Origin of the sequence: Actinomadura chokoriensis (genome assembly GCF_041463665.1) — a bacterium.
GTDB lineage: Bacteria > Actinomycetota > Actinomycetes > Streptosporangiales > Streptosporangiaceae > Spirillospora > Spirillospora chokoriensis_A.
Genome location: NZ_JAXCEJ010000009.1, coordinates 55057 through 170399, shown reverse-complemented (window position 1 = coordinate 170399; position 115343 = coordinate 55057). Strand labels below are relative to the sequence as shown.

Sequence of the window (115343 nt, the reverse complement as noted above, 5' to 3'; positions counted from 1 at the left end):
CACTCCTTCCGTCACGTAATGGGACGCACCCGCCTCGTCGACCTCCTCCAGATAGACGAAGAAGTCCCCGTCCGGATAGGTGGACTCGACGAAGACATGAGCGATCGGATGACCGATCACCTCGACCGGCTGAGAAAGGACTTCTGTCGTGTACGTCAGAGCCTTCGCGTCGTTCTCCGTGAGCGGCCGGTATCCGTACGGTCCGCCGTATCCGTCGGCCCAGCGGGTGGCATCCCCCGACGTCGTGGAGTAATCCGCGACGTACTCGTCCGCCCCCGCGGCGGGCCCGGGCGGCTCCGGGCAGAGCAGTCCGTCGTTCACCGACTCGATGCTTCCGCTCGGTCCCCGGCGGAAGTAGTACTTCGTCGGTTCGCCTTCGACCGGCCATCGCTCGGCCGTACGCCATGCGCGGCCCGGGTCGGCCCCCATCACCCGGTACCGCAGCGGCGGCTCGGTCATGACCCCGGTGTCGACGCCCTTCAGCCAATGGTCGAACCAGCGCAGATGCTCGGCGGCGAGATCGACCTCGTCCCTGCCGGTGTGCGCGAAGGGCCCGATCGTGAGCTTCTTCGGGACCGTCAGGTTCTCGAACCAGAGCACGGCATCGCGAACCCAGATGTCGAACCACCCGGACAGCAGGCACACGGGTATCCCCGAGGCGTTGATCTCGGCGACCGCGCCGGCCGGGCTCCGGCGGTACGCGGCCGTGCCGTCCGGTCGGCGGCTGTCCCGGTACGGGTGGAGCTCGGCACGGGCGAGGACGTCGTAGTTCCCCCGGTGCTCGGCGACCGCCCGGCGCGACGCGTCGCCGTGACCGGTCACCGCCGTCACCCCGGCCTCCACGTCCAGCCGCCGCACCCTGTCCGCCCAGTGGCGGACGAAACCGTCCCGGAAGACCCCGCCGGGGTAGAGGAAGGAGTAGAGGTCGAAGAGCGGCATCTGCGGAAAGATCGCGCCGAGATGCGGCGGCGCCTTCGCCGCCGTGAGCAGCTGCGCGACCGCGAGGTAGGAGTCGCCGAACATGCCGACCGCGCCGTCGCACCAGGGCCGTCCGGCCAGCCATTCGGTGACCTCGTACCCGTCCGACGCCTCGGTCTCGCCGAACTCCTCCGACCGGGTGCCGCTCGACGCCCCGGTGCCCCGGGCGTCCACCGCAACGATGACGTAGCCGCTTCTCAGGACCGCCCTCAGCCACGGGCGCGTGTCGAGCTTGGTCCGGGTCACGCCGTCCTCGAACTGTGAGCGGCGGTAGCGGTCGTGGCACCACAGCACGGGCAGCGGATCGGTGACCACCGCGCCGTCGCGCCGCGGCCGCATGATGTCCGCGGCCAGCCGGGCGCCGTCGCGCATCGGGATGTAGACGGTCGTGTGCTCGTGGTCGTCGCTGTTTCCGAGGTACTCGACGATCGCCTGCTCGCGGTCGGCTATGCGCCGCCGGAGGGCGCTGTCGAGCACGCCGGGCGGTGCGTCGTAGTGCACCGCTCCGTCCGCCGTCCATGTCCGCACGTTGAGCGAGCGCAGCCGCAGGAGGAGTTCGACGACGTCCCCGCCTTGCCCGGCCGGCCGGTCCGGCACGGTGTCCCGCTCAGTCAAGGCCGCCTCCGCCCCGTCTGTGCGCTCGCTGCCTGCGCCTGAGCACCTCGCTCTGGCCCCTGCCGCGATCCTTCGCGCGTTCGAAGTCCGTTCCGCCCGGTTGCCCGGCCAGGAAGTCGGCCTGCGCCTGGACGGTCGTGTGCTGGAACAGTTCGATCGGGTCGAACTCCATCCCGAGCATGCTCTGCAGTTCCTCGTGCAGGCGGAGGGCCAGGAGCGAGTGGCCTCCGGCGTCGAAGAAGTTCCGCCCCACGTCGATCTCCCCGACGCCGAGCAGCCGCCGCCACACCGAGCCGATGAGATCCACCAGGCTCCCGGCCGGGTTCGCCCTGCCGGGCGGACCGGCCGTCTGATCGGGTTCTGGCGGGGCGGGCAGCGCACCGCGATCGAGCTTCCCGTGCCGGGAGAGCGGGAGCGCGTCGAGCCGCACGAGAGCGGCGGGCACCATGTAGGAGGGCAGACGGCTCCGCAGGAAGTCCATGATCTGGTCGGCGTCGAAATCGCGGGCGTCCCGGGCGACCGCGTAGGCGATGACCCGCCGTTCGCCTGTCGCGTCCGTTCGGACGGTCACCAGCCCGTCCCGCACGCCCGGATGGTCCACCAGCACCTTGTCGATCTCAGGCAGCTCGACCCGGAATCCGCGGATCTTGACCTGGTCGTCCCGCCTGCCGAGGAATTCGAGGGAACCGTCCGGCCGCTGCCGGACCATGTCGCCGGTGCGATAGAGCCGGCCGCCCGGCTCGCCGAAAGGATCCGGTACGAACGCCCCGGCGGTGAGTGCCGCCCGGCGGTGGTAGCCGCGGACCACATTGGCGCCGCCGACGCAGAGTTCGCCAGGCACTCCGGCGGGCACCGGCTGCCAGGTCCGGTCCACGACATAGAGCCTGGTGTTGGCGATGGGCGGTCCGATGGGAACCGCGCCCGAGCCCTGTCCGAGGGCGTCGTCCGCCGTCAGCACGGCGACGCCCACCGTCGTCTCGGTGGGGCCGTAGTGGTTGTAGACCGCGCACTTTCCCGCGCGCTGCCGGAGGTCGGCCATCCAGCCGGACTCGGACGCCTCACCGCCGACGATCAGGTGCCGGCGGGGCAGCACCCCGGGAAAGCCCGGTGCTCTCTGCAGGGCCCGCAGATGGGAGGGCGCGATCTTGAGGCAGTCGATGGCGTTCGACCGGTTGTACTCGGCGATCCAGCCCGCGTCGAGCGTCCGCTCGCGCGGGATCAGGTGCAGCTCGCCACCGGTGCACAGCGGCGGGAAGAGCATGGTGACCGCGGAGTCCACGGTGAGGGGCTGCTGCATCGCATAGCGCAGCGGTTCCTCGATCGAGAGCCTGCGCATGATCGCGAATGTGTAGTTCGCGAGCTGCCGGTGCTCGACGGCCACCCCCTTCGGAACGCCGGTCGAACCGGACGTGTACAGCAGGTAGGCCATGTTCTCCGGGGCGGGGCCCGCGAGCCGGGGCGCGGACGGCCGGTCGCCGAGCACGGAGAACGAAGGATCGAGCTCGACGCGGCACAGGTCGTCGCCCGCCCAGTTCACCCCCGGTCCCTGCACGACGACGGTGGCGCCCGCGTCCGCCAGGACGGCGCGCCGCCGCTTCTCGGGGTCCGCGGGGTCGACGGGGACGTAGGCGCCGCCCGCCTTGAGAATGCCGAGGACGGCCACGACCATCTGCGGCGAGTTCGCGAAGCAGGCTCCGACGGTGACTTCGGCGGTGACGCCCGACTCGGCGAGCAGGCTCGCGAGCTGGCCGGCGCGCCGGTCCAGTTCCGCGTACGAGAGGGTCTCCCCGTCGCAGCGGACCGCCGGCGCCTCCGGTGTACGCGCCGCCTGCGCCTCGAACACCTTGTGCACGCACCGCAGTTCCGGCGCGATCTCCATCGCGGTGCGATTGCGGGCGTGCAGCGAGCGCTCCTCCTCGCGGGTCAGCAACCGCAGTTCCGACACCGGGGTGTCGGGATCCGCCGCGGCGGATTCCAGCAGGCACCCGTAATGTCCCGCCATGCGGCTCACCGTCGCCGCGTCGAAGAGATCACGGTCGTACTCGAACAGCCCTTCCGCCTGCTGTTCGCCCTCCACCATCTGCAGGGTGAGGGTGCGTTTCGCGGTTCCGTTGTGCACCGGGAGCGGGACCACGTCGAGTCCGGGCATCGAAAGGCGCCGCGCGGCCGACCGGTAGGCGAAGACGATGTCGAAGAACGGCGAGCCGGTGGGCGTCCTCGGGGGATTGAGCTCCGCGACGAGCCTTTCGAGCGGCAGGTCCTGATGCGCCAGCACCTCGGTCACCTCCGCTCGCACGCACCGCAGCAGTTCGCGGAACGTCCTGGCCGCCGGAACCCTTGTCCGGACGGGCAAGATGTTCACGAAGAAGCCCACCAGCGGCGTGGTCTGCGCATGGCTTCGGTTCGCCATCGTCGAACCGACGACGATGTCCTCGCGCCCGGTGTAGCGGTGCAACAGCACGTTGAACACTGCGAGCGCCATCATGTAGGGGGTGGCCGCCTCCTCCCGGCACAGCCGCCGCACGCTCCGCAGGACGCCGCCGGGGACCTCGAACCCGACGATGCCCCCGCGGAAACCCGGCCTGGCCGGTCTCGGCCGGTCGGTGGCGAGTTCGAGGACGGCCGGCGGATCGGCGAGCCGGTCCTTCCAGAACTCGGCGTGACCGGCGAAGCGCTCACCGGCGACCGCCTCCCGCTGCCAGCGGGCGAAGTCGCCGTACTGGATCGACAGCGGCTCCGCCTCCGGCGGGCGGCCCTGGAGCGCGGCCTGATAGCTCTCCGCGATCTCACGCAGCAGCACGTCGGCGGACCACGCGTCGCCGACGATGTGGTGCATGGCGAGCCAGAACAGATGCTCCGTCTCGGTCACCCTGATCAACTCGTACCGGACGAGCGGGCCGGAGGTCAGATCGAACGGACGGGCCGCGTCGCGCCGGACCCGCTCCTCGCCCGCCCTCTCCCGCTCCGCCGCGTCCACCTCCTCGGGTTCGTGCACCGGTAGCGGCCTGGGTGCATGGGGCGAGATCCTCATGGCGGGCTCGTCCGCGCCGGGGACGATGTGCGACCGGAGGGTCGAGTGCCGTGCCAGGACGGAGTCCAGGGCCCGCGCGAGCGCACCACGGTCGAGGTTGCCGGTGACGCGGACCAGGATCGGGATCACGTAGGCCGCGGTGCCGGGAAACGCCTGTTCGAATGCCCAGAGCTGGCGCTGGAAGTGGGACAGCGGCACGGGGCCGCGCTCGCCGTGCGCGTCGATCCGTCCCGCCGAGCCGGTGGAGAGCCCGTCGCGCGCCAGGAGCTCCCGGAACAGGGCGCGCCGCCGCGCCGACATGCCGGTGCGGGGGGCGGGCGAAGGGGTCATCTGCGATCACCTCGGAAGGTCGCGGCCCGGGCGGGCCGGGCGGTCGTCAACGGCTCCCCCGGCCGGGCGCCCGGCGGGCGCGGCGGCTCTCCCGCCGCCTGCGGGCCCGTGCGCCGCTGGCGTCGAACGAGTGCGGCGCCGCCGCGTCCGCGCCGAGATAGGCCGCGAGCGCGCTGACGGTCGGATGCTCCAGCAGCTTGATCAGTGGAAGGTCCCGCCCCGCCATCGGCAGCAGCCGCGCGTGGACCCGCACCATGAGCAGCGAGTGCCCGCCGAGATCGAAGAAGTTGTCGTACAACCCCACCGAGTCGACACCGAGCACCTCGCTCCACACCTCGGCGATCCGGCGCTCGAGATCGCTCGTCGGCGGCGCCGCCCCGCCTGAGCCGGTCGATCCGGGGCGGGGAAGGGCCGCCACGTCGAGCTTCCCGTTCGCCGTCAGCGGCAGCCGGGGCAGGACCACGACGAAGGAGGGGACCATGGTCGCAGGGAGCAGGGCCCCCAGGCGACGCCGCACCTCCTGCGGGTCCGGCGCGGCGGTCTCCTCCGCCGGCACCACGTAGGCGACCAGCCGCGGGTCGCCGCCGGCGTCGTCCCGGGCGACGACCACCGCTTCGCGTACCTCGGGCCGCGAGGTGAGCGCCGCCTCGATCTCCGCGGGCTCGATGCGCGTCCCCCGGATCTTCAGTTGCCGGTCCGCCCGCCCGAGGAACTCGATGCTGCCGTCGGCACGCAGCCTGCCGAGGTCGCCGGTCCGGTACAGCCGCTCTCCCGGCGCCGCGGCGAACGGGTCCGGCACGAACCGCTCGGCCGTCAGGCCGGGGAGCCCCCAGTAGCCGCGGGCGACGCCCGCGCCGCCGATGACCAGTTCGCCCTCCGCTCCCGGCGGGACCGGCTCCAGCCGCCGGTCCACGACATGGATGCGGGTGTTGGCGATCGCGGTGCCGAGCGGAACCTTCGCTTCGTCCCCCTGGACCTCGTGGGTCGCGGACCAGACGGTGGTCTCCGTCGGCCCGTACATGTTGAGCAGCGTCGCCGGGAGCGCCTCACGGAGGGTCCGCGCGAGCACGGGCGGCAAGGTCTCCCCGCCCAGCAGCAAGGCCCGCAGCGACCTCAGCCCCCACATGACCCCGGGCTGCAGGGCGAGCATCCGCATCAGCGAAGGCGTCGACTGGAGCAGGGTCGGACGATGCTCCTCGATCGTCGCCGCCACCGTCGGGTCGGGGCCGGGCGGGGCGGTGGCCGCTGCGCGGCTCCGCAGGGCCTGGAGATCCGGGAGGTGTGCGAGCACGACGTCCTCGGGCAGCCCGAAGTCGATGAGGCACGCGACTTCGGTGACGCCCGCGTCCCCCAGTGCCTCCACCAGCGGCTGGAGCGAGTCGGGCGTACCGAACAAGCCGCTGGTCTCGAAGTAGCGCTCGAAGGCGAAGTCGAGCAGATCCGCCATGTCGGTCTCGCTGAGCGCGCTGAGATCCAGATCCAGGCCGAGCCCCTTCACCAGCGTGTCGATGAGGCCCACCGAGGATCGCAGGTACTCGATGAAGGGCCGCCTCACCTGCGCCTTGACGGAATCCGTGGTGGCGCCGACGAACGTGTGGAGCATGAGGGTGACGACGCCGGAGTCCGGATCGTGCCCGTGCCCGGCCCGTGCTTCCCGGTAGCGGCGAACGTTCGCCGCCACGCCGTCCACGGTCTGTCCGAGCAGGTGGGTGAGCAGGTTCGCGCCGATCGCGCCCGCCCTGGCGAACGTGGCGGGCGAACCCGCCGCGGTGATCCACGTCGGCAGTTCCGGTTGCACGGGGGCGGGGTGGATCCGTACCTCCACCGGGTTCCCGGCCCCGCCGACGCCCGGGACGCCGCCGCCCCTCCACAGGGTGCGGACCGTCTCGATGTCGCGGAACATCTGCTCCTTGCGGTCGGCGAACCGTTCCGGAAAGAACACGAAGTCGTCGGCGTGCCAGCCGGAGGCGAAAGCGACGCCCGCCCGGCCGCCGGACAGGTTGTCGACCAGGGCCCACTCCTCGGCGACGCGGATCGGGGAATGCAACGGCAGCACGACGCTCCCGGCCCTTATCGCCACGTTCTCGGTGGCCGTCGCGAGGGCGGCGCTCAGCACCGACGGATTCGGGAACAGTCCGCCGAACTCGTGAAAATGGCGTTCCGGCGTCCAGACCGCTGAGAACCCGTGCCGGTCGGCGAATCTCGCGCCCTCGACGACGAGCCGGTACCTGTCCCCGGCTTCCATGGCGCTCGAACTGGCGAAGAAGAACAGGCTGTAGTCGAGCGGTGAGCGTCTCGCGGCGGCCCGGGGCGTTGACCCGCGCGGGGTCAGGGCCGGCTCGTCCAGCAGGACGACGCGCGCGCCCCGGGCCAGCGTCCACAGCAGCTCCAGCACGGAGATGTCGAAGCCGACGCCTGTCACGGCGAGCATCGTGTCGGACGGTCCGCAGCCGACCCGCCGGTCCATCCCGGTGAAGAAATTGATCACGTTGCGGTGGCTGACCACGACGCCTTTCGGGGCCCCGGTCGAACCCGACGTGTAGAGGACGTAGGCGGCCTGCCCGGGATCGACCGCGCACCGCGTCCGCCGCCCGTCCGGCGCCGGGTCGTCCGCGGCGGCCGCGTCCAGGTCGATCACCGGCATGCCGGCTGGAGCGAGACCGTCGGCGAGACCGCCCCGGGTCGCCATGACGCTGATCCGAGCATCGGCGACGATGGCGGCCGACCGCTCCCGGGGATGCCGCGGGTCCAGCGGCACGTAGGCCGCGCCCGACTTGAGAATGCCGAGGAGCCCCGCGAGCAGGGCGGGCGACCGGTCCGCGCACAGCCCGACCCGCGTGCCCGGACCCGCGCCGGCCGCCGCGAGCCGGGCGGCCACCCGATCGGCGTGCGCGTCCAGTTCCCGGTAGGTGACCCGGGCCGCGCCGCAGACGATCGCCACGGCGTCCGGCTGCCGCACCGCACGGGCGGTGACGGCCTGATGCACGCAATGTCCGGGCAGCTCGCAGACGGCGCCGGTCGCCGCGTCCAGCACTCTGCGGCGCGTCGGCCCGCTCAGCAGCGGCAGCCGTCCGATCGGGAGGCCGGGATCCCGGCCCAGCCCGTCGAGCAGCACTGTGAACGCCTCCGCGAGGCCGGCGACGGTGGCCTCCTCGAAGAGCTCGCTGTTGTACTGGAAGACGCCCGCCAGGGAGTCACCGGTCTCGGCCATCGCAAGGGTGAGATCGAACTGGGTGCTCCGGGTGGGCAGCGGAACCGGCTCGAACGGCAGCCCGCCGAGCTCGAACCGCCCGCCGTCCAGGCCCGCCGCGAGCATGCCCAACGCGGACGGCGCGTCCGCCCATGCCCGGTTGTGGACGAACATCGTCTGGAAGACCGGCGGGCGGGCGAGGTCGCGGTTCCCCCGCAGCGACTCGACCAGCGCCGCGAAGGGATGGTTCCGATGGGTCATGGCATCCGCCACGACCCCTCGGAAGCGCTCCAGCAGCTCCCGGAACGTCGGATCGCCCCCCAGGTCGCCGCGCAGGACCACCGGGTTCACCAGGTAGCCGACCGTGTCGGCGAAGACCGACCGCTCCCTGCCGGACGTCGGGGAGCCGACCAGGATGTCCGTCTGCCCGGTGTACCGGTGGAGGAGAACCTGGTACGCGCACGCGAGGAGCGTGTACAGGGTCGCCCCGGAATCCTTCGCCAGCGCTCTCAACCGGGCCGTCGCCGCCGGGCCGACCGTGAACCGGCGGCCGTCCCCACGGAAGGTCTGCAGGGACGGACGCGGCCGGTCGCACGGCAGGTCGAGGACCGGCAGCGTCCCGGTGAGGCGCCGCTTCCAGAACTCCTCGTCGGCTCGGCCCTGCGGGCTGTCGAGGTAGCTCGCTTGCGCGGCGACGAATTCGGCATGGCGGTCCGGCCCGTGCGCCGGTAGTGGCCGGCCGGAGACCTCCCTGCCGTAGAACTCTGCGATCTCCTTCATGACCAGCGACAGGGACCACAGATCGGCGACGAGATGGTGGGCCACGACGAGCAGCACGGGACGGAGCCCCGCGCCGGACCACAGCAGCGTCCGGAAGAGCGGACCTCGGCCGACGTCCATGGGCTGCTGCGCGACCGCTGACAGCTCCTGCTCCAGCAGGCCGGGCGCCTCGCCCGGGTGCGTCCGGTGTTCGAGGACGGGCCCCGATCGCGGCTCGACGCGCTGGACCGGCTCACCGTCCCTGTCGACGAAGGTCGAGCGCAACAGCGGATGCCGGTCCACGACGGCGCGGACGGCGCGCTCCAGCGCCGCCGGGTCGGCTCCGTCCGGAAGCCCGACCGCGCCGGACAGGACGTATGCGGCGCCGCAGTCGGTCAGCTTCTCCTGGAACCACAGACCCCGCTGCCCCCGGCTCAGGGGCAATTCGTCCGGCATCGGCGCGCCGGCGGGTTCGGTGACCCGCGGCGCGCGAGCCGCGCGTTCCGCCACCTCGGCCACAGGAAGGTCGTAGAGGCCGGACAGGGGGAACTCGATGCCGAGCGTGGCCTCCAGCAGGTGCTGGAGTTCGACCATCACCACCGAGTCGAGCCCGAGGGCGGGACACGTCAACGACCGGTCGACGTCGCCTGCCGATCCGCCCACCCTGGCGGCGACCTCGCGGCACAGCAGCTCGGCCACGTCCTCGGCGGTGCGGCGGGGTGCCGGCGGATCGGCGGATTCCCGCGTCTTCTCGCGCGGGACGGCGGCACGCGCCTGCGCGAGGTCCCGCAGGTAGTTCCCACGCGCCGCGTGCCTGCGGACCTTGCCGCTGGAGGTGCGCGGCAGCCCGCCCGGCGGGAGCAGGACGACGTCGTGCGGCATCAGCAGATGCTCTTGCGCCACGGCACGGCGGATGGCCGCCGCGATGTCGGCGTGGACGGCCTTGTCGGAGTGGACGGCCTTGTCGGGGTGGCCGCCGTCGCCGCGCCGGGCCACCTCGTGGACGACGACGAGCCGCTCCGCACCGTCGACGGTGATCCCGAACGCCGCGCACCCGTTGGGACGCAGTGCCGGATGCGCCTTGACGGCCGTGTACTCGATGTCCTGCGGATAGTGGTTGATCCCGTGCTGGACGATCAGGTCCTTCAGCCGTCCGGACACGAAGAGCTCCCCGGCCTCCAGGAAGCCGAGGTCTCCCGTACGCAGGAACGGCCCGGCCTCGGCGTCCGTGAGACGGGCATCGAAGCATTCGGCCGTTTCCTGAGGCTTCCCCCAATACCCCTTCGTGACGCTCGGGCCGGCGACCCAGATCTCGCCCACCGTTCCGTCCGGACATTGAGTCCGCGTATCGGGGTCGACGATCAGGAGCCGTTGCGCGGACGAAGGCCGGCCGCAGCCGACCAGCGGCGGCAGACCTTCCCTGCCGCCCGCCGCCGGCTCTCCCGAGACGGCGTCACGGCTCCTGACGACGGGTGGCCGGTCGCGGTCGCCCCCGGTGACGAAGAGCGTGGCCTCGGCGAGCCCGTAGCAGGGGTAGAAGGCCGTACGCGAGAAGCCGGTGGGTTCGAGCAGTTCCGCGAACCGGTCCATGACATCGGCCCGAACGGGTTCGGCCCCGTTGAAGGCGAGCCTCCACCCGCCGAGATCCAGGCCGTCGATATCGGCCGGGGCGATCTTGCGGACGCACAGTTCGTAGGCGAAATTCGGGCCGCCGCTCACGGTGGCGCGGTGCGCGGCGATCGCCTCAAGCCAGCGCACGGGCCGCCGCACAAAATACGCAGGCGCCATCAGCACGGTCGGGAAGCCCGAATAAAGCGGCTGGAGAACGCACCCGATAAGGCCCATGTCATGGTAGGGCGGAAGCCAGCTCACCATCGTGCTCGACGGGCTGAAACCGAAGGCCGCTTCGATGTCGGCTCCATTGTGCAGCAGGTTTCCGTGGGTGACCATGACGCCCTTGGGCGTGGCGGTGGACCCCGAGGTGTACTGCAGGAAGGCCAGATCCGACGATGCGGCGCCCTTTGGCTCCCAGTCCGCCGCGCCGTCCTCCGCCAGGTCCGCGCACACCACGTGGAGGCCCCCCGGCCGTGCCTGCCGCCGGACGAGACCGACGACGGCGTCGCGCGAGTCCGCCGAGGTCACCGCGGCGGTGGGAGCGGCGTCGTGGATCACGGCCTCCAGCCTGGCCAGGCTCTGCGCCGCCCCCGCCCCGCCGGGCGGGTACACCGGAACGGCCACCAGTGCCGCGTACAGGCAGCCGCAGAGGGCGGCGACATAGTCCAGCCCGGGGGGCAGCAGCAGCACGACACGGTCACCGGGTGCGCATTCTTCCCGGAGCATCCCGGCGATGGATCGCGCTCGCCGGTCCAGGTCGGCATAGCTCAGGCGTGCCGTCCCGCTTTCGGAGACGAATGAGTAGCCGATTGCATCGGGCTGCTCCTGGGCACGCCACCGGAGCAGGTCGGATACGGAATCGAACATGCAATTCCTCGGTGCCACGCTAGAAGACAACGACGTTCCTCCTAGTCGCCTAGGAAAATCCCGAACCGTGCCCGTGAAGACGCCATCAACGACTCCACTTGATCAGCCAAAGGGGCGCGTGCGCAAGAGCACCGAGTGAAAGTCGAAAACGCGAGTTCGGCTTCTCGCTTTACCGGGCCGTTATCGGGGGCGGGCGGCCGGAAAGGCCGTCAGGCGCCGTGCCAGGAGCGCCAGAGCCCGGCGTACGGGCCGCCGGCGGCGACGAGCGCGTGGTGCTCGCCGATCTCCACGATGCGGCCCCGCTCCATGATCGCCACCCGGTCGGCGTCGTGCGCGGTATGGAGCCGGTGCGCGATCGCGACGACCGTCCTGCCCTGGAGGACCGCGGCCATCGACCGTTCGGCCCGGCGGGCGGTCACCGGGTCGAGCAGGGCGGTCGCCTCGTCCAGGACGACCGTCTGCGGGTCGGCCAGCACGACCCGCGCGAGCGCCAGCTGCTGCGCCTGCCCCGGATCCAGGTGCGTCGCCCCCGCCCCGAGCTCGGTCGCCAGCCCGTGCGGCAGGTCGCCGATCCAGTGGGCGTCGACGGCGGCCAGCGCGGCCAGCATCGCGTCGTCGCCGGCGTCCGGATCCGCCATCGCCAGGTTGTCACGGACGGTGCCCAGGAACACGTGGTGCTCCTGCGTGACCATGAGGACGTACCGGCGGCGCTCATGCGCCGGCAGCGCGGAGACCTGCCGCCCCTGCACGGTGATCGTCCCCTTCGTCGGCGCCTCCAGCCCGGCGAGGAGCTTGCCGAGGGTCGACTTGCCGGCGCCGGACGGTCCCACGATGGCGAGCCATTCGCCCGGCCGCACGGTGAGGTCGACGCCGCCGAGGACGTCGGGCCCGCCGTCGTAGGCATAGTGGACGCCCGCGGCCACGAACCCCTTCCCGTCCGGCGCCCCGTCCAGCCCCGTCGAAGCGGGCTCCGGCACCGCGGCCTCCCCGACCCCCTCGATGCGGGCGAGCGAGGCCAGGCTGCTCTGCACCTGCTCGACCCGCATGAGCACCTGGTCGACGGGATCGGCCAGCTGCCACGCGTACAGGCTGCCCGCGACCGCCGTGCCCAGGCCGATGCCGCCGGCGGAGTAGAGGTAGCCGCCGAGGAGCAGGGTCGTCGCCACGGGGAGCGCGTGGCCGACATCGACGACCACGAAGAGGACGGTCCGCAGGAACAGCGTGCGCCGCCGGGCCCGGTGGCTGGCCGCGATCGTCCTCGCGACGAGGTCCATCCGCTGCTCCTGCATCCGCAGCGCCTCGATCGTCTTGGCGCCCTCGACACCGGCGGACAGCACCTCGGAGACCTCCGAGGCCGCCGCTCTCTCGGCGAGGTAATCGCCGGGCGCGCGGCGCAGGTACCAGCGGGTGACGACCCAGTGCAGCGGCAGCCCGCACAGCACGCACAGCCCGAGCAGCGGATCCAGCAGGAGGACGGCGGCGAGCAGCACGCCGATCCTGATCGTCGCGACGAAGAAGTCGGGCGCCGCCTCCCGCAGCGCCTGGCCGACGAGGGCGATGTCGGTCGAGTTCCGCGTCGTCAGGTCACCGGCGTCCGCGCGTTCCACGACATGGGTCGGCAGCGCCAGGGCCCGTGCGACGAATCCTCCCCGCAGCCGGTAGAGGGCGCGTTCGCCGAGCCGCGAGCCGGCAAGCCCGGCGAACCGTGTCAGCAGCAGGTGCGCGATCCCGAAACCGATCGCCACGGTGGCCAGCAGGTCGATCCGGGAGGCGCCGGCCCCCTCCTGGAAATCGTCCACGATCATGCCGAGGAGCCTCGGCATGGCCGCCGCCGCGAGGGCGGCGGCGGCGGTCAGCGCCAGCATCGCCGCCAGGACGTGGACGTCGCCCCGCACGAGGTCCAGCAGGGCGCGCCTGACGGCCGCGGGGCCGGCGATGGGAAGCCGTTCGGATCGCGGCTCGCCGCTCACGCCTCCCCTTCCCGGCCGTCCGGCCTCGGAGGCGACGAGAGCTCCGACGCGGAGGACTCGTCGCCGCGGAAGACCAGCTCTCGATAATCAGGCTCGCCGGCGAGGAGGTCGGTGTGGGAGCCGGTCGCGGCGACACGCCCGGACGTGACGTGGGCGACGCGGTCGGCACGGCCGAGGAGCAGCGGCGAGGTGCTGACGACGACCGTCGTCCGTCCCGCGCGGGCGGACCGGAGCCGGTCGGCGATGAGCGCCTCCGTGTGCGCGTCGACCGCGGACGTCGGCTCCACCAGGATGAGCACCTCGGGATCGGCCAGCAACGCGCGGGCGACCCGCAGCCGTTGCCGCTGGCCGCCCGACAGGTTGCGGCCCTGCGTGTGGATGTGCGAGCGCAGCCCGTCGGGCAGGCCGGACGCGATGTCGGCCGCGGCGGCGACCCACATCGCGGTGGCGACGGCCTGCTCGTCGTGGTCGTGCTCGGCGGTGAGGCAGTCGGCCAGCGAACCCGCGAAGAGATAGGCGTCGGTATCGACCAGGAGGACGCGGCGTCGGACCTCGCTCACGGAGATCTTCCTGAGCGGCACTCCCCCCAGTGCGGCGTCCGACTCCGTGTAGCGCGCCAGCCGGGCCGCGATGGCCAGCGCGTCCGCGGGACGGGCCGCGGCGATCGCCAGCAGTTCCCCGGCCCGGACGACGAGACCCGAATCGGGATCGGACATCTCCAGCGGCCCGGGCGGGCACGAGGCCGCCTCGGCGCCGTCCCGGACGTCCGGCTCGACTCTCAGCACGTCCACGACCCGCCCGGCGGCCACGAGCCCGCGTCCGAGGTCGCCGCCGCCTTCGATGAAGAAGGAGATGGGCGTCACCAGCACGGCAGTGTAACCGTAGACGGCGATCATGTCCCCCACCGTGATCTCGCCCGCCGCCGTCATCCGCGCGACCAGCCAGGTGACCGCGGCGAGGAACAGCACGGGGAGCCCCGCCGCCAGGGCGTCGATCCAGCTGGTGACGGCGCCCACCCGGTAGCCCTCGGCGAGCAGGGTGCGCGAGTCCCGGTCGTAGCGCGCGGCGAACATGCCCTTCCCCCCGATCCCGGAGAGGACGCGCAGGCCCGCCACGATGTCGCCGGCACGCGCCGTGAGCCGTGCCTGGTGCTCCCGGTAGCTCGTCTGCGCGGCGTGCAGCCTCGCCAGCAGCGGGCCGATCACCAGCACCAGGGCTGGGACTCCGAGCAGCACGACCGCGGCGAGCAGCGGGGACATCGACAGCAGCAACCCCGTCACCACGATGTAGGCGATCACGGCGCCGACGCCCGGACCGGTGATGGTCAGCGTCTGGCTGACCTGCGCCGCGTCGGCCGCGCCGATGCTGACCACCTCGCCCGCCGACAGCCTCCTCGGCAGCGTTCCGCCCACCTCCACGGCCCGCCGGCTGAGCACGTGGACGGTGCGTAACGCCGCGTCGGCGCGGACCAGGGTCATCGTGCGGTGCCGGAGGACTCCGAGCAGCGCGTTGAGCAGGCCCACCGCGAGGACGGCCCCGCTCCACAGCACCAGCGCCGGCATGTCCTTCGCGCGGATCCCCTCATCGACCGTCCTTGCGATGAGGTAGGGCGGCAGCATCAGGCAGACCATCCAGGCGGTGCCGAGCGCGGTGCCCCAGCACACGCGACGGCGCTGGCAGACGATCAGCCACCACAGGTACCGGGCGGCGCTGCGGACGTCGGGGTCTTTCGCGGTCCCGGGGCAGGCGGGAGCGGAACGCGATCTCTCGACGCCGACCTTGATCACCTCACTCGCCCTCCCTGACCGTCACCGGCCGGACCGCGGCGGGAGCCGGCGGGAGCCGGAGACCGGCCCGTGACCGACCGACAGTGCGGTTGACATTGTCCAACCGGCGATGTCGCCGCGTCCAACCGGCGAGGCCACCGCTCGACGCTCTGCTCGCCCGGCTCCCCCGGGAGCCGCCCGTGCCGGTCACTCGCCCGCACCCGGCCGTGCGGGCGCCGGGGAGAGCAGGTCGTCGACCTCGCCGTCCGACAGCGCGGCGACTCGCAGCAGCACGGCCCCGCGACGCTCCGCTTCGGCGCCGCGCACCGGATCGGCGCGCAGTTCCGCGACGAGGGCCGCCACGGTCGGCTCGGCGAGGAACACCTTGAGCGGCACGTCGACGTCGAACACCTCTCGTACCCAAGCGATCAGGCGGCCGACCAGAAGCGAGTAGCCCCCCACGGCGAAGAAGTTGTCGTTCACCCCGACCGGCCCGGACGTGCCGAGAAAGTCGGACCACATCGCGGCGACGGCCGCCTCGGCGTCGTCGCGCGGCGGCACGGGCGGAGCGGCGGCCAGATGCTCGCGATCCGCGGTGTGCGGGAGTGCCAGGCGGTCCACCTTGCCGCTCTGGTTGAGCGGCAGCGCCGGGCAGGGGACGAACGCGGCAGGGATCATGTACGCCGGCAGGCGGCGCCGCAGGAAGCGGTACAGGGCGTCGCCGTCGATCCGCTTCCCCGCCTCGGGCTCGCAGTACGCCACGAGGACGTCGCCCTCCGCCTCCACCGCGGCCTGGACGATCCCCGGGTACCGGGCCAGTGCGGACTCCACCTCGAGCGGTTCGATCCGGAAACCCCTGACCTTCACCTGCTGGTCACGCCGCCCGACGTACTCCAGCACGCCGTCGGCGCGGCGCCGGGCGCGGTCGCCGGTTCGGTAGAGCCTGCCGCCCGGCGCGGCGGCGAACGGATCGGGGACGAATCGCTCCGCGGTCAGGCCCGGCCGTCCCGCGTAGCCGCGGGCGAGCGAGACGCCGCCCACGTAGATCTCTCCCTCCACCCCGGGAGGCACCGGATTCAGCCGGTCGTCCAGGACGTGAACGAAGGTCTCGGAGATGGGCCTGCCGATCGGGACGAGCGCCCCGGCGGAATCGGCCGCCGTCGCCAGGTGGCAGGTCACGTCCGCCGAGATCTCCGACGCCCCGTAGAGGTTGAGCAGCCGCGCCGCCGGAAGCTCGGCCGTGAACCGCTCGAGGAGGTCGCAGCCAAGGGCCTCGCCGCTGGACGCCCACAGTGACAGGTGCGGCAGGCGGGCGCCGAGGTCGGAGAAGCCGTCCAGGAGCGCCCGCAGAAGGGACGGAACGAGGACGATCCGGGTCACCCGGTGCCGGGAGAGGGCGTCCACCAGCGCCCGGGGTTCCAGCAGGAGCTCATGGGGGATCACCGCGACCGGGACGCCCTGGCACAGCGGCCCGAAGATCTCCCAGAACGAGTCCAGGAAGTTCAGCGAGGTCTTCTGGCAGGCCGTTTCGCCGGGACCGAAGGGATATTCGTCCCACATCCAGCGAAGGCGGTTGATCATCCCCCCGTGCAGGCCGATGACGCCCTTGGGCACGCCGGACGAGCCCGAGGTGTAGAGGACGTACGCGGCGTCCTGCGGATCGATCCGGTGATCGACCGGGGTGACGGGGAGCGCCGCGCACGCCGCCCACAGGTCCGAGACGCGGACGACGGCGACCGGGGCGCCGTCCGGGACCGGAGCCGCCCGCGCGCTCTCCGCGAGCACGAGGTCCGCGCCCGCGTCCTCGATCATGAACGAGATCCGGTCCGGCGGGTACTCGGGGTCCAGGGGGAGATAGGCGGCCCCCGCCTTGAGCACTCCGATCAGTGCGGCGATCGTCTCGGGCGTGCGCCGCAAGGCGAGACCGACACGTGACTCGGCACCGATTCCGCGTCGCCTCAGATAGTGGGCGACCTGGTTGGAACGGGCCTCCAAGGCGCCGAAGGCGACGGACTCACCGGTGCCGGCCTCCAGCAGGGCCGGCGCGTCGGGCGCCTCCGCGGCCCGCGCCGCGAGCAGGTCCGGGATGGAATCCGGCCCGGCCGGCAGTGCCCTTCCCCTCGCCGCGGCGTGCGCGGCCTCGGCCAGTTCGTCGGCGGACATGAGCTCCAAATCGCCCACCGCCCGATCCGGATCGTCCGTCGCGCGTTCCAGGAGCCGGACGAACTGCTCGGCCAGCCTCTCGATGGTCGGCGCCGTGAACAGGTCCGTCGCGTACTCGATCGCCCCCTCCGCCCCGGCGCCGTTCTCCTCCAGCGACATCATCAGGTCGAACTTCGCCGTCGTCGCCGGCATCGGCACCCGTTCCACCCGGAGTCCGGCCAGATCCAGCAGCGGCAGCGGCGCGTTCTGGAGCACGAAGACGTTCTGGAAGATCTGGCCGTGGCCGAGGTCGCGCTCGGGGCACAGTTCTTCCACCATGACCTCGAACGGAAGATCCTGGTGGGCGTAGGACTCGCGGGTGACGTCCCGGACCCGCGCCATCAGTTCCCGGAACGACATCCCCGGGTCGATCCGCGTGCGCAGCGGCAGCATGTTGACGAACGTCCCGACGAGTACCTCCAGCTCCCGCCGGGTGCGTCCGGCGATGGGCGAGCCGACGACGACATCGGTCTCCCCCGACTGACGGTGGAGCAGGCACGTGAACGCCGCGAGGAGCGTCATGAAGAGGGTGCAGTGCTCCGTGCTCGACAGGCGGCGAAGTCTGTCGACCAGCCCGGCCGGCAGGCTGACCGGATGGACGCCCCCGCGGAAACTCTGCACCGTGGGCCGCACGTGGTCGGTGGGGAAGGACACCAGTGGCGGCGCACCGGACAGGCTTTCCCTCCAGTAGTCGACGAGCCGGTCGCGCGTCTCGCCGCGCAGCGTCTCGCGCTGCCACACGGCATAGTCCGCGTACTGGATCGGCAGAGGCTCCAGAGCTTCGCCCCCGGCTCCGCAGAGAGCGGCGTACCGGGCCGTCAGCTCGTGGATGAACACGCCTATCGACCATCCGTCGGAGATGGCGTGGTGCATCGTCAGCATCAGGATGTGCTCCTGATCGTCCATGCGCACCACGGTCACGCGCAGCAGCGGCGGCTCGGTCAGGTCGAAGGGCTTGAGCGTCTCCTGGAGCGCCATGTCCCGCCAGCGCTCGTGCCGCTCCTGCGGGGGCAGTCCCCGCAGGTCCTCCCAGCCGATCGTGAACTCCAGCCGCGGCTCGATCCGCTGCACCGGCTCGCCGTCGGCGACGCCGAAGCCGGTGCGCAGCGCCTCGTGCCGGGCGATGATCTCGTTGATCGCATGTTCGAGCAGGTCGACGCGCAGCGGACCGTCGAGGCGCACGGCGTCGGGGATGGTGTAGAAGGGGTTCTCCGGCTCGAGCTCGTACAGATACCAGAACCGGCGCTGGGCGTACGACAGCGGCAGCGGCCGGTCGCGCGGCACGGCCGGGATCGGCCCGGTCACCGCCGGCTCGCCCGCTGCGGCCGCGTCGCCGACCCGGGCGGCGAATCCCGCCACCGTCGCGGACCCGAGCAGGCTCAGCAGCGACAGCTCGACCCCGAATTCGGCCCGGACGCGGGTGACGATCTGCGTCGCCAGCAGCGAGTGACCCCCCAGCTCGTAGAAGTCGTCGTCGCGTCCGATCGACTCGAACCCCAGGATCTCCTCCCAGGTCCGTGCGATCGCCTCTTCCGCGTCGCCGCGCGGGGGGACGTAACCGGTGGAGAGCGCCGGTCTCGGCAGCCGTTCGGCGTCGCCGCGCGGGCGTTCGTGCCGGGCCGCCTCCGGATCGCGGATCCAACGGTCGAGGCGCTCCTCGAGATCGCCCGTCACCAGCGTGTACCGGCCGCCGGGCGCCCCCTCCAGCACCCTGCGCAGCGCGGCCGTCCCATCGGCGGCGCCGACCCCGTACCGGGTGAAGCTCACGACCGGCGTGTCCTCGCCCTCACCGGACAGCCACTCCTCCAGATCGACGCTGATCCAGCGGGTGGCGCCCTTTTCGGGACGCGCCTGCTCGGCGACCTGGTCCATGAACAGGTTGGCCGCGGCGTAAGCGGACGTGCCCAGGCCGCCGAGGACGGCCGCGTTCGACGACAGCAGCAGGACGAAGTCGGGACGATGCTCGCGCAACGCCTCCTGGAGTGCCCGGGTTCCGGCCGTCTTTGCCCGCATCACCGTTTCCGCCCGCTGGGGCGAGCTCTCGTCGATGGTCAGGAAGGCCGCCGCGCCCCCCAGGCCCGCGGCGTGGACCACGCCGTGAACGGCCCCGAACCGCCCGCGGACGTCCGCGAAGACGTTGCGCAGTGCCGCGCTGTCGGTGACGTCGGCGCTGAGGACGGCGACCTCGGCGCCGTGCCCGGTCATCGCGCGGAGTCTTCTGATCCGCCGGCTGGTGGGGTCGTCCTCCGCGTGGTCGCTCAACCAGGCGTCCCACCGGTCGGGCTCCGGGAACGGTGAGCGGCCGACCAGTGCGATGCGGGCCCGGAGTCCCTCGGCGAGGTGGGCGGCCACGTCCAGACCTATCCTGCCGAGGCCGCCCAGAACCACGTACACCCCTTCGTCCCGGAGCGGCTCGCGCGTTCCGGAAAGGTCGATCGGCTCGAATCCGTGCGCCCAGAGACGGTTTCCGCGCAGCGCGAGCAGGCGCTCCCGCGGGCACGCCGCGATGACGTCCAGCAGCCGTTGCGCGGTGTCCGGGCCGTCCGAGCGGGCCGCCGCCAGATCGACGCAGTGGGTGCCGACGCCCTCGTACTCCTGCGGGGCGCACTGCGCGGCGGCCAGCACCGTCGACTTGGCCGGCGACAGGACGTCGCCGGACTCGATCGGGGCGAGCCCGTCGGTCACGATCCACAGCGAGACCCGTTCCCCAGCGCGCCCACCCAACGCCCTGACGAGCGCGAGGACACTGTGGAAACCGAGTCTCAGGCAGCCCGCGTCGTCGTCGGCGCGGCCGTCGAGGCCGGCGAGGTGGACGACGCGCGTCGGGCGTCGCCCGTCCTCGGCCAAGGCGGCGAGCAGTGCCGCAAAGTCGGCGGCCGAGGTCGGGTCGATCCGGTACCCGCCCTCGTCGAGGCGGGCGAACCCGTCACCGGGCGCCGCGACGGTGACCGTCTGCCCGAGGCCGGCCAGGCGTTCGGCGACGCGGTCGGAGAGTCCGGAGCCGTCGGCGATCAGCAGCCAGCCCTCGTCCGCCGGCCAGGTCCCCGGATGATGCCGGACGGCGGTCGGGACGGAGCGCCAGCCGGACGCCCAGAACCACTCGTCGAACGCGGCCCGGCCGCCGGCCGCGGCGGCCGGGGCCGGCCGGTCGCGCGGCCCGATCCAGGCCCGCCGCCGTTGGAAGGGATACGTGGGAAGCGGGACCCGGCGTGGCGCTCGCGGCGCGTGCACGGCCTCCCAGTCGGGGGTCACTCCGGCCAGCCATGCCTGCCCCAGGGCGTCGAGGACGTGCGCGACGTCGTCGCCTCTGCGGTCATAGGACGCGCGCCAGGCGGGCAGCACGACGGTCGCATCGCCGCCGTCCCGTTCCGCGGCGTCCCCGGCGGCCAGCGCGCTCAGCGAACGCCCCGGGCCGAGGTCGAGCAGAATCTGGTCGCGCCGCTCGCGAAGCGTCCGCAGTCCGTCGTTGAACCTCACCGGTCGCGTGGTATGCCGCGCCCAGTACCACGGATCGGTCGCCTCCTCGTCCCTGATCCACGTGCCGGTCGTGTTCGAGACGAACGGCACGCGCGGCTTCGACAGATCCAGGCCGCTCACCAGATCCGCCAGCGGGCGGACGATCGTTTCGAGCATGGGCGAGTGGAATGCGTGCTGGGCCTGCAGGCGCCGGGTGTCGACACCGCGTTCCGCCAGCTCGCCGCGCAGCCGCTCGATCTCCGGCTCGGGCCCCGCCACCACGGTGAGCCGGTCGCCGTTGAGCAGCGCGACCGCGAGATCCGCGTGCGCCCGCCCCGTCAGAAGCCGTCCCACCTCCGGAGCCGACATCGCGACGGCGAGCATCGCGGCGCCCGGCAACTCGTCGATGAGCTGGGCACGGCGGGCGACGAGGAGGAGCGCGTCCTCCAGGCGGAACACACCGGCGACCGTGGCCGCGACGTACTCGCCGAGACTGTGTCCGATCATCGCGACCGGGTCCACTCCCCACGACGTCCACAGGCGGGCCATGGCGTACTCGCTGACGAACAGTGCCGGGTGCCCCGCGATCGTGCGGTGGATACCGGTCCCCCCGGACCCCGTGGACGGCCCGCCGACCTGGAGCATCGCCCCGAGGTCGAACGATCCGCCCGGGCCGGGCTCCCCGTTCTCCGGATACAGCGTCTCGCGAAGGTCGACGCCGAGGTGCGGAGCGAGAACGTCGGCGCAGTGATCGACGGCCTCGCGAAAGACCGGCTGTTCCCGGTAGAGATCCCGGCCCATGCCCTCGTACTGGTCCCCCAGCCCGGGGAACATGAACGCTACCGGCCGCCCATGCCGCTCCTCCTGCCGGTCATGGACACGGGCCGACCCCCTCCCGCCGCGGAGCGCCGCGGCGGCCTCGGCGGCGTCCCCGCACACCAGGGACCTGCGGTGAGCGAACACGGTACGGCCGCGCTGGAGCGTGTAGGCCGCGTCGGCCAGCTCCAGGCCCGGCTCATCGGACAGCCGGTCGGCGAGCCGCCGGCTCATCTCGTCGAGCGCCGTCCGCGACTTCGCCGAGAGCACCAGGAGTTGCGGCCGCCGGGCGGGGGCCGCCGCAGGCGGGGGCGGCGCCTCCTCGAGGACGAGGTGGGCGTTGGTCCCGCCGAAGCCGAACGCGCTCACGCCTGCCCGGCGCGGAGCGGAGCCGCGCCGCCATTCGGACAGGCGGGTGTTCACGTAGAACGGGCTCTCGTCGAATTCGATCTGCGGGTTGGGCGACGCGAAGTTGAGGGAGGGCGGTATGCGCCGGTGGTGCAGGGCCAGCGTCGTCTTGATCAGGCTCGCCGCCCCGGCCGCGGCGTCGAGGTGCCCGATGTTGGTCTTCACCGACCCCAGCGCGCAGTAACCCGTGGCGTCGGTGCTCGCCCGGAACGCCCTGGTGAGGGCGGCGACCTCGACGGGATCGCCGAGCCTGGTGGCCGTGCCGTGCGCTTCGACGTAGGTGACGGTGGCGGCGTCCACGCCCGCGACCCGCTGGGCCTGCACGATGACCTCGGTCTGACCGTCCACGCTCGGAGCGGTGAACCCCACCCTGTCGGCCCCGTCGTTGTTGACCGCCGAGCCCTTGACGACGGCGTAGACCACGTCGCCGTCGTCCAGTGCGTCCTGCATCCTCTTCAGGACGACCACGCCCGCGCCGCTGCCGAACACGGTCCCGTCGGCCCGCGCGTCGAACGCCCGGCAGTGCCCGTCCGACGAGGCCGTTCCGTTCGGAGCGTGGACGTAGCCGGTCCTGTCGGGCAGCACGACGGTGACCCCGCCCGCGAGCGCGATGTCGCACTGGTGGCTGAGCAGCCCGTCGCACGCCAGGTGCGCGGCGACCAGCGAGGTGGAGCAGCCCGTCTGCACCGACACGCTCGGGCCTTTCAGGCCGAGGTGATACGAGACCCGCGTGCTGAGGAAGTCCTTGTCGTTGCCGAGCATGACCATCTGCTCGTCGCCCTCGCCGACGGCGGGGTGGCCGAGGAGGCCGAACAGCAGGTAGGTGCTCAGACCCATCCCCGCGTACACCCCGCAGAGGCCATCGTGCTGCCTCGGCGAGTAGCCCGCGTGTTCCACGGCTTCCCAGGCCGTCTCCAGGAACAGCCGCTGCTGCGGGTCCAGCAGCGCGGCCTCACGGGGTGAGTAGCCCCAGAACCGGTGATCGAACTCGTCGGCGCCGTCGACGACCGCGCCCGCCTTCACGAAGCCGGGGCGCCGCGCCCGCTCGGCGGGGACGCCGAGCCGCGCGAGCTCCCCGTCGTCGAAATGCCGGATGGACTCGACGCCGGCGCACAGATTGCGCCAGAACGCCGCGGCGTCGGGGGCACCGGGGAAGCGACAGGCGAATCCGACGATCGCGATGTCGCCGTCCCCGGCGTGGTCATCGATTGAACTCATCACGGAAGTCCAGCCAGTCACGGACGTGTCCTCGGTCGAAGTCGCGCACGGAGATGACGAGAGTGACGAAACGAGTGCCGACCTCGGCGAGCGCGGGGCCGACCTCCTCCGGTCCCTTGCGCAGCACCCGGGTGGCGCGTTCGATCTCACCGGGGTCGCGGCCCAGCTCCGCGCACCACGCGTCGAGGACGCCGTGCTTGGCGGCGAGCTGGTCGGGACGTCCGAAGCCGTGCCAGATGTCGGCGTGCAGAGCCGCCAGCCGCAGGGTCTTCCGCTCCCCGTTGCCCCCGATCAGCACGGGGACCTTGCGCAGCGGAGGAGGGTTCAGCAGTCCCCAGCGCCGCTCGATGCGGACGAGAGCCTCGCCCAGCGCGTCCAGGCGGCGTCCCGCGGCGCCGAACTCGTATCCGTACTCCCTGTAGTCGCGCTCGCTCCAGCCCGCGCCGATGCCGAAGAGCAGCCGCCCCCCGCTGATGTGATCGACCGTCCGCGCCATGTCGGCCAGCAGATCCGGGTTGCGGTAGGAGCTGCACGTCACCAGGGGACCGATCTCGACCCGCTCGGTCGCCTCCGCCCACGCGGCCAGCATCGACCAGCACTCGAAGTGCTCGCCCTCGGCGGGACCGTACATCGGGAAGAAGTGATCCCAGTTGAGCAGCACGTCCACGCCGAGTTCCTCTAGCTCGGCGGCCGTCCGGCGGATCTCGGCGTAACTGCACCGCTGCGGCTGGATCTGGGCGCCGATCCGCATCGGGTACTTCGAGTAGGGATGCTCGATCATCACACTCCTCGCGAGTCGTCGGAGGCTGGAGTCCGCCGTCAAGAGCGCAGGTAACGCAGGACCGCGGCGGTTCGCCGGCTCTGCAGCGTGCCGAGGACGTGCATCAGCAGGTCGGGCGGCAGCCCCCGCTCCAGGCCGAGCCGCTCGTAGAAGGTCCTGGCCTGTTCCCGCAGGATCTGCCGGAGGGCCGAGGAAGGCATGTTGGGCGGTGACTCGGCGCCGGTCTCGTACCAGGCCGCCATGCGGTGGCGCACGAAGTCCTCGATCGACCGCTCCACCGACCTGGTGAAGATCGGGGTTCTCCTCGGCGAGAAGGTCTCCCCGATGACGCCCGCGCCGCCCGCGAGCTGGTCGGCCGCGTGCTCGGCGAGCAGCGGCGCGTTGTGGAAGCCGTCCCGGTAGGTGCCGGTCAGCAGGTACAGACCCGGCTCGCGTACCCATCCCACGAGCGGGAGGCCGTCCAGGGAGACCGGCCGGTTGCCCACGCGGTAACCGGTGATCTGGTGGTGGTAGATCTCCTCGTCGAGCTGGGCCATCGCGCAACCGGTGAGGAAGTGGACGTCGCCGAGCACCCCGTTCGCCTGGGGCTCCCCGACCACCATGTTCGTCGCGCCCAGGTACTCCCGTTTCCCGCCGAGAGGGACCAGGTGAAGGCCGCAGGCGAAGGCGCGGTTGGGCGTGCGGACGACGCTTTCGAAGCCCGCTCCCCGGGTCCGCTCGGCAACGACCGCGAAGCCGAGCCCCGCGAACATCGGCATGACCTCGTCCGGTTCCAGCACCGGGGCGAGCAGCGCGCCGCTCCTGGCCCCCGCCGCGACCACGGTGGCGCCGGCCGCCACCCGCTTCCCGTCCGCGAGGACCGCCCCGGTCACCTGACCGCCCTCGGAGGCCAGCCCTGCCACCTCGGGCAGCATCGTCACGCCGGCGGCTCGCACCCGCCGTTCGACCAGGTCCAGTACGGCGCGGGCATCGACCCCGCCTTCCCCGGGGATGTGGATGGCCCGCAGCGCCCGGGCGTCCGGCCGCGGGCAGTAACCGCGTATGGCGGCCGGATCGACCTCCGTCCAAGGTTCGGCATAGTGCTCGGCCGCCGCTGTGATCGCGTCGAAGTTCTCCGAGTCGAGTTCCGAGCCGCAGGTGTTGAGGACGACATATGTGCCCTCGGCGACGTCCGGGGAACGGGCGGTGTCGTCGCTGCTCCGGAGCCGCTTGAGCAGATCAGGCCACCGGTGCCTCGCCGCCAGGGAGAGCTCGAATCGTTCCCTTCCGGCATCGCCGACGAAGGTCTCCGCGGTGACCTCGGCGAAGCAGCCGAGCATGGCGCCGGCCGCCTGACTGGCTCCCGTCGGGCGCCTGGCATCCCCGCTGATCGCCACGCGCAGCCGTGCGCGCTCGGCCAGCTCATTCGCCAGGAACAGCCCCAGCGCGCCGTTTCCGACGATGAGGCAGTCGAACTCCGTCACATCCACCACAGATTCTCCTGAGCAGGATCGGGGAAATTCTATGCGAATTGGCCATCGAAACGAAGTAATGGAGCAGGTCTGTGGAATCCGAGAGCCGACACTTCCACAAGCCGGCGACGCAAGGCCGCTGGCCGGCGAGTACCCATCCCTGGACGCGGCTCTATAGCGTCGAGCCCGGATTGTTCAGCAGTCGACCTCACATCGAGGTCGACTCCGAACCGGGATGACCGGACCGGGCGGATACGGTGCCGCCGCCCGACCAGCGGCGACCCGTGAATCCGCTCGATGTGCCGGGACGTTCAACCGATCATTCTGGTCAGTTGAACGGTCGATCGCGATCTCCGTGTCGCCACAGCACTACTCAGAGTCCGTCGGACTGGTGCCGCCAGCGCTCCTTCAGGGCTTCGGCGAAATCGTTCCACGTCTCCGCGGAATGCAGCGCCATGTCGGCCACGATCGGCAGGAGGTGTGAAGGTATCACCTCGGTCATCCGGGAGATCTTCGCCTCGGCCACACTCTGCACATGGAGCCAGCGGAGCAGTTCTTTGCCGAGCTCCGAGAACTTGAGCGCGGGATCTTTCTGCATGACCAGGAGCCGGCTCTGGCTATCTTGCCTCTCGGGCGAGTGCGAGCGGTGACCCGTTCGAGCCTGGGGCCTGAAGTTCGCTGTCGCGTTCCCATCGGGCGACGGACGATCCACGTCGTTGCGTCGCCAAAGGCCTTTTCGCACGGAATGCGCAGTCCCGATGGAGACACCGGCGATCTCGGCGATCCGCCGGAGCGGGGCGGTGGGATCGGCCATGATCGCATCGGCGGCCCGCTTCCTTGCGTCCGCACCGTTCACCGGGCGCCGCCGGCCGTCGCGACCGAGCCGCGTCTCGTCCGGCGTGCGCCCTTCTGTCATCTGTTGCCGGATGCGGCTCACGGTCCCGGGAGCGAGCCCCGCTGACCGCGCGATACTCCGATCCGCCATGTCCGGGAACATGCCGATGATCCGGGCGGCCGCGGCTCGCCTGTCCTCCAGCGACAGCGGCAGGCCGTGGGTGATATTGGCCTCCACGGCCCTGACGAAAGCCGCTTCCTCGGAGCCGTCGAAGAACTCGGCCGCTATGACGTCGTCACCCCTCATCCTGGCGGCGTGGAGCCGGTGCATCCCATCGATCACCCGCATGGTCTGCCGATGCACCAGAATCGGCGGCACATCGGTCCCGGCCTCGGCCAGCAAGCGCACGTGGTTCTCATTTTCCCCGGAAGTGCGGGGAGAATTGGCGGGTAAGAGCTTGTCGATCTCTAGAAACTTCGAGGGAACGCCATTTTCTTCACGTTCAGACAAGGACACTCCACAGAGATGCGACCAGAGACGATTAATGTCGCTCACAGACAGGCCGTCTAGACTCGTATCAGCGATACTGATCAGGAGCCGCAGAAACGAATGACAACCTTTGCGGGGTACTTGGGCTACCTTGTCGGTTGCATATCATAGGACAGCCACTCACAGGTGTCAATCAACATGCCCACGCCAACTCGCACACTCTTTACCTGCAGGAACACGGCATTTCCGGTTTGACTGGGGCCTTGCTCCGCGGCGTTAAGTGCACCCCTCAGCGGTCCGCGCTCTCCGGGAGTGCTCCACTGCTGGTACAGCCGGCCCAGGCTGCTCTGCGACGTGAAAGAACAGCGGCCGTGTTCACCTCCGCCGATACTGATCCTGGATAGGATCTGTATCGGCGTCCGACGGGCCGAGCCGGGGCCGACCTCCGGCTTTCCCGGGCGGCTTGGCCGTAAATCCGAGAAGTGCTTTCTGACCTGCAGCGACAGGCTTGCCGAGAGTCCCGCGGGCGGTAAGGAAAGAAGCACGTCCCAGGCGGACGGCGTATCGGCCCATATCCGCGTGCGGATGGCCAGAGCGGCGGTCGCGGTATGGCCGCACAGGCCGGGGCCCTGCTGCTGGTGAAAACGGTTCGCAATGGCGGGCTGGACATCGCCTTTATCGGCGGCGCCCGTACCCTGGGCCCGGTCTGGTGCAGCCAGACCGACAGCAGTCACCCGTCCGACGGCCACGGGCACCGCTCGCCTGCTGAGGAAGCGGCCTCGGGTGGTGCGCCGTGTCGGCCTGCGGCTGGCGCCGCGCGGTTCTTCCTCGCCCCCGTACCGCCCGTTGCAGGAGGGTCCTGAACGGGTCGGCCGGGGAACGAGGTCTCTCGGTGCGGCGAAGCCGGCCGGGCTTGCCCTCTCGGCGTCAGCCGACCGGGTCCAACAGGTTCACGTTGTTCATCCCCTGCGCGATCACGCGGGCCACCTGCAGCTCCTGGGGTGTGAGCAGGCCGAGTTTCGCGTCCGGCGGGCGTTCCCCGTCCAGCGCGGGCGCTCCGGCGCACCGCTCCGCGTACCGCGGGGCGACGGCGATCCGGCCGCCCAGCACCGCCCGCGTGATCGCCTCGGTCAGCAGCGCGTCCGCATGTCCCGCGTCCACCGGCCGGACGCTCCGCGCGGCCTCCATCAGCTGCTCGTGCGCCTCCCAGGCGGCCCCGCCGGCTTCACGTCCATAACGCCCCCACCGTCAGTCGTACCGGTTCATCGTCCATCACGGCACCGCTGGCCGGGAGAGGCCCGCCCAGGCCGCATCCAGCCATTCGGACAAATCCGGCGTCTACCTGGCGCTGATCAGCCTGGACCCCGCACGCGAGGGCCGCGAACCCCGGACCGTGATGTCCGTTAGGCGGAAGGGATGATGGCGACTGGGCAGCGGGCGTGGTGGATGACACCGTGGGTGATGGAGCCGAGCTGTGGTGCCGTCCACTGCCTCTGGTGGGCGCCGACGAGCAGGAGGCGGGCGTTGCGGGAGGCGTTGGACAGTGCGGTCACCGGATGCTCCGGGACGAGCTCGTCCACGGCGTCCACACTCGGGTACTTGGCCCGCAGCGGGGTGTAGGTCTCGGTGAGCCGGGCGCGCAGGTCCCGTTCGATCTGATCGGCGTCGATGGCGTAGCCGGCCTCGATGAGGGTCCCGAACGTCTGCCAGGCGTGCACGACGCGCAACCGGGCGCCGCGCAGCGCGGCGGCGTCGAAAGCGTGGTCGAGCAGGGTGTCGGCGTCGCGCAGCAGGTCGACGCCCACGACGACCTCGCCGCGGTCGGCGGTGTCCCCGCGCACGATCACGATAGGGACGGTGGAGCGCGCGGCCATGCGCAGGCTCGTGGAGCCCAGCAGCATGCTGGCGAACCCGCCGCGGCCTCGGCTGCCCAGCACCAGCTCGAACGCCCTGTCCGACTGGTCGCGCAGCGCCTGCGGGGTCTCTCCGGCGACCAGGGCGGTCGTGGTCTCCAGCTCGGGCCACCGCTCCTGGACGCGTTCGCGGGCCGCGGCCAGCAGCCGGCGCCCGGCGGCGGTCATCCGCTCGGTGGTCTCGGGCGGCATGAACAGCGGCGCCTTGTAGGGCCAGCTCTCCAGCGCGTGCACGATGTGCAGGGGACGTTCGCGCAAGGCGGCTTCGGCCGCGGCCCACTGCAGGGCGCGCTCCGACTCATCGGAGCCGTCGGTACCGACGACGATCGGCTCGGACATCACATCCTCCTCAGCCATCGGTTCCCCAATATCCACGCTCTTTTCCGGGTAGTGGCGGTCCTAGGGGCGGAGGTCCCCGCTCGGGCGGCCTTTATGCCCGGGGCGCAGGAGGCCGTCGTCTCCGGGGCCCGGAGTCCGTGAAGCGAAGGCGGAGGATCCGGACTCCGGTGCGACGGGGAGGAGGATGTGCAGGTTGTGATCGCACGGCGGGGCCCGGAGGCGCTGTTCGCCCTTGCCGGTGGCGGGCTGGCGGCCGGCGCCGCCGTCCGCTGGACGGTCGGGTCGGGCGCCGGTGACCTCATCTGGCTGCTGGTGACGGTGCTCGCGCTCGTCCCGGCGGCCTGGTGGGTCGTCGACGGGCTGCTGCACCGCAGGTTCGGCGGTGATCTCATCGCGGTGCTCGCGCTGGCCGGCACGGTCGCGGTGGGCGAGCCGCTCGCCGGCGCGGTGATCGCGGTGATGCTCACCGGCGGGCGGCTGCTGGAGGAACGCGCGGGACGGCGGGCCCGCCGCGACCTGAGCGCGCTGCTGTCACTCGCGCCCCGCGTCGCGCACCGCCGGACGGACGGCGGCCTGGACACGGTCGACGTCGCCGAGGTGCGTCCCGGCGACCGGCTGCTCGTCCGCCCGGGCGAGGTCGTGCCGGTGGACGGGCTGGTGGAGCGCGACCCGGCCGTCCTGGACGAGTCCACACTCACCGGCGAGCCGCTCCCGGTGGAGCATCCGGCGGGCGACGAGGTGCGCAGCGGGGCCGTCAACTCGGGGCGGCCGTTCGAGCTGCGCGCGACCAACGACGCCGGATCCAGCACCTATGCGGGGATCGTCCGGCTCGCCGAGGAGGCCGCGGCCGAGAGCGCGCCGTTCGTGCGGCTCGCCGACCGGTACTCGGCCCTGTTCATCCCCGTGACGCTGGCGGTGGCCGGGGCGGCGTGGCTGGCCGCCGGGGACCCGGTGCGGGCCGTGGCGGTGCTGGTCGTGGCGACGCCCTGCCCGCTGATCCTCGCCGCGCCGATCGCGTTCGTGTCCGGCCTGTCGCGCTGCGCGCGCCGCGGCGTGGTGGTGAAGGGCGGCGGCGCGCTGGAGCGGCTCGCCGGGGCGCGGGTGCTGCTGTTCGACAAGACCGGCACCATCACCACCGGGCGTCCCGCGCTCACCGAGGTCGTCACCGCGGACCCGGCGGCCTTGGGCGATCCGCTGCAGCTGGCGGCCTCGCTCGACCAGGTGTCCCCGCATGTGCTGGCATCGGCGATCGTGCGCGGCGCCCATGAGCGCGGGCTGCCGCTCGCCGCCCCGTCGGACGTCGCCGAAACCGCCGGGCAGGGCGTGCGCGGCGTGGTGGACGGCCACCGGGTGAGCGTCGGCAAGGCGAGCTGGGCCGGGGACGGCGACCCGGCCTGGCTGGAGCGGGTGCGCCGCCGCGCCGCCGCACGCGGCGCGATCACCGTGTTCGTCGGGGTGGACGGGCGGGTCGCCGCCGTGCTGCTGCTGCGCGACCGCGTCCGCCCGGACGCGCCGCGCACGTTCCGGCTGCTGCGCCGGGCCGGCATCGAACGCACCGTGATGGTGACCGGCGACCGCGCGGACGTCGCCGGCCCGATCGGCGAGCTGGTCGGCGCGGACGTCGTGCACGCCGGGCTGACCCCGGCCGGGAAGGTGGCGGTCGCCCGCGCGGAGAGCGAGCGGGCGGCGACGGTGATGGTCGGCGACGGGGTCAACGACGCGCCCGCGCTGGCGGCCGCGGGGGTCGGCGTCGCGCTCGGCGCCCGGGGCGCCACGGCGTCGTCGGAGACGGCCGACGTGGTGATCACGGTGGACCGGCTGGAGCGGCTGGCCGAGTCCCTCGCGATCGCGCGGCGCACCCGCTCGGTCGCCCGGCAGAGCGTCGTCGCCGGCATGGGGCTGTCCCTGGTCGCGATGGTCGCCGCGGCGTTCGGGCTGCTGGCCCCGGCGGCGGGCGCGCTGCTCCAGGAGGGCATCGACGTCGCCGCGATCCTCGCCGCGCTGCGCGCCCTCGGCCCGGGCCGCGACCGGGAGCCGCGGCTGCGCGGCGACGCGGCCGAGCTCGTCCGGCGGCTGGACGAGGAGCACCGGGCGCTGTGGCCGCGCATCGACCGGCTGCCCGTCCTGGCGGACACCATCGCGGCGTCCACCGGGCAGGAGCGGGAAGCGGCCCTGGACGTCCTGGCGGGCTTCCTGGCCGATCTGGCCGAACATGAGCGCAAGGACGAGCGGCTGCTCTACCCGGCGGTCGCGCGGGCTCTCGGCGGCGCCGACCCCACGGGGGCGATGAGCCGCGGCCACACCGAGATAGCCGAGCTGACGCGGCGGATCGGCGCGCTCATCGCGGAACTGCGGGCGGCTCCCGCCGCGCCGGAGCCGGCGAGCGATCTGCGCCGGACGGTCCAGGAGCTGTACGCGGTTCTGCGGCTGCACTTCGCACAGGAGGAGGAGAGCTACTTCGTCCTCGCCGACGTGCACGACACCGCCGAGCCCTGAGCCGCCGACGTTCGGCGACGGTGACGGGACCTTCGTCACTCCTCCGCTGGGGCACGGGGGCGGACACTGGAATCCCCACCGGAGGACGGTGAATTCCGATGCGACGCCTCACTGCGCTCTCGACTGCGGTGCTGCTCCCGGCGGCCCTGGCGACGGCGCCCGCCCGGCCCGCCCTGGCGGCGTCATCTCCCACCGCGGCCGCCCGTGCGGCGGCGACCGAGGACGTCCCCACCTACACCCCCGGCGTCGCCGGCTGGCCCAGCGGTAAGGGCTTCGACGTCGCCTACCGGGCCTCCACCGGCAACGTGCTGTACCGGCGGTTCGTCGACGGCGCCTGGTCGGCCCCGCTCAACGTGGCCGGACGTCTGATCGGCGGCCCGGCCGTCACCTTCGCCGGCGGTGACCCCCACGTGTACGGACGCGGCGTCGACGGCAGGCTCTGGGAGCGCGTCCGCGTCGACGGCGCTTGGCAGCCCTGGACGAAGGTCGACGACCTGCTCATCAGCACCGCGCCCGCCGCCGCCGGGCACCCCGACGGACGCGTCGAGGTGTTCGTCCGCGACTCCGCCGACGAACTGCGGACCAGGACGTACACCCCCGGCGCCGGCTGGAGCGCCTGGACGGCCCTGGACATGACGGCCGACTCCGCGCCCGCCGTCGCCGTCACCGGCACCGACGCCGTCCGCGTCGTCGTCACCGGCCGCGACCACGCGGTCTGGACACGGACCCGTACCGGCGCCACCTGGTCGGACTGGACGTCCCTCGGCGAGAGCACCTACAGCACCCCGGGCATCGCCGCGGACACCGCCACCGGGCAGGTGTGGGTGTTCGTCCGCAACGCCGGCACCCACCGGCTGCGCGTCCGCGCCTACGCCGGATCGTGGGGCGACTGGCAGATCATGGGCGGCCTGTACGTCGACGGGCCGGGCGCCGCCTTCGCCGGAGGCAAGACCGTGTCGGTCGGACGCGGACGCGACGGGGCGTTCTGGAGCCGCACCATCACCGGCACCACCTGGACGACCGACCTGAAGGCCTGGGTGCCCGGGCCTCCCCCCGGCGTGCCGTCCACGCTGCGCGGCAAGAACGTCACCAAGATCCCCACCACGTCCAAGGTCGCCGCGCTGACCTTCGACTCGGCCTGGGACGCCTCCGGGGTCGCCTCCATCCGCGCCACCCTGCAGCGCGAGAACGTCCCGGCGACGTTCTTCCTGGTCGGCGACTTCGCCCGCGGGTTCCCCATCTACAGCAACCTGCTGGCCGGATCGGGGTTCCGGATCGGCAACCACAGCGACACCCACCCCGACTTCACCAAGATCAGCGACGCGGCGGCCACGACGCAGGTCACCACCGCCCGTACCGCGATCTTCAACACCAACGGCGCGCAGGCCGTGCCGCTCTTCCGCTTCCCCTACGGCGCCTACACCGCCTCCGACGTGACCCTGCTCAACGGCCTCGGCTACGTCCCGGTCGGCTGGACGGTCGACTCGCTCGGCTGGCAGGGCACCTCCGGCGGGCAGACCGCCGACAAGGTCATCGCGCGCGTCCTGGCCGCCAAGACGCCCGGGATGATCGTCCTGATGCACGTCGGCGCCAACCCCGACGACGGCACCACGCTGGACGCCGACGCGCTTCCCGCGATCATCACCGGGCTCCGCGGCGCCGGCTACTCCTTCACCACCCTCGACGCGCTCATCCCCTGACCGATGAGCGCGCAGACCGCCGGGGGCGGCCCCGCCGCCCCGCCGTCCGCCGGAGACCGCACGGCGAGACGAGGACGCGGCCGGACCTGGTTCGGAGCCGCAGCCCCGGCAGGGCCGCGCTGATGCCGATGGCCGACAGCAGTACCGAACGCGCTCGACGCCGGGATGTTCTTCGCCGAGAACGACACGAGGCCGCTGCAGATCGGGACGGTGGCCGTCTTCGAAGGCCCCGCGCCCGATCATCCGGACCTCGTCCGGCAGGTGTTCGCCAGGCTCCGGCTCGCGCCGCGCTGCCTGCAGCGCGTCCGGACCGTCCCGTTCAACCTGGCGCACCCTGTCTGGGTGGACGACCAGCGGTTCGCGATCGGCGACCATGTCCTGCACGCGACCGCTCCCGCACCCGGCGGTCCGGAAGAACTGCGCGAGTTGGCGAGCCGCATCCTGGCCCCGCCGCTGGATCTGACCCGGTCGCCGTGGGAGATGTGGCTGGTCGACGGGCTCGCGGACGGCCGCTGGGCGCTGGTCTGCAAGGTCCACCACTGCATGGTCGACGGGGTGGCGGGCATCGACCTGCTGGCGGTGCTGCTGGACACCGACCCGGACTGGACGCCCGTGAAGCCCCGGGTGTGGATGCCCGCACCCGAACCGTCCACCGCGGCCGTCCTCCGCGACGGCGTCAAGGACCGGGTGACGGGTTTCGGCCGGCAGGCCGCCCGGCTGTTCCTGCCCGTCCTGCGCGACTCGGTCGCCGCCGCGGGCGCGGTGCCCGGATACGCGACCCGGCTCGCGGGGTCCGGCGCGTCATCGCTCAACGGACCGACCGGCCCACGACGGCGCTGGACCCGGACCTGCGCCGGGATGGACGAGGTGGACCGGATCCGGCGCACGTTCGGCGGGTCGGTCAACGACGTGGCCCTGGCCGCGACCGCCCGCGGTTTCCGCGACCTCCTGGAGGCGCGGGGCGCGCTCGGCGAAAGGTCGATCGTCCGCGCCATGGTGCCGGTGTCGGTCCGGGCGGCGGACGAGCGCGGCGTCCCGTCGAACCGGGTGTCGCCGGTCCCGGTGGACCTGCCGTGCGGGGAGGCCGACCCGTTGCGGCGCCTGCGCCTCGTCCGGGAGCAGATGGACGGGCTGAAAAGCCGCAACGAGGCCGCCGGGCTCGACGCCTTCGTCAAACTCTTCGGCGGCGCCCCGAGCCTGCTGGCCGCCGCCGCTCACACCGCGCTGCTACTGCGCCAGCCGCTGATCCACACGATCGTCACCAACGTCCCGGGGCCGGCCTGCCCGCTGTACGCGATGGGCCGGCGGATGCTGGAGATCGACCCCTACATCCCGATCGCGGCCGGCCTGCGCATCGCCGTCGGGATCGTCTCCTACGACGGCGCCCTGTCGTTCGGGCTCACCGGAGACCACGACGCCGTCCCCGACCTGGAGACCCTGCGTGCGGGAATCCGCGAGGGCATCGACGAACTGCTCAAGGAGGCGGCACAGACCGCGCCCACGGCCTGAACCCACGCGGGGGCCCGGTGCGGCGGCGGTTCCAGCGGCGGAACTCGTCGGCGCTCCAGACGATGAGCGGGAACACGGCGATGATGGCGAGGACGTCCCAGGGCAGGTCGGCGGTGCCGAACAGGTGCTGCAGCGGCGGCAGGTAGATCAGTGCGGCGGCGAACAGCACCTCGAAGGCGATGCCGGCCAGCAGCAGCGGGTTGGTGGCCAGGCCCACCTCGCGGAGGGAGGCGTGGTCGGTGCGTGCGGCCATCGCGGTGCCGAGCTGGCAGGTGACGAGGCCCGCGAAGGTGGCGGTGGTGGCGGTCAGGTAGGCGTGGTGCAAGGCGGTCCCCTGGCCGGTGGGGTCGCCGGGATGCCAGCCGGCGCGCCACAGGACGTAGAAGAACACGAGCATGACCAGGGCGGCGGAGATCAGGCCGAGGTAACCCCAGGCGCGGATCAGCATGTCGCGGGAGATGACGCCCTGGGAGGCGGGACGGGGCGGCCGGTCCATGATGCCGGGCTCGGCGGGTTCGCGGCCGAGCGCGAGCGCGGGCAGCGTCTCGGTGCCGAGGTCGATCGCGAGGATCTGCAGCACGGTGAGCGGGAGGGGGACCAGGCCGCCGCTGAGCGCGAACACCAGGAACGGGACGACCTCCGGAACGGCGTGGGCGAAGATGTACAGGATGAACTTGCGGACGTTGTCGTAGACGCGGCGTCCGGATTCGATCGCGGTGACGATGGTCGCGAAGTTGTCGTCGGTGAGGACCATGGTGGACGCCTCGCGGGCCACGTCGGTGCCCGAGCGTCCCATCGCGACGCCGATATGGGCCTGGTGCAGGGCCGGCGCGTCGTTGGCGCCGTCCCCGGTCATCGCCACGACCTGCCCGTGGGCGCGCAGCGCGTCGGCGACCTTCAGCTTGGTCTCCGGCGACGAGCGGGCGAAGACGATCTCGGCGTCGCCGGTCAGCAACTCGTCCAGCTCGTCGTCGTGGACCTGCTCGGACTCGGCGACAACGTGCAGGCGGGGGACGCCTATGCCCACTTCAGCCGCCACGGCGGCCGCGGTCGCGCCGTTGTCGCCGGTCACGATGTGGACGCGCAGCCCCGCGTCGTGGCAGCGGCGCACGGCGTCGGCGACCTGCGGGCGCGGCGGGTCGTACAGCCCGACCAGGCCGAGGAGGCGGAGCCCGGTCTCGGCGTCCTCCCGGCGCCTGGGGATCTCGGCGCCGGGTGGCAGGTCCCGGACGGCCACGGCCAGCACCCGCAGCCCCCGGCGCGCGAGGTCGTCGACGACGGCCATGACCGCGCCGCGGTCGGCTCCGACGACGCGGGCCAGGACGGCCTCGGGTGCGCCCTTGACGTGGACGGCGAGACGGTCGCCGCGCTGCCCGATCGTGGACATCAGCCGCAGCCGCGCGTCGAACCGGAAGATCGCGCGGCGCCGCTCGTCGCGGGCGGCCAGCCGTGCGGCGATGTCGGGCCCGGCCCCCTCGAACAGCGCGATCTCGGTCGGGTCGCCCTGCAAGTCGCCGTCGTCGGCATAGGAGACGGTGGTGCATTCGGTCATCGCCCGCGCGAGGTCGGCGGGCGGCGCCACAGTGGTGGTGACGGTTCCGGCGTCCGGGGTCCAGTGGGCCTGCAGGCGCATCCGGTTCTGGGTCAGGGTGCCGGTCTTGTCGGTGCAGATGACGTTGGTGGAGCCGAGCGTCTCGACCGCGCTGAGCCGCTTGACGACGGCTCCCTGTTTCGCGAGGACGCGCACGCCGACCGCCAGCGCCAGCGTGATGGTCGGCAGGAGGCCCTCCGGGACGTTGGCGACCAGCAGGCCGATCGCGAACATCAGCGCGTCCCTCAGCGGCAGCCCGACGAGCGCGCCGATCAGCAGGAACACCGCGCCCATGCCGACCGCGACCGCCGCGATCAGCCAGGCGACCCTCTTGACCTGGACTTCCAGCGGACTGTCCCGGCGCGGCGCACGCTGGCTGAGCGCGGCGATGCGCCCGAGTTCGGTGTGCCCGCCGGTCGCGAACACGATCGCCCGCGCCTCGCCGCCGGTGCAGGTCGTCCCGGAGAACACCAGGTTCGGCTCGCGCAGCAGCGGCGCGCCCTCCTCCGCGGCGGCCGCGACCCGCTCCACCGGCGCCGACTCGCCGGTCAGCATCGACAGGTCGACTTCCACCGCCCCGTCGGTCAACCGCGCGTCGGCCGGGACCTTGTCGCCCTCCGCCAGCACGATCAGGTCGCCCGGCACCAGCCCGGCGGCCTCCACGGCCTGCCGGTGTCCGTCCCTGATGACGTGGGCCTGCTCGGGCAGGTAGGCCGCCAGCGCCTCCACCGCCCGTTCGGCCTGGTGTTCCTGCACCAGCGCGAACACGGCGTTGATCAAGATCACCGCGAGGATCGCCCAGCCCAGCACCGCCATCCCGGCGATGAACGCCAGCGCGCCCGCACCCCACAGCAGCAACGCCAGCGGATGGGCCAGCTGCCCCGACAGCAGCCGCACCAGCGACCGCTTCTCCCGTCGCCGCACCTGGTTGGGCCCGTACACGGCCAGCCGCCGGGCGGCCTCCCGCGCGGACAGGCCCCGGTCGCCCGTGCCCAGCTCCTTGCGGAACAGCGGCAGCGGCTCCCGCGGATCGGCGCTCGGCTCGCCCGCACCGGTCGCGGTACCCGCGTGATGTCGTCTGGCGGGCATGGCTCAGCGGGGCCGCCGCAGGTAAGGGACCGCCGCCCTGGCGGCGCGGTCGGCCGGGGCGGCGGTGTCGACGCCTCCGGCCCCCAAGATCACCACTGCTCCGAACTCCCCGCCCTGGACGGCGCCGCACAGCACCTCGACACCCTCGTCCGCACGATCATGCCCACCCTGATCGTCACCGAACCGCTCGGACGGCCTGCCGAACACGGCACGGACGACGCCGGGAGCACGTCCCGGAACCCTGTGACGGTGCGCGTGGAGGTCCAGTCGGCGTCTACCCGCTGGGCCGCGGGTCGCGTCCGGCCGGGACGCGCTCCTTCTTCGTGGCCTCCCTCTCAGGCGCTGCGCTGGTGCTCCGCGGCGCGGCGGCGCACCTCGTCCATGTCCACTGCCCGGGCGTCCTCGATCAGCTTCTCCAGCTCCTGATCGCGCAGCGCGCCGGGCTGGGCGTACAGCACGATCCCGTCGCGGATGATCGCCAGGGTCGGGATCGAGGAGATCCCGAAGGCACCGGCCAGCTCCTGCTGCGCCTCGGTGTCGACCTTGCCGAACACGATGTCGGGGTGCTTCCCGGAGACCCGCTCGTACACGGGTGCGAAGAAGCGGCAGGGCCCGCACCAGCCGGCCCAGAAGTCGATGAGGATCATGTCGTCGCCGGCGAGCACGTCCTCGAAGTTCTCGCGGGTCAGTTCGGTCGTCGCCATCGCGGTCTCCATTGTCCGTTGCAATACCCCTACGGGTATTAGAACAGCCATATCAGGTCACCGATTCCCTGGTGCTACATACGGGTATGGGTATGCTGGAGCGAGCAGCGAGGAATCGTGATCGGCGAAGCGCGAAGCCAGGCGGGCACGCGAGCCCCGGAACGTGACTGGCACAAGCCCGCCCGGGCAAGGGGATCACACACCATCCCGGCTCGGACGTCGCCAAGAAAGGGAGATCCCATGGACTACGGCATGACCGTCCGGCTGCACCGGCCGTTCGCCGAGACCGTCGAGCAGGTCAGGACGGCGCTGAAGGAGCAGGGGTTCGGTGTGCTCACCGAGATCGACGTGCGCGCCACGCTGCACGAGAAGCTCGGCGAGTCGATGGAGGACTACCTCATCCTCGGCGCCTGCAACCCGGCGCTCGCCCATCAGGCCCTGGACGCCGACCGGCGGATCGGCCTGCTGCTGCCCTGCAACGTCGTCGTCCGGTCCGAGGGCGACGAGACCGTCGTCGAAGCGCTGGACCCCCAGGTCATGGCGACGGTGAGCGAACGACCCGGCCTGCGGCCGGTCGCCGACGAGGCGGCAGGAAGACTCACCGCGGCACTGGAGTCCCTGAGCCGCTGAACCCGCCGGTCAGGTCATCGCACCCGTGCTCGTACGGCCCGACGAGGGAGGTCACGCCGTCCAGGTCTCCAGGGCGAGCAGATCGCGCATCGACACCATGCCGACCACGCGCCCCCGGTCCTGGACCGGCAGGTGACGGATCCCCGCGTCCAGCATTCGGCGGGCTACCTCACGCGCGTCCTCCTCCAGCTCGGCGGTCCTGATCTGTGTCGACGCGTACGCGGCGGCCTGCTGCGAGGCCGGGTCGTCCGAGGTCGCCAGCGCCCCGACCAGGTCGCGTTCCGTGATGATCCCGGTCACCAGCTCGCCGTCGATCACCGCCAGGGCGCCGACCTCGTTGTCCACCATCCACCGTGCGACCTCGACCAGCGGCTCATCCGCGCGGCAGCCGAAGACCATCGGACGGTAAACGTTGCTGACCAGCATGACTGTCCTCCATTGGATTGATCGGGCTGAGCCCCGTGCGAACATCGGTCGCCTTCGACGGACCGGGCTGGCGTAGGTCGCGCACACCCGACCGCAGACGCTTCGGGGTTGTGTCCAGCCTTACCGGGCCGAAACTGGACGAGCCGGGGTTCGAACCCCTGGTCAGCGGGTTTCCGTGAGCGCTGTCGGGCGTTTCAGTGGCCGGGACGCGTCTGGCGGTCGGCGAGTCGACCGCATCGATCCCGGCCCTCGGAGCCAGGCGATCCGCGACTACCCCCTGCATCTCCGGCCGCACCCAGACGACGCGAGGGCGCCTTCATCATCGCCATCAACTGCGCCGAGCCCTGAGTCAGGGCGAACGCTGCCTGAGCTGCGACCACGCCTGCTGCCCGCACCGTTTCCGCCTGGCGGGGGCTGGACAGACCTCCCGGGGAGGAGGCGACAAGTGAACGATGATTCGGCGGGTGCCGAAGATCGAAGTGAGGGCTCGATGCCCGCTCCGATCGTCATCGGCACCGATGGATCGGACGAGTCGGCGCGTGCCCTCGAATGGGCCGCCGCCGAAGCCGCCTTGCGTGAACGTCCGTTGCACATCGTCCACGCCATCGAGGGCCGGCCGTATACGACGCGGCACTTCGCGCAGCCCGAGACCGCCCTGCGCGTCACCCGTGCCGGCCGGAGCGTCCTGGCCGCCGCCCGCGCACGCGTCCAGGAGCGGCGGCCTGATCTTGTGACGACGACCGCTCTGGTGAGCGGGGAGACCTCGCAGGCTCTGAGCGCGCAGTCGGAGGAGGCGTTCGAACTGGTGCTGGGAAGTCGTGGCCAGGGCGGTTTCGCCGACCTGCTGCTGGGTTCCACAAGCCTTCGCATGGCCGAGCGCTCCACCGTCCCGGTGGTGATCGTGCGCGGGGACGCCGCCGATGGCGGCGAGATCCTCATGGGCATCGACCCGGTGCGGCATGCCGGCGCGATCCTCGACTACGCCTTCGACGCCGCCGCGCTCCACCATGCCCGGCTCCGCATCGTCCACGCGTGGCAGACACTCGCGACCTTCCTGGAGGCCGGTTACTCCGACGCCGAGCACATCGAAGCGGACCTGGGGCAAGAGGTCGTCGCCGCTTACCGGCCACTGCAAGGCCGGTACCCGGGAGTCGACGTCGTCGACGAGATCGTCTTGGAGCATCCGGTGGCCGCGCTGTCCAAGGCCTCGCGCAAGGCCCGCCTGCTGGTGGTCGGGGCCCACGACTGGCACTGGACCTCGCCCCAGCTCGGTTCCGTCACACACGGAGTGATGCATCACGCGCAGTGCCCGGTAGCGGTCGTCCCCGCCTGATGATCTTGATGAGAACGGGCAGAACCGTCATCCCGGGAGGGAGGCCGTGTCAGATGAAGCGACCAACAGTGGGGACGGTCATGACATCCGACGTCGTGACGGTAACGCCTGACGCCTCGTTCAAGAACGTGATCAACACTCTCGCCGATCACGAGATCAGCGGGGTGCCCGTCGTGGACGGGGAGGGGCGCGTCATCGGCGTGGTCACCGAGGCTGACCTGCTTCGCAGAGCGACGGCCGGCCAGAGCGGTCGGCCGCGCCGGAGGCCGCGCCCCGCGCTGGAACCGTCCCAGGCCACCACGGCCGGGGAAGCCATGAGCTCGCCTGTGATCACCACTACCGCGGGCACCACGATCGCCGAAGCAGCGCGGACAATGTGCCGGCACCGCGTCAAGCGGCTCCCGGTCGTGGACCCCGATGGCCGCCCGGTGGGCATCGTCAGCCGCGCCGACCTGCTGCGCGTCTTCTTGCGAACGGACGCGCAGATCCACGACGAGGTGACCCACGAGATCGTCATACAGAGTCTCTGGCTTGACCCCGCCGAGGTGGAGGTCGACGTGCGCGACGGCGTGGTCACCCTGCGAGGCCGCGTGCCACTGGCGAGCCTCGTCCCGATCGCCGAAAGGCTGACGGCCTCCGTCGACGGCGTCATCCAAGTGATCAACAAGCTCGACTACGACGAGGATGACCGCGCGCGCCCGCACCGCCGCAGCGCGGGCCGACGGCGCTAGCGACCCAGCGCGATCCGTCCGACGGTCCGGCAAGCGGAGGGCCGAGCCTTCCTCGAACTGGAGCCGATGGCCTCTACCTGTGCCGTTTCCGCCCGGTGAGACTGGACACCCTGGCTGGAGAGGACGCAGCAAGACGAACGGTCAAGGAGGTGCGAGACCGTGGAAGCCAAACAATGGGCCGTGGACGTCTACATCACCGAGAGCGGCGACGACACCCACGTCCGGACCCTTCTCACGACTACGGCGGAGGCCGGGAAGATCGAGGGGGCGGGGCACGCCCGCCGCAACCCACGGGACCGGCAGGTGCCCGAGATCGGCGACGAACTGGCCGTCGGCCGCGCTCTGATCGACCTGGGCAGCCGACTGGTGCGGCTTGCCGGCTTGGACATCGAGGAGTCCGCCACGCGGCGCTGAGAGCCACCGCCGGGGCGGCGAAGGAGAGCGGCGAAGGTCCCTTCAGCGACCGGCTCTCCGCCGGCCGCGTCCACAACCTTACGGGTGGGTGCAGCTAGGCGCTGGAGTTCGGGGGTGCGTGGACGACCGCTACCGGGCAGGGCGCGTGCTGGACCAGGGCGTGGCTGACCGACCCGAGCAGCAGACCGCGGAACCCGCCCAGCCCCCGCGAGCCGACGACGAGCAGGCGTGCGCCCTCCGCGACGTCCAGCAGGACTTCACGCGGTGGGCCTGTCACGACCTCGGCCTCCGAGTGCACGCCCGGATGAAGCTCCTGCAAGGGAAGCATGAGCTGATCCAGTCGTTCCGTAGCCGCCTTCCGCATGTCCGCCTCGTCCGCAGGCGGTGGGAGATGCTTCACCTGTGCGGGCTCCCGGGCCGCCACCGCAAGCACGGATGTTCCGTGCAGCTCGGCTTCGGCGAACGCCATCGCCAGCGCGGCCTGGGACGCCGGTGAACCGTCCACGCCGACCACGACACGGCCAGGTCCGGGCCCCGGGCGCCGGTCCGTCTCGCCCCGGGCGATCACCACGGGGCACGTGGCGTGCGCGGCCACCTGGGCGCTGACCGACCCGAGCACGAGGCCGGCGAACCCGCCGAGGCCCCGCGGCCCCAGCACGATCAGGGCGGCCTTCTTCCCCGCCTCGATCAGCTTCGCGGCCGGCTGCCCGCATTCGAGAAGGGCCTGCAGCGGCACGTCGGGGGCCTCCTTCCGGACGTGCTCGAGACCACCGTCCAGGGTCTCCTGCGCCAAGGCCGGCAGGTCCACCATCGGCATGCCCAGCGGGCTCCCGATATAGGTCTCCCATGCGTGGACCACGGTCAGCGGCAGGCCGCGGGCCCGGGCCTCCTCGGCTGCCCAGTCCAGGGCGCGGATTCCGTTCTGCGAACCGTCGTAGCCGGCAACGACACCGATGATCGCCCCTGAGTTCATGCCCTCTCCCCCAGCTCACGCATCTCCGTCAGGTTCGCCTGACCGAGTGTTGCCATGACAAGCCGGACCGTTACCCTGCGCGGCTCGGCACTATCGCCACCGTGCACGGAGCGTGTTTGAGCAGCGCGTCACTCGTGGCTCCCAGAGTCAGCGCCTCGACGGCACCCGTGCCGCGGGCGCCCACCACCGCGAGGTCGGCGCCTTCGGCGGCCTCGAACAGCGCCTCGCGCGGCGGCTTCAGCACCAGCGACGTGGTGGCCTGCACCTGCGGGTACTTCACCCGCCAGGGAGCGACGGCGCGTTCCAGCAGGGCGCCGCACACGTGGCGCAGCTTGTCCTCGTCGCCGAACAGCGAGAGGTCACCGTCGGGCGCTGCGCCCGGTTCCGCGCAGCCGTACACCGCGCGCAGCCGCCAGCCGCGCAGGGCCGCCTCCTCGAATCCGAAGGCCAGCGCCGCGTCCGCTCCCCGCGAGCCGTCCACGCCGACGACCACCAGCCCGTCGCCGGCCGCAGCGGACCGGACGACCACCACGGGACGGCCGGCCTTGGCCGGCACTCTCAGCGACGTCGAGCCCACGGGCATCTCGTCCGACCCGTGCGAGCCGATCACGATCAGTTCGGCGTCCTGCCCCACGCCCACGAGCGCCGGGGCGGCGCTGCCGTCCCGGAGCCGCTTGCGGACGGTCAGGCCCGGCGCCGACTCCCGTGCGAGCGCCACTCCGTGGTCGAGGAGGTGCTCGGCCATCCGGCGGACGATGGCCTCGCCCTCGTAGTCGATGTGGCTGATCGGGTAAGGCCAGCGCCAGGCGTGGCAGACCGTCAGCGGCAGCCGCCGCAGCCGCGCCTCCCCCACCGCCCACCGCAGGGCCAGCTCGCTTTCGCTGGTTCCGTCGTAGCCGACGGTCACGTGGCTCATGACGTCCTCCTCGTACCGGGCCTAGCTCCATCCCATCGCCGGACAGATCACCTTCACAGGGCCGAAAGGCCCGTTTCACCGCGACCTCTGCCACCGCACCGGCGGACATCGAATTCGGTTTCGACGTGTACGGTGCTGGACGGCAGATCGAGGATCGAGTTGTGCACCCTGCATGCCCCATCCGCAGCCCGGTCGGCAGATCGCGCAGCCGGAAACTGCGGGAGAACGAGCCTCGCCCGGTCAGCCCGACGCTCATCCGTCATATGCCCCGCTATTCCCAGCGGCACCCACGACACCGGCCGGCCATGGCGCCTGCCCCCGATCAGGGTTCTTCCATCATGACCTCATCGACGGGGCGGCGCACCGATCCGAGGTCCTCACCGGCGGCGACGCCGAGCCTGAGCAGCATCTGCGGGTACGAACCACCGCAGAACCGGTCACGGACGAACACCCGCAGTTCCGGCACTTCGAGCGCCTGGGTGTGGAAGGCCGCGGACAGGCCGCTCTCCGTGGCCCTCAGCAGCGCACGCTGGAGCGCCTGCCCCGCGCGCAGCCGATCGGCGGGCGCGTCGCCGCCGGAGACCAGCAGCAAGACCACTCCTGCCGACGCCGCACCCGCGTCCGACGTGCTCTGGGCTCCCCAACCGTGGCCGCGTGCGAAGTCCCGGGCCGGGAAGTGCGGTGTGCTCTGCGGGGGCCGCTGCGGGTAGGCGCGTTCCTGGACGCCGTCCGCCCGGGACGTCCGGGGCGAGGGCGCCCAGCGGGCGATCTCCGCCGCGTACGCGGGCGTGCGCTCCTGGACGTGCTCGGCCGCCTCGGTCAGGGCCGCCAAAGCTCCCTTGACGTGGACGTCCACCGCCTCGACCAGCTGAGCGCCCTCCCCTTCGGCGTCCAGCCGCATGGCCGCCAGGATCCCCGGGGGAAGCGGGTCTGCGCGGAACCCGCCGCGGTGGCTGCGGCGCCGCCGTATCTGCGCGCGCTCGCGCTGGGACTCCTCATCCGGGCGCTCCCCCGGTTCCAGGTAGACGTCGGCCAGCAGGTTCGGGCGGTCGGGATCGGGAAGCAGGCGCACGCCCGGGGTGTATCCGAGCGCGTGCAGCGAGCTTCTCAGGTTGTAGAGCGCGGCGCCGCAGCTGATCAGCATCTCGCGGCCGTCCGGATCCGCCACGTCGAGCCGGCGGTCGATGTCCGCGCTCAGGCTGATCCGGGCCCCGCGCACGCCGAAGCGCCACGGCTGGGTGTTGTGCACCGAAGGGGCCCACACCGCGTCCTCGACGGCCTCTCGGACATCCGCCGACACCTGTTCGGACGGACCCGCCGCGTTGCCGTAGTGCATGGTCACTCCCTCCCAGGTCTGCTGTATCCAGTTCATTACCCGAAAAGCGGTGACCTGTAGGGACGAAGGTCTGCGACGGCCGGGATCTCCGCACCGATCGGCCGGCGGCCCGCCCCCCGTGCGGACGGCGTCGGCCGCTACCTCCGCATCGGGTCGCGCTCACGGACGACCGCGACCGGGCCCGGCGCCTCGTGCAGCCCCGCCCTGGTGACCGCGCCGAGCAGGGTCCTGGGGGACGATCCGCTTCGCGCCCCCTCGCTGCTCATGGGCGGGGACCACGATCACGGGGCGGTCGGCGTGCGCGGGAACGTGCAGTGCCGTGGAGCCGATCGGCAGCTTGTCGAATCCGCCCGCCCCCCGCGCGCCGATCACGATCAGCGCCGCGTCGGCCGACGCCTCCAGGAGCGCCCCGGGCGGCGTGCCCTTCACCAGCAGCGGCCGGACGTCCAGTCCCGGGGCGGCCTGCCGCGCGAGCCGGACTCCGTCGTCGACGGCCAGAGCGCCCATGCTCTGGACGATCTTCAGCGCGTCCTCGTCGTGCGGAGTCAGCGGATACGGCCAGGTCCAGGCGTGGCAGACCAGCAGGGGCACCCCGCGCGGGGTCGCCTCGGCTGCCGCCCAGCGCAGCGCCCGTTCGGCGGCCGGTGAGGCGTCGAACCCCACCAGAACAGCTCGTCCGTCCATTGAGGTCACCTCCTGGTCTTCGAGCCGCACCGATTGTGGTCGCGATATTCAGAGGCCGGAGTCCGCCGGTGCGGGGGACCTTCGGCCCTGGGTGTGCGCGGACGGGAAGCGCAAACTGGCAGTAGAAGGAGGTGCGGTCATGAACATCGGGTATGCCCTCCTGATCGCCGTTCCCGGTGGTGGCTGGGGGCACATGGGAGACGGCGGCTGGTCGGGCTGGATGTGGCTGTGGGGGTCGGTGATGGTCCTGTTCTGGGTCGCCCTGATCGGCGCGGTGGCATGGCTGGTCGCCCGCGCCGCGGCGCCCCGCAACACACCCCCGCCGGACACCCGGACGGACGGGCTGGACCACGCGCGCGAAATTCTCGCCGAGCGCTACGCACGCGGCGAGATCAGCGTCGAGGAGTACGACGAGCGGCTGGCCAAGCTGCGTGAACGGAACGTCCGCGCCTGACGGATCCGGCAAGGAGCGTTGCCCGCCTCAGCAACAGACTGCCGCACCGCGGTGGGGGCCAGGTCGCGTTGTCAGGCGGCGCGGTGCGGCTCCGGGACGATCGCCACCGCGCACAGAGCATGGTGCAGCATCGCCGAACTCGTCGCGCCCAGCAGCAGCGGGTCCAGGCCACCGACGCCGCGGTCCCCCACCACAAGCAGATCGGCGTCCGCGGCCGCCGCCAGCAGGGCCTCGCGGGGGCGCTCCAGCAGCAGCGACACCCGCACGGCGACCTCCGGGTAGCGCCGCCTCCACGGGCGGACGGCCTCGTCCAGCATGGCGGTGCGCGTCTCGAACAGCCGGTTCCTGTCGGTGAACAGCGGCAGTTCGAACTCGGGCACGGCTCCGGGTTCCCACGCTCCGTAGACCACGCGCAGGTCGAAGTCGCGGAGGGCGGCCTCCTCGATCGCGAACCCGAGCGCCGCGTCCCCGCCCGCGGATCCGTCGACCCCGGCCACGATGAGCCCGTGCGGCCCCCCGGCGTCCCGGACCGCGACCACCGGGCGGCGCGTGCGGGCCGGCAGCCGCACCGCCGTCGACCCATCCAGCAGCCGGTACCGCTCGTGGGAGCCCACCACGATCAGTTCCGCGTCGTCGGACTCGTGCACCAGCGTCTCGGTGACGGGTTCGCGCCTGAGCAGCGTGGAGACCTTCCCGCCCGCTCCGAGTTCCCGGGCCCGGCGGGCGCCTTCGCGCAGAAGGTTCTCCCCCGCCCGCTGGACGATCGCGTCGACGCCGGCGTCCACATGCTCCTGCGCATAGGGCCAGTGCCAGCAGTGACACATGATCAGGTCGAGTCCCCGCAGCCGTGACTCCTCGACCGCCCAGCGCAGCGCGGACTCGTTCTCCTCGGTCCCGTCATAGCCGAACAGGATGTTCGGCCGCTGGACCCGTGACAGTGCGACCATCCGTCCTCCCCCTTCTTCGGGCTATGGACTCGATTTCAGTTTCGGCCGGCCGCAAACACCTTTCAGGGGGCGAAGGTCGCAGGTCCGGGAGATCGTCCGGCACTGCTCGCCCCTGATCAGCGGTGAGAACGCGGCCAGGCCGGGAATGCCCTGCGGACGGTCCTGGACACCCGCGGCGGCACCCTGCACCTGCGGCCGCGCCTGCCCTCCGCGATCGGCGAACTCCGCCTCGGGCTCCGCTACCGGGGCCACTGGGGCATCGACCTGACCTGCCGGCAGGACCTGATCCGCGTGACGCTCCGGCCCGGCGCCGCCTCCCCCATGCGCGTCTGCTACGCCTCCGAGGTCGTCGAGATCCAGCCCGGCGCGTCATGGGAGAGCCCGCTCCAGCACGGCAGGACGATGTCACCGGCGACCGACCCGTAGGACCCGAGACGGGGTGAGCGGCGCGAAACGCTCTGCATCTTCCCCGAACTGTTCGAACGCACCGGTCCGGAGCTTACGAGTGGCTGATGGGTTCGGGGCTTCCAGCTGCTCCAATCAGCGGTCGAGGTCGAAGAAGGGGTCGCCCTGCGGAAGGGCGCTCGGTTGCGGGCGGGGTTGCTGCGGTAGCGGTGGAGGGGGTGGCTTTTCGCGTACTCGGAAGGAGTCCTGGCCGAAGGGGTCGGACACTCTGCGGGCGACCTCGGCCCAGCCTGCGTCCGGCCATTTCGTGGTGGCGCCCCACGTGCACTGAGCGAAATGGCGCAGTACGTCGTCCGGTTGAGGCGATCCGGAAATGTAGCATAGGCGGGCGTTGGTGAAATCCGCGCCGGTAAGGTCGGCGCCGGTGAAATCGGCGCCCACCAGGTGGGCGCTGACGAGCTTGGTCCGCACCAGGGTTGCGCCATTGAAGAGCCAGCAGCCGACCTCGGGGGCGCCGCCGAGGCTTGCGCCGGTCAGTTCGGCATCGGTCAGGTCCGCGCCGATGAAATCGCCGACGATTCCGAAGTCGGCGTGGCGCAGATCCGCGCCGACGAGTTTGGCGTCGGTGAACCGGGCTCCCGCCCCCGCGGTCCAGCCCGGTTCGGCGAAGGACAGATCGGCGTAGCGGAGATCGGCTCCGCTGAGGTCGGCGCCGGTGAGGTCGGCGCCCTCCGGGAACCGGACGCCCCGCAGGTCGGCCCCGCGCAAGTCCTTGCCGACGAGGCGGGCCATCGCCTCGGCGCTGTTGTCCTCGATCAGTGCCGCCAGGTTCTCCGGTGAGCCGGACGGCCTCCCGGCCCCTGTCCGCTCGCCGGTGACGGCGTCCGCGGGGACGACGTTTCCGTGCAGCGCGTACAGGTGGAAACCGTCGCGGTAGCTGATCGCCGGGCCTGTACGGCAGTGCAGCCTCAAGGGGTCTTCCCCCGGCCTTGGCTCGGGGGCGAGGTGGAGCTGGCTGGGGCGCTCGCACACCAGGCAGATCTGCTCGAAGGGCCACCAGCCGCCGCAAGACTCGACGAGTTCCTTCCAAAGCGCCAGCCTGCGATTCCATATCTCCCGGCGTCGTTTACGAGAGAACCAGCCGCCCTTCTTGGCTTGACCACCGCTGAGCAGGGGCAGGAGGAACTCTCCCGGCTCCGGCACACCGTGGGCCGCCGCGATCGCCGTGGGCCGCGGCGTGCCGAACTCACTCCAGTTCCAATCGGAGTCCGCGCGGGGAGAGTCGATCCACACCAGCCGTGGCTGCGGCGCGCCGGCCAGCTCGTACAGCCCGCGGATCGCCGCCTCGGCGACGGGCCGGTCGGCGGGTGCGGTGGATTGCCGGCCCGCCCAATCAGGCAGCCGAGCGGCCAGCCGCATGATTTCTTCGTCAGCCGCAAGACGACTGAAATTGATCTCGGTATTGAACGGGCTGGGCAGAGCCATACTCGCTCTTTATCACGGGACGCGTCCCGCATCCAAGCCCCGCCCCACAATGCACATTCGGCCAGCCGGGCGCTCCCTGACGGACACCGCCGATCCCGGCAAGCCGAACCCATCAATTGCACCGGTCATGGGCGGGTCGCGCAGGGGACGACCGCGACCGGGCAATGCGCATGGTGGATGAGTGCGTGCGTCACAGCATGGCTGCGCGGCGCCGTCAGTCGCGTGTGCTGATGCGTGCCCGCGATCATGAGATCGACGTGGCGGGAGGCGGTGACCAGGGCCGCGGCGGGGTTCTCCTGGACGATGTCCTCGACGACGCCCACACCGGGGAAGCTCTTGCGCATCGGCGCGTGCGCCTCGACGACGCGCCACCGTGCCCGTTCCTCGATGCGCCGCGGGTCGGCTCCGGCCCCCGGGTCGTCCAGTGCTTCCGGGAACGGCCAGGCGTGCACGACCCGCAGTCTGGCGTTTCGTGTCGCGGCGGCCCGGAACGCGTACTCCAGGGCCGCGGAATCGTCCCCGAGGCCGACGCCCACGGCGATCTCGCCTCGAGCGGCCTCCTGCTCGCCACGGACCAGCACCACCGGGGACGCGGCATTTCGCACGACGCCGAGCCCGACCGACCCCAGCAGGAGCTCGGCGAAGCCCCCGAGACCTCGGTGCCCCACGACCAGCTCGAACGACTCCAAGGAGTGTTCTGCCAGTACCTGGACGGTGCGTCCGGACGCCAGCTCGACGCTCACCGGCACTTCGGGCCGGCGGGCGTGCGCGACACGCTCGGCGCCCGCGAGCACTTCCCCGCCCGCACGCGACAGCGAACCCGCCTCGCCTGGAGCGCTGGTCAACGGGACGTCAAAAGGCCATTTCTCTATGGCGTGCACGATTCTCAGGTCACGCCCGTGTCGGGCCGCCTCGTCGGCCGCCCACTCCACAGCGCGCTCGGACGGCACCGAGCCGTCTGCACCGACAACGATCGGACTGGACATGGTCAGCTCCTCTTCTTCGCTCCTTCAACGCTGTCCAGCGGGGCCTGCGACGACCTCCGCTGCGGTTGAGCACGACGACGACAGGGCATCGGGCACGGTCAGCCGCCGGTACGGCGCCCGCCAGGCGTACGCGGAGCCATCGATTCCCACGACGATCGGAGCCGGCACCGGTCATCCCTCCTGGGCCATCGGTCAAGTTCGTTCTAGACGCTAGGGCGAAGGCCTCCTTCGTTCTGCGGCCGAAGGTCCCGCCCTTGAGGGGCGACGGTCACCGACTCGCCCCTCTCGGCGCCTGACGACAGCGTCCCCCCGGCGCCCGCTCCCACTCCCCCAACCCCGCCCTCATCCAGGGAACGAAGGCGGGAAACCGCAGCCGTACGGGTCTGGCGGCCGAGCCGCACCTGGGACCGGCACCAGAGCTCACCGGCGTCCTGGCCCTCCGCGGCCGCCACCGCGCCGGGCTCCGGGCTAGCTCGCGCCGAGGCGGCTGAGCGGCACGCGGTCGAGCTGGTTGCGCGAGCTCACGTTGAGCTTGGCGAAGACCTTGCCCAGGTGGTACTCCACCGTCCGGGGGCTGATGAACAGCTGGGCGGCGATCTCGGGGTTGGAAAGGCCGTCCCGGGCCAGCCGGGCGATCTGCCCCTCCTGGGGGGTGAGCTCGCCGCGGGTGTCGACGCTGCGCTTGCGCGCGGTCTCCCCGGTGGCCAGCAGCTCGCGGCCGGCCCGCCGGTCGAACGCCCGCATGCCGATGTCGGCGAACATGTCGTGGGCCTTGCGCAGCTGCGTCCGCGCGTCGCTCCGCCGCCCCTCGCGGCGCAGCCACTCGCCGTACAGGAGGTGCGCGCGGGCCACCTCGGACCGGAAGCCGATCCGGCCGAGCCGCTCGACCGCCTCCCGGTACCGGCGCTCGGCGTCCTCGCCCTCGCTGAGCAGCGCCCGGCACCGCGCGTAGATCCCCCGCGCCCAGTCGGTCCGGGCGACGCGCGTCACCTCGTCGAGCCGGCCGAGCGCGTCCATGGCCGGCTGGGGCTGGCCGCACCTGACGGCCGCCTCGATCAGCTCCGGGAGGGCCCACATGGAGACGTACAGTTCAGGCGCCTGCTCGGCGGCCTGCCGCGCCTTTGCCAGCGCCTCCTCATAGCGGCCGAGCCCGTTGAAGAGGACGGCGGACAGCCACTGCGACATCTGGACTCCGCTCCCCTGGCCCGCGGCCTCGGCGGCGGCGGCCACGGCCTCGATCGTGGCGGCGTCCTCGGCTTCGTCCCCCCGGTGTCCGGCGAGGACCAGGGTCGCGTGGCGGGAGAAGCCCGCACCCGTCGCCGTCGTGAGCTCCTTCTCCTCCGCGGCCAGCGAAGCGGCCGCCGCGAAATCACCCCTCCAGATCGCCATCAGCGCCATCGGGCCCATGTAGAGCGCCAGCTGGGTGAGCATGCCCGTCTCCCGGCAGGACTGGACGTCGCGGGCCAGGATCGCGCGCCAGTACCCCTCGTCCCACACCAGAGCCGCGGCGGCCGCCGCCACCCGGCTGCACTGGAGGCGCTCCGCCAGGGGGATGTCGTCTTCGGCGACGACCCGCGCCGCCTCCCTCAGCAGCGGCGCCGCCTCGGCGCGTCCCTCGGTGACCAGGAGGGACAGCCCGTCCACCAGCAGGTCCACCGGGCGGGGCTCGTCCGCGGGCGACGGGGCGGACCGAGCGGCCCGGGAGACCTCGTGCAAATCGCCGGCGCCCGCGGACCGGCCGGCGTAGACAGCGGCGAACCACGCGTCGAGGTAGGTCTGGCGCGCGAGACCGGCGTTCAGCCCCTCCAACTGCCTGGCCGCCTTCAGCAGCAGCCCCGGGGCATCGCCGCCTCGGCCGGAGGCGAACGCGAGCCGCCCGCGCAACAGGGCGGCGCGGGCGTGCTGGAGTTCGTCCAACGGCCCCGCCACCGCCATGGCGAGCAACTCCGCCGCCGTGCCCAGCGCACCGGCGTGGAAACTCGCCTGCGCCGCCTCCAGGGCGCGCTCGGACCGCCGGGCGGGCTCGTCCGTCAGCTCGGCCGCGCGCTGCAGGAACCCCGCCGCGGCGGCGACGCCGCCGCGGGCCTGCGCCCGGCCCGCCGACCGCTCCAGCTCCGCGGCCACCTCCTCGTCGGGGCCGTGCGCCGCGGCCGCCAGGTGCCAGGCCCACCGGTCCGGATCGCGGTCGCGATCGGTCACCTCGGCCAGCGCCCGGTGCGCCGCCCGCCGCTCCGGCAACGACGACGCCGAATACACCGCCGACCGCACCAGCGGATGCCGGAACCGCAGGAGCGTTCCAGACTGCAGCAGCCCGTCCTCCTCGGCGGGCTCCGCCGCCGAGGCCGGGATCCCGAGCCGCCGCGCCGCCCGCCAGATCAGCGTCGGATCGCCGGCCGCCTCCACCGCCGCGACCAGCATCAAAGACCGCGTGTCGGCCGGCAGCGCCTCCAGCCGGCGGCGGAAGCCCCGCTCGATCCGCGTCGGCACCGCCTGCCCCCCGGCCTGCCCGAGACCGCCCGCGAGCTGCGCCGGGCCCATCCCCCGCGGCAACTCCAGTAGCGCCAGCGGGTTGCCGTTGCTCTCGGCGAGGATCCGGTCCTGGACCGGCTCATCGAGCCGGAACCGGACCACCGACCGCAGCAGCGTGCGGGCGTCGTGCTCCGGCAGCCCGCGGACCTCCAGATCCGTGAGCCCCCGGAACTCCTCGTCCGGCTCGCGCGCGGCGAAGATCAGGCCCACCGGCTCGGCCAGCAGCCGCCGCGCCGTGAACGCCAGCACCTGCGCCGACGCCCGGTCCAGCCACTGCACGTCATCGATCACGCACAGCAGCGGGCGTTCTTCCGCCGCCTCCGCCAGCAACGTCAGCACCGCCAGGCCGACCATGAACCGGGCCGGCGCGGCGCCCTCCCGCAGCCCGAACGCGACGCTCAGCGCGTCACGCTGGGGACCCGGCAGGGCATCGAGCCGGTCCAGCAGCGGCATGCACAACAGATGCAGGCCGGCGTAGGCCAGCTCCATCTCCGATTCCAGCCCGGCGGCCCGGGCGACCCGCATGTCCTCCGCCGCGCCGACCACGTAATTCAGCAGCGCCGACTTGCCGACTCCCGCCTCCCCCCGCACCATCAGCGCACACCCACGCCCTGACCGGAGATCCCCCAGCAGGCCATCGAGCACCGCGCGCTCCTGCTGCCTGTCCAGCAGTGCCGGCATCGGCTCAGGTCGCGTCCGCATGCCCCGTTCTCCCTCAGCAGTTCCGAGCTGGCCAACCCGCGTGGCCGTAAAATGGGCCTCAGGCGGTCCCGGCTGCCGGCGTCGGTCCATCCGTGCAGGCAGACAACCCAGAAGATATAGCTTCAGCCGACCCGCGGGTCCCTGGAGGCCCCTCCAAGGAATGTCCGGCGGAGCCGGGGAATCCGCTCTCCGATGATCGGCTCTCGGAGTTCCCGAGCCTCGCTCCGGTTTCCTTGGGGGCGCCCGCGTTCACTCCCGCGCGACCGTCGCGGCACTCTCTTCCTTCCGCCGTTTCGCCGCGGCGACGGCGGGGACGCGGCGCAGCAGCAGGCCGACACCGGCCGCGCAGGCGGCGACGACGACGATTCCGGTGAGCGCGGCGACGTTCATCCCCTGGACGAACGCGTCCCTGGCCGCATCCAGCAGGGCGGCCCCGCCCGACCTGGCGGCCGAGCCCGGCGGCTGGCGCGCCCTCAACGCGCTGATCGCGTCCGGCGTCATGGACCGGCACGACGAGCCCGACGCCGAGTTCACCTTCGGGCTGGAACGATTTCTCGACGGAATCGAATTCCATGTGCGATCGAAATCCTGACCTCCGTCGGGTAGTCGAAGATCCGGATGGAGGCCAGCCGATAATCGCAGGCGCATCCGCTCCCCCAGATCCGCCCTCTCATCTTCGTCTCCTCCGTAGCCATCGAAGGGGGCCGGAGGACAAACCGACAGGGCTCCACTCGGCGACGCCCCGAGCAGCGGGAGGCGCGCCTCAGCCGGTCGCCGGCTGAGATTTCAGGTCGTGCTGGGCGGCGCCCAAGGTGTCCGGAGCGGCTTCGTCGGTGAGGAAGCCGCCGGACTGGTGGTGCCAGAGCCGGGCATAGGGGCCCTTGGCCTGGAGGAGTTCCCGGTGGGAGCCCTCTTCGAGGACACTGCCGCGGTCGAGAACGACCAAGCGGTCCATCCGCACGACCGTGCTCAGTCGGTGCGCGACGACCAGTGCGGTGCGGTCGCGCATCAGGTGCCACAGGGCCTCCTGGACGAGAAGCTCGCTTTCGGAGTCCAGCGCACTGGTCGCCTCGTCCAGGAGAAGGATCGGGGCGTCCCGGAGGATGGCTCGGGCGAGGGCGACGCGCTGCCGCTGGCCTCCGGAGAGCTTGACGCCTCGCTCGCCGACCAGCGTGTCGAACCCGGCCGGAAGGCTCTCGACGAACTCGGTGACGTGCGCCGCCCGCGCGGCCCGGAGGATCTCGGTCTCGGTGGCGCCGGGCCGGGCGAAGGCGATGTTGTCGCGCACCGACCGATGGAACATCGCGGGTTCCTGCGGGACGTACGCGATCAGGTTGCGCAGGTCGCTCTGGCGGAGCCGCGCGATGTCCTGGCCGCCGACGAGGATCCGGCCGCCGTCGACGTCCATCAGGCGCAGCAGCAGCCGGGTGAGGGTGGTCTTGCCGCCCCCGGACCGTCCCACCAAGCCGATCTTGGCGCCGCTGGGAATCTCCAGGTCCAGCCTCTCGAACAGGGGCGGGCCGCCGCCGTGCGCGAAGAGCACCCGCTCGAAACGGACTCCGGCGTCGACCGGGCGCAACGGCTGCGGGTCGGGCGGATCCACGACGGTCGGCGGCGTCAGGAGCAACTCGGTGAACTGCGCGCTCTCGGTGAGCGTGCTCTCCATCCGCCGGTAGATCTGGTTGAACTCGAACATGATCCGTGTCGCGTTGGTGTAGTAGGAGAACGTCACCACGATCGCCTCCACCCCGAGCCCGCCGCGAAGCGCCACCGCGACGAGGAGCCCCAGGGCGCTCGTCAGGATCGACATCGGGGCGACGATCGTGTCGACCCGCAGGTTGGCGTAGTCCCAGGAGCGCAGCGCCAGGCGGTGCTGCTCGACGACCCGGCCGCGGAACTCGGCGGCCTCCCGCTCCTCGGCGGCGAACGCGCGGACCGTCTCCATGTTGGTGAGCACGTCGGCGACGTGGCCCGACACCCGCACCTTGGCCGCCTCGCGTCGTCCACCAGCACCTGCCGCCGGCGGATGAACGGGGCGACGAGGAAGCCGGTGAAAACGATCAGTCCCAAGAGGACGACGACCAGCAGCGGGTGATACCGCCAAAGGATCACCGAGGCGAAGGACAGCGGGATGACGTTGGCGACGACCGAGAAAGTGAGAGTGTCCGCGAAGTTTTCGAAGCCGCCGCAGAAGCTCAGTATCCGTTTGGTCAGCGAACCCGCGAAGTTGTCGTGGAAAAACGCGGTGTCCTTGGCGAGCAACTCGTCCATGCCGACGATGCCGAGCCATTCGATGCCCCGGCCGTTCGTCCGGTTGAGGAAGTGCAGCCCCGCTCGCCACAGCGCCTCGCCCGTCAACATCAGGCCGGCGAAGCCGAGAACGTAGGGCAGGAGCGCGGCGAGGTCGCTTTCCCCGCCGCCGGCCAGGTGCCCCACCAGGGCGGCCACCACCAGCGGCGTCAGGTAGAACAGGCAGATGTTCCCGAGCGCCGGTAAAGTCATCGCCGGAAGCGAGATGCGCCACTGACGGCGCAGCACATCCCAGTAATAGCGCAGGGCCAGCAGAACCGCGCGCCGCCTGGCCGGCCGGCCGTCCCCGGAGCCGCCTCGTAATGCCAGCACAGCCACCCGCCCTCCTCGCCGCCGCTCTCCATGCTGCCTCAGGCCGTCAAGGAAAGGCGAACGTATTTCTCGGTGCTCAGCGCGACCCCCAGGCATCTTAGAAACAGCGGGCGGACGACGCCCTCCCAGCGACGTTCAGGAAGGCCTTACCCCTTGGATACGGACACCCTGGACGCCCATGTGAAGGGTTGTCGCCGATGGCTGATGGTACGCGCCACATACCGTCCAACCGGGTTCGGTGATTAACACCCGCAGGTAGTAGTGACATTCGTATTCGGTGAGGTCTGAGCGCGGGTGCCGTTACCCGTGGAAGAGCGCGTGATCCAGGTATTCGCGGCGAGAGCGTCGGCTTTCGTGCGGCCCGTCAGGCGGGGCGCCCCAGTTCCTTCTGGAAGAGGCGGTGCACGTTCTCGCCCAGGATCTTCCTGATGTCGGCCTCGGGGCGGCCGCGGCGGAGCAGGGCCTCGGTGACCAGGGGCAGACCACGCGGGCCGTCGAGGCCGGGGACGACGGCGTTGACGTCGAAACCGGCCAGGGCGCTCATGTCCTCGCAGCAGGGCGGGGTGAGTTCGAGGCTGACCTCGCGGATGAAGTCGGGGCCGAGGCCGACGTGGTCGATTCCCGCGACGGAGGCGACGTGCTCGATGTGATCGACGAGGCGGTCCACGGTGTAGCCGCCGGGATCGGCGCTGAGGAAACCCGCGACGAAGTTGACGCCCACCACTCCGCCGGTCGCGGCGACGCCGCGGAGCTGGTCGTCGGTGAGGTTGCGGTGGTGGTCGCGCAAGGCCCGGGCCGAGGAGTGGGTGGCCATGACCGGGCGGGTGGCGAGCTCCAGGACGTGGTCGACGCCGGAGGCTCCCAGATGGGAGACATCGAAGATCACGCCCAGCCGCTCCAGTTCGGCCACCGCGTCGACCCCGGCGGACGTCAGGCGGCTGCCGGTGGCGTCCTCGCCGCTGCCGTCGGCCAGCGGGGTACGGCCCCAGTGCGCGATCGAGGCCACCCGCACGCCCAGCCGGTGCATGGTGGAGAACAGTTCCACGTTCGCGTCGAGGCCGGGGGCGCTTTCCAGGGCCAGCACCAAGGCGATCTTCCCGTCCGCCAGCGCCCGGTCGATCTCCTCTCCGTCCCGGCACAGGCTCACCTCGTCGGCGTTGCCCTCGGCGAGCACGTGGGCGGCCTCGACCATCCGAAGGGTTTCGCGCAGCGCCCCCTCCGGCCGGAACTGGTCGTCGATGAAGACCGGGAGAACCTGCAGGTCCACGCCTCCGTCGCGCAACTGGGGCAGCCAGCGGTCCCGGAAGAACCTCGCCCACAGCGCCGGCGGGCGGGCCGCCACGGCCATCAGCAGATCGTTGTGGGTGTCGGCGACGACGGCCCGGCGGTGGAGGTCAGCGGACATCTCGGTTCCCTTCTGCGCCAAATAGGCGCAGCTTATGGCCATCCGTCAGGCGCAATGCCTGCTGTCACAGGGTGCTGGACGGAATCGGGCGGGTGAGCACACCGAACGGTCACTGATCGTGGTCCTGGCGCCGGCTCCGCGCACCGACGACCGAGACGACGAAGGCGTCCAGGTTCGTCCTGATGCGCGCGACCTTCTCCTCAACGGGGACACCGTCGTCGTGGCCGTCGCCCAGCAGGGGTGACTGCGCGAGAGGTCGTGCGGGGGTGGGGCGCTGGCGTGGGGGTGGCCGGGTTGGGAGAGGCCATGAGGTGGAACGGGCCGGAAGGTCGGGGGAAGGTGGCCCCTGAGTCCAGTTTGGCGACAACGTGTTGATATGTTGTCGACATGATGTCGACAAATCGGGTGTGGGGCTGATGTTCCTCGCACTTCGTGAGCTGCGGTTCGCCAAGGTCCGGTTCGGGCTGATGGGGGCCGTCGTGGGGTTGATCGCGATCCTCATGGTCATGCTGTCCGGGTTGTCGGTGGGGCTGGTCAGGGACGGTGTGTCCGGGCTGCAGAACCTGCCGGTCACCTCCTTCGCGTTCGAGCGCGACGTCCAGCACGACTCCGCCTTCTCCCGAAGCGTGGTGGACATGTCCGCCGTGGACGCATGGCGGAGCAGGCCGGGTGTGGCCGAGGCGGCCCCCTTCGGCAACACGCTCATCAACGCCAAGAGCGACCGGGGGGTGGACGTCGACCTCGCCCTGTTCGGGGTGGCGCCGGACTCGTTCCTGTCCCCCGACGTGAGCAAGGGCTCGCGCCTGAACGGCGCGGACGGCATCGTCGTCAGCCGCACGGCCCTGGACGCCGGCCTGCGCGTCGGCGACACGATCTCGGTCGACCGCCTCGGGACGAAGCTGCGGGTCATCGGAGCCACCACGCGGCAGGACACCTTCGGACACGTCGACGTGGCCTACGTGCCCCTGGGCACCTGGCAGCTGATCAAGGCCGGGGTGACGCCGGGCGACCCGGTGCCCGAGCACGCCGCCCGGGACATCACCGCCGTGGCCGTGCGCGCGAAGCCCGGCGCTTCGGTCGACCTCGCCGCGGGGGACGCCGGCGCCGGCACCGAGAGCCTCACCCTCGACGAGTCCTATGGCGCTTCGCCCGGCTACACGGCCGAGACGTCCACGCTGCAGCTCATCCAGGGGTTCCTGTACGCCATCTCCGCACTGGTCGTCGGGGCGTTCTTCGCCGTCTGGGCGATCCAGCGCAAGCACGAGGTCGCCGTACTGCGCGCCATGGGCGCGTCGAGGGGCTGGCTGCTGCGCGACGCGCTCGTCCAGGCGTTCCTCCTCCTCGTCGCCTCCGTCGCGATCGGCGCGGGCATCGGAGTCGGCCTCGGGTCGCTCATCACCGGCGGCGGAATGCCGTTCGCCCTCAGCGCGCCGAGCGTCACCACCGCCGCGGCGGGAATCGTCCTGCTCGGGCTCGTCGGCGCCGGTGTCGCCGTCGTCCGCATCGCGTCCATCGACCCGGCCACCGCCCTCGGAGGAAACCGATGACCAGCAAGGCCACGCCGACCGCCGGGCCGCAGGAAGGCGACGCGACCGCGCCCGACCGCCCAGGGCTGGTCATGGAGGGCGTCTGCCTCCAGCACGGCGACGGCACCGAAACCGTGCAGGCCCTCGACAACGTCGATCTCGCGGTGCGGCCCGGGGAACTGGCCGCCATCGTCGGCCCGTCCGGCGCGGGGAAATCGAGCCTGCTCGCGGTCGCGGGCGGTCTCGCCCGCCCGGACCGGGGCACGGTCACGGTGGCCGGGGTCGACATCACGGCCGCCGGCGCGAGGGCCAGGGCCAGGCTGCGGCGCGAGCACGTCGGGTTCGTCTTCCAGGCCGGCAACCTGATCCCGGCGCTCACCGCCCGCGACCAGCTCCGGCTGCCGCTGCGGTTCCGGCCGCGCCGCGCCCGCTCCGGCCGCGACCCGCTCGCGCTGCTGGAGGACGTGGGCATGGCGGACAGGGCCGACCGGTACCCCCACCAGCTGTCCGGCGGGGAGCGGCAACGGGTCGGCATCGCCCGGGCCCTGGTGACCCGGCCGAGCATCCTGCTCGTCGACGAGCCCACCGCCGCCCTGGACCGGGCGCGCAGCCACGAGATCGTCCGCCTGCTCGCCCGCGAGTCGCAACATCATGGCGTGGCGGCCATCATGGTGACCCACGATCACGACGTCCTCGAACACTGTGACACGGTGTACGAGATGATCGACGGGCGCCTCGCCGCACTCGCCTGACGCGCCGGCGGGGCCGGCCGGCGAGTACGGCGGGCCGGTGGGAAGGGGGCCGCGTGCCGAAGATCCAGGCGCCGACCATCGCCGAGCATCGGGCCGCGCAGCGAGCCGCCCTGCTCGACGCGGCCCGCACCCTGCTGTCCGAGGAAGCCGAGCGAGCCCCCAGCATGGCGGATGTCGCCCGCCAGGCGGGGCTCGCCCGCTCCAGCGTGTACGCCTACTTCAAGTCCCGTGACGATCTGCTCGACGCCCTCATCGTCGACACCTTCCCGCGCTGGTCCGCCTACGTCGAGGCGCAGATGGGAAAGGCCGGGTCCCCCGGCGACCGGGTGCTGGCCTATGTCTACGCCAACCTCCGCCTCGTCGCCCGCGGGGACCACGCGCTGGCCCGCGCCCTCGCGGCCACCGGCCGCACGGACACGCTGGCCAACTCCAGCCGGCTGCTCCACGACGAACTCCAGACGCCCCTCCGCGAGGCGCTGGCGGACCACGGCGCGTCCGACCCCGCGGGGACGGCCGAACTCGTCCAATCGGTCGTCTACGCCCTGACCCGCATGATCGAGGAGGGCCTGGCCGAACGCGCGGCCCGCCGGCTCGCCGACGAACTGCTCACGCCGTACCTGCGCCCCACCGCGCCGCAACCTATGTGACAGCCCTTCCTGGTGGGGAGAGCCCGGCGGGTCGTCAGCGCTCCGAGTCCGCGTCGCCGCCGAAGTCCTGACGGCCTTGGCACGCCCCCGCGTGAGGAGCGCATGTCCATGGCGGAGGTCTTCGTCCTGCGGAACGGCAAGATCGCCGAGCGCCGCGCCTGGGTCGTCGAACTGAAGGAGAACCACTACCGCTGACCGGGGACGTGAACCGCGGGCGGCCTGGTCGGCGACGCGCCTCAGGCCGCCCGGCGCGTTCAGAAATTCGGTTCCGGCGGGCGGCGGCGTCCCTGCTCGACCGCCGACCGGTACAGGTTCTGCCCGCGGTTGCGGTTGAAGGCGCGGTTGGCTGGGTCGCGAGGATCGGTGGGGTCGCCGGGCGGACGGTGCCGCCGGCCGAGCCGCCGTCGCGGGACGACGCTGTAGTCCTGGCCGCGGACGGGGCCGACGTCGTCGGCCGCGACGCGCGCATGGCGGCCCGCATGGCCGTCACGGCGGACCTCGAGCCACGCAAGGCGAGCCCACCAGGTGCGGTCTGGATGCTGCTCCCAAGCGAGCAGATACGCAGGCCCACTGATGGCCCGGTAGATGACGACAGGCGGAACCCGCATGTCAGGCCACAAGCAGATCGAACATATGTTCAAGTATGCCGCTGCTTGTCGGTGGACCGGCGCACGCCTCCAGGTACCGGTTGGCAGACGCCGCACGTTCGCCTGGCAGCCCCGGCGCGGTCGGCTCGACGCCCGGTTGCGGCCGCCGCGCCGGTGGCGCGGCAGGGCCCGGACACCGCAGCGGTCTCCGGGCCCTGACATCGGGCCTCCACCCCCTCCGTTACTTGCGGCGCGCTACGTCGTACGCGGCGCAGCCGATGAGTTCGAGGGAGACTTGGAGCCGCTCAAGGCTGATGTTCTGGGCGATCGTGTCCTCGGGGGTGTGGTAGATCGGTTCGAGCTGGCTGGGCGCCTCGCTGCCGCGCCAGCTGAAGTTGCCCGCCGGGATGCCGCGCTCGTAGAAGGCCTCGTGGTCGCTGGAGCCGCGGGCGGTGGGGCCCTTGGTCTGGTCGACGTAGCCGAGGCGGCGTGCGGCTGCGTTCACCGCGGCCGTGGTGGTGTTGTCGGCGCCGTCCACGGACAGCAGCCAGTACGTGCCCGCGGGCGGATGGCTGGTGGCGACCATGTCGTTCTGGAAGCAGCCGCTGATCTGCGCGACGCCCGCCTCGTCGAGTTGCTTCACGTAGTGCCGGGCACCGATCAGGCCGTACTCCTCCGAGCCCCACAGGCAGACGCGGACCGCTTGCTGGGTGGGCAGGCGCTTCAGGACGCGGGCCAGTTCCAGGCACAGCGCGGTTCCGCTGCCGTCGTCGTTGGCGCCCGGCGAGCCGGGGACGCTGTCGTAGTGCGCGCTGACGATGACGGCCTTGCCCTCGGGGTTCGGCAGCGAGGCCCTCCGCTCGGCCAGGACGTTGTACGAGGTCAGCCCGGAGTGATGGGTGACCTCGAACGACAGTCGCCCGGCGCCCGCGCGGATCCGCTCGCCGTGGTACCCGGCCAGGCCCAGCACCGGGATCGCGACCGGCTCCTGCAGGGCCGGGGCGAAGGTGGCGGGCTTGCGTTCGGGGAAGGTCTCCGAGCGCGCGTTGATGATGAGCGCAGCGCTGGCGCCCGCGTCCGCGGCGGCCCGGGCCTGCTCGGTCTCCTTGCCGACGACGCGGTCGAACAGCACCGGCCTGCCGCGCACGTCCCCGGTGATCTCGGTGACCGGGCCCACGTCCACCACCGTGCCCTCGACGGAGGCGACGGCGCCCTGCGGGGAGGCGGCGCACTGCCAGAGCCGCTCGCCCGGGGCGCGGATCTCCGCCAGGTACTTGTCGGCGACCGGGAAGGGCTGCAGTTCGACCTTGTAGCCGAGGTCGCGCAGGCACCCGGCGATGTAGTGGGCGGCGCGGTGCTCGGATCGGGTGCCGGCGATGCGCCAGCCGATCTCGTCGCTGAGCACTTCCAGGTGCCGCAGCGCCCGGCGTGCGTCGACGCGGGCGACCACGGCCTTGTCGCCGGCGGTGAGGGTGGGCGGCCGGACGGCGCCGGGGCGCTGCCGGGTCGCGGCGGCGGCGGTGCCGGGGAGCAGGCCGACCGTCGCGAAACCGGTGAAGGCCGCGACTCCGGCCAGCAGATCACGGCGTTTGACCTCGGACATGGCGTCTCCTCGGGGAGATTGGGGGCCGCGCCCGCCGGCCTCGGATCTCGAGCCGGTGCTGGACGACGGCACGACAAGGGACTTTGCCTCCGATTGGCCGAATCTACGAAATCGCCGCTACCCCAACAAGAATGGCGTGTTGATCCGCAACCGGATCGTGATCAAGATCGGTGATATCGATCAGGGGGTGAGCCGGTGGTCGTCGCGGGCAGGATCGCGGCCGTTGCAGCCCGCCACGACCGGTCCGACGAACGACCACCAATCAATACGCAGTCTTTAGTGCAATCAGGTTTTGCGGCGCCGCATTGGTGGAAATAGGGAAGGTTCTGCGCCTCTCGCCAAGAGGGGCGAGGGCGGCTCCCTGGTCGATCCCGCCCGCCTGCCCGACCGCCCGGCGACCGGCGCAAACATCGGGACCTTTGTCCATAGCGCCCGTGAAGCACCAAGGTATTCGCTGGTGAGGGCGGGAAGGGGAGAAAGAATGCGAGCACTACGGCTGCAGGAGTGGAAATCTGATCCGGTACTGGTCGACGCCCCTGATCCCGAGCCGGGGCCGGGGCAGGTCGTCATCCGGGTGGGCGGCGCGGGAGCGTGCCACTCGGACCTGCATGTGATGCGCGAGTTCGAAGAGGGGCTGCTCCCCTGGGGACCGCCGTTCACGCTCGGACACGAGAACGCGGGATGGGTGCTGGCCCTCGGAGACGGCGTGACCGGGCTCCAGGTGGGGCAGCCGGTCGCCGTGTACGGGCCGTGGGGCTGCGGGACGTGCGGGCGCTGCCGCCTCGGCGCGGAGAACTACTGCGAGGACCCCGCCAACGCACCCGTGCCGGCCGGCGGCGGCGGGCTCGGCCTCGACGGAGGCATGGCCGACTACCTGCTCGTCCCCGACGCGCGGTTCCTCGTCCCGCTGCCCGACGGCCTGGATCCGGCGACCGCGGCGCCGCTCACCGACGCCGGCCTCACCCCCTACCACGCCGTCCGGCGGTCCTGGGGGAAGCTGCCGCCCGGCGCGACCGCGGTCGTGATCGGCGCGGGCGGGCTCGGGCACCTGGCCATCCAGATCCTCAAGGCCACCACCGCCGCGAGCGTCATCGCCGTCGACACCCGCACCGAGGCCCTCGATCTCGCGCTGCGGAACGGCGCCGACCTCGCCGTCCCGTCCGACGACGGCACGGTGGCGAGCATCCGCGACGCCACCGGGGAGCACGGCGCCGACGTCGTCCTGGACTTCGTCGGCGCGGACTCGACCCTCGCCACGGCCGCGGCCGCCGCCCGGACGCTCGGGGACGTGACCATCGTCGGCATCGCCGGAGGAACCCTGCCGCTGTCCTTCTTCTCCGTCCCCTACGAGGTGTCCCTGCAGACGACCTACTGGGGCACCAGGCCCGAACTCACCGAGGTCCTCAACCTGGCCGCGCGCGGGCTGCTGCGCCCCGACATCGTCCAGTTCCCTCTGGACCGGGCGATGGACGCCTACCGCCAGATGGAGGCCGGGGAGCTCACCGGACGCGCAGTGATCGTCCCCTAGTGGCAGGAGCGACGAGCGCGGTGGCACCCCCGGCAGCACGGCGGACCAGCCATGCGTCCTGGCCCGCGGTGGGTCAGCGCCGCAGTGGTTCCGGTACGGGGGCAGGCTCTCCTTCCCCACGGACAGACGGTCTACGCCGTCTGGTCCGCTGCTTCAGAAGCGCGGCGGCCACGGCGACCGTGACCGCCGCGAGCGCCGCCCAGCCGCCCGGGGTGCCGAACAGGGCATGGCGTGCCGCGTCCGGCGCCTGCTGGGTCACGACGACCCCGGCCATCACCAGGACGAACCACCCGAAGGCCTGGCGAAGCCGCTGCGGGTCGACGCGTCCGGCCAGCCGTGAGCCGGCGAGCCCGCCGAGCACCGCCGCGCCGGTCACCGCGAAGGTCAGCGGCCAGTCGAGGTGGACGCTGTAGAGGTAGCCGGCCAGGCCGGCGAAGGACTTCATCGCGATGACCATCAGCGAGGTGCCGACCGCGACGGGCATGGACAGCCCGCCGAGGATCACGAGCGCGGGGACGACGAGGAAGCCGCCGCCGGCCCCGACCAGCCCGGTGACGATCCCGACGGTCATCCCTTCGGCCAGGATCCGGACGATCGGGCGTTCCACCGGGCCGCCCGCCGGGGCGCTCCGGCGGCGCAGCATCGCGGTCGCGGTCACCGCCATCATCACCGCGAAGGCCGCCAGCAGCACGCCGGCCGGTAGGAAGGCGGCCAGCCGCCCTCCCGCGTAGGCGCCGACCATGCCCGCGCCGCCGAACAGCAGTCCGGTGCGCCAGCGGACCCGGCCCGCCCGGGCGTGCGGCAGGACGCCGACCAGCGCGGTCGCTCCCACCACGAACAGCGACATGGCGATCGCCTGCTTGGCCTCGACTCCGGCCACGTAGACGAGCACGGGCACGGTGAGGATGGATCCGCCGCCGCCGAGCAGCCCGAGCGAGACGCCGACGGCGAGCGCGGCGAGCAGGGTCAGCGCGAGCGTCACCGCGGCCGCCGATCCCCGAGGAGCGCGGCCACGTCCTCGGCGTCGCAGGCCGGCCCCCTGTTGAAGGGCAGCCGGGCAAGAAGCGAACCCATCATGCAGGTGCCGGTCAGGGCCGCGACCGTGAGACCGGCGCCGATCGCGGCGGCCAGCCATTCGAGGCCCGGGACGGCGATGTCGCCGAGGACGCCGATCAGGACGAGCACACCGGCGACCAGCCGCACCTGCCGTTCCAGGTCCCAGCGGGACCGGTCGCGGTTGAGCGGCGCGCCGCCCGCCTCCCAGGCGAGGATCCCGCCGTCCAGGATGTGCACGTTGGTCAGTCCCGCCTCTCCGAGCGCGCGCTCGGCCTGCGCCGCGCGGCCGCCGGTCCGGCAGACCAGCACCACCTCCTCCGAGGAGGCGCGCAGTTCGTTGCGGTGTTCCCGCAGCATGTCGAGAGGGACGTTGTAGGAACCGGGGATGTGCGCCGCGGCGAACTCGGCCGGGGTCCGCACGTCCAGCACGCGCGGTGCGTCGGGGGCGGCGATCCGGTCTCGCAGGGACACGGCGTCGATCTTCAGGGGCACCGGGGTCATGTCAGTCTTCATCCTTGGTATGGGGCCGATCCGGGGCTGGTACCAGCCGGGTCCGGAACCGGGGATCCGTGGTGTGGTGATGTGTCGCCGTGGGGTTCACGCGGCCGCGACGACCGGCAGGCCGGCGCGGACGCCGGCGCCGTACTCGTCGTCGACGGCGACCACGCGCCGCCCGGCGGCGGCCAGGAACGAGGCGGCGACGGCCGCGCGGTACCCGCCCTGGCAGTGCACCCACACTTCGCCGTCGGGCACCTCGTCCAGGCGCCGCGGAAGGTCCTGCAGCGGGATGTGCACGGCGCCGTCGATGTGGGACTCGTCCCACTCCAGGTCACGGCGCACGTCCAGCACCACGACCGGCCGGTGGTGCCGCACGGCGGCCAGTTCGCCGAACGACGCCCTCGGGAAGGAGGCCGGGCGCTCCCCACCGGTCCAGCGTTCCGGTCCGCCGGTGGCCGACGCGGCCGGCCGGTCGATGCCGATGCGGACCAGCTCGCGCTGCGCGGCGGCCACGTCCTCGGGCGTCTCGCCCAGCAACGTCAGCGGCGTGCCCCGCGGGACGAGCCAGCCGAGGTAGGTGGCGAAGCTCCCGTCCAGCCCGAAGTTGAGCGTCCCCGCCAGGTGCCCGGCCGCGAACGCCGTGCGGGTCCGCAGGTCGACCACCCACTCCCCGGCCTCGATGCGCCGGCGCAGCTCGGCGGCGTCCGCGCGAGGCGGTTCCGACAGGTCGGGCGCCCCGGGGCCCGCGCTGTTGGCCGGCCCCATGTGGGCGTAGTAGGCCGGATAGGCGTCCAGCCCGGCCAGCAGCGTCTCCACGTAGTCCTTCTCGTCCAGGGTGAGCGCGGGGTTGGCGCGCTTCTCCTGCCCGATCGTCGACGCTTCCGCCTGCGCCTGCGTGGCCGAGCAGAAGCTGCCGAACCCGTGCGTGGGGAAGATCTCGGCGTCGTCGGGAAGCTCGCGCGCCAGCCGGTGCGCCGAGTCGTACTGGGCGGCCACCAGGTCGTGGGTGCTGGCCGGTCCGAGAAGGTCCGGCCGTCCCGTGGACCCGTACAGCAGCGAGCCTCCGGTGAACACCGCGGGCGGCCGGCCCGGAGCCTCCAGGACGTAGGCCAGGTGCGTGAACGTGTGGCCCGGAGTCGCCAGAGCCCGGACCCGCATCCGCGCGCCGACCTCGATCACATCGCCGTCGGACACCGCGTCGTGCTCGAAGGCCACCGGGTCGGCGGCGTTGACGTGGTAGGCGGCCGCCGTCGCCCGGGCCAGCGCGAGCCCGCCGGTCACGTAGTCGTTGTGGATGTGCGTCTCGAAGACGTCGGCGACCGTCACCTGCCGCTCCTCGGCCAGGGCGAGCACCCGGTCGATGTCGCGCTGCGGGTCGATCACGAACGCGACCTCGCCGTCGGTGACGAAATAGCTGCGGTCCCCCAGCGAGGGGGTGTCGATCGGAACGATCTCGATCATCGGTCTCCTTCCAGCTCCTCGGGCGGCGCTCTCGCGCAACCCCGCGCGCCGCCGGCCCACCGGGCCCGGACGGCGCGGCGACGGCGGCGGCCGAGCGCGCCGTCGGATGTGCGGCGGCGCATGCCCGAACGTCGATACCGCCGCCCGGCTATACCCCATGGGGTATCCGCCAGGCAGGGTAGCCGAGACGTGAAGCGATGCGCAAATACCCATGGGGGTATAAGGAGAGGTGTGCGGCGGGACGGGATCGGGGGCGGTGGCGGCCGGTCCGGCGTCAGCGGGACCCTCCTCGCCGGCGGCGCGGCACCCGCGCCGCCTTCGTCCGGCCGGCCTTGACCGGGGCACGTACCCTATACCCTGGTGGGTATGAGGAGGACAACGTGAAATTCGAAGCGGACTCCCTGGCCGACGTCCTCGTGCGCCTGCGGCGCGCGCAGGGTCAGCTCGGCGGGGTCATCCAGATGATCGAGAACGAGCGGGACTGCAAGGAGGTGATCGCGCAACTCGCGGCGGTCTCGCGGGCACTGGACCGCGCCGGTTTCAAGATCATCGCAACCGGCCTGGAGAAGTGCGTCCAGGAGGGCGCGGACCCCGAGCAGGCCCAGCTGGACCGCGCCCAGCTGGAAAAGCTCTTCATGAGCCTCGCCTGATCCCCGGACGCGGACGCCTCCCGTGACGCGCGGGCACCGTGCCCGCCGGCGTCGCCCCCGCTCAGCTCCGAAGCTTCTTCATCTTCCGGCCGTCGGGCGACCCTCGCGCTCGCCGGACCGCCGGTTTCCCGGCATGCGCCGGCTCTCCTCCGATTCCTGGGGACGCACGACCACCTTGCGGATGAGTTGCACGTCGGTGAGCGGCCCCGTGGACGCGGCGAAGCCGAACTTGAAGGTGTCCGGAACGGGCTCGGGAGCGCTGAATTTCAGCACCCGCTGGAAGCCTTCGCCGTCCTCGAAATCGATGTCGACCGTCGCGACGGGGTCCGGTCCGAACGACAACGCGACACGGACGGTCCGGCGCACCGGTTCCAGGAGTTCTTCGGCCTCGTCCGGCGCGACGTCGGCGGGCATCTTGCGCAGGTCGCCGTGGAGGTGCCCGGGAAGGGACGACGGCCAGGGACCGGTGGTCGTCTTGTTGTCGGTCGTGGCGGCGAGCAGGCAGTACCCCGTGGTGCCGTTTCCGGCGCCGCGGGCGGTCACGATGTTGGGGCCGGGCGGCGACTGGCGAAGACTCGTCCCGGCCGGGGAACGCCTCTCGCAACCGTTCCCGCGCCGTTCTCCGTCACCGAAATAGTCTCCCAGCGCATCGAGCCCGATGCCGAGATACCCGCCGTCGACCCCCGGTACGAACTGGCCGCCGGCCTTGCCTCCCGGCAGCTTCTGCGCGTACCCGAGGCTGCCGCCGAACGCGCCCGGCGTGGTGAGGCGCCGTGAGCCGTCGGTCAGGAAGAACGAGATCCCGTCGGCCGGCGCCCGGGTGGTGTTGCCGTACTGCCACTGCTCGAAGGTCACCACCAGGCCGTCCGCCGCCGGAATCGGCGAGTCGAACAGCACGGCGCCGGTCTCCTCCATGTGGGCGTCGGTGAGCTGGAGATATCCGTGCGGCGCCGCGTGGCCCGGTGGCACGGGACCGGCCGGATCCCGGCGGCATCCCCTGAGCGGATGGTTCGTGGCCTCCTCCGCCGCCGTCCCGCGCCGCGCGCCCGTCAGGCACGCCGCCCCGTACCCGATGAAGCGCGAATCCGCGGTGGCTCCGGTGAACGGCTCCTCGACCCGTGCCGGTTCCGGACGCGAAACTGCCGCCGACGTGCCTCCGGTCGAAGCGACGGCCGCCACGACCCCGGCCGCCGCCACGGCGCGAGTCACCCGATGCCTCATGCCATTCACTCTTCCTATGCGGGTTCTAAGCGATCTCTTCTTCCATCCTCATCTGAACACACGCGCACGGCGATAATCGGGCATTACCATTACTGCGGCGATATGCGAAACCGATCTTTACGAAATTGCATGTCGTCCCATGGGGCGGTCATGCCGGAATGAACGTCATGGCGCCGGTCCGCGTGTCCCCGCCGCTCGACGGGCATGATCGTGTACGGCGTGTCGGCTCAGGGCGCTGACGCCGGCGGCGGCCGGTCAGCGGTCGACCAGGCCCCAGGAGCGTGCCTGCTCCACGCCGATCCCGGCGCCGGTCAGGGCCAGGTGCAGGGTGCGCCAGCGGCCGATGCGGCGCGGGATGCTCACCGTTCCGCCCGCCCCCGGGATGAGCCCCATGGAGACCTCGGGGAGCCGGAACGTTGCGCCCGGGGCGGCGACCAGCGTCCCGGCGAAGGCGGGGATCTCGATGCCGGCGCCGACGCAGGGGCCGTGCACACGCGCCTCCGTCCGCCCGGCGAGGCGGTGCACCAGGCGTCCGGCGCCCGCGCGCGTCCGGATCATATGGGCGGTGGCCAGGTCGGGCGCCGTACCGAACTCGTCGAGGTCGCCGCCGGCGCAGAACGCGGTCCCGGCCCCGTCCAGGACGACCCGTTCGATGTCGCGGTCGGCCAGGGCGATCTGGAGGGCGTCCACCAGCGCGTCCCGGACCTGCCGGCCGTAGGCGTTGCGGCGCGCGGGCCGGTTGAGAGTGATCCGCAGTGCGCGGTCGCCCCGGACGGCCAGCACCGGGTCCTGGACTTCGGGCGGCAGGGGGCGCGGGCCGCGCGCGTCCAGCCAGCGGGCGAACTCCCGGCCGCCGAGCAGGGTGGAGTAGGCGTAGGACTCCACGTCCAGTGCGGCGGGCACCGGCATCGTCTCCGTCGCGCGCAGCACGTCGCGCAGCACCAGCGACGCCAGCGGGTTGCGTGCCGCGGCATCGTGGAGTTCGCGGAGCGCCGCGTCGAGGTCGGCGACGCCGATCGTTTCCCGGCCCGTGCCGCCGCCCGGAAGGGTGAGGGTGAGGTCGAGTGCGCGCCGCAGCTCGGTCGCCTCGCCGTCGCCGTGGAGTACGCCGACCAGCAGGCGGTCACCGTCCCGGGCCTTCCGCGCCGCTGCCCGCAGGGTCGCGGCGTCGGCGTCCTCGCCCAGGTCGACGACGATGAGCGGGTCGCGGACGGTGCCGTCGCCGTCCAGGAGCGGGCCGTCGGCGGCGCCGTCGGCGAGGTCGGCCGGGGAGACGCGCAACGCTCCGCTCATCGGGGCTCCCGGCTAGATCGGGACGGGAAGTGCCGGGAGTATATCCCCGCCTCGTGCAGCTGCTTTGCTCCGATTTCTGCACCTGAGGCAGAGGACCTTGGTCCGGTGATCTCGGGACCAGCGCCCGGCGCCCCGCCCCGGCCCGGGATGGTCGGCTGAAGATGCGGCGATGCCGCGGGACCGAAGGAGGCGCTGATGAACGCGCAACCGGCCCGCCGGAGGCTGGGGCTGTGGATGGCCACCGCCCTCGTGGTGGGGAACATGATCGGATCGGGTGTGTTCCTGCTGCCCAGTTCGCTGGCCGGGTACGGGCCGATCAGCCTGATCGCCTGGGTGTTCACCGCGGCGGGGGCGATCCTGCTGGCGCTGGTGTTCGCCCGCCTCTCCCGCGCCTACCCCAGGACGGGCGGACCCTACGCCTACGCGCGGCGCGCGTTCGGCGACTTCGTCGGATTCCAGACCGCGTGGGGCTACTGGATCGCCGTGTGGGCGGGGAACGCGGCGATCGCCGTCGCGTTCGTCGGGTACCTCGCGCACTTCTGGCCGCAGCTCGGGGACGACAAGGTCCTGGCGGCCGCGGTCGGCCTCGCCGCCATCTGGCTGCTGACGGCCGTGAACGCCTACGGGATCCGCCAGGGCGGCGCCGTCCAGGTCGCCACCACCGTCATCAAGCTGGTGCCGCTGCTGCTCATCGCGGTCGGCGGGCTCTTCTTCGTCAAGTCCGCCAACTTCGGCGAGTTCAACGCCGGCGGCGGCAGCGCCTTCTCGGCCGTGACCGCCGCCGCCGCGCTGACGCTGTGGTCGTTCATCGGCCTGGAGTCGGCGACCGTCCCCGCCGAGGACGTGGAGAACCCGCAGAAGACCATCCCCCGCGCCACCGTCGCCGGGACCGCGGTCACCGCCCTGGTCTACGTCCTCGGCACCGTCGCGGTCCTCGGCCTGGTGCCGGCCGCCGCGCTGGCGACCTCGACCGCGCCGTTCGCCGACGCCGCCGACGCCGCGTTCGGCGGATGGGCCGCCGACCTGGTCGCGGTCGGCGCGGCGATCAGCGCCTTCGGCGCCCTCAACGGCTGGATCCTGCTGCAGGGCCAGATCCCGCTCGCCGCCGCCCGCGACGGCCTGTTCCCCCGCGCGTTCGCCCGCACCGGACGCGGCGGCACCCCCGTCGTCGGGCTGGTCGTCTCCAGCGTCCTCGTCACCGGGCTGATGCTGATGAACTACAACGCGAGCCTGGTCGACCAGTTCACCTTCATCATCCTGCTCGCCACCCTCACCACCGTCATCCCCTACGCCTACGCCTCGCTCGCCGAGCTGGTGCTGCTGGCCACCGACCGCGCCGCGTTCTCCGGCCGGCGCCTGACCCGCGACGCCGTCATCGCGCTGCTGGCCTTCGGCTACACGGTCTGGGCGATAGCCGGCGCCGGCTACGAGGTCGTCTACAAGGGCACGCTGCTCATCTTCGCCGGCATGCCCGTCTACGCCTGGCTGAAGTACCGCGACCAGCGGGCCACCGTCCACGCCGTCGAGACCGACCGGTCCGAGCCACCCGCGCACGCCGCTTGAGGGAAAGGGGCAATCCGTGTTCACCGTCTCCTCCGAGGTCGGGCGGCTGCGGCAGGTCCTGCTGCACCGCCCCGACCTGGAACTGCTCCGCCTCACCCCGGCCAACAAGGACGACCTGCTCTTCGACGAGGTCCTGTGGGCCAAGCGGGCCCGCCAGGAGCACGACGTGTTCGCCGACACCCTGCGGGAACGCGGCGTCCGCGTCCACTACCTGGCCGACCTGCTCGCCGAGACCCTCAAGACCGACGAGGGACGCGCCCAGGTCCTCGACCAGACCGCGTCCGAGATCGCGCTCGGCCCGACGCTGGCCGGGCCGGTCCGGGACGCGCTGGACGAGATGGACCCCGCCACCCTCGCCCGGCACCTGATCGGCGGGCTCACCAAGGCCGAGCTCGGCCTGCCCGCCCACAGCCTGCTGCTGTCGTCCCTGGACGACGGCGACTTCGTGCTCGCCCCGCTGCCCAACCACCTGTTCACCCGCGACCCGTCCGCGTGGATCTACCACGGGGTCACCCTGCACCCCATGGCCAAAGCCGCGCGGCGCCGCGAGACCGTCCACCTTGCGGCGATCTACCGGCACCACCCGCTGTTCGCCGAGCAGGACACGCCGGTCTGGTATCCGGGCGCCGACTTCGGCCTTCCCTCGCTCGAAGGCGGCGACGTCCACGTCCTCGGGAACGGCGTCGTGCTGATCGGGATGAGCGAGCGCACCACCGCGCAGGCCATCGAACTGCTCGCCCAGCGGCTGTTCACCGCCGGCGCGGCGCAGCGGGTCATCGCCGCGCAACTGCCCCGCCGCCGCGCCTTCATGCACCTCGACACCGTCATGACGATGGTCGACCGCGACACCTTCACCATCTACCCGGAGCTGCCGCCGCTGCGGTCCTACACGCTCTCCCCCGGCCACGACCACGGCCGCGAAGTCCTCGTGCACGAGAACGAGGCGCTGTTCCCCGCGATCGCGCGCGCCCTCGGCCTGCCGCGGGTCCGGGTGCTGACCGCGCAGCAGGACGTCCGCGCCGCCGAACGCGAGCAATGGGACGACGGCAACAACGTCCTGGCCATCGCACCCGGCGTCGCCGTCGCCTACGAGCGCAACGTCACCACCAACACCATGCTCCGCCACCACGGCATCGAGGTCATCACCATCCCCGGCGGCGAACTCGGACGCGGCCGCGGCGGCCCCCGCTGCATGAGCTGCCCGCTCCAGCGCGACGAGGTGACCCCGTGACGGACGGACCCGGCCCGCCCGCCGGAACTGGTCAACGACTTCCGGGGACGGCGGGTCGGCCGGGGGCGCCCACCGCCGCGTGTGCGATGATCGGGGTGCCATGACGACCGAGCTTGAACCCCTCGACCCCGCCGCCTGCCTGGACCTGCTCCAGGGCGTCCCGGTCGGGCGGATCGCCTGGGCCGAGGCCGACGGGACCGTCACCGTCCTGCCGGTCAACTTCGTCCTGGACGACGGCGCGCTCGTCTTCGCCACCGCCCCCGGCGCCAAACTCGACGCCGTCCGGGAAGGGCGCACGCTCACGTTCGAGGCCGACGACTTCGAACCCGCGCTGCGCACCGCCTGGAGCGTCCTGCTGACCGGCCCGGCCGAGGTCGTCGCCGACCCGGCCGAGATCGAGCGGCTGCGGGGTCTCTCGCTCGCCCCGTGGATCCGCTCGGCCGGCGCCTTCTTCGTCCGGTTGACCCCGCGCGGGATCTCCGGCCGCCGCATCCCGCTCCACCCCGGCGGCGTCACCACCGAGCAGGTCAGCCCCGAGGACATCGCCACCGAGGACGAGTCCGGCTGACGCGCGCACCGCGCCCTGCCGCCCCGGCGGGGCGGCAGGGCGCGGCGGGCGGCGTCACCCGAGGTGCTGCGGCGTGATCGCCACCGTGCACGGGGCGTGCTTCAGCAGCGCGTCGCTCGTCGCGCCGAGTGTCAGCTCCTCGACGACGCCGGTCCCGCGCGTGCCCACCACCATCAGGGTGGCGTCCTCCGCGGCCTCGAAGAGCGCCTGCCGCGGCGGCTTCAGCATCAGGGAGGTCGTGGCCTGGACGTTGGAGTACTTCACCCGCCACGGCGCGACGGCCCGCTCCAGGAGGCCCCCGGCCACCCGGCGCAGCCTGTCCTCATCGCCGAACAGCGAGAGGTCCCCGTCCGGGGCCGCGCCCGGCTCCCAGCAGCCGTACACGGCGCGCAGCCGCCAGCCGCGCAGAGCGGCCTCCTCGAACCCGAACGACAGCGCCGCGTCCGCGCCCGCCGAACCGTCCACGCCCACGACCACCAAGCCGTCGCGGGAGGCCGCCGACCGCACCACCACGACCGGACGCGCCGTCCGGACCGGTACCCGCAGCGCCGTCGACCCCACGGGCATCTCGTCCGGCGCGTGCGAGCCGACCACGATGAGGTCGGCGTCCCAGCCCTCGCTGAGCAGCGCGGAAGCGGCGCCGCCGTCCTTGAGGCGCTTGCGCACCCGCAGTTCGGGGGCCAGCTCCCGGGCCAGCGCCGCACCGTGGTCGAGCAGGTGCTCGGCCATCCGGCGGACGATCGCCTCGCCCTCGTGGTCGATGTAGCCGATGGGGTAGGGCCAGCGCCAGGCGTGGCAGACCGTCAGCGGCAGCCGCCGCAGCCGCGCCTCCCCCACCGCCCACCGCAGCGCCCGCTCGCTCTCGCTCGTCCCGTCGTAACCGACGACCACATGGCTCATGACGCCTCCTCTTCCACCTCCATCCCACCGCCCGGCCGGGGCGGCGCACAGGGCCGAACGTCCCCGCCCTCGGGGACGGCCGGCTCTGACCCGCATCGCCTCAACGGGGGCGGTGGAAGCGGCTGACGGCCCGGCGCGACCCGCCGCGCGTGACGGACCGGGCCGTGACGGCGTCAGGCGTCCTTCAGCGGGACGCACCAGGTGAGCCTCGTCCCGCCGCCGGGGCGCGGCTCGACCGTGCACGCCCCGCCGAGCCCCTCGGCTCGTTCGCCCATGTTGCGCAGGCCGCTGCGGCGGCCGCCCTCGGGGATGCCGACGCCGTCGTCCTCGACCCGCAGCGTGAGGTCGTCGCCGACCTCGATCCGCACAACGGTCTCGCCGGCATGGGCGTGCCGCGCCACGTTCGACAGCGCCTCCTGCACGACGGCGAGGAGATGGTCCGCGGTCTCGTCGTCGACGACGGTGTCCAGCAGCCCGTCCAGCCGCACCGAGGGCGCGAAGCCGAGATGCTCGGCCGCCGCGTCGACCAGGACGTGCACGCGGCTGCGCAGCGACTCCTCGTCCGGCGCCGCCTGCAGCGCGAAGATCGCGGAGCGGATCTGCCGGATGGTGTCGTCGAGGTCGTCAACGGCCCGCTGCACCCGCGTGGCGACCTCCCGCTTCTGGGTGATCTTGATGGCGGCCATCAGCGTCATCGCCGTCGCGAACAGCCGCTGGATGACGGTGTCGTGCAGGTCCTTGGCGATGCGGTCGCGGTCCTCCAGCAGTGCCAGCCGCTCGGTGTCGCGGCGCCGGTCGGCCAGCTCCAGCGCGACCGCCGCCTGCCCGGCGAACGTCTCCAGCAGCCGCTGCGTCCCCTCGGAGAACACCGCCCCGCCCGGCGGGTTGATCACGGAGATCACGCCGCGCGCCGCGGAGCCGAGCCCCAACGGCACCACCAGCAGCGGCCCGACCGGCACCTGCGGCGGCAGGTTCGCCTTGCGCGCCGGCCCGTCCCCGTCGGCCAGGCGCATCGCGACACCCTCGCTGAACACCGGCCCCGCCACCGCGTCGTCCAGCGGCATCCGCAGCCCCTCCAGGTGCTCGGCGCCGTCGCCGTGCGCGGCCTCCACGCAGAACTCCCGGCCGCCCTCCTCGACCAGCGACACCGTCACCACCCCGGCGTCGGTGATCTCCCGGGCCCGCTGCGCCACCAGGGCCGACACCTCCTGCGGGCCGGTGCCCGACAGCAGCGCGGTGGAGATCTCCGCCGACGCCTCCAGCCACCGCTCCCGGCGCCGCGTTTCCTCGTACAGCCGGGCGTTCTCGATCGCCACGCCCGCCGCGGTGGCCAGCGCGGTCACCACGACCTCGTCCTCCTCCTCGAACTCCCCGCCGCCCGCCTTCTCGGTCAGGTAGAGGTTGCCGAACACCTCGTCCCGCACCCGGATCGGCACGCCCAGGAACGTCCCCATCGGCGGATGGTTCACCGGAAACCCGAACGAGTCGGGGTGCTCGCCGAGGTCGGGCAACCGGAGCGGGCGCGGCTCGCGGATCAGCAGCCCCAGGATCCCGTGACCGTGCGGCCAGTGCCCGATCGCCTCGATCTCCTCGTCGCTCACCCCGACGGTGACGAACTGGACCAGCCGCTCGCCCTCCGCGCTGATCACGCCGAGCGCTCCGTAGCGGGCGTCGACCAGGGTCGTCGCGGCCTCGGTGATGCGCCGCAGCACCGACTCGAGATCGAGCTCGCTGCCGATCGAGACCACGGCCTCCAGCAGCGCGTGCACGCGGTCCCGGGTCGACCGCGCCGTCTCCAGCCGCACCTGCAACTCCGCCAGCAGATCGTCCAGCTGGAGCTGCGGCAAGATCAGACTCGCCCGGTCCACGCCGCCACTCGACTCGTCAGCCACCTCGCCAGTATCGCCGGATTACGGACGAGAAGTCAGCCCATCGCATCTGTGATCAGGGCTTCACCGGCCACCCCCGGGTCATCTCCCCTCGGGCACGACCACCACGGGGCAGTGCGCGTGGTGGAGGGCCGCGTGGTTGACCCGCCCGAGCGCCATGCCGATCAGGCCCGCCCTGCGGCGCGCCCCGACCACCACCAGGGCGGCGTCCCTGGAGGACTCCACCAGCGCCTGGGACGGCGAGCGGTCGGAGACCACCTCCTCGACCCCGACGTCCGGATGGTGCTCGCGCCGGCCGGCCAGGGCCTCCGCCAGCTCCATGTCCTCGATCACCCGCCGCCGCGGGGCGAGATCACCGCCGACCGCGTGCAGGGCGAGTATCCCGGCGCCGCGCGAGGTTGCCTCGGCGAACGCCCAGTCGAGGGCGGCGTCGTCCCCGGGCCGCCCTTCCACGCCGACCACGATCCGGGAGGGCGCGTCGGCGGGATAGGGCGCCGAGCGCGACACCACCAGCACCGGGCACCGGGCGTGCGAGGCGGTGTAGAGGCCGACGGAACCGAACAGCAGGCCCTCGAACCCGCCCAGGCCCCGCGACCCCACCGCCACCAGGCCGGCGTTCCCGCTCTCGTCCACCAGGGCGCGCCCCGGGTCCACCGGCACCAGCCGGGTGGTGACGTCGAGGCCTGAGTGAAGCTTCAGCGCGTACTGCCTGGCCTCGTCGAGCAGGGACTCCCGCTCGGCGGTCAGGCGGCGCAGCGCGTCCTCCGGAATCGTTCCGTCCGGGGCCAGGGCGCGCGACCCGTGCACGAGGCGCAGCGGAAGCCGGTGCCGGACGGCGTAGTCGGCGGCCCAGTCCAGCGCACGCCAGGCATGCGCGGAGCCGTCGATTCCCACGATGATCGGAGCCGGCATGGCTGCTCCCCTTCCCCCTGGCCTTCTGTAATGTCCACTTCGACGCTAGGCCGCGTCCGCCTGCGGATTCGCCGGCCGAAGGTCCCTTTCCGCTGGGACGAGGGTCATGTCGAGGCCCGCGGAGGACGCGTCACGCCGCACCCTTGAGGCCGTCGGTCGAGTCGACGACGTCGGCGGCGAAGAGGTTCTCCAGGGCCCTCACGTTCCCCTCTTGGGCGGCCTCGAGAAAGGCCGACAGGAGACGCCGGTGCTCGCCGGTGTCGATCGGCCCGCGCCGGGCGATGTCCAGGTGCTTGCGCGCGCGGCTCACCAGCTGGCGGACGTTGGCCGGGCTGAGCTGGATGATCTCGGCTATGTGCGCGTAGGGGTAGGCGAAGGCTTCACGGAGGATGTAGGCCGCCCGCTGGGCCGGGGTGAGCTTCTCGAGCAGCAGGAGCAGAGCGTGTTCGACCGCCTCGCTCCGCTCGGCTCCGGCGGCGGGGTCGTTGCCGGTGTCGACGGGCTCGGGCAGCCGCTCACTGATGGAGGTCTCGCGGCGGAACCGGGCGGACTGCGCGGCGTTGATGGACAGCCGCGTCGTGATCAGGGCCAGGAACGCCGCCGGGTTGGCGATGGCCGCGTGCTCGCTGCTCTGCCAGCGCAGCCAGGTCTCCTGGACGATGTCCTCGGCCTCCGCCGGGCTGCCGAGCATCCGGTAGGCGATGCCGAAGAGCCGCGGACGCACTTCGAGGAAGGTGGCGGCGGCCTCGGCGAGAGGGCTCTTCTGGTCTTGAACCGTATGGAGAATGCTCATTCCAACCTTCAACATCCTGGGCCCTTTTCGGCCGGTGAACGCTATTCCCTAACTATCCCGCGTCGACCTGGATATGCCATGACACGAACGCATGAGATCGATGAATAGCAGGTCATGCAGCATCTTCAGACTGCGGAATATGTTCACTGAACTCAATTCTTCAGGCGCACCAAACCGCCGGAGCCGTTCCATATCGACGGTCCCGATTTTGGTTTTCGGTTCGGTCAGGCGGCGTGGCGCCCCAGGTAGGCGCGCGCCGATTCGACGCGTGAATTCAAGCCGAGCTTGCGGAAGAAGTCGGCGTCGACGGCCTGCTGGACGGCGGATACGACCTTGGCGACGGTGTGGCCCCTGAGGTCGGCGAGCCGGCCGGCCTCCTGGTCGCGGACGAGCACGGGCGCGAGCCGGAGCACCTCCCGGGCGAGCGGCGACAGAGGGTCCAGAAGGCTCGGCGCCGAGAGAAAGGAACGGCTCGGCGAATGCCGCTCGTCCTCCGGCGGCCGGCCGAGGCGCAGCGTGTGGGCGCCGGTGCCGACCAGGCCGGAGACGGTCGCCCGCACGTGGGCGTCGGACGCCCCGGTGCGGACGGTGACCAGCCATCTGCAATGGCCCGTGCCTCCCGCACGAAGCGGCTCTTGCCGGCTCCCGGAGCCCCTTCGACGAGGAGGACGCCCCCATGCCCCGCATGGCACGTCGAGGTAGCGCACAACCGCGAGATCCACCCCGCGAGGCCGGCGGCCTCGGCGTCGCGCCCGCACGGCGGAGGACCGCCGACCGTACCGTGCGGCGGGAGCGGAGCGCGCCTCGCGCCGCCGCACCGCCTCCGCGCCATCTCATGAACCGTCATGACCCCTCCGTCCGGCCCGGCCGGCGGACGCCCGCCGCCGACATGACCCACTGTGTCCGGGCACGGGTCGCGGTCACATCCGGGAGTCCCTGGTCCAGATCCCTAGTGAAGGGCCCGGTACCCCAGGGTCCAGGAGGCCCAGGGCGGCGGGGTCGCCGTACGCGCCGGGGGCGCGGCCCGCGTCCTCGGCTGCCGAAGCGTGAACCAGAGGCCGTCCGGCGTCCTTGAGCAGCTTGACGGCGTGCAGCAGGAGGTCGGGGTCGCCGTCGAGGATCCCGCGCGCCTGGGCCGCGACGCCCCGCAGGAGGGGGACCCGGGATCGAGGTCCGCGGCGCGGTCCGCGGCGGTGGACGGGAGGCCGGGCAGCCCGGCGCGCAGCGCGAGGCGTGCGAGCACGACGGGGTCGGCGGGGTCGGTGGGGGCGGGCAAAGTTCCGGGCGGGGTCAGGGCGTCCGGCCCTTCCCAGGCGCACCGAAGGAGCCCGGCGACGCGGCCGGCGACGCGGCGCCCATCATCCGCGCGCCTTCGGCGGCGCAGCGGGCGTTGCCCTCCCGGTCGCCGAGGTGCACCGCCGCGCGGCCGAGCGCCTACCGGGCCGTGGTGTCGGCGAAGTCGCCGGTGCCGAGGTCTGCCGGCAGCGGCCAGGGCGGGCCTCGGCCTGGGTGCGGGCGGCGGCGAGCCCGCCCGCACCCAGCAGGATCCGTGCGCGGGTCATCGACCCAGATGCGCTGAAGCGGCATGTCCGGTGCGCCGCGCCGTGCGGACGCGCTCGTCGGTCTCCCGCAGCGCCGCCCCGGACCTGCCCTGACGCGATGAGCAGGAATGCGCGCCCGCAGGTCTCGGGCGCCCACGGCGGGTGCGGTGTCCGCGAGCCGACGGCGAGGGAGTCGGCCCGTTCCTGGAGTTCGAAGACCCCGGCCCGAGTCCCTAGGGAGTGCCGACGGCGTCCAGGATGGTGCCGGCCACGGCGTCGGGCTGGGAGGCGGCGATCGCGTGCGAGGCCCCGGCGACCTCACGGGTTCCCCGCGAGGAGGCGCGCTCGGCCATGAACCGCACCGCCTCGGCAGGGATGTTGAGGTCGCGCTCGCCGTAGACGAACCAGGACGGCTTGGTGCGCCAGGGCACCTCGTTGACGTTCAACCCGTCCGTGAGCGCCCGTTCCGTCACCGGGCGCTGGGTCGCGGCCATCAGCGCGGCCTCGTCCGCGGCCAGGTCGGCGCAGAACTGGTGGTGGTACTTGTCGTCGGCGATCCGGAACTCGTTGCCGCCGCTGGCGACCGGGTAGGCGGCCAGCGCGGCCCCCAGGGTGCTGCCCTCGAACTTGCCGGACAACTGCAGCGCGCTCTCGCCCTGCTCGGGTGCGAAGGCGGCGACGTAGACCAGCGACTGGACGGCCGGGTTGCCGGCCGCCGCCTGGGTGATCACCATGCCGGCGTAGGAGTGGCCGACGAGGACGACCGGCCGGCCGATGCCGTCGATCACGTCGCACAGGTAGGCGGCGTCCTCCGGCAGGCCGCGCAGCGGGTTGGCCACGGCGACGGCGCGGAGCCCGCGGCCGTGCAGACGGCGGATGACGCGGTTCCAGCTCGCCGATTCGGCGAAGGCGCCGTGGACCAGGACGACGACGGGCTGTTGGGCGGTGCTCATGGGCTTCCCCTTCAGGCGTTCAGAGCGGACTTGAGGACCTCGGCGGCCTGGGCGGTGGCGGCCCGCGCGGCCCGGGTGCCGCGGACCGGGTTGAGCATCATGAAGTCGTGGAGCGTGCCGTTGTAGCGGACGCTGGTGGTCGGCACCTCGGCCTCGGTGAGGCGGCGCGCGTAGGCCTCGCCCTCGTCGCGCAGCACGTCGTTCTCGTCCACGATCAGGAAGGCCGGCGGCAGCCCGGCCAGGTCGTCGAGCGTCGCGCGCAGCGGCGAGGCGGTGATCTCGGCGCGCTGCTCCGGGTCGGTGGTGTAGGCGTCCCAGAACCAGGCCATGGCCTTGGCCGTGAGGTAGGGGCCGCCGGCGAACTCGCGGTAGCTGCCGGTGTCCTGCCCGGCGTCGGTGACCGGGTAGTACAGCGACTGGTGCGCGAACCGCACGTCGCCGCGCCGCTTGGCCATGATGGTCAGGGCGGCGGTCATGTTGCCGCCGACGGAGTCGCCGGCGACGGCCAGGCGGGAGGCGTCGAGGCCCTCGTCCGCGCCGTGCCTGGTGATCCACTGGGCGGTCGCGTAGCCCTGCTCGATCGCGACCGGATAGCGGGCTTCGGGTGAGCGGTCGTACTCCACGAAGACGACCGCGGCGTTCGCTCCGGTGGCGAGCTCGCGGACGAGCCGGTCATGGGTGCCGGCGTTGCCGAGGACCCATCCGCCGCCGTGCATGTAGAGGACGGCGGGCAGCGTCCCGGTCGTCCCGGCGGGCTTCACGATCCGCACCCGCACGTCGCCGGCGTCGGCCGGCACGGTGATCCAGCCGTCCGCCACCTCGGGCATGCCGACCGGCACGGCCTGGATGCCGTCCAGCACCTTCCGGGCGCCGGCGGGCCCGAGCTCGTACAGGAACGGGGGTTTGGAGGTGGCGTCGGCGAGTTCCTGCGCCGCTGGCTCCAGGACGGTCTCGCTCATGGTGTTCTCCTCTCGTCCGCGAGGACGTTCGTGATCAGTCGGACGCCGGCGGCTCTCCGGTTTCCCGGGGCGTCGGTCGCGCCCTTTCGCCTGCTAAGACAGGCCGCTCACGCGTCCTGTGACAGCCCGACGAGGATTCCTCGAACGACCGAGAGCGAGTTCACGATGATGAGCGCCACTATCCGCATTGCCGAAGGGGTCGGCTGCGGCTTGCCGGATAGGTCCTGCCCGGCCCGCTTCCCCCTGCCGGGCGGGTCTCGTCGCGGGCGACGATGACCAGGCCGGAGATCCGGCTCCAGCCCACCAGGTCCATCAGCTTGGCGAGATGGGGGGCGACCGAGCGCAGCACGAGCCGCCGGTCCTGGGGTTCCAGCCTGCAGGCCGCGCCGGCAAGGGCCCGGAGTCCGCCGACATCGATGAAGTTCAGCCCCTCCACGTCGACCCACACGTCCCCGGAACTGTTTTCGAGCACGCTGGACAACGCGGACGTGAAGGTGTCGAGCGTGCTGAGGTCGATTTCCCCGTCCACGGCCAAGTGCGGCGGATCGAAGGTGCCGTCCAGCCGCAGCAACGCGCTGCGCACGCGCACGCCGCCGGTGTCGGTGCCTGCCGGATCGGATGTTCCCTCAATGACCTGCCCGGTCATATCGCCTCCTCGTTCGGTTCGCAGCGGACGCGATTTTCAAGCGCTGTCAAATGGCGTCGTATCAGCGAAGTTCGGGCCCCGCGCATTCGGCGACCAGCCAGGCGGTCGTGCCGCATCTATCGGGACCCCAAGGGCAGACGGCCCGCCCGGCATGGGCGGCCATTGCCTTCTCCAGCTAAGACAGCGCGAGGTGGCAGCCTGTGACAGCTCGAAGGACTTCCCCGGCTCGCGGCCGATCCACGGACCATCCCGGTAATGGCGGCGAGGCCGAGCACGGCGGGGAGAGCGCGCCCATTCCACCGCGGGGCGCCTCGGTCATCCGGTTCGGTCTCGGTCATCCGGTTCAGCGCGGTCTCGATGCCCGGCCCTGCGGCGATGTCCTCGCCGGGCGGGCGAGGCGTCAGCCGACCCGGACCCGGCTCTCCACGTGGACGCCTATCCGCGGCGGGTCGAGAAGCGAGTTGTGGACCGTGCAGCCCTCGACGGCGGCCAGCATTCCCCTGGTCTCCGCCTCCGAGAGCCGGGCGGGCGGGTGGATCCGCAGGTCGACGCGCGACACGCGGGCCGGAACGCTCGGACCCATGGTGAAGCCCGCGGTGACCTCCAGCCCGGTCGCGGGCAGGCCGTGCCGGGCCAGGTACCGCCGGGCGTAGTGGGCCGCGCAGGCGGCCAGCGACGCGACGAACAGCTCCACCGGGGTGGGCCCGATGTCCATTCCGCCCGCCGAGTACGGCTGGTCCACATGGATCACGTGGTCACGGACGAGCACGGCGAAGGCGTCGTCCTCGCGATGGACGACCAGCATCTCCCTCATTGGTCCGTCTCCTCTGCTCCAGGCTGCTTGCCTCCAGCGTCCGGCCGTGAGGCCCGCCCGGGTAAGAGGCGAAGGTCCCATGCCGGAGGGACGCACGGCACGGACCCGCGTCCTGCGCGGCCGGGCCGCCGGGTGGATGGATCGGCCGCGCCCGGCATGACAGGATGGAAACGGTGTTTCCATATGGAGGAGTGCTCATGCGGTACGTGGTGATCGGGTGCGGGAACGTCGGGATGGAACTCGCCCGGCGGTGGGTGGAGCAGGGGCACGAGGTCGTCGGGACCACCACGTCCGCGAAGCGGGTCGGCGAGCTGGAGGAGGTGTGCTCGGAGGTCGCCGTGCTGCGCGGCGCGGACAAGGCGGCCGTGGCGGCGGCGACCAGCGAGGCCGACGCGGTCGTGCTGACGGTGAGCCCGCGGCTGTCGCACTCCTTCGACGCCGCCCAGCGGGTCGCCGAGTACGCCGACACGCTCACCGCGAGCGCGCGGACCGCCGTCGCCGTCCATCCGCGCGTGGTGTTCACCAGCTCGACGTCGGTCTACGGCGCGGGCGACGGAACGCTGATCGACGAGAGCGGCCCGACCACCGACGACGAGGACGCGTCGCCGCGCAACTTCATCGCGGCGGAGGAGGCGGTGCTGGCGTCGCCGCGCGGCGCGGTGGTGCGCATCCCGGACGTGTACGGCCATCCCCGCGACATCGACTACCCCGCCCGGGTGCGGTTCGCCCACGAGGTGCTGGGCGGGAGCGTCCCGTTCTCGGCCGACGCGCTGCTGTACCGGATCCACTACCAGGACGCGGCGGCGGCGCTCGACTTCGTGGTGAGCGAGGGGCTGACCGGTGTCTACAACGCCTTCCCGGACGCGGAGGTCCCGCCGACGAACGCGGCGGCGTTCGCGGAGATCTGCGCGGCCGAGGGGCTGCCGGAGCTGACCTACCGGGGCGAGATCAGGACGCCGGAGGTGCCGGTGACGTCCGCGAAGCTACGCGCGGCGGGGTTCACTTTCACGCACTGAGGCCAGGTGCCGTCCGACGAGGCGGCCGAACGCGAGCGCGGGCGTGAGGCACATGCCCGAGCAGAACGCGTTGCCGTTGACGGCGGCGGAGCCGATGACCTCCCCGACCGCGTACAGGCCGGGGACGGCCCCGCCGTCCTCGCGCCGCACCCGGAGCCGCGCGTCGACGTCGAGGCCGGCGAACGTGATCAGCGTGACCGGATGGTTCTCGACGGCGTAGAACGGCGGCTCGGCGATCGGCGCGGGCAGGTGGCGGCGGCCGAACGCGCCGTCGGTCCCGGCGGCGACGGCGGCGTTGTAGCGCGCCATCTCGTCGGTCAGGCCGGCCGGATCGATGCCCGCGAGCCGCGCCAGCTCGGCCGGGTCGCCGGCACGGTGCACGCCGCGCCTGCGTCCGCACTGCGCGTCCAGTTCGGCGGGGCTCCAGCCGTGGATCATGGGACGGGACTCCCGCAGTGCCCTGGCGTCGAAGATCATCCAGAAGGTCATCCGGTCGACGCCGGTCAGCACGCGTTCCTTGCGGTCGATGCTCGGCTCGTCCTCGGCGATCCAGCGCCGGCCGTGCCGGTCCACGTAGATCTCCCACGGCGGGCGTTCGGCCGCCACCAGTTGCGGGCGGTTCAGCCAGTCCACCCGCGGGTCGTCGCCCTGCGGGGGCAGGCCGCCGAAGGTCGGGATGTACTGGCCGAGACCCTGCAGTCCCGCACCGATCCGGCGCGCCATGAGCAGGCCGTCGCCGGTGGAGGTCGGCGCGGCCGAGGTCGTGAGCGGCGCGCCCTCCAGTTCGGCGAACAGGGCGGGGGCGTGGCCGAAGCCGCCGGTCGCGAGCACGACGGCCGGGGCCGTCGTGCGACGGCCGTCCGCCGTGATCACGCCGGTGACGGCCCCTTCCTCGGTGAGCAACTCGGTGACGTGCGCTCCGCAGCGCACCTCGATCCGTCCGGCGGCGGTGTGGGGTTCCAGGAGCCGGCGCAGCGTCCTGAGGATCGCCGGGCCGCCGGGCGTCTCGGCCGCGTGGACGGTGCGCGGCGTCGTGTACGGCTCGTGCCCGTACACGATGCGGGGGGTCGCCGGGTCGATCTCGTAGCCCGCGGCGAGGAGCCATTCCAGGACGGCGGGCTGCTCGCCGAGCGAGATCCTGGTGAGGTCCTCGCGCCCGGTGCCCCGGTTGATCCGCCGGATGTCGGCGAGGTGCCGTTCCGGGTCGTCGGCGATGCCGCGCTCCCGCTGGACGGAGAAGCCCCCGGCGGACAGGTGGCCGCCGGAGTACGGCAGCGCGCCGCCGATGTCCGCGGCCTTCTCCAGGACGAGCACGCGCGCGCCCGCGTCGGCCGCCGCGATCGCGCAGGCCAGCCCGCCCGGCCCGGCACCGACGATGATCGCGTCGAACGCCATGACACCTCCACTGTTCCGCCCAGGGATACAGTGTTTCTATCAATGGGACACAGGTCAAGGTCTCGTCCCGGGCCCGTCCCGTCCCTCCGCGGCCGGCCCGCCGACCGCAGGGACCGCGACGGGACGCCGCCCACGGAGAAGCCCCCGCAGGCCGTCCCTCAGGACCTGCGGGGGCTTCCTCGTGAGCCCGCGTCAGCGGACGTACTGGACGGTGACCGCCGGGTCGACGGAGTCACCGACGCCCCACAGCCAGACGCCCGACCAGACATCGCCCAGGACGGTGCGAAGGAACATGGCGCTCCAGCGAGCGGACGCCTTGATGCTCGTCTCCTGGGAGACCGTCTGAGCGGACGGGTCCGGGGCGGCGCCCGCCGGGTTCTGCGTGTCCGTGATCCCGTAATGGTTGGCGCCGGTCACGGACACGAGCATCTTCGGCGGCGCCTGGATCGCGTTGTAGGTGCCCGCGGCCGCCGCCGGCGCCGCCATGCCGTCCGCGGTCCCCTGCACGAGGGCGACCGGGACGGTGTTGGCGACCGGCGGGTTGCCCGACCCGCCCGGCGGGGTGTTGTGCGTGCCGAACAGCGCGGCGCCCTTCAGCTCCGCCGGCTTGGCGGCCGGCGTGCCGCAGAACGGCGGAACGCAGGCGCCCGTGGTGAGGGTGAGCGCCGCCGCACCGCCGAAGGAGTGGCCGAGCAGCACCAGCGAGCCGGTGTCGATCTTGTCCTTGAGCGGCGAGGCGGCACGGGCGTCCTCGGTCCGCGCCCAGGCGACGGTCCACGCCGCCTGCGCCTCCTCGGCGAACAGGCCGCTCTGCCCGAAGATGACGCGCTGGTGGTCGGGCACCACGACGACGAAGCCGTACCCGGCGACCGCGCGGGCGTACTCCGCGTACGCGGACCGGCTGACGTTGGCGCCCTGGAGCAGCAGCGCCACCGGCAGGTCGGCCCGGATGTCGGACGGGGCGGGCGCGTAGACGTCCGCGGGGTCGCCGTTCACCGAGGTCGCGTACGCGATGGGGGCGTCCTCGTCGGCCGCCGCGGGGGCGGCCGGGAGAACGGCCGCGGCCACCGCGATCGCGGCGGCCGCGGCGGCCAGGGTACGGCCGAGGTTCACGAATGTCCCTTCCGGCGGCGGGGGATGATGAGCAGGGCCGCGCCTCCGGCCATGACGAGGGCGGAGGCGACCAGGGCGTAGGTCGGCACGCCGTCGGGGCTGCCGGTGTTCGGCAGGTCCCCGTTGCCGCCACCACCGGTGCCGCCGCCGCCGTTACCGCCGCCGCCGCCGTCACCGTCGTTCCCACCACCACCACCTCCGCCGCTGCCGCCGGCGAAGGTGAGCGGGATCTCGGCCGTGTTGGGGCCCTGGTTCCCGGGAGCGGTGACGGCGAGGACGCAGGCGCCCGCCTTGCTCGTGCAGTCGACGCCGCCCGCCTTGGCGACCATCTTGATCTTGGCGTCCTTGGACTTGTCCTTGGTGATGAAGTTGCCGTCGGCGTCGGTGCCGCCGAGGATCGCCCCACCGGTGTCCTGTGCGGCGCAGTCGCTCGGCAGCTTGGGGCCGGGCTTGCACAGGCCGAGCGTCACGAAGGTCTCGTTGGCGGTCATGCCGGTCACCTGGACGGTGATCGTGTCACCCGCCTTCAGTCCCGTGGTCTTGCTCGCGGTGATCTTCGGCGCGGCCAGCGCGGACGGCGCGAACGCGAGCACGCTGGCCCCCGCGATGGCGGCGACGGTGCCCGCGCGTCTCTTGATTCCGGTCACGGCGTTGCTCCTCCTGGTTGTCAGCTGCGGCGTTCTGGTCATCGGCTGCGGCGTTGGACGACGGTGACGACGGCACCGGCGAGGACGATGAGGCCCGTGGTGACGGCCCAGAGCGGGGTGGACGGGCCGCCCGTGCCGGGTCCGGGGCTCGCGGCGGGCGCCGCGGACGTCTGGACGGCGGCGCCGCCCTTGAACGACGAGCCCTTGAAACCGACGCGGACGATCGCGGTGTTGGCGTCGACGACGGCCTTCGGCACCGCGCCCGGCAGCGGGCCCGCGCCGATGACGCACTGCCGGCTCATGCAGTCGATGCCGCTGAACTTCGTCCGCGCCTTGAGCTTGACCTCGGGGAACCCGCCCTTGGCGTCGATGTTGACGAAGGTGGCGCCGCCGCCGAGGTCGCAGTCCTTGAGCCCGTTGGTGTAGCCCTCCCGGCACAGCCCCACGGCGACCGACTTCAGTCCCGGCCGGAACCCGGTCCCGGTGACGGTGATCGCCTCGCCCTCGGCGAGGTCGGCGCTGCGGCTCACCTGGAGCGCGGGCGCGGCCGCCGTTCCGGCGGCGACGGCGGGCAGGACCGGAGTGCTCAACACCGCCGCGGCAAGTGCGATCGCGATCAACGGGCGGAACCTCCGGTGCTTTCGGCCACCGCCGGGCGGCGGGCCTCATCGGGCGCGGGGACGGGGATCTCGGTGACGCGGTCGCGTTCGACCGCGTAGCCCCGGCGCGCGAGCGCGTGGATCTCCGGGGCGGCCGGGACGGCGACCAGCACGGCGGTGCCGGTGGCGGCGAGCCGGCTCAGCACGGCGTGGACGGCTCCGGCGGACGGACCGGCGGCGATGCCGTCCACCAGCAGCAGCCGGGGCCGGGTGAGCAGGGCCTCGGCCAGGGAGAGCAGGTGCCGCTGCGCGTCCGTCATCGTCGTGACGTGCCCGCCGCCGAGGCCGCGCAGCGCGGGGAAGACGTCCAGGGCGGCCCGCGCGGCGCCGTCGGGGTCGGCATGCCCCATGGCGTGGGCGTGGCCTGCCAGCCCCTCGGCGACCGGCCGCCCGTCCGGGACGCGCGGCTCGGGACCGGCGAGGTGGCACAGCCCGAGCCGCATCCGCTGCCCGGCGTCGAGCGCGGTCAGGTCGGCGCCGCCCAGCAGGATCCTGCCGCGGCAGGGCGCGTGGCCCGCGAGGGCGGCGAGCAGCACGCTCGCGCCGGGGCCGGACAGCGCGACGGTCTCCCCCGCCGCCATCGCCAGCCCGGCGCGGCGCAGCGGGACCTTGCCGCGCGGGACCGACAGGGCGCGGACGTGCAGGAACGGCGGCGGCGAGAGCTCTGGGCCGCGGACGAGCAGCGCCAGCAGCGCGCCGAGGACCGGCGGCAGCGCGGTCAGCGCCAGGGCGGTCCCCTCGGCGAACGACCCGCGCAGGGCGGCGGCGCAGCCGAAGCCGGCCATCGCCCCGACCACGGCGGCGGCCCCGGTGAGGCCGGCCGCCGCCAGAAGGCGCGTTTCTGGCAGCGGCCGGAGTACGGCGGTGTCGAGGGCGGCGGTGGCCAGGCAGGCCGCGGCCAGGGCGACGGCGAACCCGGCCGCGAGCAGTTCCGGGCCCGGCGCGCACGCCATCAGCAGCGGCGCCGCCGCGCCCGCGAGCAGCAGCCACGGGAGGGTCTGCGCGGCTTCGGCCGCGCGGCGCCCGAGGACGACCAGCACGAGCGCCGGCAGCAGCGCCCACGCCAGGTACCGGACGGGGTCGGCGCCGAGCAGGTCCCATCGGAAGGTCAGCAGGTGCAGGCCGCCCATGAGCGACGCGCCGACGATCCACCCGGTGAGCAGGTGGACGGGCAGTGCCGCCCGGACGTCCCGGAGGGCGCCCCGTGCCGCGGGACGGCCGGACGGCGCGGGGGCGGCCCCGGCTCCGGCGGCGAAGGCGGCGGCCAGGACGGCGGCGAGGAGGCCCGCGACCACCAGCGCCGTGCCGGGGTCGGCGGAGCGGGCGGTCGCGATCCACGCGGCGGCGGCCGTCCCGGCGAGCGCGGCCGCCTGCCCCCAGGCGGGCGCCCCGGGCGTCCGGGCGGCGCACGCCCGGGGCACGGCGAGCAGCGGGCTCGCGAGGAGGCCGGCCGCCATCAGGCCGGTGGCGAACACCGGCACCGCCGGAACCGCTCCCGCCAGGGCGATACCGAGCCCGGCGAGCGCTCCGCCGGCCGCGGTCAGCCGATGCGGGCGCACCCGCCGGGCCAGCCGCAGCACGCCGGCGAGGCCCGCGCAGGCGAGCAGGAGCCCGGTCAGCGCCATGTAGTCGACGACGTCGCCGGGGATCTTCACGACGCCGCCGAGCGCGTCGGCGAGCAGCACCACGGTGCCGCCCGCCAGCGGCCCGGAGGCCGCTCCCGCGGCCTCGGCGGCGCGGCGCGGCGCGGCGGTCATCGCGTCTCTCCCCTCGGCAGGGCGAGGAACCGCTCCAGCGCCTCGGCGTCGACGGTCCCCGCGGGGTCGCCGGTCCGGCGCTCCAGGTAGCCGATCAGTTCCTCGCGGTCGACCACGTAGGCGCCGGTCGGCGACGGCGCCACCGAGTCCAGGTAGCCGATCACATCGGTGAGCTCCACCGTCCCGGCCGGGCGGGCGGCCGCCGGCTGCGGCGCCGGGGGCGCCGCCGGGCGGAGCCGCCGCCGGCGCCGGGCCCTCGCCCACCGGCCGAGCGTCAGCCGCAGGCCGACAAGCAGGAGCAGCGCGGCGAGCGCGTTCGCGCCGAGCAGTCCCCAGGGGTAGGTGGTGAAGGTGGTCTCGAACGGGACGGAACCGGCGTACCGGCCTCCGACCACGAACTGCCCGAAGGCGGCCGGCGGCAGTACCACCGGGATCCGGTAGGTGGCGGTCTGCCCGGGGCGCAGCGTGCCGGTCTTCGGCGCGTCCAGCGGGCTGTCGGGGGTGTCTCCGGAACCCCAGCCGACCACCAGCGGTGCGTTCTCGATGGGCTCGGAGCCCGCGTTGCGGATCCGCAGCACCAGGGTGCGCCGCGGCCTGCCGCCGAACAGTTCGCCGCGGTCCCCGCCGCCGACGACCTCCAGGCCGACGACGTCCGCGCGGACGGGCGCGACGTCGCGGCGGACGCGCTCGACGGGGTGCCCCGCGACGGTGAACGGCGCGGTGACCGTGGCCGGCGTGCCGGACGCGCCGGGCAGCGTGCCGACGCGGACGACGCAGGGGCAGGCGGCGGGCGGAGCGCCCACGGTCAGCCCGGCCTCGAACGTCCCGGTGGGCGCGACCATCGCGGTGACGGCGCGCTCGGTGTCGCAGTCGGCCGAGCCGTGCACCGCCTGGGCGCCGCAGACCTGGACCTGCACGGTCGCCCCGGGCGTCCACGCGGTGCCGCGGATCCGGGCGGACGTGCCGACGGGGGCCGAGCCGGGTTCGACGGTGACGCCGGGGTCCGCGGCCCTCGACGGCAGCGCTTGCGCGGGCACGGGCTGGACGGCGAGGACGGCGAGGACCGTGAGCAGGACGGCGACGGGCTTGAGTGTCACAGGAAGACCCCCGTCTCGCGCGGGGTGAGCCCGGCCCGGTCCCGCCATCGGCGGATCAGCCTGGGCAGCACCGACCAGACCAGGAACACGGCGCCCACGAGGGTGAGCAGCGCGATCCAGGGCACGACGGTGAACCGGGTCTGGGCGCGGACGTCGATGCCGCCGGCGGCGACCATCTCCACCCGCACGGTGACCGTGTCCAGCGCCGGGGTGCCCTTCCAGGGCAGTGTGATCTCGGTGCGCTCTCCGGGCAGGATCTCCGGGAGGCGCCGGTCGGGCCACCGTTTGATCTCGCGGCCGAACGCGCCGGTGGCGCGGACGCGGACGGTGGGCGACATCCGCTGGTTGCCGGTGTTGACGACGGTGTAGCGGATCGTCCCCCGCCCGTGCTGGACGAACGGGATCGTCGGGTCGCTGCGGTTCACGCCGAGGCCGTCGGCGCGCAGGCCGGGGGTGAGCGGCCCGGCGACGCGCAGGTAGACGCGGGCGCCGACGGCCCGCCGGACCCCGACGCGGGCGCCGCCGCTCTCCTGGACGCTCTCGATGGCGGTGTTCAGCGCGACGACGCCGCCGATGTGCTCACCGGGGGTGGCGTTGGCGGGGATCTTCAACGTGAACGGGATCTCCTTCGCGGATCGCGGCGGGATCGTCGGCGACCCGGACTTCAGGGAGATCCAGGCGCCGACGTCCCGGGGCGTCTCCTCGGCGGTGCGCAGGGCGAATCCCGCGTCGCGGGGAGTGTTGTAGGCGTCGGTCCCGTACAGCCGGAATGTGATGGGCCGGGCGGTGAGGTTGGTGATCCGGACGACGTCCCGGACGGTCTTGCCGGGCGGCGCCTCGAACGAGAAGGAGGGCCGGGCGGCGAGGGCCCCGCTGCGGTTGGCGGGCCCCACCGACCAGGCCCCGTTCCCGGTCGCGGGGACGGGGGCCGGCTCGGCGGCCGCCGCCGCACCGCCGGGCGCGGCGGCGCCCGCGGCGAGCACCGCCGCGGCCGCGGCGGCGGCGATCCGGTGTCGGGGGGTCATCGATCACCTCGATGCGGCCGGGCGGAGTGCGCCGCCCGGCCGCGGGGGGTTGGAACGGTCAGGACAGCGTGAGGGTGAGGACGGCGGTGTACTGGCCCGCACCGGTCGCCGGCGGGACGGTCAGCTTCAGCCCGGCGCCGGCGGTGAACGTGCCGCCGACGATCTGCCCGGCCCCGTCGGGTGCGCTGCACAGCGTGGCCGCCGTGGCGGTGCTGAGCGGGCCGGTGCTGCCGGGGGTGACGGCGCTGGCGCCCGGTGCGCCGGTGCAGGACGGCGTCCAGGACAGGTTGCCCGCCGGGATCTTCGTGCCGGCGGGCGCCGAGAAGTCGGTCAGCGTGCCGGTGAGCGACCATCCGGTGCTGCCGCCGCGCGCGTCGATGACCTCGACCTGCTTGAGCGAACCGGTCGCGGTCTGCTCGGTGCCGTCCAGCGTCACCGGGGTCAGGTCGACCTCGCCCGGCTGGCGGGACATGGTGAGCGGCCCGCCGTTGACGGTCAGGTTGATCTGCTGCTCGCCGCACCGCTCCGCGGGCTGGTCGGCGCACGCGCCGGTGGGCGGAGCCGTCTTCTCGGTGACGGTCAGCGCGACGCTCTTGCTCACCGCGCCCTGGGTGACCACGATGGTGCGGGCGCCCGGAGCGGCGGACTCGGCGACGGTCGCCGAGGCGGTGAGCTTGCCGGACGCGTCGGCCGACGCCGTCACGTCGGTCAGGTCGCCCGCCTCGCACGCGGCGCCGCCGGCGTCGCACAGCGCCAGTTCCACCGCGCCCGGCTCCCAGCCGGAGCCGGTGATGGCGACGGTGCCGCCCTGGACGACGGTGGACGGGCTGACCGACGCCCCGGGGCCGCCCTCGGCCACGTTGATCGTCGCCAGCGGCGCGGGGGCCGCCTTGGGCGCGCAGGTGATGGTGGCCTGGGCGCCGGCCTCGGCGACGATCGTCAGCCCGGCGGGGGCGATCTTCACCGCGCCGGCGGCGCTGAGCGTGAGCTTGCCGGAGACCTTTCCGATCGGCAGCTCACCGTACGCGGGGATCGTCTGGGTGCGCTTCGGCGCCTCGATCGGCGCTGAGCCCGACTGCGCGCCGGATACGGTGACGGTGCCGGTGGTGACCCAGGAGTTCACCGGCAGCGGCGCGACCCCGGGCAGGTTCGAGAAGTCGGCCTCGACGGTGACCTCGTCCCCCACCTCGGCCGACGCGGGGGTGGTCACCGTCACGGTGGCGTTGTAGTCGAACGTGGTGCTGAAGATCTTGCACTGGTAGGGAACCTGTCCCGTGTCGGCGTGCGCCAGGCCCGCCGCGGCCACCGGCACCGTGACGGCGCCGGCCGCGGTGACGACCGCGGCGGCTCCGCGCAGGGCGGTGCGTGTTCGTCTCATCTTCGTCGCCGCTCCTCTCGACTCTGTTTCGGAGGAGGAAACAGAGTTTCGCAACGTGCGGATAGCGAAACCGCTACGAACCGGCGATGTCAAGGGCCGGACGTCACTGGAAACACAATCGTTTCACTCTGGGGATCGCTGTTTCCCCACCAAAGGGTTACGGTTCCTGGCCATGCGCACGGTGCTGCGAACCATGGCCGAGCTGTCGATGACCGCCGGCCTCGTCCTCGCCCTCTTCGTCGGCTACCTCTCCTGGGGGACCGGCGAGTACACCCATCGGCAGCAGGGCGCCCTGCACGACGACCTCGAACAGCAGTGGAACACCGCGCGGGCCAGGAAGCTGGCGGCCGCCGGGCCGCGGCAGCAAGCGGCGTTCGCCGCCCCCGCCCCCTCCGAAGGCCAGGCCTACGTGCGGCTGCGGGTGCCGAAGTTCGGATCGTCCTACCGGTACACGGTCGTGGAAGGCGTGGGGGTCGCCGACCTGCGCAAGGGCCCGGGGCACTACCCGGGGACGGCTGGACCGGGCGAGATCGGGAACATGGCCGTCGCCGGCCACCGCACGACCTACGGCGGGCCGTTCGAGCGCAACGGCGAGCTGGCGCGCGGCGACGAGATCCTCATCGACACGGCCACCACGACCTATGCCTACACGGTGACGGGCCGGACCGTCGTGCGGCCCAGCCGCACCGACGTGACCGCGCCCGTGCCGGGCAAGCCGGGCCGCAGGCCCCGCAAGGCGACGCTCACGCTCACCACCTGCCATCCGAAGTTCTCGGCCGCCTACCGGCTGGTGGTCTTCGCCGAGCTGAGCGGACGCCGGGCGCGCACCGCCGCCGCCTGAGAACCCGTGTTACGGTTCGCACAGCGAAACACCGTTTCCAAATTGAAGGAGGACGTCCGTGGGGGCGCACACGCACGGCTGGTGGATCCTGCTGCACCTGGTGCTCTTCGTCTTCTGGCTGGGCGGCGACCTCGGGGTCTTCTACTCCAGCCGGTACGTCCTCAAGCCGGACCTGACCCCGGCAGCGCGCGCCACGGCGCTCAGCGTGATGAGCGGGCTCGACCTCGGCCCGAAGATCTGCCTGGTGCTGTTCCTGCCGAGCGGGGTGACGCTCATGGCGCTGGACTCGCACGGCGCCGAGGTGTTCGGCGCGCCCGCCTTCGGCTGGTGGCAGGTCCTGCTCGTGTGGCTGTTCGCCGCGGCCTGGCTCGCCGCCACGATCGCCGACCACCGCACGCACGGCCGCTTCCCCTGGGTGCGCCGGGCCGACTGGGCGGTCCGGATCGCGCTCATCGCCGCGCTCGCCGGCGTGGCCGCCTACACGCTGTTCGCCGACCGCCCGTTCGGCGTCACCACCGACCCGCGCTGGCTCGGCGGCAAGGTCGCCCTCTACACCGCCGCCATCGCCTGCGGGCTCGGCATCCGGATCACGCTGCGTCCCTTCGGGCCCGCCTTCGGCACCCTGATGGGCGGTGGCTCCACCCCGGAGGTCGAGCGGGCGCTCCGGCGCTCGGTGGACGGCTGCCTGCCCTACGTGTTCGGCATCTGGGCGGCCGTCCTCGGCGCCGCCGCGCTCGGCGTGTTCAAGCCCGGCGCCGATCTGTGACCGGCGCCCCCGGTGTCATCCGCCGTAACCGAGCTGGCCGGAGATACGGGCCGCCGACTCCACCAGCGGCGGCGCGCACTCGCTCATCCGCGGCTTGAAGCGGATGAGCGGGCCCGCCACGCTGAGCGCCGCGATGACCCGGCCGTCGTGGTCGAAGATCGGCGCGGCGATCGAGGCCGTCCCCTCCTGGCGCTCCCCCTGGGACGAGGCGTACCCGCGCTTGCGGATCGCGGCCAGCTCCCTGCGGAGCCGCTCCTCGTCCACGATGGTCCGCTCGGTCAGCGCCTCCAGCCCGTGCCGGGCGAGCAGCCCGCCGACCTCGGCCTCGTCCTGGAAGGCCAGGATCACCTTGGACGAGCTGCCCGCGTGCAGCGGGTAGGGGATGCCGAGGCTGACCTCCACCCGCAGCTCGTGCGGCGGGACGACCTGGTCGACGTACAGCCGGGTGTCGCCCCGGCGGATCGACAGGGTGGCGGTCTCCCCCAGCTGCTGGGCGAGCCGGCGCAGCTCGGGGGCGGCCAGCGCACGCAGGTCCATGCGGGAGAGGTAGGCGCGGCCGAGCGCGATGGCGGCGTGCCCGAGGGCGTACCGGCGGGTCACCGGGTCGACGGTGATGAGCTCGCGGCTGCGCAGCGCGGTCAGGATGCGGTGCACCGCGGCCTTGGTCAGCCCGAGCTCGGTGGCGATCTCGGTCACCCCGAGGTCGGGCCGGCCGCTGCGGCCGAACAGCAGCAGGACGTCCATCGCGCGCTCGACGGCGGCGATCGACCGGCTCTGCCCCTCGCCCTCCTCGGCGGGGGACGCGGGGACGCTCGAAGAGGTCGCACTGCGCGACACGGCGAATCCTTCCGACGGGACGGGACCAGCAGCAGTCTAGGCCATCCCGTTTCCCTTACGGAAACACTCGTCACCGAATCGGGGCGTTGACACCCGCTCCGCGCGCTCGTTACCGTGAGCGTTACAGTGTTTCGTGGAGCGAAACGAAAGGGCACGATGCCGTGACGGTCGACGCGCAGACCTTCCGTGCGGTGCTCGGCCAGTGGCCGACCGGCGTCGCGGTGGTCACCACCACGTCCGCGACGGGCTGGCACGGCATGACCGCCGGCTCGTTCGGCAGCGTCAGCCTCGATCCGCCGCTGGTGATGGTCTGCCTCGCGCGGCACATCTACACCCACGAACTGGTCGAGCGCAGCGGCGTGTTCGCGGTCAGCGTCCTCGGCAAGGACCAGGCCGCCATCGGGCACCGGTTCGCGGGCCGCGAGGAGGGCGACCGGTTCAGCCGTGGCTCCTGGAGCGCCGCGCCGACCGGCGCGCCCGTGCTCGGCGAGGCGGTCGCCTGGCTCGACTGCCGGGTCGTGCACGCCTACCCCGGCGGCGACCACACGATCTTCGTCGGCGAGGTGCTGACGGCCCGGACGCCGCGCCGCACCGCGCCGCTGCTGTTCCACTCCCGCGCCTGGGGCCAGCTCGCCGACCCCCTGCCGGACCAGGTGACGATCGCCGACACCGGGCTGGCCGCCGCGCTGCACCGCAGGCTCACCGCGTCCGGCACCGCGCCCGCCCGCGTGACGCGGGCCGGCGTCGCCAGGCTGCTGGAGTCGGTCCGCGCCGCGGGCGTCCGCGTCCGGACGCCGTTCCCGCCCGCCGGCATGCCGGACGGCGCGCCGCAGGGGGCACCCCGCGAGACACCCGTCAAGGCGCCGCACGAGGCCTGGTCGATGCTGGTCGAGGACGCGGCGCGCCTGGTGGAGGTGCCGCGGGAGTCCGGGATCACCGTCGAGATCGCGGACGGCCCCGGCGCCGTCCGGCTGATCGAGGCGGCCCGCGCCCGGGGCCTGACCGTCATCGGACGGGTGAGCGACGTCTTCGCCCCCGCCCGGCAGCAGGACGTGCTCGCCGCCGTCGACCGGATGGTCGCCGCCGGGTGCGCCGAGATCGCGCTCGACGAGGGCCCCGAGGCCGCCTCCCCGCTGCTCGTCCGCAACCTGCTCCAGGAGGCGGTGGCCCGCGCGCGGCCGGTGCCCCTGCGGGTGCGGCTGCGCGAGGCCTACGGGCTCGGCCTCGCGAACGCGCTGACCGCGATGAAGAGCGGCGTGCGCGACTTCGACGTCACGCTCGGCGGCATCGACGGCGGGCTCTGCGCGGAGGACGTGCTGTTCCTGGCCGCCCGCCTCGACGTCGCCACCCCGATCGACCGGGCCGCCCTGGTGGCCGCCGCCGCAGACCTGGAGGCCGTCTGGGGGTCGGCCCTTCCCGGCCGCACCTACCGGGCCGCTTCCTGACCAGCTGAAGGGATCCAGCCGATGACCCAGCCGACGACACGGCCGACGACGCCGACCGGCGCACGGCTCGTCGAGTCCATGACCGCCGCCGAACTCGAGCGGGCCGAACGCGTGGAGGCGGTGCTGCCGTCGCTGCGCGAGGCCGCCGCGGCCGCCGACGCCGCGGGCGAGTTCCCGGCCGGGCACGTGGCGCTGCTGCGCGACGCCGGACTGCTCGGCCTGGTGGTGCCCACCGAGTACGGGGGCCTCGGCGGCGGGCTGCGCGACCTGGCCGCCGCCACCTACGCCATGGGCAGCGCCTGCCCGTCCACCGCGCTGTCGTACTTCTTCCACAACACCAGCGCCTCGCGCGGGCTGCTGCCGCTGGAGGCCGTCGAGGCCGGCCTGTTCAGCGGCGACGAGGTGAAGCCCGTGCGGGCGTTCGCCGAGAAGGTGCTGGGCAGGATGGCCTCCGGGACCTGGATGGCCAACTTCGCCAGCGAGGAGGTGAAGTCGTCCAGCGCCAACATCGCGATCGCGACGACCGCGACCCCGGCCGAGGGCGGCTGGCTCCTCAACGGGGTGAAGTCGTTCGGCTGCGCCACCGGGGTCGCCGACACCTACCTCGTGACGGCCCGGCTCGACGGCACGTCGAACGCCGACGGGCTCGCGCTCTTCCTGGTGCCGCGCGACGCGCCCGGCGTCGTGCCCCGCGACCCGTGGAACGGGCTCGGCATGCGGGCGTCCAACAACCACGGGGTGACGCTCACCGACGTGTTCATACCGGCGGACGAGGCCCTCACCGTCCCCGGCGCGTTCGTGCGGATGCTGCAGATGAGCCGGGGCAGCTTCGTCGGCAACCAGCTCGCCATCGCGGCCTGCTACCTCGGCGCGACGCAGAACGTCTACGACTTCGCCCTCGACCGGCTCACCCGCAAGACCTTCGCCGACTCCGGCCGGCCGATCGCGTCCTCGCCGATGCACCAGGTGATCATCGGCGACATGACCGAGCGGCTGGAGACGGCCTACCTGTGGATCCGCCGGCAGCTGGAGCTGGAGACCTCCGAGCCGCCGCTGCGGCCGAAGCCCGAGGTGTACCGGCAGTGGCGGATCGCCAAGGGCGACATCACCGAGGCGTGCTTCCAGGTCGCGCTCGGCGCGTTCAAGGCGTGCGGAACGTCCGCCGCCACGATGGACGGGGTCATCGGCCGGACGCTGCGCGACCTCGCGATGGGCCTGGTGATGACGTTCCCGGCGGAGCGGGGCAGGCTCGAGGCCGCCCAGGTCCTCACCGAGAGCAAGGAGAACGAGCTGTTCGCGAGCGTACCGAAGTGAGCGGGAGGCATCGCGATCTGGTCGGCGGGGACTGGGCGGACACGCCCGGGAACGGTCCGGTCCTGGAGGACCCGGCGACCGGCGAGGAGATCGGCCCCGCCGGAATCACCGGCGAGGAGCGGGTGGAGCGCGCGCTCGCCGCGGCCGAGGCCGCCGCGGACGGCTGGGCCGCGCGCCCGGCCGCCGAGCGCGCGGACCTGCTGGAGGAGATCGCCGGCGCGCTCGAACCGGTGACCGCGGAGATCGCGGCCCTGGAGGCCGCCGCCACCGGCGTCCCGATCCGGCAGGCGGCCCCGCTCGGCATGATCGTGTCCGGCTCGTTCCGGCTGGCGGCCGGGCAGTTGCGCGACGGCTGGCTCGACGGCGCGGTCACCCGCGACGACGGCCGCGCGGTCGAGGTGCGGCGGCTGCCGTGGGGCCCGGCGCTGTGCCTGGTCCCGTGGAACGCGCCCGCGCCGATGGCCGCGCACAAGGTCGCCAACGCGCTCGCCGCGGGCTGCCCCGCGATCCTCAAGCCCAGCGAGGGCGCGCCGCGGGGCAGCCAGCGGTTCGCCGAGGTCGTCGCGGGCGTGCTGGCCGAGCGGGACGTCCCCGGCGGGGTGTTCCAGCTCGTGCACGGCGACGGCGGCACCGGCGCCCAGTTGACCGGCGACCCCCGGATCCGCGCGGTGTCGTTCACCGGCGGGGCCGCCGGCGGCCGGTCGGTCGCCGCCGCGTGCGCCGCCGGGATCAAGCCGGTGCAGCTCGAACTCGGCGGCGTCAACCCGCTGGTCGTGATGCCGGACGCCGATCTCGACCGCGCCGCGCGCGCGGCCGTCGACCTGCTCACCACGCTCAACGGGCAGTGGTGCCGCGCGCTGGGCCGCCTCATCGTGCCCGAGACCGTCCAGGACGCGCTGCTGGACGCGATCGGCGAACGGCTCGCGGCGCTGCGCGCGGGCCCGCCGCTGGACGAGGACACCGACTTCGGGCCGCTGGTGCACTCGCGCCACCGCGACCTGGTCGCCGCGCAGCGGGACGCGCTCGGCGGGCGCCTCGTCTCCACCACCAAGGTGCCGGACGAGGGCAACTACCTGGCCCCCGCGCTCGTCGCGGGCGTGGATCCGGGCGACGCCACCGAGGAGATCTTCGGGCCCGTCGCCACCGTCCACCCGTACCGGACGCTGGACGAGGCCGTCGCGCTGGCCAACGGCACCGCGTACGGGCTGGAAGGGTACGTGACCGGCGCCGACGAGGACGCCGCGCTGGCGGTGGCCCGGCGCATCCGGGCCGGGGAGGTCAAGGTCAACGGGTCCAGCGTGATGAGCCTGCACCTGTTCACGCCGCGCCCCGCCTGGGGTTCGTCCGGGCTGGGCGAGGAGGGCACGGCGGAGACGCTGCGCTTCTTCACCAACCCGCGGGTCGTGGGCGTGGAGGACGGGTTCGCCCTGCACTCCCGGGAGGCGTGATGGCGCGGGTGCTGGTCGCCGGAGCCGGTCCGGTGGGGCTCACCGCGGCGCTGGCCCTGGCGCGCCGGGGCGTCCCGGTCACCGTCCTGGAGGCCGAGCCCGCGCTGGCGGCCGAGTCGCGCGCGTCCACGTTCCACCCGCCGTCCCTGGAGATGCTGGACGAGCTGGGCGTGCTGGACGCGCTGCTGGAGCGCGGTCTCGTCTCCCGGACGTTCCAGTACCGGGAGCGGCGCGGCGGCATCATCGCCGAACTGGACCTGTCGGTCCTGTCCGGCGACACGCCGTACCCGTTCCGGGTGCAGTGCGAGCAGAGCAAGCTCACCCCGATCCTGCGCGAGCACCTGCTCGAAGCGGGCGGCGAGGTGCGGTTCGGCGCCGCCGTGCGGGACGTCCTCCCGCACGCGGGCGGCGTGGAGGTCGCGACCGCGGGCGGCCGTTTCCGCGGCGACTGGCTGATCGGCGCGGACGGCGCCGGCTCGGCGGTCCGGCGCTCGCTGGGCGTCGGGTTCGAGGGCATGACGTACCCGGAGCGCTTCCTGGTCGCCTCGACCCGGACCGACATCGAGGCTCTGCTGCCCGGCATCGCGGCGGTGAACTACGTCTTCGATCCCGAAGAGTGGCTGGTGCTGCTGCGCACCCCCGACCACTGGCGGGTGCTGTTCCCGACCCCCGAGGGCACGCCGGACGACCACGAGCTGGCGCGGCTGCCCGAACGGCTGCGCGGCGTCGCCGACGCGCCCTGGGACGTCGCGCACGCCAGCCTGTACCGCGTGCACCAGCGCGTCGCCGCGACGTTCCGGACCGGCCGCGTGCTCCTCGCCGGGGACGCCGCGCACGTCAACAACCCGCTCGGCGGCATGGGCATGAACAGCGGCATCCACGACGCCGTGCGGCTGGCGGGCGCGCTCGCCGACGTCCTGGACGGCGGTCCGGAGGCGGCGCTCGACGCCGCCGCGGCGGCGCGCCGGGAGACGGCGCGGTCGTTCGTGCAGCGGGTGACCCACGCCAACTGGGAGCGGATGCGGTCCGACGATCCGGCCGCGTACCACGACGAACTCCGCAAGCTCGCCGGTGATCCCGTGGAGCTGCGGCGGTACCTGCTGCGCACCTCGATGATCGCCTCGCTGCGGGACGCCGCCTGATGCCCGGTGAGATCGTCCGGGAGAACCCGGCCCGGCTCGAGGAGATCGTCGGCCGGGTCCCGGTGGCCGGTGAAGCGGAGGTGGATCGGGCCGTCCGGGACGCGGAGGCGGAGCAGCGCGCGTGGCGGCGCCTGCCCGTCGACGAGCGGGCGGGCGTCCTGCGCGAGGCCGCCGACGCCGTCGACGCCCTGCCCGGCGCGGCCGAGCTGCTGGCCCGCGAGTCCGGCAAGCCGCTCGCCGACTGCGCCGGGGAGCTGCGGTTCGCCGCCGCCTACCTGCGCTGGATCGCCGGGCAGGCGCCCGCGGCGCTCGCCGACCGGGAGACCGACGACGCGGCCGGGCGGCTGGTCCTGCGGCACCGCCCGTACGGAGTGGTCGCGGCCGTCACGCCGTGGAACGCGCCGATCATCCTCGCCCTGCTGAAGGTGGGGCCGGCGCTCGCGGCCGGCAACACGGTGGTGGTCAAGCCGTCGCCGCTCGCGCCGCTGACGATCGGCCGCGTGCTGGAGGCGTTCCCGGCCGGGCTCGTCCGCGTGGTGCACGGCGGCGCCGCGACGGGCCGGACGCTGGTCGGCCACCCCCGCGTGCACCGGATCGCGTTCACCGGCGGGAGCGAGGCGGGCCGCGCGATCGGGGCGGCCGCCGCCCAGGCGATCACCCCGGTCCTGCTGGAGCTCGGCGGCAACGACCCGGTCGTCCTGCTGGACGACGCGGACCTCACCGGCGAGGCGATGGACCGGCTCGTCATGGCGTCCTTCGCCACCGCGGGCCAGGTCTGCATGGCCGCCAAGCGCCTGTACGCGCCGAGGTCGCGGCTGGCCGAGGTCCGCGACGCCTATCTGGCGGCGGCCGAGCGCGTCCTCGTCCTCGGCGACCCCCTGGACGAGGGGACCACGGTCGGCCCGGTCATCTCGGCGGACGCCGCCGACCGGATCCGGGCCCTCATCAGCGGCTCGGTGGAGCGCGGCGGCACCGCCGTGGAGCTCGGGGCGGTCCGGGCCGAGCTGGAGCGCGGCCATTTCGTCCGGCCGGCGCTGGTCATGGACGTGGCCGACGACGCGCCGATCGTGGCGGAGGAGCAGTTCGGCCCGGCGGTCCCGCTGCTGGCCTACGACGACGAGGACGAGGTGGTGGCCCGCGCCAACGCCGGCGACCTCGGCCTCGGCGCCTCCGTCTGGTCCGCCGACGAGGACCGCGCGTTCGCGTTCGCCCGCCGGTTCGACGCCGGCTTCACCTTCGTCAACACCCACAACCGCACCGGGATGGCGCTGCGCGCGCCGTTCGGCGGGGTGAAGCGCAGCGGGCACGGCCGCGAGTACGGGGTCGAGGGCCTGCTGGAGTACGCGCAGCCCTGCGCGATCCACGCGCCCGCCGCGTTCCGCGCGGGCGGCGGCGGGATGGGCGCGGGCGCCTACCCGAGCTGACCGCCGCGTCGTTACCCAATCGCGGCGCCCGGCCCATTGCCCTCCCGCCCGGCGGGGTGCTTAATGGGGATGCCATATTGGAAACTCTGTTTCTCTCTACGAAACAGAGCGGTTGCCCCTCGGAGGCAGCATGCGCCCCGTCCATGCCGTCCGCTCCCTGACCGGAGCCACCGCCGCCGTCCTCGCCCTCACCGCGGCGAGCGCCCTCTCCCCCGCCCACGCCGCCGTCACCCGCGTCCAGACCACGGTCGAGATCCGCTGCGCGTTCACGACCCTGCAGCAGGACGCCGACTGGTACTTCCCGTCCGGCACGCCCCAGGGCCTGGTGTGGCTGCAGCACGGCTTCGCCCGCTCCAACGCCAACGTCGCGGACCTCGCGTCCAGGTACGCCGGCGCCGGCTACCTGGTGTTCGCCCCGACCCTGCCCACCGCGAACCTCCTCGGCTGCACGCTGCAGAACATCGGCAACAACACCGACTTCCTCGGCAACGTCGCCGACCTCTTCGCCAAGATGGGCGACCCGTCCGACAAGCTCGGCCGCAGCTTCGCCAAGGCCAAAGCCGAGGCGGGACGCCCCGGGCTCGCGCTGCCCGGCTCCCTGGTCTTCTCGGGGCACTCGGCGGGCGGCGAGGCCGTCAGCTACGTCGCCGGACGGCTCCGCACCGACGGCGCGGCGACCTGGGCCGGGCTCCGCGGCCTGGTGCTGCTGGACCCGGTGAAGTCGTTCATCGGCGACAACCTCGGCACCGGGCTGGCCGCGGTGGACGGGACCGGCCGCATGGTCCGCACGATCTCGGGCCCGGACGGCACCTGCAACAACAGCGGCAGCGGGACCGACGCTCTCCAGGCCGGCGTGCACGCGCCGTTCGTCGGCGTCCGGCTGACCGGCGGAGCGCACACCGACGCCGAGGGCGCGAGCACCGACGCCGTGGGGACCCTCGCCTGCGGCACCCCGAAGGCCGAGAACATCGCGACCCTCCAGACGTTCGCGGTGGCCTGGGCCAAGGACGCCTTCAACGGCACCCAGACCGCCGGGTACCTGCCAGGCGGCTCCTACTACCAGTCCCAGGCGTCCACGGGCAGGATCGAGACCCTGTCCGGCGCCTCCTGACCGCGCCCCCCGCCCGCCGACCGGCGGGCGCGGCCCGGTCGACGTGAAGTTTCTTCGCGACGGCTCTGGCGGACCGGGGACCACACTTGTAAGGTTTTGGAAACAGCGTTTCGCTAGAGGAACCGGGAGGCCCGATGGGTCCGGTCCGGGTGGCCGCCGTCCAGTTCGCGGCGGGCCTCGATGTGCCCGGCAACCTCGCCACCTGCCTGCGCATGGTGGATCGGGCGTCCGCCCAGGGTGCGAGCATCATCGTTCTGCCGGAGTTCTGCAACCGCCTGTCCTGGTACGAGGACCGGGCGTCCGCCGAGCGGCACGCCTGTGCCCTCGACGGCCCGTTCCTCACCGCCATCGCGGAGCGGGCCGCGGCGCACCGCGTCCACGTCAAGCTCAACGTCACGCTGGCCGGCGCGGACGGCCGGATCACCGTCAGCAGCCTGCTGTACGGCCCGGACGGCGCGCTGCTCGGCCGGTCCGACAAGCTGACGCTGATGGGCGCGGAGGGCGACCACCTCGACCCCGGCACCGCCGCCGGGCCCGTCATCGCCACCCCGCACGGCCGGCTCGGCATGTACGCCTGCATGGAGGGCGTCACCAGCGACGTCCCGCGCGACCTGGCGGTGCGCGGCGCGCAGGTGCTGCTCAACAGCCTCAACTCGTTCGCCACCGACGAGGCCGGCCTGCACATCCCCGTCCGCGCCGCGGAGAACAAGGTGTGGGTGGTGGCGGCCAACAAGGTCGGCCCGCTGCTGCCCACCGCGCTGCTGCCCGCGATCGCCGAACGGCTGGGCGTGCCGCCGCAACTCCTCGACGGCGCGGGCGAGAGCCAGATCGTCGCGCCGGACGGGACGGTCGTGGCGAAGGGGCCGCGCACCGGCGAGGCGGTCGTCGTCGCCGACATCGACCCGTCGCTCGCCGACCGCAAGACCCGCCCGGACGGCACCGACCTGTTCGCCTCCCGCAGGCCGCGCCTGTACGCGCCGATCGTCCGGCCGCCCCGCCCCCGCGAGGCGGCGCCGGGCGACGAGAAGCTGGACGTGGCCGTCGTCCGCGACCCCGGCCTGGTCCGTCAGGCCGCGCACGCCGGCGCCGAGCTGATCGTCCTGCCCGAGCTGGCGTTCGGCACGGACAGGGACGCCGGCGAGGTCGTCGGCGAACTGGCAGGCGCGCTCCAGGGCACCACCGCGCACGCGGTGACCAGCGTCCGCGCGGGTTCCTCGCACGCCGCCTACCTGGTGAACGCGGACGGCCTCGCCGGAACCCAGCCGCAGCTGCACGCCAGCGCCCGGCACTCCGGCTGGGCCACCGAGTACGGCGAGCGACTCGAGGTCTTCACCCTCCCCTGGGGGCGGCTCGCGCTCGTGACCGGCGACGACGCCCTCTACCCCGAGGTCTTCCGCCTCGCCGCGATCGCCGACGCGGACGCGGTCGCGGTGCCCTTCACCCCCGCGGAGGACTGGGAGACCGCGCTCGGGCTGCCCGAACGGGCCGCCGAGAACCGGCTGAACGTCATCGCCTCCGGGCCGGAAGGCGGGCTGATCCTGGCGCTCCCCGCCGACTTCACCCTCTGGACGGCCTGGCAGGGCCCGTTCGAGGGCCGCATCAGCCATCCCCTGATCACCCGCGCCACCGAGCCGGTCACCGTGGCGGCCGTCCACCCCGCCCAGGCCGTCAACCGGCTCGTCTCCAAGAACACCGACCTGGTCGGCGGGCGTCCCGCGCAAGCGGTCGCCGCGCTGGCCGACGACGCACCGAGCGGAGCAGCCCGTTGAAGGAAACCCTGCAGCACGTCGAGCAGATGGTGGACGAGTCCCCCGTGGTCGACGTCACCGAGACCTTCCACCGGTTCGGCGACATCCTGACCGGCCTGAAGGCGAAGATCGACGCGCGGTTCGAGCTGACCCGCGACCCGTCCAGCGAAGCCCTGGAGTCCTACGGGAACCCGCCCGAGAGCCCCGGCGGGCGCCTGGCCGCCTACACCGGGCCCGAGGTCGACTGGATGGTCCACTCCTGGCTCGGGAACCCGACGGCGGGCTTCGCCAACCTGCACCTGACGGTGTGGCTCGGCCCCCAGGTCCGGGTGCCGCACCTGGGCATCGCGCTGCTGGTCTGGCCGGAGGGCTGGTTCTACGTCGACTCCATCCCGCGCACCAACCTCCTCGCCGACGGCGAGTACTACGACTCCTACTACGAGCCGCTCAACGAGGGATGGCTCGCGGTACGGGAGGAGAACCCGCAGCTTGAGTGGTTCACCAGCCGCGCCGGCTTCATCCGGACGAGCCTGTCCCCCACCGCGCACTGCTACTCCTTCCCCCGCGAGGACAAGAACATCGACCTGGTGGAGCGGCTGCTCACCGAGCATGTCGACCGGTGGCTCGGCTGGGTCGACGCGGCCCCGCCCGTGCCCGAGGAGGAGCGGGCCGAACTCGCCGCCACCGACCTCGCGACCCGGCGCAACATCGCCGAGCGCGACCCCGCGAACGTGATGGGCGTCCGTTACTTCGGGCAGGAGACCACCGACCGGCTCGTCCGGGCGCTGTGGGGCGGGGACCGAGAGCTGCCGCGTCCATGAGCGCGCCCATGAGCGCGCCCATGGACGTGCGGTCCCTGTGGTGGTCGGCGGACACCGGCGGGCCCGCCCCGTTCGGCACCGCGCACCTGAAGGTCTACTACCCGGCCCGCGCCGAGGGCACCGACGCCGAGCGGCTGTCCGGGGTGATCCCGCCCGACCCGCAAAACGCCCCCTACCCGGTGGTCGTGTTCTGCTCCGGCGTGAACGTCGAGCAGGCGGTCTACCGGGAGCTGGCGGCCGGCGTCGCCGCCGCCGGGTTCGTCGTCGTGACCTTCGACCGGGTGGCGGAGCTGTTCGGCGGCCAGTACGGGCTCACGCCGGGCGTCGACCTGGACGCGGCCCGCCCCGACGCCTACGGCACCCGCCCGACCTGCCCCGCCATCCCCGCCGTCCTGGACGCGCTGAGCGGGATCGACCTCCTCAAGGACGTGCTCGACCTCGACCGGATCGCCCTCGGCGGGCATTCGGCGGGCGGCACGGTCGTGCTCCAGTCGGCCCGGTTCGTCCCCGGCGTGCGGGCCTGCTTCGCCTACGGCACCCACACCATGGTCGCGACCATGCTGGGGTGGCCCGCCGGCACCGTGCTGCCCGCGCAGGTCGACTGCCCGGTACTTCTGGGCGTCGGCACCGAGGACGGCGTGATCATGGGCAGCTCGGACCGGTACGGGCAGGACGGCCCGTCCGACCCGGTCGCCCGCACCTTCGACGAGGCGCTGCGCGACCCGGACGACCTGCTCGCCGTCGTGCGCGGCGCCAACCACTTCGCCGTCGCGGACCCGGTCGACCCGACCGCGGCCCGCGCCTTCCTCGACCGGCGGCCCGAGACCGACCCGGACGAGGCCCGCCGTGCCTTCACCGGCCTGGTCACCGCGTTCCTGCGCGCGCACGTGCGCGGGGAGGACGTGACCCCCTCCGCCGATCCGGCGCTCATCGATCTGCGGCGCCGATAGGAGTCCCCATGCTCAAGAACTTCTGGTACGCGGTCGAGTTCGCGCACGAGGTGACCCGCCGCCCGCGGCGGGTGACGTGCCTCGGGCAGGACTTCGTCCTCTACCGCAAACGCGACGGCGCCGTGGTCTGCCTGTCCGACCTGTGCGTGCACCGCGGCGCGGCGCTGTCGGAGGGCAAGCTCGTCGGCGACGAGATCGCCTGCCCCTACCACGGCTGGCAGTACCGGCCGGACGGCGGATGCACCAAGATCCCGGCGAACCCGGCCGGGCGCGGCATCCCGAAGAAGGCCCGCGTCGACTCCTACCCCGTCCGGGAGGAGTACGGGATGATCTGGGCGTTCCTCGGCGACCTGCCCGAGGACGAGCGGCCGCCCATCCCGCACTTCCCCGAGCACGAGGACCCCGCGTTCCGCGCCGTCTACGTCCAGATGGTCATCGAGGCCAACTACGAGCGGACGTTCGAGAACGTCGTGGACGCCGCGCACACGCCGTTCGTGCACGGCACCCGGTTCGGCAACCCGGACAAGCCGGAGATCCCCGACTACGAGATCACCCAGGACGACTGGTCGGCGGTCGCCGACATCTCGCTCAGCCCGCCGCCCGCGAAGGGCCTGTGGAAGCGGCTGTACAAGGGGGTCCCGGAGGAGGTGATCGCCACCAACGGCTGGTTCCTGCCGAACATCGTCAAGCTGCACGTCCGGCTGCCGTTCGGCGACATGATCCTCTACGACCACAACATCCCCCTCGACCGGAACCGCACCCTCGTCAAGATCGTCGGCTACCGGAACTTCTTCACCGGCGGGTGGGCCGACCGCGACGCCCGCAAGCGGATCGCCAGCATCCTGCTGCAGGACAAGCCGGTGGTGGAGAGCCAGCGCCCCGAACTGCTGCCCTACGACCTGCCCGACGAGCTGCACCTGCGCAGCGACGCCCTCCAGGTCGCCTACCGGCGCCGGCGGCAGCAGCTCATGGCGGACGGCTGGTGGCTCGGCGAGGACGACCACATGACCGTCAACGGCAAGCGCGGCAGCGCGACCGTCATCCCGTCGCCGGCCCGCCGGGAGAACCCGGAGCTTGCCCGCGCGTGGCAGCACCGCGCCCGCGGCGCCGCGCCGATTCCCGCCCCGGTTCCCGCCTCGAAGACCACCGTCCCCGACGACGCCGCCGAGACCGCCGACAAGACCGCCGACAGGGGCGTCACCGAAGGAGTGAGCGAGTGAGCGCATCGCCGCCCAAGGCACTGTTCGACCGGACCCTGGCCGCGCTGGCCGGCATCGAGGAGCTGACGCCGGTCCGCGAGAAGGACCTCGTGAGCGCGATGTCCCCGGACCCGGTCGGCACGCTGCGCGTGCTGCGCGGCGAGCGGATCGCCAAGGTCGTGTGCATCGGGCTGACCGTCGACCAGATCGGCATGGACAGCCACATGATCTTCGCGTTCACCGCCGCGGACTCGCCCGTCCCGCACTTCACGCTCGACTCGGTCAAGGCGGGCGGCACCCTCGCCTACCACATCGACCTCGTGCCGCGCGTCGACCTGGGCTCGCACCTGGACTACGTCAACGCGGTCTTCCAGCCGCTGACGCCGGCGTTCGAGGAGGTCAAGGAGCGGTTCGGGCCGTCCACCGCCGCGATCGGCCCCCGGCAGCACGCCATGATGTCGCCCTGGATGCTCGTCAACCGGGCGACCGAGGAGCACTTCGCGCAGATCGGCGACTACCTCGACCGCTACTTCGAGCACTGGCGCGATCTGCTGGTGAAGGGCGTCCCCGACGACGTGCGCGGCACGCTCGCCGACACCGACCTGGCCGCCCGCGACGCCCGCAACCGCGCCGCCCTGTTCAGCGCGGAGGTCGACCCGGTGTGGGCGAACGTCGCCCGGCTGGTCGGCGACGAGCAGGCCGAGGAGTTGCGCGGCGAGTTGCTGTCCAACGACCTGCCGGAAGGTGACGCCGCCGATGGCTGAGCCGAGCGAGTGGCAGACCCGGATCCAGGGCGAGTGGCACGGGCGCCCGTCGCTGTTCGACGCGTCCGGCACCTGGCAGGGGTTCGAGGACATCCGCAGGTCGTCGGTCTTCGAGGACGGCGTCACCACCTACTACATGGACGGCGGCCTGGAGGGCGGCGGCCCCCTGGCCGGACGGTTCCGGCTCGGCGCGCCGTTCGCGTTCGGGGTGGTCGACTCCGACAGCGACCGCCTCTACACCGGGCCCGACTTCCACGGAACCGGGCAGCCCTACGGCGGGTTCGTCGACGCGAACTACTACGGGCCCGGCTGGCAGGTGGACCTCAACACCTGGAACCACGTCCTGCCCGACGGCGAGACGCAGGTGTACTCGTCCACCCTCTACCAGGGCTGGGCGGTCGTCGGCTGCTTCAACGGCGTCTACAAGCGCAGCACCGACTACGACTCCAACGCCGCGACCCGGGAGCGGATCGACCGGTTCCTGGCGGACGAGACCCGGCACGGCCCGATCCCGTACATCCTGCCGACCAAGCAGCGCGGCGCCTACAGCGGGACGTGCGAGCTGTGGGGCGCCGACCAGAAGCCGGCCGGCGAGGTCGCCGTGTCGATCGAGCTGGAGCCCATCGACCTGCTGCGCACCCGCCGGCACGTCACCTGGTCCGGCGCCCTCGACCGGACCTACACGGTGGAGGCCCGGCGGGACGGGTTCCGCTCCTTCTTCGAGGGCCCCGACGCGTGGGGCAACTCCCAGGCGTTCGGGCGGGCCGACTACCCGGTCCTCCACTTCACCGACGTGTGGAAGCTGAAGGGCCGCGAATTCATGATCGACGCCACGCCCGGCATGTCGGCCGGCGAGACGCTCACCGTGGTGTACGAGCTGTTCAAGGGCGGCGTCCTGAACAGCGTCCTGCACGGCGTGCTGACCTGGGAGGCCGCGTGACGGGGCCGGCGGTCGTCGTCACCGGCGGGACGCGCGGGATCGGGCTCGGGCTCGCCCGCGAGTTCCTCGCCCGAGACGCCCAGGTCGCGATCTGCGGCCGGTCGCAGGAGTCGGTCGACAAGGCGCTCGCCGAGCTCGGCGACGGCGTCGTCGGGGTCGTGTGCGACATGGCCGACCGCGACCAGGTGCAGGCGCTGTGGGACGCGGCGGCCGAGGCGTTCGGGCGGATCGACCACTGGATCAACAACGCCGGCGTCTCCACCGCCCGCCGCCCGCTCACCGAGCTGCCGCCCGAGCAGCTGGAGACGGTCGTGGCGGCCAACCTGCTCGGCGTGATGCACGGCAGCGCCGTCGCGGTGCGCGGCATGACCGCGCAGGGCGGCGGCACCGTGTGGAACATGGCCGGGCTCGGCAGCGACGGCCGGACCGTCCCCGGGCTGATCGCCTACGGGGCGACCAAGCGCGGCACCGACTACCTCACCACCGGCCTGGCCAAGGAGATCAAGGGCGGCCCGGTCAAGGCGGCGCACCTGTCGCCCGGCATGGTCGTCACCGACCTCCTCCTCCAGGACTACTCCCCCGAGGAGCTGGCGAAGGCGAAGAAGGTCTTCAACATCCTCGCCGACCACGTGGAGACGGTGACGCCCTGGCTGGCCGGCAAGATCCTGGCCGGCACCAAGAACGGCGGCACCGTCGCCTGGCTCACCACTCCCAAGATCATGGGACGGTTCCTGCTCGGCACCGTCCGCAAGCGGGACCTGTTCGGCGACCGGGCGGACGGCGAGGCATGACCGACTACCCGATCGCGCTGGCCGTCGAGGACTTCGTGCCGGTGGCGCTGACCGCGGCCGGCGTCGCGCTGCTGCGGCACAAGCACGCGCTGATCCCCGCCGCGTCGGCGCTGATCGTGACGGGCGGGTTCGCCAAGGCGACCTGGAAGCTGATCGTCGCCCTGGACGGCCCGGACCTGCGCTGGCTCCACGAAGCGCTGTTCCCGCTGCTCGCCGTCGGCTTCACGCTGCTGGTGTTCGCGCTGTCGCGGGAACTGCACCGGTCGGGCCATCCGGTCCTGCTCGCCGTCCCGCTGCTGGCGGCGCTGGCCGCCTCGGCCGCCCTGCGCGACAGCTGGCCCGCGATGGTGTGGACGATCATCGCGGTGACCGGCGCCGGCGCCCTGCTGCTGCGGGCGGCCGTGCGGGCGGGCGACACGCTCGGCGCATCGCTCTTCGGCCTCTGGCTGGCCGGACAGTACCTGCTCGGCCCGATGGCGGCGCGGGCCGAGCAGTCCATCTCCCTGCAATGGGTGGAGCAGTCCTGCAACACCCTCGCCCAGGCGGCGTTCGCGTTCGCCGCCTGGCGGCTCACCACGGCGACCCGGGCACAGGAGCCGGAAAGGGCGGCGACATGACGGACGCACTCGGCTGGCGGCGGAAGTTCGGCGTGATCGCGCCGTCCACCAACACCATCGTCGAACCCGACTTCTACCGGATGGGCGTCCCCGGCGTGACGTCCCACTTCTCCCGCATCCACATCCGCGACCAGAACATGGACGGGGACGCGGGCATGGAACGGCTCCTGGAGCAGATCCGCGACGAGATCGGCGCGGCCTGCGAGCGCGTCCTGACCTGCGAGCCCGACTACATGGTGATGGGCATGTCCGCCGAGACGTTCTGGGGCGGCGTGGAGGGCAACAAGCAGTTCGTCAAGCAGATCCACGACATCACCGGCCTGCAGGTGGCGACGGGCGCCGAGGCGTGCGAGCGCGCGCTGAAGCTGTTCGGGGCGCGGCGGATCGGCGTCGTCACCCCGTACCAGCCGGTCGGCGACGCCAACGTCCGCCGGTTCTTCACCGAGATCGGCTTCGAGGTCGACCAGATCATCGGGTTGAAATGCCCGACCGCCGTGTCGATCGCGCACGTCACCGAGGCGGAGCTGCGGGACGCGCTGCGGGAGCTCGCGACGGGCGAGGTCGACGCGCTCGTCCAGTGCGGCACCAACCTGTCGATGGTCGCGACGGCCGACGAGGCCGAACGCTGGCTCGGCCTGCCGGTCATCGCCATCAACGCGGCGACCTGGTGGATGGCCCTGCGCGACAACGGCATCGACGACAAGGTCTACGGCGCGGGCGCCCTCCTGCGCGAGCACTGACGGGCCGGCGCCCCCCTCGTCCCCGGACGTCCGGGCGGCGCCCGCGCCGCGACGTCCGGGCGGCGCCCGCGCCGCGATGTTCGGGCGGCGCCCGCGCCGCGATGTTCGGGCGGCGCCCGCGCCGCGATGTTCGGGCGGCGCCCGCGCCGCGACGTCCGGTAGCGTCTCGGCATGCGGGTTCATGTGGGGTGCGCGATGTGGGCCCACGCGCGGTGGCAGGGCCGGTTCCTGCCACCGGCGCTGCCGCCGGGCGAGCGGCTGCGGGCCTATGCGAGCTGGTGCGACGCGGTGGAGGGCAACACGACCTTCTACGCGACGCCGGCGCGGAGCGCGGTGGAGTCGTGGGCGGAGCAGACCGCGCCGGACTTCCGGTTCGTCGTGAAGCTGCCGAAGACGATCACGCATGAGCGGCGGCTCGCCGGCTCCGGCGAGGAGCTCCGGTCGTTCCTGCAGGCGATGGAGCCGCTGGAGTCGCGGGCGCACGCGCTCTGGGTGCAGCTGCCGGGCTCGTTCGGCCCCGGCGACCTCGGGACGCTCGCCGCGTTCCTGCGCGGGCTCCCCGCCGCGCACCGCTACGCCGTCGAGGTCCGTCATCGGGCGTTCTTCGAGGACGCGGGGCCCGCGCGCGACCTAGAGCGGGTCCTCGGCCGGGCCGGCGCCGAGTGGGTTCCGTTCGACACCACCGCCTTCTTCCGGAGCCGGCCGACCAGTGACGCCGAACGCGACGCGTGGACGAAGAAGCCGCGCGTGCCGCGCCGGTCGGCGGCGCTCACCGACCGTCCGATCGTCCGCTATCTCGGGCGGGACGACACCGAGCGCACCGTCGAGGGCTGGCGGTTCTGGGTCGAGAAGGCCGCCGAGTGGGTGCGCGAGGGACGGTCGCCCACGTTCTTCGTCCACACGCCGGACAACGCGGACGCCCTCACGCTGGCCCGCCGCTTCCACGACGAGGTCCGGGCGCGGGCGCCGGAGGTCGAACCGCTCCCGGAGCCGGTGCCGGCCGAGCCGCCCACGCTGTTCTAGGCACGCTGTTCTAGGCACGCTGTTCTGGGCACGCGCCCTTCCAGCCCTCGGCGCCGGCGTCCGGCGGGGCGGCGGTCCGGGCCGGGACGTTCGGCACTGTGCTCTGGCCGCCGGAATGCGCGATCATGGAGGGGCGGGGTCGGGAGGTCCCGCTCGGGTAGGTGAACGGCGTCCTCGCTGGAAGGAGAACAGGCCATGCTGGTCCGGGAGGCGATGACCTCGCCCGTCGTCACGATCCCGCGGACCGCCACGGTCCGCCAGGCGATCCGCGTCCTGCACGAGCACGACATCACCGCGCTGCCCGTCGTGGACGGGGAGGGGCGGCTGGCCGGCATCGTCAGCGAGATGGACCTCCTGCGCGGCGTGTTCGAGCGGGACCCGCGGGCCTTCGCCCGGCCGGTGGCGACGCCGGCGACCCCGTCGCCGCGGCTGGTCGAGGAGGTCATGACCCGCGAGGTGGAGACCGCGCGGCCGGGCACCGACGTGGCGACCCTCGCCGAGACGATGATGCGGACGCGGATCAAGAGCGTGCCGGTGCTGGCGGAGTCCGGCATCGTCGGCATCGTCAGCCGCCGCGACCTCATCGCGATCCTCGCCCGCGGCGACGCCCGCATCCGCGACGACGTGCTCGCCGCGATCGACGAGTACGGGCCGGGCGGGGAACGCTGGGACGTCTCGGTGCGGGACGGCACCGTCGAGCTGCGCGGCGGCGCGGACGAGCCCGCCCGCCGGATCGCCGGCATCCTCGCCCGGACCGTCCCCGGCGTCACCCACGTCTCGATCCAGGAAACGACCCACGGGCAGGCCTGATGCGCGTCATATCCGAGTCACACCTCGCCACCGTCCTCGGGGGCCTGCCCGGACGCCCGCGGGTCGTCGTCGGGGGCAACTTCGCCACCCCGCGCCGCGCCCTCGCCGTCCTGGACGAGGCCGCCTCCGAGTACCGGCTGTTCATGCTCAACGCCCAGGGCGAGCTGCCGGACCGCGACGGCGTGGAGTTGGAGACGCCGTTCGTCGGCGCCGGCATGCGCCGCCGCGCGCACCTGCGCTACTTCCCGTCGCGGCTGTCGCTCGTCCCGAACCTGCTGAAGGGGTCGCTGCCGCCCGACGTCGTGATCGTCCAGACGTCCACGCCGCGGAACGGGACGGTCTCGCTCGGCATCGAGGTCAACATCCTGCCCGCCGCCGTCGAGGCGGTGCGCGCCCGCGGCGGACTGGTGATCGCCCAGCTCAACCCGCACATGCCGCACACCTTCGGGGACGCCGTCATGGCGGTGGACGAGATCGACTACGCGATCGAGTCGGACGAGCCGCTCGCGAGCCCGTCGCCGCGGCCGCCCGGGGACGTCGCCCGCGACATCGGCGGCCGGGTGGCGCAACTCGTCCCCGAACGGGCGACGCTGCAGCTCGGCATCGGCGCCGTCCCGGACGCGGTGCTCGCCTCGCTGCTCGAACGCCGGGGGCTCGGGATCTGGTCGGAGATGTTCAGCGACGGGGTTCTCGCGCTGGAGAAGGCCGGGGCGCTCGACCCGGACACGCCGATCACCGCCTCGTTCGCGTTCGGCAGCGAGGAGCTGTACGACTGGGCCGACCGCAACGAGCGCGTCCGGATGCTGCGCACCGAGAAGACCAACGACCCGAGCCTCATCGCGCGGCGGCCCAGGCTGGTGTCGGTGAACTCCGCGCTCCAGGTCGACCTCTACGCGCAGGCCAACGCCAGCCGCGTGCGCGGGGTCATCTACTCGGGGTTCGGCGGGCAGACCGACTTCGTCGTCGGCGCGCTGCACTCCCCCGGCGGCCGGGCGATCATCGCGCTGCCGTCCTGGCACCCGCGGGCGGACGTGTCCACGGTGATCCCGCGGCTGTCCGGGCCGGTCACCTCGTTCCAGCACAGCTTCATCGTCAGCGAGCAGGGCACCGCCACGATCTGGGGCCGCGACTCCGCGTCGCAGGCCCAGCAGATCGTCGACCAGGTGGCGCATCCGTCCGCCCGCGACGACCTGCGCGTGCAGGGACGCGAACTCGGATTCCCGCTGCGCTGAGATCCCGCCGCGCCGGGCGGCCGGGCTACTTGGCGGCCTTGACCCGGGCCTTCGCCTTCCCCGCCTTCTTCTTCCCGTCCTTCGGGCGCTTCACGTCCTTGATGGCCTTGGCGCCCTTGGCGCCGTTCGTGCTGTCGGCGCCCTTGGTGCTGTTCGTGCTCTTGCCGCTGTTCGTGCTCTTGCCGCTGTTCGTGCTCTTGCCGCTGTTCGTGCTCTTGCCGCTGTTCGTGCTCTTGCCGCTGTTCGTGCTCTGGGTGCTCTTCGCGTTCTTCGCGGGCGGGGAGGCGACCACGGCGGCCTTCCCGGACGGCTTCTTCGCCGCGGCGGTCTTCTTGGGGTTCTTGCCGTTCTTGGACTTCTTCGGGGTCGGCGCGTCGACCGTCGCCGTCACCGCCACCTCCACTTGGACAGGCTCGGGGGCGGGCCCGGGGACGGGCCCGGGGGCGGGTTCGGGGGCGGGTTCGGCGGCGGGCTCGGGCGCCGGGGCGCTTCCGGCGACGCGGTTCCGGAACGTCTGCCCGGACCGGAACCGCGGCACCTGCGCGGCGGGCACCGCGACCGGCTGCCCGGTGCGCGGGTTGCGGGCGCTGCGGGCCGGACGGGAGAG

Annotated in this window: 91 protein-coding genes and 3 pseudogenes (2 of these 94 only partly in view); 41 read left to right on the top strand and 53 right to left on the bottom strand. The window is 72.9% G+C overall.

Annotated features, from left to right (window positions below; translation table 11 throughout):
* The 11 genes from SM418_RS16960 to SM418_RS16910 all read right to left on the bottom strand — a co-directional run.
* Positions 1-1593, bottom strand: partial view of a CocE/NonD family hydrolase gene (locus SM418_RS16960; RefSeq protein WP_371941756.1) — the 5' portion only. The gene continues 339 nt to the left of window position 1, outside the view; only the first 1593 of its 1932 coding nucleotides appear in the window; its start codon is at positions 1591-1593; its stop codon lies beyond the left edge, outside the window.
* Positions 1586-4954, bottom strand: coding sequence for a non-ribosomal peptide synthetase (locus SM418_RS16955; RefSeq protein WP_371941755.1), 3369 nt, complete (start codon positions 4952-4954; stop codon positions 1586-1588). Before SM418_RS16955 ends, SM418_RS16960 begins: the two co-directional genes overlap by 8 nt.
* Before the next feature lie 46 nt (positions 4955-5000).
* Positions 5001-11384: a MupA/Atu3671 family FMN-dependent luciferase-like monooxygenase gene (locus SM418_RS16950; RefSeq protein WP_371941754.1), complete on the bottom strand. Its 6384-nt coding sequence runs from the start codon at positions 11382-11384 to the stop codon at positions 5001-5003.
* 209 nt (positions 11385-11593) lie between these two features.
* On the bottom strand, positions 11594-13354 hold the full coding sequence (locus tag SM418_RS16945; protein ID WP_371941753.1) for an ABC transporter ATP-binding protein: 1761 nt from the start codon (positions 13352-13354) through the stop codon (positions 11594-11596).
* On the bottom strand, positions 13351-15141 hold the full coding sequence (locus tag SM418_RS16940; RefSeq protein ID WP_371941752.1) for an ABC transporter ATP-binding protein: 1791 nt from the start codon (positions 15139-15141) through the stop codon (positions 13351-13353). The genes SM418_RS16945 and SM418_RS16940 overlap by 4 nt, the downstream gene beginning before the upstream one ends.
* Before the next feature lie 186 nt (positions 15142-15327).
* Positions 15328-23220, bottom strand: a complete 7893-nt coding sequence (locus SM418_RS16935; RefSeq protein WP_371941751.1) for a type I polyketide synthase — start codon at positions 23218-23220, stop codon at positions 15328-15330.
* The gene (locus tag SM418_RS16930; RefSeq protein ID WP_371941750.1) at positions 23204-24001 is read right to left on the bottom strand and encodes an LLM class F420-dependent oxidoreductase; all 798 of its coding nucleotides are present in this window, start codon (positions 23999-24001) and stop codon (positions 23204-23206) included. Before SM418_RS16930 ends, SM418_RS16935 begins: the two co-directional genes overlap by 17 nt.
* A gap of 38 nt (positions 24002-24039) precedes the next feature.
* The gene (locus tag SM418_RS16925; RefSeq protein WP_371941748.1) at positions 24040-25473 is read right to left on the bottom strand and encodes an NAD(P)/FAD-dependent oxidoreductase; all 1434 of its coding nucleotides are present in this window, start codon (positions 25471-25473) and stop codon (positions 24040-24042) included.
* Between the two features lie 352 nt (positions 25474-25825).
* A complete protein-coding gene (locus tag SM418_RS16920) occupies positions 25826-26797 on the bottom strand; it encodes a ParB/RepB/Spo0J family partition protein (RefSeq protein ID WP_371941746.1) in 972 nt (323 codons plus the stop codon).
* A 906-nt stretch (positions 26798-27703) separates the two neighbouring features.
* Entirely contained in the window at positions 27704-27964 is a 261-nt protein-coding gene (locus SM418_RS16915; RefSeq protein ID WP_371941744.1) for a transcriptional regulator, read from the bottom strand.
* A gap of 215 nt (positions 27965-28179) precedes the next feature.
* Positions 28180-29028, bottom strand: coding sequence for a universal stress protein (locus SM418_RS16910; protein WP_371941742.1), 849 nt, complete (start codon positions 29026-29028; stop codon positions 28180-28182).
* A gap of 186 nt (positions 29029-29214) precedes the next feature.
* Between SM418_RS16910 and SM418_RS16905 the strand changes: the two genes are divergently transcribed.
* The 3 genes and pseudogenes from SM418_RS16905 to SM418_RS16895 all read left to right on the top strand — a co-directional run.
* Complete coding sequence (locus SM418_RS16905; RefSeq protein WP_371941740.1) at positions 29215-31524, top strand: heavy metal translocating P-type ATPase; 2310 nt, start codon at positions 29215-29217, stop codon at positions 31522-31524.
* Positions 31525-31622: 98 nt separating this feature from the next.
* A complete protein-coding gene (locus SM418_RS16900; protein WP_371941738.1) occupies positions 31623-33224 on the top strand; it encodes a polysaccharide deacetylase family protein in 1602 nt (533 codons plus the stop codon).
* Positions 33225-33386: 162 nt separating this feature from the next.
* Positions 33387-34733: pseudogene (locus SM418_RS16895) on the top strand (wax ester/triacylglycerol synthase family O-acyltransferase); the annotation flags it as partial.
* Here the strand turns inward: SM418_RS16895 and SM418_RS16890 are convergent.
* The 3 genes from SM418_RS16890 to SM418_RS16880 form a co-directional block, all read right to left on the bottom strand.
* A complete protein-coding gene (locus SM418_RS16890; RefSeq protein ID WP_371941737.1) occupies positions 34699-37413 on the bottom strand; it encodes a cation-translocating P-type ATPase in 2715 nt (904 codons plus the stop codon). The pseudogene SM418_RS16895 and the gene SM418_RS16890 overlap by 35 nt on opposite strands.
* Positions 37414-37416: 3 nt before the next feature.
* Positions 37417-37620, bottom strand: coding sequence for a hypothetical protein (locus tag SM418_RS16885; protein WP_371941735.1), 204 nt, complete (start codon positions 37618-37620; stop codon positions 37417-37419).
* A 128-nt stretch (positions 37621-37748) separates the two neighbouring features.
* Positions 37749-38117 (bottom strand): thioredoxin family protein, encoded by a 369-nt coding sequence (locus tag SM418_RS16880; RefSeq protein WP_371941733.1) that lies wholly within the window; start codon positions 38115-38117, stop codon positions 37749-37751.
* Between the two features lie 240 nt (positions 38118-38357).
* Between SM418_RS16880 and SM418_RS16875 the strand changes: the two genes are divergently transcribed.
* On the top strand, positions 38358-38747 hold the full coding sequence (locus SM418_RS16875) for a DUF302 domain-containing protein (protein WP_371941732.1): 390 nt from the start codon (positions 38358-38360) through the stop codon (positions 38745-38747).
* Positions 38748-38798: 51 nt separating this feature from the next.
* Here the strand turns inward: SM418_RS16875 and SM418_RS16870 are convergent, their stop codons facing one another.
* Entirely contained in the window at positions 38799-39173 is a 375-nt protein-coding gene (locus SM418_RS16870; RefSeq protein WP_371941730.1) for a CBS domain-containing protein, read from the bottom strand.
* A gap of 490 nt (positions 39174-39663) precedes the next feature.
* On the opposite strand from SM418_RS16870, the gene SM418_RS16865 reads away from it, so the two are divergent.
* The 3 genes from SM418_RS16865 (at position 39664) to SM418_RS16855 (ending at position 41651) form a co-directional block, all read left to right on the top strand.
* Complete coding sequence (locus SM418_RS16865) at positions 39664-40506, top strand: universal stress protein (protein WP_371941728.1); 843 nt, start codon at positions 39664-39666, stop codon at positions 40504-40506.
* Positions 40506-41237 (top strand): CBS domain-containing protein, encoded by a 732-nt coding sequence (locus SM418_RS16860; protein WP_371941726.1) that lies wholly within the window; start codon positions 40506-40508, stop codon positions 41235-41237. The genes SM418_RS16865 and SM418_RS16860 overlap by 1 nt, the downstream gene beginning before the upstream one ends.
* Positions 41238-41396: 159 nt before the next feature.
* On the top strand, positions 41397-41651 hold the full coding sequence (locus tag SM418_RS16855; protein WP_371941725.1) for a dsRBD fold-containing protein: 255 nt from the start codon (positions 41397-41399) through the stop codon (positions 41649-41651).
* A 94-nt stretch (positions 41652-41745) separates the two neighbouring features.
* Here SM418_RS16855 and SM418_RS16850 read toward each other — a convergent pair whose 3' ends face one another.
* The 4 genes from SM418_RS16850 to SM418_RS16835 all read right to left on the bottom strand — a co-directional run bounded on the left by SM418_RS16850 (position 41746) and on the right by SM418_RS16835 (position 45560).
* The gene (locus SM418_RS16850; protein WP_371941724.1) at positions 41746-42624 is read right to left on the bottom strand and encodes a universal stress protein; all 879 of its coding nucleotides are present in this window, start codon (positions 42622-42624) and stop codon (positions 41746-41748) included.
* 70 nt (positions 42625-42694) lie between these two features.
* A complete protein-coding gene (locus tag SM418_RS16845; protein ID WP_371941722.1) occupies positions 42695-43540 on the bottom strand; it encodes a universal stress protein in 846 nt (281 codons plus the stop codon).
* Between the two features lie 322 nt (positions 43541-43862).
* Positions 43863-44876, bottom strand: coding sequence for an Acg family FMN-binding oxidoreductase (locus SM418_RS16840; protein WP_371941721.1), 1014 nt, complete (start codon positions 44874-44876; stop codon positions 43863-43865).
* A 159-nt stretch (positions 44877-45035) separates the two neighbouring features.
* Entirely contained in the window at positions 45036-45560 is a 525-nt protein-coding gene (locus SM418_RS16835) for a universal stress protein (RefSeq protein WP_371941719.1), read from the bottom strand.
* Between the two features lie 139 nt (positions 45561-45699).
* On the opposite strand from SM418_RS16835, the gene SM418_RS16830 reads away from it, so the two are divergent.
* Positions 45700-46014, top strand: coding sequence for an SHOCT domain-containing protein (locus SM418_RS16830; protein ID WP_371941718.1), 315 nt, complete (start codon positions 45700-45702; stop codon positions 46012-46014).
* 71 nt (positions 46015-46085) lie between these two features.
* Here the strand turns inward: SM418_RS16830 and SM418_RS16825 are convergent, their stop codons facing one another.
* Positions 46086-46961 carry a universal stress protein gene (locus SM418_RS16825; RefSeq protein WP_371941716.1) on the bottom strand — a complete coding sequence of 292 codons (876 nt, stop codon included), beginning with the start codon at positions 46959-46961 and terminating at the stop codon, positions 46086-46088.
* Positions 46962-47111: 150 nt separating this feature from the next.
* On the opposite strand from SM418_RS16825, the gene SM418_RS16820 reads away from it, so the two are divergent.
* A complete protein-coding gene (locus SM418_RS16820) occupies positions 47112-47387 on the top strand; it encodes a glycosyl hydrolase family 65 domain-containing protein (protein ID WP_371941833.1) in 276 nt (91 codons plus the stop codon).
* A 114-nt stretch (positions 47388-47501) separates the two neighbouring features.
* On the opposite strand, the gene SM418_RS16815 is transcribed toward SM418_RS16820, so the two are convergent.
* From SM418_RS16815 to SM418_RS16800, 4 genes are all read right to left on the bottom strand, one after another.
* The gene (locus SM418_RS16815) at positions 47502-48851 is read right to left on the bottom strand and encodes a pentapeptide repeat-containing protein (protein ID WP_371941715.1); all 1350 of its coding nucleotides are present in this window, start codon (positions 48849-48851) and stop codon (positions 47502-47504) included.
* Between the two features lie 125 nt (positions 48852-48976).
* Positions 48977-49837: a universal stress protein gene (locus SM418_RS16810; protein ID WP_371941713.1), complete on the bottom strand. Its 861-nt coding sequence runs from the start codon at positions 49835-49837 to the stop codon at positions 48977-48979.
* 468 nt (positions 49838-50305) lie between these two features.
* The gene (locus tag SM418_RS16805) at positions 50306-53068 is read right to left on the bottom strand and encodes a helix-turn-helix transcriptional regulator (protein ID WP_371941712.1); all 2763 of its coding nucleotides are present in this window, start codon (positions 53066-53068) and stop codon (positions 50306-50308) included.
* 249 nt (positions 53069-53317) lie between these two features.
* Positions 53318-53458, bottom strand: a complete 141-nt coding sequence (locus SM418_RS16800) for a hypothetical protein (RefSeq protein WP_371941711.1) — start codon at positions 53456-53458, stop codon at positions 53318-53320.
* Here SM418_RS16800 and SM418_RS16795 point away from each other — a divergent pair.
* Positions 53439-53660, top strand: a complete 222-nt coding sequence (locus SM418_RS16795; RefSeq protein ID WP_371941710.1) for a hypothetical protein — start codon at positions 53439-53441, stop codon at positions 53658-53660. The two genes, SM418_RS16800 and SM418_RS16795, sit on opposite strands and share 20 nt — an antisense overlap.
* A 171-nt stretch (positions 53661-53831) precedes the next feature.
* Here SM418_RS16795 and SM418_RS16790 read toward each other — a convergent pair whose 3' ends face one another.
* From SM418_RS16790 to SM418_RS16780, 3 genes are all read right to left on the bottom strand, one after another.
* Positions 53832-54734 (bottom strand): ABC transporter ATP-binding protein, encoded by a 903-nt coding sequence (locus tag SM418_RS16790; RefSeq protein WP_371941832.1) that lies wholly within the window; start codon positions 54732-54734, stop codon positions 53832-53834.
* A 131-nt stretch (positions 54735-54865) separates the two neighbouring features.
* Positions 54866-55696 (bottom strand): ABC transporter transmembrane domain-containing protein, encoded by an 831-nt coding sequence (locus SM418_RS16785; protein WP_371941709.1) that lies wholly within the window; start codon positions 55694-55696, stop codon positions 54866-54868.
* Between the two features lie 358 nt (positions 55697-56054).
* Entirely contained in the window at positions 56055-57095 is a 1041-nt protein-coding gene (locus SM418_RS16780) for a dipeptidase (protein WP_371941707.1), read from the bottom strand.
* A gap of 34 nt (positions 57096-57129) precedes the next feature.
* Here SM418_RS16780 and SM418_RS16775 point away from each other — a divergent pair, with 34 nt between their 5' ends.
* The 4 genes from SM418_RS16775 (at position 57130) to SM418_RS16760 (ending at position 60020) form a co-directional block, all read left to right on the top strand.
* On the top strand, positions 57130-57339 hold the full coding sequence (locus SM418_RS16775; protein WP_371941705.1) for a hypothetical protein: 210 nt from the start codon (positions 57130-57132) through the stop codon (positions 57337-57339).
* Positions 57340-57511: 172 nt separating this feature from the next.
* Positions 57512-58642 carry an ABC transporter permease gene (locus tag SM418_RS16770; protein WP_371941703.1) on the top strand — a complete coding sequence of 377 codons (1131 nt, stop codon included), beginning with the start codon at positions 57512-57514 and terminating at the stop codon, positions 58640-58642.
* Entirely contained in the window at positions 58639-59373 is a 735-nt protein-coding gene (locus tag SM418_RS16765) for an ABC transporter ATP-binding protein (protein WP_371941701.1), read from the top strand. Before SM418_RS16770 ends, SM418_RS16765 begins: the two co-directional genes overlap by 4 nt.
* Before the next feature lie 53 nt (positions 59374-59426).
* Positions 59427-60020 carry a TetR/AcrR family transcriptional regulator gene (locus tag SM418_RS16760; RefSeq protein WP_371941699.1) on the top strand — a complete coding sequence of 198 codons (594 nt, stop codon included), beginning with the start codon at positions 59427-59429 and terminating at the stop codon, positions 60018-60020.
* Between the two features lie 254 nt (positions 60021-60274).
* On the opposite strand, the gene SM418_RS16755 is transcribed toward SM418_RS16760, so the two are convergent.
* Together SM418_RS16755 and SM418_RS16750 are read right to left on the bottom strand one after the other, a co-directional pair.
* Entirely contained in the window at positions 60275-60628 is a 354-nt protein-coding gene (locus SM418_RS16755; RefSeq protein WP_371941698.1) for a hypothetical protein, read from the bottom strand.
* Positions 60629-60848: 220 nt separating this feature from the next.
* Positions 60849-62210, bottom strand: a complete 1362-nt coding sequence (locus SM418_RS16750; RefSeq protein WP_371941696.1) for a M20/M25/M40 family metallo-hydrolase — start codon at positions 62208-62210, stop codon at positions 60849-60851.
* A 481-nt stretch (positions 62211-62691) separates the two neighbouring features.
* Here SM418_RS16750 and SM418_RS16745 point away from each other — a divergent pair, with 481 nt between their 5' ends.
* Complete coding sequence (locus tag SM418_RS16745; RefSeq protein ID WP_371941694.1) at positions 62692-63738, top strand: NAD(P)-dependent alcohol dehydrogenase; 1047 nt, start codon at positions 62692-62694, stop codon at positions 63736-63738.
* Between the two features lie 73 nt (positions 63739-63811).
* On the opposite strand, the gene SM418_RS16740 is transcribed toward SM418_RS16745, so the two are convergent.
* The 3 genes from SM418_RS16740 to SM418_RS16730 form a co-directional block, all read right to left on the bottom strand.
* The gene (locus SM418_RS16740; protein WP_371941693.1) at positions 63812-64720 is read right to left on the bottom strand and encodes a sulfite exporter TauE/SafE family protein; all 909 of its coding nucleotides are present in this window, start codon (positions 64718-64720) and stop codon (positions 63812-63814) included.
* Entirely contained in the window at positions 64717-65295 is a 579-nt protein-coding gene (locus SM418_RS16735) for a rhodanese-like domain-containing protein (protein ID WP_371941692.1), read from the bottom strand. The genes SM418_RS16740 and SM418_RS16735 overlap by 4 nt, the downstream gene beginning before the upstream one ends.
* A gap of 96 nt (positions 65296-65391) precedes the next feature.
* Positions 65392-66753, bottom strand: coding sequence for an MBL fold metallo-hydrolase (locus SM418_RS16730; RefSeq protein WP_371941691.1), 1362 nt, complete (start codon positions 66751-66753; stop codon positions 65392-65394).
* 380 nt (positions 66754-67133) lie between these two features.
* Between SM418_RS16730 and SM418_RS16725 the strand changes: the two genes are divergently transcribed.
* Positions 67134-67403: a metal-sensitive transcriptional regulator gene (locus SM418_RS16725; protein ID WP_371941690.1), complete on the top strand. Its 270-nt coding sequence runs from the start codon at positions 67134-67136 to the stop codon at positions 67401-67403.
* Between the two features lie 78 nt (positions 67404-67481).
* On the opposite strand, the gene SM418_RS16720 is transcribed toward SM418_RS16725, so the two are convergent.
* On the bottom strand, positions 67482-68624 hold the full coding sequence (locus SM418_RS16720) for an L-type lectin family protein (protein WP_371941689.1): 1143 nt from the start codon (positions 68622-68624) through the stop codon (positions 67482-67484).
* A 255-nt stretch (positions 68625-68879) separates the two neighbouring features.
* Entirely contained in the window at positions 68880-69917 is a 1038-nt protein-coding gene (locus SM418_RS16715) for an enoyl-CoA hydratase/isomerase family protein (RefSeq protein WP_371941688.1), read from the bottom strand.
* A gap of 195 nt (positions 69918-70112) precedes the next feature.
* Here SM418_RS16715 and SM418_RS16710 point away from each other — a divergent pair, with 195 nt between their 5' ends.
* From SM418_RS16710 to SM418_RS16700, 3 genes are all read left to right on the top strand, one after another.
* Complete coding sequence (locus SM418_RS16710; protein ID WP_371941686.1) at positions 70113-71480, top strand: amino acid permease; 1368 nt, start codon at positions 70113-70115, stop codon at positions 71478-71480.
* 16 nt (positions 71481-71496) lie between these two features.
* On the top strand, positions 71497-72711 hold the full coding sequence (locus SM418_RS16705) for an arginine deiminase (protein WP_371941684.1): 1215 nt from the start codon (positions 71497-71499) through the stop codon (positions 72709-72711).
* A gap of 100 nt (positions 72712-72811) precedes the next feature.
* Positions 72812-73279, top strand: coding sequence for a pyridoxamine 5'-phosphate oxidase family protein (locus tag SM418_RS16700; RefSeq protein ID WP_371941682.1), 468 nt, complete (start codon positions 72812-72814; stop codon positions 73277-73279).
* 54 nt (positions 73280-73333) lie between these two features.
* Here SM418_RS16700 and SM418_RS16695 read toward each other — a convergent pair whose 3' ends face one another.
* From SM418_RS16695 to SM418_RS16655, 9 genes are all read right to left on the bottom strand, one after another.
* Positions 73334-74179, bottom strand: coding sequence for a universal stress protein (locus SM418_RS16695; protein WP_371941681.1), 846 nt, complete (start codon positions 74177-74179; stop codon positions 73334-73336).
* Positions 74180-74352: 173 nt separating this feature from the next.
* A complete protein-coding gene (locus tag SM418_RS16690) occupies positions 74353-76071 on the bottom strand; it encodes a GAF domain-containing sensor histidine kinase (protein WP_371941680.1) in 1719 nt (572 codons plus the stop codon).
* Between the two features lie 78 nt (positions 76072-76149).
* Positions 76150-76980 (bottom strand): universal stress protein, encoded by an 831-nt coding sequence (locus SM418_RS16685; RefSeq protein WP_371941679.1) that lies wholly within the window; start codon positions 76978-76980, stop codon positions 76150-76152.
* Between the two features lie 130 nt (positions 76981-77110).
* Positions 77111-77773 (bottom strand): sigma-70 family RNA polymerase sigma factor, encoded by a 663-nt coding sequence (locus SM418_RS16680; RefSeq protein WP_371941677.1) that lies wholly within the window; start codon positions 77771-77773, stop codon positions 77111-77113.
* 224 nt (positions 77774-77997) lie between these two features.
* The gene (locus SM418_RS16675) at positions 77998-78333 is read right to left on the bottom strand and encodes a hypothetical protein (RefSeq protein ID WP_371941676.1); all 336 of its coding nucleotides are present in this window, start codon (positions 78331-78333) and stop codon (positions 77998-78000) included.
* Between the two features lie 1214 nt (positions 78334-79547).
* Positions 79548-80267 (bottom strand): alpha/beta fold hydrolase, encoded by a 720-nt coding sequence (locus tag SM418_RS16670; protein ID WP_371941675.1) that lies wholly within the window; start codon positions 80265-80267, stop codon positions 79548-79550.
* Positions 80268-80278: 11 nt separating this feature from the next.
* Complete coding sequence (locus SM418_RS16665) at positions 80279-81226, bottom strand: alpha/beta hydrolase (RefSeq protein WP_371941674.1); 948 nt, start codon at positions 81224-81226, stop codon at positions 80279-80281.
* Positions 81227-81404: 178 nt separating this feature from the next.
* Positions 81405-81872: an STAS domain-containing protein gene (locus tag SM418_RS16660; protein ID WP_371941673.1), complete on the bottom strand. Its 468-nt coding sequence runs from the start codon at positions 81870-81872 to the stop codon at positions 81405-81407.
* Positions 81873-82272: 400 nt separating this feature from the next.
* The gene (locus SM418_RS16655; protein ID WP_371941672.1) at positions 82273-82686 is read right to left on the bottom strand and encodes an OsmC family protein; all 414 of its coding nucleotides are present in this window, start codon (positions 82684-82686) and stop codon (positions 82273-82275) included.
* Between the two features lie 197 nt (positions 82687-82883).
* Between SM418_RS16655 and SM418_RS16650 the strand changes: the two genes are divergently transcribed.
* Entirely contained in the window at positions 82884-83702 is an 819-nt protein-coding gene (locus SM418_RS16650; protein WP_371941671.1) for an NAD(P)-binding domain-containing protein, read from the top strand.
* Here the strand turns inward: SM418_RS16650 and SM418_RS16645 are convergent.
* The 8 genes from SM418_RS16645 to SM418_RS16610 all read right to left on the bottom strand — a co-directional run bounded on the left by SM418_RS16645 (position 83670) and on the right by SM418_RS16610 (position 92773).
* Positions 83670-85097, bottom strand: a complete 1428-nt coding sequence (locus tag SM418_RS16645; protein WP_371941670.1) for an FAD-dependent oxidoreductase — start codon at positions 85095-85097, stop codon at positions 83670-83672. The two genes, SM418_RS16650 and SM418_RS16645, sit on opposite strands and share 33 nt — an antisense overlap.
* Positions 85098-85289: 192 nt before the next feature.
* The gene (locus SM418_RS16640; protein ID WP_371941669.1) at positions 85290-86210 is read right to left on the bottom strand and encodes an alpha/beta hydrolase family protein; all 921 of its coding nucleotides are present in this window, start codon (positions 86208-86210) and stop codon (positions 85290-85292) included.
* Complete coding sequence (locus tag SM418_RS16635; RefSeq protein ID WP_371941668.1) at positions 86207-86857, bottom strand: neocarzinostatin apoprotein domain-containing protein; 651 nt, start codon at positions 86855-86857, stop codon at positions 86207-86209. The genes SM418_RS16640 and SM418_RS16635 overlap by 4 nt, the downstream gene beginning before the upstream one ends.
* A gap of 38 nt (positions 86858-86895) precedes the next feature.
* Positions 86896-87477: a neocarzinostatin apoprotein domain-containing protein gene (locus SM418_RS16630; protein WP_371941667.1), complete on the bottom strand. Its 582-nt coding sequence runs from the start codon at positions 87475-87477 to the stop codon at positions 86896-86898.
* Positions 87474-89273 (bottom strand): P-loop NTPase family protein, encoded by a 1800-nt coding sequence (locus SM418_RS16625; RefSeq protein ID WP_371941666.1) that lies wholly within the window; start codon positions 89271-89273, stop codon positions 87474-87476. The genes SM418_RS16630 and SM418_RS16625 overlap by 4 nt, the downstream gene beginning before the upstream one ends.
* A complete protein-coding gene (locus tag SM418_RS16620) occupies positions 89270-90370 on the bottom strand; it encodes a hypothetical protein (protein WP_371941665.1) in 1101 nt (366 codons plus the stop codon). Before SM418_RS16620 ends, SM418_RS16625 begins: the two co-directional genes overlap by 4 nt.
* Complete coding sequence (locus SM418_RS16615) at positions 90367-91395, bottom strand: DUF916 domain-containing protein (RefSeq protein WP_371941664.1); 1029 nt, start codon at positions 91393-91395, stop codon at positions 90367-90369. The genes SM418_RS16620 and SM418_RS16615 overlap by 4 nt, the downstream gene beginning before the upstream one ends.
* Positions 91396-91453: 58 nt before the next feature.
* A complete protein-coding gene (locus tag SM418_RS16610; RefSeq protein ID WP_371941663.1) occupies positions 91454-92773 on the bottom strand; it encodes a WxL domain-containing protein in 1320 nt (439 codons plus the stop codon).
* 172 nt (positions 92774-92945) lie between these two features.
* Here SM418_RS16610 and SM418_RS16605 point away from each other — a divergent pair, with 172 nt between their 5' ends.
* Together SM418_RS16605 and SM418_RS16600 are read left to right on the top strand one after the other, a co-directional pair.
* The gene (locus SM418_RS16605) at positions 92946-93614 is read left to right on the top strand and encodes a class E sortase (RefSeq protein ID WP_371941662.1); all 669 of its coding nucleotides are present in this window, start codon (positions 92946-92948) and stop codon (positions 93612-93614) included.
* A 58-nt stretch (positions 93615-93672) separates the two neighbouring features.
* Complete coding sequence (locus tag SM418_RS16600; RefSeq protein WP_371941661.1) at positions 93673-94380, top strand: hypothetical protein; 708 nt, start codon at positions 93673-93675, stop codon at positions 94378-94380.
* 15 nt (positions 94381-94395) lie between these two features.
* Here SM418_RS16600 and SM418_RS16595 read toward each other — a convergent pair whose 3' ends face one another.
* On the bottom strand, positions 94396-95217 hold the full coding sequence (locus SM418_RS16595; RefSeq protein ID WP_371941660.1) for an IclR family transcriptional regulator: 822 nt from the start codon (positions 95215-95217) through the stop codon (positions 94396-94398).
* Between the two features lie 161 nt (positions 95218-95378).
* Here SM418_RS16595 and SM418_RS16590 point away from each other — a divergent pair, with 161 nt between their 5' ends.
* The 19 genes and pseudogenes from SM418_RS16590 to SM418_RS16500 all read left to right on the top strand — a co-directional run.
* Positions 95379-96662, top strand: a complete 1284-nt coding sequence (locus SM418_RS16590; RefSeq protein WP_371941659.1) for a flavin reductase — start codon at positions 95379-95381, stop codon at positions 96660-96662.
* A gap of 21 nt (positions 96663-96683) precedes the next feature.
* Complete coding sequence (locus tag SM418_RS16585; RefSeq protein ID WP_371941658.1) at positions 96684-97976, top strand: acyl-CoA dehydrogenase family protein; 1293 nt, start codon at positions 96684-96686, stop codon at positions 97974-97976.
* The gene (locus SM418_RS16580) at positions 97973-99424 is read left to right on the top strand and encodes an aldehyde dehydrogenase family protein (protein WP_371941657.1); all 1452 of its coding nucleotides are present in this window, start codon (positions 97973-97975) and stop codon (positions 99422-99424) included. Before SM418_RS16585 ends, SM418_RS16580 begins: the two co-directional genes overlap by 4 nt.
* Entirely contained in the window at positions 99424-100566 is a 1143-nt protein-coding gene (locus SM418_RS16575) for an FAD-dependent oxidoreductase (protein WP_371941656.1), read from the top strand. Before SM418_RS16580 ends, SM418_RS16575 begins: the two co-directional genes overlap by 1 nt.
* Positions 100566-101990 (top strand): aldehyde dehydrogenase family protein, encoded by a 1425-nt coding sequence (locus SM418_RS16570; RefSeq protein ID WP_371941655.1) that lies wholly within the window; start codon positions 100566-100568, stop codon positions 101988-101990. The genes SM418_RS16575 and SM418_RS16570 overlap by 1 nt, the downstream gene beginning before the upstream one ends.
* Before the next feature lie 130 nt (positions 101991-102120).
* Entirely contained in the window at positions 102121-103101 is a 981-nt protein-coding gene (locus SM418_RS16565; RefSeq protein WP_371941654.1) for a hypothetical protein, read from the top strand.
* 134 nt (positions 103102-103235) lie between these two features.
* Positions 103236-104870, top strand: a complete 1635-nt coding sequence (locus SM418_RS16560; RefSeq protein WP_371941653.1) for a nitrilase-related carbon-nitrogen hydrolase — start codon at positions 103236-103238, stop codon at positions 104868-104870.
* On the top strand, positions 104867-105670 hold the full coding sequence (locus SM418_RS16555) for an oxidoreductase (protein WP_371941652.1): 804 nt from the start codon (positions 104867-104869) through the stop codon (positions 105668-105670). The genes SM418_RS16560 and SM418_RS16555 overlap by 4 nt, the downstream gene beginning before the upstream one ends.
* Positions 105671-105678: 8 nt before the next feature.
* Positions 105679-106620, top strand: coding sequence for a dienelactone hydrolase family protein (locus tag SM418_RS16550; protein ID WP_371941651.1), 942 nt, complete (start codon positions 105679-105681; stop codon positions 106618-106620).
* Between the two features lie 8 nt (positions 106621-106628).
* Positions 106629-107840 carry an aromatic ring-hydroxylating dioxygenase subunit alpha gene (locus SM418_RS16545; RefSeq protein WP_371941650.1) on the top strand — a complete coding sequence of 404 codons (1212 nt, stop codon included), beginning with the start codon at positions 106629-106631 and terminating at the stop codon, positions 107838-107840.
* Complete coding sequence (locus tag SM418_RS16540; RefSeq protein WP_371941649.1) at positions 107837-108583, top strand: hypothetical protein; 747 nt, start codon at positions 107837-107839, stop codon at positions 108581-108583. Before SM418_RS16545 ends, SM418_RS16540 begins: the two co-directional genes overlap by 4 nt.
* Positions 108576-109523, top strand: coding sequence for a hypothetical protein (locus SM418_RS16535; protein ID WP_371941647.1), 948 nt, complete (start codon positions 108576-108578; stop codon positions 109521-109523). The genes SM418_RS16540 and SM418_RS16535 overlap by 8 nt, the downstream gene beginning before the upstream one ends.
* Positions 109520-110314 carry an SDR family oxidoreductase gene (locus tag SM418_RS16530; protein WP_371941646.1) on the top strand — a complete coding sequence of 265 codons (795 nt, stop codon included), beginning with the start codon at positions 109520-109522 and terminating at the stop codon, positions 110312-110314. The genes SM418_RS16535 and SM418_RS16530 overlap by 4 nt, the downstream gene beginning before the upstream one ends.
* Positions 110311-110931: a hypothetical protein gene (locus SM418_RS16525; protein WP_371941644.1), complete on the top strand. Its 621-nt coding sequence runs from the start codon at positions 110311-110313 to the stop codon at positions 110929-110931. The genes SM418_RS16530 and SM418_RS16525 overlap by 4 nt, the downstream gene beginning before the upstream one ends.
* Positions 110928-111671 carry a maleate cis-trans isomerase family protein gene (locus SM418_RS16520; RefSeq protein WP_371941643.1) on the top strand — a complete coding sequence of 248 codons (744 nt, stop codon included), beginning with the start codon at positions 110928-110930 and terminating at the stop codon, positions 111669-111671. Before SM418_RS16525 ends, SM418_RS16520 begins: the two co-directional genes overlap by 4 nt.
* Before the next feature lie 171 nt (positions 111672-111842).
* On the top strand, positions 111843-112694 hold the full coding sequence (locus SM418_RS16515) for a DUF72 domain-containing protein (protein ID WP_371941642.1): 852 nt from the start codon (positions 111843-111845) through the stop codon (positions 112692-112694).
* 195 nt (positions 112695-112889) lie between these two features.
* Positions 112890-113504, top strand: a complete 615-nt coding sequence (locus SM418_RS16510; protein WP_371941641.1) for a CBS domain-containing protein — start codon at positions 112890-112892, stop codon at positions 113502-113504.
* A pseudogene (locus tag SM418_RS16505) lies at positions 113504-113992 on the top strand (4-hydroxybutyrate CoA-transferase); the annotation flags it as partial. The gene SM418_RS16510 and the pseudogene SM418_RS16505, both read left to right, overlap by 1 nt.
* Before the next feature lie 324 nt (positions 113993-114316).
* Positions 114317-114736: pseudogene (locus SM418_RS16500) on the top strand (acetyl-CoA hydrolase/transferase C-terminal domain-containing protein); the annotation flags it as partial.
* Between the two features lie 25 nt (positions 114737-114761).
* Here SM418_RS16500 and SM418_RS16495 read toward each other — a convergent pair.
* Positions 114762-115343, bottom strand: partial view of an HU family DNA-binding protein gene (locus SM418_RS16495; RefSeq protein ID WP_371941640.1) — the 3' portion only. 156 nt of this gene lie beyond the right edge of the window; 582 of the gene's 738 nt are visible here — the last part of the coding sequence; its start codon lies beyond the right edge, outside the window; it ends in the stop codon at positions 114762-114764.

Coding starts and splice junctions, on each gene's coding strand:
- SM418_RS16610 (WP_371941663.1), bottom strand. CDS start 92,773: ATGAGACGAACACGCACCGCCCTGCGCGGAGCCGCCGCGGTCGTCACC.
- SM418_RS16570 (WP_371941655.1), top strand. CDS start 100,566: ATGCCCGGTGAGATCGTCCGGGAGAACCCGGCCCGGCTCGAGGAGATC.
- SM418_RS16890 (WP_371941737.1), bottom strand. CDS start 37,413: ATGCCCGCCAGACGACATCACGCGGGTACCGCGACCGGTGCGGGCGAG.
- SM418_RS16915 (WP_371941744.1), bottom strand. CDS start 27,964: ATGGAGGCCGCGCGGAGCGTCCGGCCGGTGGACGCGGGACATGCGGAC.
- SM418_RS16700 (WP_371941682.1), top strand. CDS start 72,812: ATGACGACCGAGCTTGAACCCCTCGACCCCGCCGCCTGCCTGGACCTG.
- SM418_RS16660 (WP_371941673.1), bottom strand. CDS start 81,872: ATGACCGGGCAGGTCATTGAGGGAACATCCGATCCGGCAGGCACCGAC.
- SM418_RS16775 (WP_371941705.1), top strand. CDS start 57,130: ATGGCCATCCGTCAGGCGCAATGCCTGCTGTCACAGGGTGCTGGACGG.
- SM418_RS16565 (WP_371941654.1), top strand. CDS start 102,121: ATGCGCCCCGTCCATGCCGTCCGCTCCCTGACCGGAGCCACCGCCGCC.
- SM418_RS16710 (WP_371941686.1), top strand. CDS start 70,113: ATGAACGCGCAACCGGCCCGCCGGAGGCTGGGGCTGTGGATGGCCACC.
- SM418_RS16845 (WP_371941722.1), bottom strand. CDS start 43,540: ATGAGCCACGTGACCGTCGGCTACGACGGAACCAGCGAAAGCGAGCTG.
- SM418_RS16605 (WP_371941662.1), top strand. CDS start 92,946: ATGCGCACGGTGCTGCGAACCATGGCCGAGCTGTCGATGACCGCCGGC.
- SM418_RS16720 (WP_371941689.1), bottom strand. CDS start 68,624: ATGAGGCATCGGGTGACTCGCGCCGTGGCGGCGGCCGGGGTCGTGGCG.
- SM418_RS16870 (WP_371941730.1), bottom strand. CDS start 39,173: ATGCTGGTCAGCAACGTTTACCGTCCGATGGTCTTCGGCTGCCGCGCG.
- SM418_RS16735 (WP_371941692.1), bottom strand. CDS start 65,295: ATGACCCCGGTGCCCCTGAAGATCGACGCCGTGTCCCTGCGAGACCGG.
- SM418_RS16535 (WP_371941647.1), top strand. CDS start 108,576: ATGGCTGAGCCGAGCGAGTGGCAGACCCGGATCCAGGGCGAGTGGCAC.
- SM418_RS16900 (WP_371941738.1), top strand. CDS start 31,623: ATGCGACGCCTCACTGCGCTCTCGACTGCGGTGCTGCTCCCGGCGGCC.
- SM418_RS16790 (WP_371941832.1), bottom strand. CDS start 54,734: ATGGAGAGCACGCTCACCGAGAGCGCGCAGTTCACCGAGTTGCTCCTG.
- SM418_RS16860 (WP_371941726.1), top strand. CDS start 40,506: ATGATCTTGATGAGAACGGGCAGAACCGTCATCCCGGGAGGGAGGCCG.
- SM418_RS16800 (WP_371941711.1), bottom strand. CDS start 53,458: ATGAACGTCGCCGCGCTCACCGGAATCGTCGTCGTCGCCGCCTGCGCG.
- SM418_RS16780 (WP_371941707.1), bottom strand. CDS start 57,095: ATGTCCGCTGACCTCCACCGCCGGGCCGTCGTCGCCGACACCCACAAC.
- SM418_RS16715 (WP_371941688.1), bottom strand. CDS start 69,917: ATGAGCGGAGCGTTGCGCGTCTCCCCGGCCGACCTCGCCGACGGCGCC.
- SM418_RS16835 (WP_371941719.1), bottom strand. CDS start 45,560: ATGGACGGACGAGCTGTTCTGGTGGGGTTCGACGCCTCACCGGCCGCC.
- SM418_RS16950 (WP_371941754.1), bottom strand. CDS start 11,384: ATGTTCGATTCCGTATCCGACCTGCTCCGGTGGCGTGCCCAGGAGCAG.
- SM418_RS16560 (WP_371941653.1), top strand. CDS start 103,236: ATGGGTCCGGTCCGGGTGGCCGCCGTCCAGTTCGCGGCGGGCCTCGAT.
- SM418_RS16930 (WP_371941750.1), bottom strand. CDS start 24,001: ATGATCGAGCATCCCTACTCGAAGTACCCGATGCGGATCGGCGCCCAG.
- SM418_RS16850 (WP_371941724.1), bottom strand. CDS start 42,624: ATGAACTCAGGGGCGATCATCGGTGTCGTTGCCGGCTACGACGGTTCG.
- SM418_RS16615 (WP_371941664.1), bottom strand. CDS start 91,395: ATGACCCCCCGACACCGGATCGCCGCCGCCGCGGCCGCGGCGGTGCTC.
- SM418_RS16520 (WP_371941643.1), top strand. CDS start 110,928: ATGACGGACGCACTCGGCTGGCGGCGGAAGTTCGGCGTGATCGCGCCG.
- SM418_RS16650 (WP_371941671.1), top strand. CDS start 82,884: ATGCGGTACGTGGTGATCGGGTGCGGGAACGTCGGGATGGAACTCGCC.
- SM418_RS16825 (WP_371941716.1), bottom strand. CDS start 46,961: ATGGTCGCACTGTCACGGGTCCAGCGGCCGAACATCCTGTTCGGCTAT.
- SM418_RS16695 (WP_371941681.1), bottom strand. CDS start 74,179: ATGAGCCATGTGGTCGTCGGTTACGACGGGACGAGCGAGAGCGAGCGG.
- SM418_RS16750 (WP_371941696.1), bottom strand. CDS start 62,210: ATGTCCGAGGTCAAACGCCGTGATCTGCTGGCCGGAGTCGCGGCCTTC.
- SM418_RS16575 (WP_371941656.1), top strand. CDS start 99,424: ATGGCGCGGGTGCTGGTCGCCGGAGCCGGTCCGGTGGGGCTCACCGCG.
- SM418_RS16865 (WP_371941728.1), top strand. CDS start 39,664: ATGCCCGCTCCGATCGTCATCGGCACCGATGGATCGGACGAGTCGGCG.
- SM418_RS16525 (WP_371941644.1), top strand. CDS start 110,311: ATGACCGACTACCCGATCGCGCTGGCCGTCGAGGACTTCGTGCCGGTG.
- SM418_RS16875 (WP_371941732.1), top strand. CDS start 38,358: ATGGACTACGGCATGACCGTCCGGCTGCACCGGCCGTTCGCCGAGACC.
- SM418_RS16765 (WP_371941701.1), top strand. CDS start 58,639: ATGACCAGCAAGGCCACGCCGACCGCCGGGCCGCAGGAAGGCGACGCG.
- SM418_RS16745 (WP_371941694.1), top strand. CDS start 62,692: ATGCGAGCACTACGGCTGCAGGAGTGGAAATCTGATCCGGTACTGGTC.
- SM418_RS16655 (WP_371941672.1), bottom strand. CDS start 82,686: ATGAGGGAGATGCTGGTCGTCCATCGCGAGGACGACGCCTTCGCCGTG.
- SM418_RS16815 (WP_371941715.1), bottom strand. CDS start 48,851: ATGGCTCTGCCCAGCCCGTTCAATACCGAGATCAATTTCAGTCGTCTT.
- SM418_RS16840 (WP_371941721.1), bottom strand. CDS start 44,876: ATGCACTACGGCAACGCGGCGGGTCCGTCCGAACAGGTGTCGGCGGAT.
- SM418_RS16550 (WP_371941651.1), top strand. CDS start 105,679: ATGAGCGCGCCCATGGACGTGCGGTCCCTGTGGTGGTCGGCGGACACC.
- SM418_RS16670 (WP_371941675.1), bottom strand. CDS start 80,267: ATGAGCACCGCCCAACAGCCCGTCGTCGTCCTGGTCCACGGCGCCTTC.
- SM418_RS16730 (WP_371941691.1), bottom strand. CDS start 66,753: ATGATCGAGATCGTTCCGATCGACACCCCCTCGCTGGGGGACCGCAGC.
- SM418_RS16830 (WP_371941718.1), top strand. CDS start 45,700: ATGAACATCGGGTATGCCCTCCTGATCGCCGTTCCCGGTGGTGGCTGG.
- SM418_RS16685 (WP_371941679.1), bottom strand. CDS start 76,980: ATGCCGGCTCCGATCATCGTGGGAATCGACGGCTCCGCGCATGCCTGG.
- SM418_RS16625 (WP_371941666.1), bottom strand. CDS start 89,273: ATGACCGCCGCGCCGCGCCGCGCCGCCGAGGCCGCGGGAGCGGCCTCC.
- SM418_RS16755 (WP_371941698.1), bottom strand. CDS start 60,628: ATGCGGGTTCCGCCTGTCGTCATCTACCGGGCCATCAGTGGGCCTGCG.
- SM418_RS16645 (WP_371941670.1), bottom strand. CDS start 85,097: ATGGCGTTCGACGCGATCATCGTCGGTGCCGGGCCGGGCGGGCTGGCC.
- SM418_RS16510 (WP_371941641.1), top strand. CDS start 112,890: ATGCTGGTCCGGGAGGCGATGACCTCGCCCGTCGTCACGATCCCGCGG.
- SM418_RS16515 (WP_371941642.1), top strand. CDS start 111,843: ATGCGGGTTCATGTGGGGTGCGCGATGTGGGCCCACGCGCGGTGGCAG.
- SM418_RS16770 (WP_371941703.1), top strand. CDS start 57,512: ATGTTCCTCGCACTTCGTGAGCTGCGGTTCGCCAAGGTCCGGTTCGGG.
- SM418_RS16545 (WP_371941650.1), top strand. CDS start 106,629: ATGCTCAAGAACTTCTGGTACGCGGTCGAGTTCGCGCACGAGGTGACC.
- SM418_RS16955 (WP_371941755.1), bottom strand. CDS start 4,954: ATGACCCCTTCGCCCGCCCCCCGCACCGGCATGTCGGCGCGGCGGCGC.
- SM418_RS16665 (WP_371941674.1), bottom strand. CDS start 81,226: ATGAGCGAGACCGTCCTGGAGCCAGCGGCGCAGGAACTCGCCGACGCC.
- SM418_RS16805 (WP_371941712.1), bottom strand. CDS start 53,068: ATGCGGACGCGACCTGAGCCGATGCCGGCACTGCTGGACAGGCAGCAG.
- SM418_RS16810 (WP_371941713.1), bottom strand. CDS start 49,837: ATGTCCAGTCCGATCGTTGTCGGTGCAGACGGCTCGGTGCCGTCCGAG.
- SM418_RS16935 (WP_371941751.1), bottom strand. CDS start 23,220: ATGAGTTCAATCGATGACCACGCCGGGGACGGCGACATCGCGATCGTC.
- SM418_RS16880 (WP_371941733.1), bottom strand. CDS start 38,117: ATGGCGACGACCGAACTGACCCGCGAGAACTTCGAGGACGTGCTCGCC.
- SM418_RS16910 (WP_371941742.1), bottom strand. CDS start 29,028: ATGTCCGAGCCGATCGTCGTCGGTACCGACGGCTCCGATGAGTCGGAG.
- SM418_RS16585 (WP_371941658.1), top strand. CDS start 96,684: ATGACCCAGCCGACGACACGGCCGACGACGCCGACCGGCGCACGGCTC.
- SM418_RS16680 (WP_371941677.1), bottom strand. CDS start 77,773: ATGAGCATTCTCCATACGGTTCAAGACCAGAAGAGCCCTCTCGCCGAG.